97 protein-coding genes, 2 tRNA genes and 1 pseudogene (1 of these 100 running past the window's edge) are annotated in these 115343 nt (G+C 38.1%); 42 read left to right on the top strand and 58 right to left on the bottom strand.

Annotation, left to right across the window (positions count from 1 at the left end):
* Nucleotides 1-800 precede the first annotated feature (800 nt).
* The 9 genes from J2746_RS06955 to larC all read left to right on the top strand — a co-directional run bounded on the left by J2746_RS06955 (nucleotide 801) and on the right by larC (nucleotide 8871).
* Nucleotides 801-1376, top strand: a complete 576-nt coding sequence (locus J2746_RS06955; RefSeq protein WP_209618241.1) for a TetR/AcrR family transcriptional regulator — start codon at nucleotides 801-803, stop codon at nucleotides 1374-1376.
* A gap of 367 nt (nucleotides 1377-1743) precedes the next feature.
* Nucleotides 1744-2727: an aldo/keto reductase gene (locus J2746_RS06950; protein ID WP_209618238.1), complete on the top strand. Its 984-nt coding sequence runs from the start codon at nucleotides 1744-1746 to the stop codon at nucleotides 2725-2727.
* Between the two features lie 21 nt (nucleotides 2728-2748).
* Complete coding sequence (locus tag J2746_RS06945; RefSeq protein WP_245250027.1) at nucleotides 2749-3384, top strand: flavodoxin family protein; 636 nt, start codon at nucleotides 2749-2751, stop codon at nucleotides 3382-3384.
* Between the two features lie 54 nt (nucleotides 3385-3438).
* Nucleotides 3439-3978: a flavodoxin gene (locus tag J2746_RS06940; RefSeq protein WP_209618235.1), complete on the top strand. Its 540-nt coding sequence runs from the start codon at nucleotides 3439-3441 to the stop codon at nucleotides 3976-3978.
* Between the two features lie 44 nt (nucleotides 3979-4022).
* Nucleotides 4023-4559: a flavodoxin family protein gene (locus J2746_RS06935; RefSeq protein WP_209618230.1), complete on the top strand. Its 537-nt coding sequence runs from the start codon at nucleotides 4023-4025 to the stop codon at nucleotides 4557-4559.
* A gap of 33 nt (nucleotides 4560-4592) precedes the next feature.
* Nucleotides 4593-5420, top strand: a complete 828-nt coding sequence (locus J2746_RS06930; protein ID WP_209618227.1) for an SDR family oxidoreductase — start codon at nucleotides 4593-4595, stop codon at nucleotides 5418-5420.
* 99 nt (nucleotides 5421-5519) lie between these two features.
* Nucleotides 5520-6722, top strand: a complete 1203-nt coding sequence (locus J2746_RS06925; protein WP_209618224.1) for an aldo/keto reductase — start codon at nucleotides 5520-5522, stop codon at nucleotides 6720-6722.
* A 140-nt stretch (nucleotides 6723-6862) separates the two neighbouring features.
* Nucleotides 6863-7660 (top strand): nickel pincer cofactor biosynthesis protein LarB, encoded by a 798-nt coding sequence (gene larB, locus J2746_RS06920; RefSeq protein ID WP_209618221.1) that lies wholly within the window; start codon nucleotides 6863-6865, stop codon nucleotides 7658-7660.
* Nucleotides 7657-8871 (top strand): nickel pincer cofactor biosynthesis protein LarC, encoded by a 1215-nt coding sequence (larC, locus tag J2746_RS06915; protein WP_209618216.1) that lies wholly within the window; start codon nucleotides 7657-7659, stop codon nucleotides 8869-8871. Before larB ends, larC begins: the two co-directional genes overlap by 4 nt.
* 466 nt (nucleotides 8872-9337) lie before the next feature.
* Here the strand turns inward: larC and J2746_RS06910 are convergent.
* The 5 genes and pseudogenes from J2746_RS06910 to J2746_RS06890 all read right to left on the bottom strand — a co-directional run.
* Nucleotides 9338-9952, bottom strand: a pseudogene (locus tag J2746_RS06910) (recombinase family protein); the annotation flags it as partial.
* Between the two features lie 444 nt (nucleotides 9953-10396).
* Entirely contained in the window at nucleotides 10397-10801 is a 405-nt protein-coding gene (locus tag J2746_RS06905) for a hypothetical protein (RefSeq protein WP_209618213.1), read from the bottom strand.
* A gap of 684 nt (nucleotides 10802-11485) precedes the next feature.
* A complete protein-coding gene (locus J2746_RS06900; protein WP_209618210.1) occupies nucleotides 11486-12043 on the bottom strand; it encodes a MarR family transcriptional regulator in 558 nt (185 codons plus the stop codon).
* A 75-nt stretch (nucleotides 12044-12118) separates the two neighbouring features.
* Nucleotides 12119-13915, bottom strand: coding sequence for a 3'-5' exonuclease (locus J2746_RS06895; protein ID WP_209618207.1), 1797 nt, complete (start codon nucleotides 13913-13915; stop codon nucleotides 12119-12121).
* 43 nt (nucleotides 13916-13958) lie between these two features.
* Entirely contained in the window at nucleotides 13959-14921 is a 963-nt protein-coding gene (locus tag J2746_RS06890; RefSeq protein WP_209618204.1) for a UvrD-helicase domain-containing protein, read from the bottom strand.
* Nucleotides 14922-15402: 481 nt separating this feature from the next.
* Here J2746_RS06890 and J2746_RS06885 point away from each other — a divergent pair, with 481 nt between their 5' ends.
* A complete protein-coding gene (locus tag J2746_RS06885; protein ID WP_209618201.1) occupies nucleotides 15403-15969 on the top strand; it encodes a hypothetical protein in 567 nt (188 codons plus the stop codon).
* Nucleotides 15970-16037: 68 nt separating this feature from the next.
* Nucleotides 16038-16580 carry a hypothetical protein gene (locus J2746_RS06880; protein WP_209618198.1) on the top strand — a complete coding sequence of 181 codons (543 nt, stop codon included), beginning with the start codon at nucleotides 16038-16040 and terminating at the stop codon, nucleotides 16578-16580.
* Nucleotides 16581-18605: 2025 nt separating this feature from the next.
* On the opposite strand, the gene J2746_RS06875 is transcribed toward J2746_RS06880, so the two are convergent.
* Nucleotides 18606-19220: a Mov34/MPN/PAD-1 family protein gene (locus tag J2746_RS06875; RefSeq protein WP_209618196.1), complete on the bottom strand. Its 615-nt coding sequence runs from the start codon at nucleotides 19218-19220 to the stop codon at nucleotides 18606-18608.
* A 50-nt stretch (nucleotides 19221-19270) separates the two neighbouring features.
* A complete protein-coding gene (locus J2746_RS06870; RefSeq protein WP_209618193.1) occupies nucleotides 19271-19795 on the bottom strand; it encodes a hypothetical protein in 525 nt (174 codons plus the stop codon).
* 642 nt (nucleotides 19796-20437) lie between these two features.
* Between J2746_RS06870 and J2746_RS14685 the strand changes: the two genes are divergently transcribed.
* Together J2746_RS14685 and J2746_RS06860 are read left to right on the top strand one after the other, a co-directional pair.
* Nucleotides 20438-22108 (top strand): McrB family protein, encoded by a 1671-nt coding sequence (locus J2746_RS14685; protein WP_245250026.1) that lies wholly within the window; start codon nucleotides 20438-20440, stop codon nucleotides 22106-22108.
* 4 nt (nucleotides 22109-22112) lie between these two features.
* Entirely contained in the window at nucleotides 22113-23432 is a 1320-nt protein-coding gene (locus J2746_RS06860; protein WP_209618190.1) for an McrC family protein, read from the top strand.
* A gap of 30 nt (nucleotides 23433-23462) precedes the next feature.
* Here the strand turns inward: J2746_RS06860 and J2746_RS06855 are convergent, their stop codons facing one another.
* From J2746_RS06855 to J2746_RS06800, 12 genes are all read right to left on the bottom strand, one after another.
* The gene (locus tag J2746_RS06855) at nucleotides 23463-24563 is read right to left on the bottom strand and encodes a tetratricopeptide repeat protein (protein WP_209618188.1); all 1101 of its coding nucleotides are present in this window, start codon (nucleotides 24561-24563) and stop codon (nucleotides 23463-23465) included.
* Between the two features lie 42 nt (nucleotides 24564-24605).
* A complete protein-coding gene (locus tag J2746_RS06850) occupies nucleotides 24606-26540 on the bottom strand; it encodes an AAA domain-containing protein (protein ID WP_209618186.1) in 1935 nt (644 codons plus the stop codon).
* A 173-nt stretch (nucleotides 26541-26713) separates the two neighbouring features.
* On the bottom strand, nucleotides 26714-27010 hold the full coding sequence (locus J2746_RS14680; protein ID WP_245250025.1) for a hypothetical protein: 297 nt from the start codon (nucleotides 27008-27010) through the stop codon (nucleotides 26714-26716).
* Nucleotides 27011-27806: 796 nt separating this feature from the next.
* The gene (locus J2746_RS06840; RefSeq protein WP_209618180.1) at nucleotides 27807-28082 is read right to left on the bottom strand and encodes a hypothetical protein; all 276 of its coding nucleotides are present in this window, start codon (nucleotides 28080-28082) and stop codon (nucleotides 27807-27809) included.
* Between the two features lie 53 nt (nucleotides 28083-28135).
* Nucleotides 28136-29089, bottom strand: coding sequence for a C2H2-type zinc finger protein (locus J2746_RS06835; protein ID WP_209618177.1), 954 nt, complete (start codon nucleotides 29087-29089; stop codon nucleotides 28136-28138).
* A 42-nt stretch (nucleotides 29090-29131) separates the two neighbouring features.
* Nucleotides 29132-31837, bottom strand: coding sequence for a phospholipase D-like domain-containing anti-phage protein (locus tag J2746_RS06830; protein WP_209618175.1), 2706 nt, complete (start codon nucleotides 31835-31837; stop codon nucleotides 29132-29134).
* Between the two features lie 31 nt (nucleotides 31838-31868).
* On the bottom strand, nucleotides 31869-34781 hold the full coding sequence (locus J2746_RS06825; RefSeq protein ID WP_209618171.1) for an anti-phage-associated DUF1156 domain-containing protein: 2913 nt from the start codon (nucleotides 34779-34781) through the stop codon (nucleotides 31869-31871).
* 27 nt (nucleotides 34782-34808) lie between these two features.
* The gene (locus J2746_RS06820; RefSeq protein ID WP_209618170.1) at nucleotides 34809-35444 is read right to left on the bottom strand and encodes a DUF3780 domain-containing protein; all 636 of its coding nucleotides are present in this window, start codon (nucleotides 35442-35444) and stop codon (nucleotides 34809-34811) included.
* Nucleotides 35441-38503 carry a DUF499 domain-containing protein gene (locus J2746_RS06815; protein ID WP_209618167.1) on the bottom strand — a complete coding sequence of 1021 codons (3063 nt, stop codon included), beginning with the start codon at nucleotides 38501-38503 and terminating at the stop codon, nucleotides 35441-35443. The genes J2746_RS06820 and J2746_RS06815 overlap by 4 nt, the downstream gene beginning before the upstream one ends.
* Nucleotides 38504-38646: 143 nt before the next feature.
* Nucleotides 38647-40746 carry a hypothetical protein gene (locus J2746_RS06810; protein ID WP_209618164.1) on the bottom strand — a complete coding sequence of 700 codons (2100 nt, stop codon included), beginning with the start codon at nucleotides 40744-40746 and terminating at the stop codon, nucleotides 38647-38649.
* Entirely contained in the window at nucleotides 40743-43934 is a 3192-nt protein-coding gene (locus tag J2746_RS06805) for a hypothetical protein (RefSeq protein WP_209618161.1), read from the bottom strand. The genes J2746_RS06810 and J2746_RS06805 overlap by 4 nt, the downstream gene beginning before the upstream one ends.
* 275 nt (nucleotides 43935-44209) lie before the next feature.
* Entirely contained in the window at nucleotides 44210-47269 is a 3060-nt protein-coding gene (locus tag J2746_RS06800; RefSeq protein WP_209618158.1) for an ATP-dependent helicase, read from the bottom strand.
* A gap of 426 nt (nucleotides 47270-47695) precedes the next feature.
* Between J2746_RS06800 and csa3 the strand changes: the two genes are divergently transcribed.
* The 3 genes from csa3 (at nucleotide 47696) to J2746_RS06785 (ending at nucleotide 51257) form a co-directional block, all read left to right on the top strand.
* Nucleotides 47696-48295 carry a CRISPR-associated CARF protein Csa3 gene (csa3, locus tag J2746_RS06795; protein ID WP_209618156.1) on the top strand — a complete coding sequence of 200 codons (600 nt, stop codon included), beginning with the start codon at nucleotides 47696-47698 and terminating at the stop codon, nucleotides 48293-48295.
* Nucleotides 48296-50473: 2178 nt separating this feature from the next.
* Nucleotides 50474-50650, top strand: coding sequence for a hypothetical protein (locus J2746_RS06790; protein ID WP_245250024.1), 177 nt, complete (start codon nucleotides 50474-50476; stop codon nucleotides 50648-50650).
* Nucleotides 50651-50927: 277 nt separating this feature from the next.
* Nucleotides 50928-51257: a hypothetical protein gene (locus tag J2746_RS06785; RefSeq protein ID WP_209618153.1), complete on the top strand. Its 330-nt coding sequence runs from the start codon at nucleotides 50928-50930 to the stop codon at nucleotides 51255-51257.
* A 69-nt stretch (nucleotides 51258-51326) separates the two neighbouring features.
* Here the strand turns inward: J2746_RS06785 and J2746_RS14880 are convergent, their stop codons facing one another.
* Both J2746_RS14880 and J2746_RS06780 read right to left on the bottom strand, forming a co-directional pair.
* The gene (locus J2746_RS14880) at nucleotides 51327-51458 is read right to left on the bottom strand and encodes a hypothetical protein (RefSeq protein WP_280921223.1); all 132 of its coding nucleotides are present in this window, start codon (nucleotides 51456-51458) and stop codon (nucleotides 51327-51329) included.
* Between the two features lie 1135 nt (nucleotides 51459-52593).
* Nucleotides 52594-52670, bottom strand: a tRNA-Val gene (locus J2746_RS06780).
* A gap of 192 nt (nucleotides 52671-52862) precedes the next feature.
* Here J2746_RS06780 and J2746_RS06775 point away from each other — a divergent pair.
* Nucleotides 52863-53630: a nuclear transport factor 2 family protein gene (locus J2746_RS06775; protein WP_209618150.1), complete on the top strand. Its 768-nt coding sequence runs from the start codon at nucleotides 52863-52865 to the stop codon at nucleotides 53628-53630.
* A 106-nt stretch (nucleotides 53631-53736) separates the two neighbouring features.
* On the opposite strand, the gene J2746_RS06770 is transcribed toward J2746_RS06775, so the two are convergent.
* On the bottom strand, nucleotides 53737-54039 hold the full coding sequence (locus tag J2746_RS06770) for a Dabb family protein (RefSeq protein ID WP_209618147.1): 303 nt from the start codon (nucleotides 54037-54039) through the stop codon (nucleotides 53737-53739).
* 123 nt (nucleotides 54040-54162) lie between these two features.
* Here J2746_RS06770 and J2746_RS06765 point away from each other — a divergent pair, with 123 nt between their 5' ends.
* Genes J2746_RS06765 through J2746_RS06755 form a run of 3 tightly spaced genes read left to right on the top strand, consistent with a single transcriptional unit; the run spans nucleotide 54163 to nucleotide 56612 of the window.
* Nucleotides 54163-54786: a magnesium transporter gene (locus J2746_RS06765; RefSeq protein WP_209618144.1), complete on the top strand. Its 624-nt coding sequence runs from the start codon at nucleotides 54163-54165 to the stop codon at nucleotides 54784-54786.
* On the top strand, nucleotides 54783-55340 hold the full coding sequence (locus J2746_RS06760) for a magnesium transporter (RefSeq protein WP_209618142.1): 558 nt from the start codon (nucleotides 54783-54785) through the stop codon (nucleotides 55338-55340). The genes J2746_RS06765 and J2746_RS06760 overlap by 4 nt, the downstream gene beginning before the upstream one ends.
* Nucleotides 55341-55400: 60 nt before the next feature.
* Nucleotides 55401-56612, top strand: a complete 1212-nt coding sequence (locus J2746_RS06755) for a potassium channel family protein (protein WP_209618139.1) — start codon at nucleotides 55401-55403, stop codon at nucleotides 56610-56612.
* Between the two features lie 10 nt (nucleotides 56613-56622).
* Here J2746_RS06755 and rpiA read toward each other — a convergent pair whose 3' ends face one another.
* Both rpiA and aspS read right to left on the bottom strand, forming a co-directional pair.
* A complete protein-coding gene (rpiA, locus tag J2746_RS06750; protein WP_209618136.1) occupies nucleotides 56623-57315 on the bottom strand; it encodes a ribose-5-phosphate isomerase RpiA in 693 nt (230 codons plus the stop codon).
* Nucleotides 57316-57338: 23 nt separating this feature from the next.
* Entirely contained in the window at nucleotides 57339-58670 is a 1332-nt protein-coding gene (gene aspS / locus J2746_RS06745; protein ID WP_209618133.1) for an aspartate--tRNA(Asn) ligase, read from the bottom strand.
* A 257-nt stretch (nucleotides 58671-58927) separates the two neighbouring features.
* Here aspS and J2746_RS06740 point away from each other — a divergent pair, with 257 nt between their 5' ends.
* Together J2746_RS06740 and J2746_RS06735 are read left to right on the top strand one after the other, a co-directional pair.
* A complete protein-coding gene (locus tag J2746_RS06740; RefSeq protein ID WP_209618130.1) occupies nucleotides 58928-59293 on the top strand; it encodes a hypothetical protein in 366 nt (121 codons plus the stop codon).
* Complete coding sequence (locus J2746_RS06735; protein ID WP_209618127.1) at nucleotides 59274-59534, top strand: hypothetical protein; 261 nt, start codon at nucleotides 59274-59276, stop codon at nucleotides 59532-59534. The genes J2746_RS06740 and J2746_RS06735 overlap by 20 nt, the downstream gene beginning before the upstream one ends.
* Nucleotides 59535-59852: 318 nt before the next feature.
* Here J2746_RS06735 and gatD read toward each other — a convergent pair whose 3' ends face one another.
* The gene (gene gatD, locus J2746_RS06730) at nucleotides 59853-61106 is read right to left on the bottom strand and encodes a Glu-tRNA(Gln) amidotransferase subunit GatD (protein WP_209618126.1); all 1254 of its coding nucleotides are present in this window, start codon (nucleotides 61104-61106) and stop codon (nucleotides 59853-59855) included.
* Nucleotides 61107-61197: 91 nt separating this feature from the next.
* Nucleotides 61198-62679: an argininosuccinate lyase gene (argH, locus tag J2746_RS06725; RefSeq protein WP_209618123.1), complete on the bottom strand. Its 1482-nt coding sequence runs from the start codon at nucleotides 62677-62679 to the stop codon at nucleotides 61198-61200.
* 258 nt (nucleotides 62680-62937) lie between these two features.
* Between argH and J2746_RS06720 the strand changes: the two genes are divergently transcribed.
* Nucleotides 62938-63414 carry a chemotaxis protein CheW gene (locus J2746_RS06720; protein ID WP_209618120.1) on the top strand — a complete coding sequence of 159 codons (477 nt, stop codon included), beginning with the start codon at nucleotides 62938-62940 and terminating at the stop codon, nucleotides 63412-63414.
* Nucleotides 63415-63528: 114 nt separating this feature from the next.
* Complete coding sequence (gene budA / locus J2746_RS06715) at nucleotides 63529-64368, top strand: acetolactate decarboxylase (protein ID WP_209618116.1); 840 nt, start codon at nucleotides 63529-63531, stop codon at nucleotides 64366-64368.
* Here budA and J2746_RS06710 read toward each other — a convergent pair.
* Nucleotides 64308-66281, bottom strand: a complete 1974-nt coding sequence (locus J2746_RS06710; protein WP_209618113.1) for a sensor histidine kinase — start codon at nucleotides 66279-66281, stop codon at nucleotides 64308-64310. The two genes, budA and J2746_RS06710, sit on opposite strands and share 61 nt — an antisense overlap.
* A 172-nt stretch (nucleotides 66282-66453) precedes the next feature.
* Between J2746_RS06710 and J2746_RS06705 the strand changes: the two genes are divergently transcribed.
* Both J2746_RS06705 and J2746_RS06700 read left to right on the top strand, forming a co-directional pair.
* Nucleotides 66454-67611, top strand: a complete 1158-nt coding sequence (locus J2746_RS06705) for an LL-diaminopimelate aminotransferase (protein ID WP_209618383.1) — start codon at nucleotides 66454-66456, stop codon at nucleotides 67609-67611.
* A 228-nt stretch (nucleotides 67612-67839) separates the two neighbouring features.
* Nucleotides 67840-68235 (top strand): DUF5658 family protein, encoded by a 396-nt coding sequence (locus J2746_RS06700; RefSeq protein ID WP_209618110.1) that lies wholly within the window; start codon nucleotides 67840-67842, stop codon nucleotides 68233-68235.
* Here J2746_RS06700 and J2746_RS14960 read toward each other — a convergent pair.
* Together J2746_RS14960 and J2746_RS06690 are read right to left on the bottom strand one after the other, a co-directional pair.
* On the bottom strand, nucleotides 68203-69240 hold the full coding sequence (locus J2746_RS14960; protein WP_342451812.1) for a PhoU domain-containing protein: 1038 nt from the start codon (nucleotides 69238-69240) through the stop codon (nucleotides 68203-68205). The two genes, J2746_RS06700 and J2746_RS14960, sit on opposite strands and share 33 nt — an antisense overlap.
* A 42-nt stretch (nucleotides 69241-69282) precedes the next feature.
* Nucleotides 69283-70389, bottom strand: a complete 1107-nt coding sequence (locus tag J2746_RS06690) for a hypothetical protein (protein ID WP_209618107.1) — start codon at nucleotides 70387-70389, stop codon at nucleotides 69283-69285.
* Nucleotides 70390-70514: 125 nt separating this feature from the next.
* On the opposite strand from J2746_RS06690, the gene J2746_RS06685 reads away from it, so the two are divergent.
* Complete coding sequence (locus J2746_RS06685) at nucleotides 70515-71189, top strand: RAD55 family ATPase (RefSeq protein ID WP_209618104.1); 675 nt, start codon at nucleotides 70515-70517, stop codon at nucleotides 71187-71189.
* Between the two features lie 63 nt (nucleotides 71190-71252).
* Here J2746_RS06685 and J2746_RS06680 read toward each other — a convergent pair whose 3' ends face one another.
* From J2746_RS06680 to J2746_RS06630, 11 genes are all read right to left on the bottom strand, one after another.
* Nucleotides 71253-72611 (bottom strand): type II secretion system F family protein, encoded by a 1359-nt coding sequence (locus J2746_RS06680; RefSeq protein WP_209618102.1) that lies wholly within the window; start codon nucleotides 72609-72611, stop codon nucleotides 71253-71255.
* Nucleotides 72608-73525, bottom strand: a complete 918-nt coding sequence (locus J2746_RS06675; protein WP_209618098.1) for a type II secretion system F family protein — start codon at nucleotides 73523-73525, stop codon at nucleotides 72608-72610. The genes J2746_RS06680 and J2746_RS06675 overlap by 4 nt, the downstream gene beginning before the upstream one ends.
* Nucleotides 73525-75810, bottom strand: a complete 2286-nt coding sequence (locus tag J2746_RS06670; protein WP_245250023.1) for a type II/IV secretion system ATPase subunit — start codon at nucleotides 75808-75810, stop codon at nucleotides 73525-73527. Before J2746_RS06670 ends, J2746_RS06675 begins: the two co-directional genes overlap by 1 nt.
* Nucleotides 75811-75956: 146 nt before the next feature.
* Nucleotides 75957-76892: a phosphate ABC transporter permease PstA gene (gene pstA / locus J2746_RS06665; RefSeq protein ID WP_245250022.1), complete on the bottom strand. Its 936-nt coding sequence runs from the start codon at nucleotides 76890-76892 to the stop codon at nucleotides 75957-75959.
* Nucleotides 76889-77803: a phosphate ABC transporter permease subunit PstC gene (gene pstC, locus J2746_RS06660; RefSeq protein ID WP_209618095.1), complete on the bottom strand. Its 915-nt coding sequence runs from the start codon at nucleotides 77801-77803 to the stop codon at nucleotides 76889-76891. Before pstC ends, pstA begins: the two co-directional genes overlap by 4 nt.
* A gap of 80 nt (nucleotides 77804-77883) precedes the next feature.
* Nucleotides 77884-78885, bottom strand: a complete 1002-nt coding sequence (locus tag J2746_RS06655) for a PstS family phosphate ABC transporter substrate-binding protein (RefSeq protein WP_209618093.1) — start codon at nucleotides 78883-78885, stop codon at nucleotides 77884-77886.
* A 356-nt stretch (nucleotides 78886-79241) separates the two neighbouring features.
* Nucleotides 79242-81287 (bottom strand): hypothetical protein, encoded by a 2046-nt coding sequence (locus tag J2746_RS06650; protein WP_209618090.1) that lies wholly within the window; start codon nucleotides 81285-81287, stop codon nucleotides 79242-79244.
* Between the two features lie 359 nt (nucleotides 81288-81646).
* Nucleotides 81647-82012 (bottom strand): hypothetical protein, encoded by a 366-nt coding sequence (locus tag J2746_RS06645; RefSeq protein WP_342451810.1) that lies wholly within the window; start codon nucleotides 82010-82012, stop codon nucleotides 81647-81649.
* Nucleotides 82013-82034: 22 nt separating this feature from the next.
* Nucleotides 82035-82997 (bottom strand): phosphate uptake regulator PhoU, encoded by a 963-nt coding sequence (locus tag J2746_RS06640; protein ID WP_209618084.1) that lies wholly within the window; start codon nucleotides 82995-82997, stop codon nucleotides 82035-82037.
* 89 nt (nucleotides 82998-83086) lie between these two features.
* Entirely contained in the window at nucleotides 83087-84901 is a 1815-nt protein-coding gene (locus tag J2746_RS06635; protein WP_209618081.1) for a HAMP domain-containing sensor histidine kinase, read from the bottom strand.
* Nucleotides 84902-84934: 33 nt separating this feature from the next.
* A complete protein-coding gene (locus J2746_RS06630) occupies nucleotides 84935-85861 on the bottom strand; it encodes a PhnD/SsuA/transferrin family substrate-binding protein (RefSeq protein WP_209618078.1) in 927 nt (308 codons plus the stop codon).
* 166 nt (nucleotides 85862-86027) lie between these two features.
* On the opposite strand from J2746_RS06630, the gene J2746_RS06625 reads away from it, so the two are divergent.
* Entirely contained in the window at nucleotides 86028-86948 is a 921-nt protein-coding gene (locus tag J2746_RS06625; RefSeq protein WP_209618076.1) for a PstS family phosphate ABC transporter substrate-binding protein, read from the top strand.
* Nucleotides 86949-86952: 4 nt separating this feature from the next.
* On the opposite strand, the gene aroC is transcribed toward J2746_RS06625, so the two are convergent.
* Together aroC and J2746_RS06615 are read right to left on the bottom strand one after the other, a co-directional pair.
* Nucleotides 86953-88047 (bottom strand): chorismate synthase, encoded by a 1095-nt coding sequence (aroC, locus tag J2746_RS06620; protein WP_209618074.1) that lies wholly within the window; start codon nucleotides 88045-88047, stop codon nucleotides 86953-86955.
* A gap of 26 nt (nucleotides 88048-88073) precedes the next feature.
* Nucleotides 88074-88955 carry a cation diffusion facilitator family transporter gene (locus tag J2746_RS06615; RefSeq protein WP_209618071.1) on the bottom strand — a complete coding sequence of 294 codons (882 nt, stop codon included), beginning with the start codon at nucleotides 88953-88955 and terminating at the stop codon, nucleotides 88074-88076.
* A 140-nt stretch (nucleotides 88956-89095) separates the two neighbouring features.
* Here J2746_RS06615 and J2746_RS06610 point away from each other — a divergent pair, with 140 nt between their 5' ends.
* The 4 genes from J2746_RS06610 (at nucleotide 89096) to J2746_RS06595 (ending at nucleotide 91989) form a co-directional block, all read left to right on the top strand.
* Nucleotides 89096-89812, top strand: coding sequence for a DUF6517 family protein (locus tag J2746_RS06610; RefSeq protein ID WP_209618068.1), 717 nt, complete (start codon nucleotides 89096-89098; stop codon nucleotides 89810-89812).
* 152 nt (nucleotides 89813-89964) lie between these two features.
* The gene (locus J2746_RS06605) at nucleotides 89965-90792 is read left to right on the top strand and encodes a formylglycine-generating enzyme family protein (RefSeq protein WP_209618063.1); all 828 of its coding nucleotides are present in this window, start codon (nucleotides 89965-89967) and stop codon (nucleotides 90790-90792) included.
* A 52-nt stretch (nucleotides 90793-90844) separates the two neighbouring features.
* Nucleotides 90845-91612, top strand: a complete 768-nt coding sequence (locus J2746_RS06600; RefSeq protein ID WP_209618057.1) for an ATP-binding protein — start codon at nucleotides 90845-90847, stop codon at nucleotides 91610-91612.
* 11 nt (nucleotides 91613-91623) lie between these two features.
* Nucleotides 91624-91989 carry a cupin domain-containing protein gene (locus J2746_RS06595; RefSeq protein WP_209618054.1) on the top strand — a complete coding sequence of 122 codons (366 nt, stop codon included), beginning with the start codon at nucleotides 91624-91626 and terminating at the stop codon, nucleotides 91987-91989.
* Nucleotides 91990-92026: 37 nt separating this feature from the next.
* Here J2746_RS06595 and J2746_RS06590 read toward each other — a convergent pair whose 3' ends face one another.
* Complete coding sequence (locus tag J2746_RS06590; RefSeq protein ID WP_209618051.1) at nucleotides 92027-93376, bottom strand: tripartite tricarboxylate transporter permease; 1350 nt, start codon at nucleotides 93374-93376, stop codon at nucleotides 92027-92029.
* A 160-nt stretch (nucleotides 93377-93536) separates the two neighbouring features.
* On the opposite strand from J2746_RS06590, the gene J2746_RS06585 reads away from it, so the two are divergent.
* On the top strand, nucleotides 93537-94469 hold the full coding sequence (locus J2746_RS06585) for a TIGR00269 family protein (protein ID WP_209618048.1): 933 nt from the start codon (nucleotides 93537-93539) through the stop codon (nucleotides 94467-94469).
* Here the strand turns inward: J2746_RS06585 and J2746_RS06580 are convergent.
* Complete coding sequence (locus tag J2746_RS06580; RefSeq protein ID WP_209618045.1) at nucleotides 94451-95356, bottom strand: DUF7847 domain-containing protein; 906 nt, start codon at nucleotides 95354-95356, stop codon at nucleotides 94451-94453. The genes J2746_RS06585 and J2746_RS06580 overlap by 19 nt on opposite strands.
* Nucleotides 95357-95768: 412 nt before the next feature.
* On the opposite strand from J2746_RS06580, the gene J2746_RS06575 reads away from it, so the two are divergent.
* Nucleotides 95769-95948 carry a PLD nuclease N-terminal domain-containing protein gene (locus tag J2746_RS06575; RefSeq protein WP_209618042.1) on the top strand — a complete coding sequence of 60 codons (180 nt, stop codon included), beginning with the start codon at nucleotides 95769-95771 and terminating at the stop codon, nucleotides 95946-95948.
* A 174-nt stretch (nucleotides 95949-96122) separates the two neighbouring features.
* On the opposite strand, the gene J2746_RS06570 is transcribed toward J2746_RS06575, so the two are convergent.
* The 3 genes from J2746_RS06570 to J2746_RS06560 form a co-directional block, all read right to left on the bottom strand.
* Nucleotides 96123-98138 carry a sodium-translocating pyrophosphatase gene (locus tag J2746_RS06570; protein ID WP_209618039.1) on the bottom strand — a complete coding sequence of 672 codons (2016 nt, stop codon included), beginning with the start codon at nucleotides 98136-98138 and terminating at the stop codon, nucleotides 96123-96125.
* A 215-nt stretch (nucleotides 98139-98353) separates the two neighbouring features.
* The gene (locus J2746_RS06565) at nucleotides 98354-98809 is read right to left on the bottom strand and encodes a hypothetical protein (RefSeq protein ID WP_209618034.1); all 456 of its coding nucleotides are present in this window, start codon (nucleotides 98807-98809) and stop codon (nucleotides 98354-98356) included.
* A gap of 76 nt (nucleotides 98810-98885) precedes the next feature.
* The gene (locus J2746_RS06560) at nucleotides 98886-99338 is read right to left on the bottom strand and encodes a hypothetical protein (protein ID WP_209618031.1); all 453 of its coding nucleotides are present in this window, start codon (nucleotides 99336-99338) and stop codon (nucleotides 98886-98888) included.
* 366 nt (nucleotides 99339-99704) lie between these two features.
* Between J2746_RS06560 and J2746_RS06555 the strand changes: the two genes are divergently transcribed.
* Complete coding sequence (locus J2746_RS06555; RefSeq protein WP_209618028.1) at nucleotides 99705-99923, top strand: hypothetical protein; 219 nt, start codon at nucleotides 99705-99707, stop codon at nucleotides 99921-99923.
* Between the two features lie 203 nt (nucleotides 99924-100126).
* Nucleotides 100127-101203: an endonuclease/exonuclease/phosphatase family protein gene (locus J2746_RS06550; RefSeq protein ID WP_209618025.1), complete on the top strand. Its 1077-nt coding sequence runs from the start codon at nucleotides 100127-100129 to the stop codon at nucleotides 101201-101203.
* Between the two features lie 82 nt (nucleotides 101204-101285).
* On the opposite strand, the gene J2746_RS06545 is transcribed toward J2746_RS06550, so the two are convergent.
* Entirely contained in the window at nucleotides 101286-101849 is a 564-nt protein-coding gene (locus J2746_RS06545; protein WP_245250021.1) for a flavodoxin family protein, read from the bottom strand.
* Nucleotides 101850-101996: 147 nt separating this feature from the next.
* Between J2746_RS06545 and J2746_RS06540 the strand changes: the two genes are divergently transcribed.
* Nucleotides 101997-102344 carry a winged helix-turn-helix transcriptional regulator gene (locus tag J2746_RS06540; RefSeq protein ID WP_209618022.1) on the top strand — a complete coding sequence of 116 codons (348 nt, stop codon included), beginning with the start codon at nucleotides 101997-101999 and terminating at the stop codon, nucleotides 102342-102344.
* Nucleotides 102345-102688: 344 nt separating this feature from the next.
* Here J2746_RS06540 and J2746_RS06535 read toward each other — a convergent pair whose 3' ends face one another.
* The 3 genes from J2746_RS06535 to J2746_RS06525 all read right to left on the bottom strand — a co-directional run bounded on the left by J2746_RS06535 (nucleotide 102689) and on the right by J2746_RS06525 (nucleotide 104965).
* Nucleotides 102689-102889: a hypothetical protein gene (locus tag J2746_RS06535; RefSeq protein ID WP_209618019.1), complete on the bottom strand. Its 201-nt coding sequence runs from the start codon at nucleotides 102887-102889 to the stop codon at nucleotides 102689-102691.
* Between the two features lie 158 nt (nucleotides 102890-103047).
* A complete protein-coding gene (locus tag J2746_RS06530) occupies nucleotides 103048-104298 on the bottom strand; it encodes a serpin family protein (protein ID WP_209618016.1) in 1251 nt (416 codons plus the stop codon).
* A gap of 64 nt (nucleotides 104299-104362) precedes the next feature.
* Nucleotides 104363-104965: a LysE family translocator gene (locus tag J2746_RS06525; protein ID WP_245250020.1), complete on the bottom strand. Its 603-nt coding sequence runs from the start codon at nucleotides 104963-104965 to the stop codon at nucleotides 104363-104365.
* A gap of 228 nt (nucleotides 104966-105193) precedes the next feature.
* Between J2746_RS06525 and J2746_RS06520 the strand changes: the two genes are divergently transcribed.
* A complete protein-coding gene (locus J2746_RS06520) occupies nucleotides 105194-107446 on the top strand; it encodes a PAS domain S-box protein (RefSeq protein WP_209618011.1) in 2253 nt (750 codons plus the stop codon).
* A 226-nt stretch (nucleotides 107447-107672) separates the two neighbouring features.
* On the opposite strand, the gene J2746_RS06515 is transcribed toward J2746_RS06520, so the two are convergent.
* Nucleotides 107673-108518 carry a coiled-coil domain-containing protein gene (locus J2746_RS06515; protein WP_209618008.1) on the bottom strand — a complete coding sequence of 282 codons (846 nt, stop codon included), beginning with the start codon at nucleotides 108516-108518 and terminating at the stop codon, nucleotides 107673-107675.
* Between the two features lie 485 nt (nucleotides 108519-109003).
* Between J2746_RS06515 and J2746_RS06510 the strand changes: the two genes are divergently transcribed.
* The gene (locus J2746_RS06510; protein WP_209618400.1) at nucleotides 109004-109150 is read left to right on the top strand and encodes a hypothetical protein; all 147 of its coding nucleotides are present in this window, start codon (nucleotides 109004-109006) and stop codon (nucleotides 109148-109150) included.
* 154 nt (nucleotides 109151-109304) lie between these two features.
* On the opposite strand, the gene J2746_RS06505 is transcribed toward J2746_RS06510, so the two are convergent.
* The 6 genes from J2746_RS06505 to J2746_RS06480 all read right to left on the bottom strand — a co-directional run bounded on the left by J2746_RS06505 (nucleotide 109305) and on the right by J2746_RS06480 (nucleotide 113201).
* Nucleotides 109305-109700, bottom strand: a complete 396-nt coding sequence (locus J2746_RS06505) for a P-II family nitrogen regulator (RefSeq protein WP_209618005.1) — start codon at nucleotides 109698-109700, stop codon at nucleotides 109305-109307.
* Nucleotides 109693-110418 (bottom strand): DUF1538 domain-containing protein, encoded by a 726-nt coding sequence (locus J2746_RS06500; protein WP_342451809.1) that lies wholly within the window; start codon nucleotides 110416-110418, stop codon nucleotides 109693-109695. The genes J2746_RS06505 and J2746_RS06500 overlap by 8 nt, the downstream gene beginning before the upstream one ends.
* 5 nt (nucleotides 110419-110423) lie before the next feature.
* On the bottom strand, nucleotides 110424-111113 hold the full coding sequence (locus J2746_RS06495) for a DUF1538 domain-containing protein (RefSeq protein WP_209618002.1): 690 nt from the start codon (nucleotides 111111-111113) through the stop codon (nucleotides 110424-110426).
* Between the two features lie 207 nt (nucleotides 111114-111320).
* Nucleotides 111321-111406, bottom strand: a tRNA-Ser gene (locus tag J2746_RS06490).
* 132 nt (nucleotides 111407-111538) lie between these two features.
* Entirely contained in the window at nucleotides 111539-112291 is a 753-nt protein-coding gene (locus J2746_RS06485; RefSeq protein WP_209618000.1) for an FKBP-type peptidyl-prolyl cis-trans isomerase, read from the bottom strand.
* Between the two features lie 169 nt (nucleotides 112292-112460).
* Nucleotides 112461-113201 (bottom strand): hypothetical protein, encoded by a 741-nt coding sequence (locus J2746_RS06480; RefSeq protein WP_209617998.1) that lies wholly within the window; start codon nucleotides 113199-113201, stop codon nucleotides 112461-112463.
* Between the two features lie 262 nt (nucleotides 113202-113463).
* On the opposite strand from J2746_RS06480, the gene J2746_RS06475 reads away from it, so the two are divergent.
* The 3 genes in view from J2746_RS06475 to J2746_RS06465 are tightly spaced (at most 20 nt apart) and all read left to right on the top strand, a layout consistent with a single transcriptional unit that may run on beyond the window.
* Complete coding sequence (locus J2746_RS06475; protein ID WP_209617995.1) at nucleotides 113464-114654, top strand: geranylgeranyl reductase family protein; 1191 nt, start codon at nucleotides 113464-113466, stop codon at nucleotides 114652-114654.
* Nucleotides 114654-115010, top strand: coding sequence for a gamma-glutamylcyclotransferase family protein (locus tag J2746_RS06470; protein WP_209617991.1), 357 nt, complete (start codon nucleotides 114654-114656; stop codon nucleotides 115008-115010). The genes J2746_RS06475 and J2746_RS06470 overlap by 1 nt, the downstream gene beginning before the upstream one ends.
* A 20-nt stretch (nucleotides 115011-115030) precedes the next feature.
* Nucleotides 115031-115343, top strand: the 5' portion of a protein-coding gene (locus tag J2746_RS06465; RefSeq protein WP_342451808.1) for a TatD family nuclease-associated radical SAM protein. The gene runs 305 nt beyond the window's last position; only the first 313 of its 618 coding nucleotides appear in the window; its start codon is at nucleotides 115031-115033; its stop codon lies off the right edge, out of view.

Raw genomic sequence — 115343 nt, 5'->3', positions numbered from 1 at the left:
ACTGGTTCAGGTTATGAGCTTCTATTGATGCCTACTAGTTTTTAACCTCATTGAATTGTTGCATAATATTTTTTGAATAAAATGCAATTTAAGTAGAGATCAAATAGTTTTTCAGAGTTCTGTTTTTACAAGTTAACTGTATCCCCTCATAAAAATGCGAAGCATCTAATATGAATCTCTATAACAACTTCTTCTCTCTTAACTTCTCAATCACATGCTCAGCATTCTCTTCCATCTTAGCGATAAAGTCTATCTAGTTATGCCATATTCCAGAAACAAAAAGAAACATCACGTGTCGCTTTCAGCGATTAGTTCAGAATAATTAGGATCAACCACAAACAAAGCCCCACATTTTGCAATAGTATGATTTTCTCTTATCGGGAAGGCGTATAAGATTGGGATGGTTATATTCACATCTTGCAAAGAGTTTATCATCTTCAATTTCTACGGTTGCTATCCAGGCCAGGTTCTCGCCGTGTAAGGATTCAGTAAAAACAGTACGCTTAGACCTTATATATATTGTGTGATTCGTATTATTCTTATGCCTCTATATAATAAATAACGTGTAAGGGAAGTCGGGGATGTAGGAGAAAGGTTGATAACTTACCTCATACAAAAAAGTGCTTGAACCTAAGGAATCAAATAAAAGAAATCAAATTTAAGTTAAAGTGCATAACTTTGATAGATATGATAAGATTATGTTTGTTGTCAAAACGAAGAGTTCTACAAGTCCATAATGTATTTATACTAAAACCAAGTTCACTAGTATAAATGACTAATCAGTCAATTTAGAGATTATCATGAAAAAACAAGTAACTGATAAAAAAGCAGCCCTTCTTCAAGCGGCTCTGAAGCTCTTTACTGAAAGAGGTTTTCACGGAACAACCTCAGCCCAGATATCAAAAGAAGCAGGTGTGGCCACAGGCACTTTGTACCATTATTTTTCCAGTAAAGAGGATCTTATCAATGAACTGTATTTTAATGCGAAGGGAAAGTTAAGTCGTAGCATGGGAAAAGATCTCCATACGCAAAGTACCTTACATGATAAGTTTAAGAAACTCTGGTGCAATATAATCGAATGGGGACTCGACAATCCGGAAGAGTTTCTTTTTGTAGGGCAATTCTCTTCTTCTCCTTATATTACGAGCTATACACAGGAAGTAGTCATGGATGAGTATCTTTTCTACTCTGATCTTGTAAAAGAAAAAATAACAAATGTTGATATAATGGAGCATTCTGTAAATATGGTCAAGTCAATGTTCTATCAGTCAAGCAGAGTAGTAGTGAACTTAATTCTGAATTCTGAACCACAGGACAGAGATAAGATTATTGAATATGGATTTCAAGTTGTCTGGGCAGGGCTGGACGATTTATAATATTTTATTACATGAGTAAATGCGTAGTCATCATTGTGGTGAAAATAAACAACATCATCAAACAGGGTGAAATTGAAAATAGATAGATCAAACATGATTGAATCCTGATGCAGTTCTACGTGTTTGTCTCGCATCTTTATTTTTGTGTGTGATTGACTATCATTATTCACTAAAGGTTAGTAGCATAGCTCTTTTTTTATTGCAACTGTATTTATGGAAATTTGCGGGCATATTGAATGATTAGTCAATCAAAAAGCATAAATACACAAACCTCCTTACTGAATGACTATTCAGTCAACATGCACGGCGACTCAAATTCACTGATGAAGGACTATTCAGTTGATTTCGATGAAAAGGAGAATCTCAAATGAAATACAGAGAATTAGGTAATTCAGGTCTTAAAGTATCTGCAATTGGTTTAGGATGCATGGGAATGAGTCATGCGTATGGACCGGCAGCAAATAAAGAAGAAATGATAGAATTGATTCGTTCCGCTGTAAAGATGGGTGTTACATTCTTTGATACAGCAGAAGTTTATGGGCCTTATGTAAATGAAGAACTGGTTGGTGAAGCACTTGAACCATATAAGGGAAAAGTTGTGATCGCCTCAAAATTCGGTGTTGCTTTCGAACATGGCCAGAGTGGGAAACTATTGATGGATAGCACCCCGGAAAATATCAGAAGATCAGTTGAAGGTTCTCTGGAGCGGTTAAGGGTTGATTCTATTGATCTGCTTTACCAGCATCGTGTCGATCCTGAAGTACCTATCGAAGATGTTGCCAGGACTGTTAAAGAACTGATGCAGGAAGGAAAGGTCAAACACTGGGGACTTTCAGAAACCACTGCAGATGTGATCAGAAGAGCACATGCAGTTCTGCCACTCACAGCAGTCCAGAGCGAGTATTCTATGATGTGGAGAACACCTGAAGAGGATGTCTTGCCTACACTTGAGGAGTTAGGTATTGGATTTGTTCCATTCAGTCCTTTAGGCAATGGTTTCCTCACAGGTAAGATCAATAAGGACACCACGTTTGGTGAAGGGGACATACGAAGTGTACTTACCCGTTTCCTTTCAGAGAACATTGATGCAAATCAGGTACTGCTTGATCTCATTGGAAAAATAGCTGAAACCAGGAATGCAACTCCTGCTCAAATTGCTCTTGCATGGGTACTCGCACAAAAGCCATGGATCGTACCTATCCCCGGTACTCGCAAACTGCACCGTCTGGAAGAGAACACAGCTGCAGCAGATGTTGAACTAACTGAAGATGAGCTAGCTATGCTAAATGAAACGCTCTCAAAGATAAAGATTGCAGGAAACAGGGTCGACCGGGTTAGAGATGATTATTGAATTCACGATGGAGGTAACGGAATGAAAGTATTATTGGTTAACGGAAGTCCGCATGAGAAAGGTTGCACCTATACTGCTCTTACTGAAGTGGCAGAGACCTTGAAGGAAGAAGGTATTGATTCAGATATCTATTGGATTGGAACAAAACCACTTACAGGGTGCACAGCCTGTAAGAGCTGTGCCAGAACAGGAAAATGTGCATTCAATGAAAAGGTCAACTATTTCCTTGACATTGCAAAAGATGCCGATGGATTTATTTTCGGTTCCCCGGTGCATTATGCATCTGCTACCGGTGCTATCACATCTTTTATGGACTGTGCTTTCTACACAGACCTGCAAGGAGGCAGAAATACTTTTTATCTGAAACCTGCAGCAGCAGTTATCTCGGCGAGAAGAGCGGGAACAACAGCTACATTTGACCAGCTTAATAAGTACTTCACACTTTCGGAGATGCCGGTTATTTCTTCCCGATATTGGAATATGGTTCATGGAGCAAAGCCGGAAGATGTGAAAAAGGATCTGGAAGGATTACAGATCATGCGTGTGCTTGCACGGAATATGGCATGGTTTTTGAAGTGTAAAGAAGCTGGCATTAAAGCTGGCGTACCGCACCCGGTGAAAGAAGAAAGGATGTCTACGAATTTCATTCGGGAATGATTATTATTTGAAATTTTGGATTGAAAATTAACAAACATAAAGCGTGGGATTTAAATGACGAATTTTAATGAAAAGAAATGTCTAATAGCATATTATTCACGTAAAGGAAATAACTATGTCAGTGGAAAGATCGTGAATCTGCCAGTAGGTAACACAAAAGTAGTAGGCGACATGATCCGGGAAATCACAGGAGGCGATGTTTTCCAGATTGATACTGTAAGACCATATCCTAAAGATTATACTGCAACCACCAACGTGGCAAAAAAGGAATTGAATGAAAATGCCAGACCCGAGCTTACCAGCCACGTAGAGAGCATGCAGTCGTATGACGTGATTTTCCTGGGTTACCCTAACTGGTGGGGAACGATGCCAATGGCAGTCTGTACATTCTTGGATGAATATGACCTTTCTGGAAAGACCATTGTTCCATTCTGTACGCATGAAGGAAGCGGAATGGGGCACAGCGAAAATGATATTGCAAAGCTTTGCCCGAAAGTAACACTTTTGAAAGGACTTGATATTCACGGTTCACGTGTGAGTGCGGCAAAAAAGGATATTGAAAGCTGGCTGAACAAACTTAGTATGATTGAATAAAAGTTCCTTGATATTAAAACGAAATCAAATTGAGGATCATAAACATGAGTAAAAATGTATTAATATTGTCCGCCAGTCCCAGAAAAGGCGGAAATTCCGATTTGTTGTGCGACCAGTTCATGCGTGGAGCAGCAGAAGCAGGCAATAAGGCAGAGAAGATCTTTGTGAGAGACAAGAAGATCGCTTACTGTACAGGATGTGGAACCTGTTTTGGCACAAAAAAATGTTCCATAAAGGATGACATGACTAATGTTCTGGACAAAATGGTCGCAGCAGATGTGATCGTAATGGCAATTCCTGTGTATTTCTACACGATGAATGGTCAACTAAAGACCCTTATCGACCGTACCTGTGCCAGATACACAGATATCAGTGACAAGGATTTCTATTTCATTGTAGCTGCTGCAGATCCCGATATACAGGCAATGGAAAGAACACTGGAAGGCTTCAGAGGATTTACTTCATGTCTTGAAGGACCAACTGAAAAAGGTATTATCTATGGAACAGGAGCCTGGAACATAGGAGAAATCAAAGGAAGCAAAGCAATGGAACAGGCTTATGAAATGGGAAAGGCGGTTTGATTTGGAAATAAAGATTATGGAGTTGTTAAGACAATGAAAAATGTAGTTGTAGTCATAGGTGCAGGGTCAATAGGCCAGGCAATAGCACGTCGTGTGAGCATAGGAAAACATGTTTTGTTGGCAGACATAAAGAAGGAGAATGCTGATGCTGCTGCAGAAGTCATGATGGATGCTGGATATAAAGTGAGTACAGCATTAGTAGACATATCATCACGTGATTCGATTCAGGAATTAGTTCAGAAAGCGACTGCTATTGGAAACATTACCGGTGTAGTCCTTGCAGCAGGAGTATCACCATCCCAAGCATCACCAGAAACGATTTTAAAAGTGGACCTGTATGGTTCTGCTGTAGTACTGGAAGAATTTGGAAATATAATTGCACATGGAGGAAGTGGTATTGTTATCTCTTCACAATCTGGACACAGGCTTCCAGCATTATCTGTTGAACAAAATAAGGAACTAGCCACTACGCCAACGGAAGAATTGCTGGATCTTGAACTGTTGCAATTAGATAATATTACTGATTCACTACATGCTTATCAGCTATCCAAACGTGGAAATTCTCTACGGGTAATGGCAGAGGCAGTACGCTGGGGTAAGCGAGGTGCAAGGGTTAACGCCATAAGCCCAGGTATAATCTTCACACCACTTGCCAGAGATGAGCTAAATGGTCCACGTGGAGATGGATACAGACGTATGATAGAAGTATCTGCAGCAGGTCGCGGAGGTACTCCTGATGAAGTTGGAGCCGTTGCTGCTTTATTAATGGGACCTGAAGGTACATTCATTACGGGCAGTGATTTTCTTATAGATGGTGGAGTGACAGCTGCCTATTGGTATGGTGAACTTGCGCAGAAATAAAGTTAATTTTTTTCTAAACAATGAATGATTAGTCAATCAACAAGTATAAATAAATAAAATCTATTAATGAATGACTATTCAGTCAAATGGAGAACTAAAATGTTATACAGAAAAATGCCAAAGAACGGAGACGAGCTTTCAATACTCGGATTCGGATGCATGCGCTTAGCTTCAAAAGAAGACGGCAGTATTGATGAAGAAAGAGCTACTAAACAGATACGTCACGCAATCGATCAGGGAGTGAACTATGTTGATACAGCATGGCCATACCATATGGGAGAGAGCGAACCATTTCTGGGCCGTGCTCTTGCAGATGGGTACCGCGAAAAAGTGAAGATTGCAACAAAGCTCCCCTCATTCCTTATAGAAACAAGGGAGGATATGGACAAGTTCCTCAATGCTCAGCTTGAGAAATTGAATACCGATCATGTTGATTATTATCTTCTCCACTATCTTGTCGGTGACCTGTGGGACGATATTGAAAAGCTTGGTGTAACTGAGTTCCTTGATAAGGCCAAAGCTGATGGTCGCATCATTAATGCAGGTTTCTCTTTCCACGGTGCATCAGAGGATTTCAACCGTATTGTGGATGCTTATGACTGGGACTTCTGCCAGATCCAATACAACTTCCTAGATCAAACGAACCAGGCAGGTACCGCTGGTATGGAATATGCAGCTTCCAAAGGTCTTGGTGTCATTATAATGGAACCTCTTCGTGGAGGAAACCTTGTAAAGAACGTGCCTCAGGCTGTACAGGATATATGGGACGAAGCTCCGACAAAGAGATCCCCTGTAGAATGGGCTCTCCGCTGGATATGGGACCACCCGGAGATTACAGTAGTACTTTCTGGTATGAATGTTGAAGAGCACATTGAAGAAAATCTCAGAATTGCAGGAGAAGCACATCCAAATTCTCTGACAGATGCGGAATTGCAACTGGTAAACAGAGTAGCTGCCAAATATCGTGAAGTGATGAAAGTAGGCTGTACTGCCTGTCAGTACTGCATGCCATGTCCTGCAGGTGTGAATATTCCTCTCTGTTTTGAGGAGTACAACAACGTGTACTTAGTCGATGATCCTGAAGGCGAAAAGTTCCTTTATGCTGCAAGGCTGGGCGGCGTTGTTGACGGTGGAGATCCTGCACTTGCATCCCAATGTGTCCAGTGTGGAAAATGTCTTGAGAAATGTCCCCAGCATATTGATATACCAACTGTTCTTGGTACCATTGTGGAAGAAATTGAAGGACCTAACATAGAGCAGACAATTGCAATGGCAAGGGAAATGTTCAAGCAGGTAAATTGAAGAAGTTATCTGCTGTGCTAAAAGACAAAAAGGAATATTGTATCAGATTTTCATTGAAAAATCAGACAATATTCCATTTTATTTGCTAATCATTTCGTTAATTATTAAATTAGTATCTTTTTTAGGAAAGGGGGTATCACATGGAACTCACTGAGCTTTTCAGAGCCGTAAAAGATGGAAATATAGATATTGAGACTGCGGAACAGCAGGCCCGTAGTCTTGGTTTTGTGTCCCACTCGGATATAGCAAAGCTTGATTCTCACAGAAAATGCAGAACGGGAGTTGTCGAGGCTGTTCTTGCCGACTGCAAAAAACCTGATGATGTTGCTGAAATTGCAAAGGTCATGGTCTCACAGAGCAAAAGGGCCCTGATCACACGTGTATCTGAAAAGCATCTTGAAGCTTTAAGAGCAGCATTTGATGAAGACAAACTTGAGTGGAACAGCCGGGCTCGTACAGTTGTGGCTCACGATGGCACTTCTGCTCCAAAAACCGGCGGAGTTGTAGGTATCATTTCGGCAGGTACTGCAGATATTCCAGTCGCAGAAGAAGCCAGAGTTGTAGCTTCTGAGATGGGGTGTGAGACTGTTGCGGTGTACGATGTAGGAGTTGCAGGAATTCACAGACTCGTTCCCGAAATTCAGAAATTAAGATCGAAGAATCCTGGGGCTATCGTAGTTGCAGCCGGAAGGGAGGGAACTCTTCCCACAATAGTTTCGGGACTTGTAGATGTACCTGTGATCGGTCTTCCTGTATCCACTGGTTATGGGGCAGGCGGTAAAGGAGAAGCTGCTCTGATGTCAATGCTCCAGTCCTGTTCCACACTTGCAGTTGTGAATATTGATGCAGGTTTTGTTGCAGGGGCGTATGCAGCAAGGATAGCAAACATGATTGCGTCCGCGGGTGCAGGATGTAAGAAAGAACAGGAAGAATTATGAGATCACTTATATTCAACCCATTTTCCGGGGCAGCCGGAGATATGATCCTTGGATGTACTTTGAACCTCGGAGCTGACAGAGATAACGTAAAAGAACTTATAGAAGCCTCTGCTCCCGTATCTGTGGATATAAAGGAAGTCGTGAAAAAAGGAATAAAAGCTACTGACGTCAAGATTAATGTACCTGAAAGAGAACATTCACGCACATATCCAGAACTTGTGGATTCTATAAAGGAAGCAAAACTACCATCCAGAGTAGAAACAAGTGCTCTTGATATCTTTTTAAAGATGGCAAAAGCTGAAGCTTCGGTTCATGGAGTGGATGATCTTGAGAAACTTCATTTCCATGAGGTTGGACAAAGTGATGCCCTTGCCGATGTCATTGGCTCTTCGGCAGCTATCCATTCCCTTGGATGTGATTCTGTTTACTGTACTCCAATCAATGTGGGAAGCGGAATAATAGAATGTGCACATGGGACTCTGCCTGTGCCAGCTCCTGCTACACTTGAAGTGCTAAGTAAAGGGAAACTCTATTTTAGAGGAGGGAATGAGCAAAAAGAGCTTCTGACTCCCACCGGGGCTGCCATTCTATCCCATTTTGCGAGACCTGTAGAGACTTTTCCTCAAGGCAGGGTAATTTCAATAGGTTATGGAGCTGGAGATGCTGAGCTTAGTGGTCCAAACGTATTTCAAGGAGTAATTTCTGAGCTTGATTCCTGCCTGATTCCGGATATGATAGAAGTGCTTGAGACAAATGCTGACGATGTAAGCGGAGAAGTACTGGGCAATTTGTTCGAGGAATTACTTGCCATGGGAGCAAGGGATGTCGCAATTATTCCGGCAACAATGAAAAAAGGCCGTCCAGCTCATATTATTAAGGTCATTGCAAAACCTGAGGATAGTGTAAAGCTCGCACGGAAGATCATTATCGAGACAGGTTCCCTGGGAGTAAGAGTTATGCCTGCACGTCACAGGTTAATGGCTGCAAGAAACATAGAGATGCTTAAATTTGAACTTGAAGGGCAAATGTATGAATCTGCAGTGAAGATTGCCAGAGACTCTGAAGGTATTTTACTCAATATCTCTGCTGAATTCGAGGATTGTAAGAAAATTGCCAAGACAAGTGGCATTCCAGTAAAAGAAGTCATGAGAAAAGCAGAAGAAGTTGCAAGAAAGGAATTCCAACATTCTCAAGGACAACATAAAACTTGATGATTTTCATGATTCAGTCACGATAGATTTTGGAGGAACTAAATGAAAAAAGTATCGTTAAAAATGACGATATTTAATTTTAACGATAAAATAAGTAGTTAAAATAAACGAATCATTGATTTCATATGTATTTGTAAATCTTTCAGAATGGGTAGGATAATAATATTAATGTGAGGTAAAGTAAACTTTATTTACCCAATTTAAAGATGCGATGTACAAGTGGACTAGATGTTGAATTACAAATATCATTTGTTTATTAATATACATGAAAAAAGATTGTCTTGTTCTAAATGATGTAGCTCACCTGATAATTATAATAATTAACGCATAATTATAACCGAAGAGCTTCATCTACTTTCGGATGTACTGATATTACATAGTAGAGTCATATATTGTCTGCAATATCTAGCATAGATATTGAGTATTAATCTTCTGAATGCATTTGAAAAGAATAAATAAAAGCAACTTACACTGCAGCTATGCGTTCCTGTTCATCCTGGCGTTTCCATTCCCTGACATACTTACTCAAGGTACTGTCTGGAATATCCATCAGGCGTGATATCTCTGCTATATTATGCCCCTTGTTCTTGTACCGTGTGAACAGTGATCTGTTAGGTTCTTTTGTAGGTCTTCCCCAGGTCTTACCCTCTGCTCTCACACGCCTTATTCCACTCTTGACCCTTTCCTGTACTGAACGTTTCTCGTTCTCTGCAGCCCATGCATAGAATGAAATGAATACTCCCCTCATGACTGGGTCTTCTATTTTTGTCCAGCTCTCGTTTGGAGATAAAGAAACTATGCGTATTCCACTTTTTTCGAGTTCTATCAACGTTTCCAGAGTATCATAGTACGTTCTACCTATCCATGATATTTCAAAGGTATATACCCATGTAATATCATTTTTTCGAAGATGTTTCAACATGTCCTGGAATCCCTGGCGATCATCTGCAGGTACATCTCCACTGATACCTTCATCGAAGAATATATGTGAAGTGTCGATGCCCATGTCCTTGAGTTCCTTTATTTGTGTCTCAATATTCTGTTCTCTGTGATTATGAACTCCCGATGTTGAAGTTCTTGCATATCCTACTACATTTTCATGTTAGTCATAGTGAAACCCCTGTCATCCATCTATATATTCCCATAGCGGCCCCATTCACACAGTTGATTATGATTACCACATTTATCGCGACCATATTTCCTATGAGGTTGGTTGTTGTTGTGAGTATTATAGAGATATAATTCTGAGTACATCATGATATCACCCCTCTTTTGGATATGATGAATACTCGACAAGTACATCGATTAGTCTACCGTGTCAGACAATCCATAACTGTTAATCTTGACATATGGGTGCTTATTAAAGTACGATGTTACTAGGTCAATCTGTACTTTCAGATCAGCTAGATTTTCATAGTACCTCAGTGCACACCATTCCGTATATAAAATGCGTTGATTCAGTTTTGGAGATAGGTTCTAAAAACTGTTAAAAAATGTCATGTTGATCCCAATATATTGGGATCGATCATGCTGCCATCTCACCTTTGAATTCAGAATATTGATCCAGCATTTTGCCCAGATGCCATGCTTGGAACTCGTTCAGATTATAGATCGTAGCAGGGAGATTTGCTACATCGCTCAGGTCTATATCCTCCAATTCAGACAGATACTCGTCCCTGAGTCTTTTGAGTGTGCCTTTGAATAGTTTGTCGACGTAGAACATCCTGCCCTTTCTATCATCGAATCCCTCGCACATCTTGAATAATCGTTGTGTTACATATGCAACAACTGGGACTTCATCGGATGGTGTCGATGAGGATTCAAATACACTTTTTAAGTATGCCTCATCGTTCAATACGAGTTCACAAAGACATCCCATTGTGTGTTCGAGTGTTTTGTGATCGATTGTAAAATCTTTTTCGTTTTTCATGGTATCAACTTATTCGGTTTTACGTATAGTAATTATTTCTTATGTAATATTTAATTTAAGACATAATATATAAGGTGATTATTGTATATAAATATACCTACATATTATGCGATTAGATCCCAAAATGAAGTTTTCCCATTATTCATGTTCAAATTTCAGGAGAGTTTTGAAAAAGTGGGTGAAAACGTACAAATCACAGAAAACATCTTTTATACCACATAAAGTCCCATAATTTAGGGGTATGTTTTATATCGACATTAAACACCTGTTTTATGCGACGATATTTTACAATCCATAAATGTAGAATATAGCAGTTTTTACCATTGTAGTAACAATAGTCTACACTATGCTTGATCATGACTATGCAAAGTAGTTTACTGGAAACTCCAGATTTCGATACGTGGTTTTTAATCTGATTATATGATTCAAAATAATCGACATGTCCGAAAGAGACTCCATTTATTATTGCGTCTTTCCCTTCCGTTGTGAATCCAAGTTTTCAAGAAAAAGGAAATGATGCGCGAAATGGACAAACACAACACTCTATAGGGATTTTGTTATCCAGACCTACAAGAATTTATTGGCCATATAACACACGGATAACTTGAAAAATTGGAGTATAATCACCATAATAAGATCTATCAGGAATGCACATTTAAATTACATTGTATTTTTGGCTATTTCTTAACTTATATCCTTATATTTCATATGTAGTTCATCGAATGAAATAATACTTTTACAGAATACAGTTTTGGAAGAGAGTTGTATCGATACTTCTATCCATCCCAGTTTTTTTAGTTCGTCCAATACTATATCAAGACGAGGTTCTCTGATTGGTATCTCTTTTATTATGGATTCTTTTGTGACTTTTTTATGATTATTAATATAAATGAAAATAGCAAAGCTTTCTCTTGGTTTATTAGGAAATAACATTGAAAAAGGCAGCTTTTGAGCATCTATTATCAGTTCTTCTTTTCCCATTATAGGATAATATGCATTTTCAAGGTGTCCTCTTTTGCCTGAGGAAGCTTTATAAGATTTAATCCATTTCCTTTTCACCAAATGTTGTATAACCTTATTGCATTGATATTTTTTAATGCCTAGCATCTGTTGGATTTTTGCTAAGGTCATTACTCTTCCATGATAAAGAACTGCTAATACCTCTGCATTGTCTCTTGAAATTCCAGCTTCAATAAATACCTCCATAGTTTGTTTACATTCATCACTTAGTTCTTGCGTCATAATAATACTCATCTGATTTTAATTATAATAATGTATAGATTTTTTTCAAAAAAAATGTCTGGGAATAATGAGGAATTACTTCGCAAATTTACAGATATTTTTCATATCACATTTTTCACAAAATGTGGAGGGTTTTGGAGGATAATAACCTCTCTCCATCCCACTGACACAATCATCAATTATCTGCTGTGCGGCCTTAAGGCTTTCCTTGCCAACATCTACTGTATGCACAGTCCCATCATCCAGAAAAGCTACACTACCTCTTTTGAAACTGTTGTTCCCCGTGAGCCCAACAGCATAAATCTGGACCTGTAGAGACATATCTTCCTTGCTCATTACTTCCTCAGAAGTCTTGTTTTCACGGATATCCTTGCCATCATTATCAACAATTATTGCGTCTATCTTGCCTTCAACGAGATAGTCATGAAACTTGATCGTTATCGGGATTTCCGTATCAGACATGTTGGCCATATCATCTGGATTCCTGTCTATGTAATCATGAAGCATTTTCTTGGCTTTTTGCTTCGCAATTACATTATCAGTATTAGGTGCAAATGGAAGATGCAGATGCTTTTCAACGATATCATCAACTATTGTGTGTGGATCAATACCCATGGTGGTTTTTTCCGCGATCTGTTGTACACAGAAATGAAGGCACTTCCCATATCCAAGCATCTGATTAAATTTAGATGAATAACCGCATATTTCACGTAGAAAGTAAAGACGTGGACATTTATGATTTAGCATAATCTCAGACACACCATATGACTTCAATTCATCTACAGAATGTGTGGTCGGATCTATTTGAAAATCGGGAAAAGAATACTTATCGTTTAATTTTATAACAAAGTTGGACTGTAGACTATCCTTTAAGAATGGACTGATCTCAGTCCCCTTCCCGTAATTAGATGTCATAACAAGTGAGTGCTTTGGCCTGCTGATACCCTCATAAAATATATTAGCTTCATCTTCCCTTGTTCCTGCATATCTGCCAATAACAAAAGAAGATACATCTACCATATAGCTTTTGGACTTACCCATTTGGCTTGAAGGATAGTGACCATCGATGAGATATGGCATAAAGACACAATCCCTATCAAGTCCTTTGAATTGATGTATAGTTGAAATAGCAACACCTTCTGAATTTGAAACTTCTTCAGAAACCGTGCCATAGCTTTTTTTTGCTTCATGCAAATAGAAGCAAAGTGTGTTGAAATCTTCTTCCCAATTCCTTTTTGAACCCCCTAGTCTGAGAGAATGTTCAAAATTATTCAGCATTGTTGAAAATTGTCCAAAATGAAGTATCACTTGCATCTGTTTCTTATCAGCTTCATCGAGTTGTTTAAAATTCAGTATATTGAGCATTGCCTCATATACTGATTTGATGTCATCATACCCTCCTGAAAGGGATTTTGCTTTCCAGTTTTCAAGTTGGCGTCTGACATTCGAATTCAAACTAGAATTTGGGAAATGTGTTTGCCAATCAGTAAGAGCCGATTCGAGTAGCTTATCCCCTGTTATACTATTCTTTAAGCCTTTTTCATTGTAGAAACCTTTAAATGACAACCACGCCATAAGTTTTGTAACAACTATTACCTCAGCATAACCAAACAATCTCCTTTTTCCTGTAATGGAATATGGAATGTTTCGTTTCCTGAGTTCCGATATCAATGATTCAGCAAATTTAAAGATTCGAACCAAGACACATATTTCGTTGTATGAACCACCATCTGACACATATTTTTCAATTGCATCAGCAACCCATGAAGTTTCTTCATTTTCTGATTTGAACCCATTATAATAGATATTATTCATACCTACCCTAGTAGCTTTGAGACACAAATCAATTGATTTGTTGTTTCTTGTTGTCATTTTATACCTCTCCTTTGCTTGTATGTTTGAGACACAAATCGGTTTATTTGTCAGGTGAAAATATGATCGTACTTTTGACATCATTGATGAATCCGACAATATCCCCCCTCGACCTATAGTTATTTTCCAATTTGAGGGTTATAGAAGAAGGATAAGTCTCAGAAAAATTCTCAAAAAAGGATCTATCTGAACCTCTCCACTGATAAATTGTCTGGAATGGATCGCCTACAACGGTTAAATCTGCATCTTTTGAAAGTAGACGAATCAATTTATCCTGGGCAGGGTTAATATCCTGGTATTCATCAACCATCAGGTACTTGATATCTGGTTTAATGGAATCTTCCCGTTCAAGATATTCAATTGCCTTTCTTGTCATCATTGAGTGGGTCATAAATCGATGCTTCTCAAGGAAACGATAGTAATTTTCCATTTTATCCATGAATAATGGATTAGCTATTTTTAGCTCCTTAAAATCCATCATTTCATTTTCAATCAATGAAACAGTATCCAAGAAGAGAATCCACTTCCATGGTTTAGGTTTAGATGGTAATGGTGGAAGATACTGGATTCCAAAATCAATTCCTTTTCGCATTAACAATGGAAGCTCTCTTTCAGGAGGGAACACATCAAAATCCCCATAACCAGCAAATTCTTGAACTATTTTTTTACATAAAGAATGAATTGTGTGGATGTTAAGACGATTTACTTTCTCCATGAGAGTGCTGTCACCATAAGATTCTGCGCGCTTATATATAGTAGATTTTATAGATTCAACATTTTTATTTGTAAATGCAATAATCGTAATTAATTCAGCTGGTACTTGTAGGCATAGGATTAAGTAAAGTACCCTTCGTACCATAACTTCAGTTTTTCCTGCACCAGGTCCTGCTATGAGTTGGAGATATTTTACACATAGGATAACGGCATTTGCTTGTTCAGCCGAGAAAGGATAAGGTATTTTAAGCAGAACATCCAATTCCTCTTTAGTATCATTAGGCTTCTTCATATTGATACTATATAATAAGTACACATTAATAAACAGGGATTTTTTACGAAAAATGGTATTTTAAATAAATAAATAATAACTAAAATAATCCCTACTGATAATGGTTCAACTTCTAAAAAAATTCATATAATCGCAAAATTATAAAACTATCTGAATGCTAGAGTGGTCACTCTTGTAGTTGAAAATAAATCAATGAGTGGATTTGGCTATTGCAGGATATATTCGGGGATTTTCCTGATAGGCATGACTTTAGTATATGCTTTTACAGAATTATTTTATATAAGCCATCATCGTATGAATCTGTAGGATCAAATTCATGTTGCGTCATGAATTCTATCGATTATCCCTGAGACTGGTTTTTCTATGGGTCTTAAGAGGATTTCTACAGAACCGAAATTAGAGATGAATGAATTAATCTCAGTTAACACAATTTGTGGATTATAGTCAAATAAATTCATATACTTGTAACTTCTAGTTTTATATGGGAAGGAGCATGGGAGAGCATTTTGAAGAAGTTGAAATGTATTCCAATTCAGAAAATAGAAAGATAGAAGCATTGCACAGTAAAAATCGTTTTATCTATCAAGTATTTTCTGACCGTTTTAATGTCGAATTGGAAAGAACAAAAATACTTGATGGAAAAGCATTAAACATAATTAGCTTTGCAGGAATAATACTTACTTTGCAGGCTGGATTTGGTGCCTTACTTCTTGAAAAAACACAAGGACCTAATCTTTTGTGCTATCTGTTTTTCTTAGGTGTTGTATTTATATTTTTATCAATAATTGTTGCTCTAAAAGGATATTACTTTAAATCGTGGAATATTGTTCCTAACTCTGATCAATTCATGGAAGAGTACGTTAAAAAGGACTTATGTGAACTTGCGCTCATCATTTCATTATATAGGCTAATTGTTGAAAAGACAAAAATAAATATGGATAATAATGATGATAAAGTGAAATGGATTAAACTAAGTTTCTTGTTTTTAGTGGTTGGACTCTCCACAAATATCATTTTTATTTATTGCTTTTTTTTCTGCAATTTATAGGAGGAATTAGAATTACCGACGAAGAGATCTTAAGATCATGTAGTGTCAAAATACGCAATAGTGTAAGTTTGGATGATTGGGATTTATATAATGATATATATGTTTCGCCTGCAAGCAAGTCAATTATAACTGCAAAAATTAATGAAAAATATGGAATAGAGAACATCGAAATCACTAACCTAGCAAACGTTTTTGATGGTGAATTCTTAAAAAACGAGTATACTAAAGTAAATACAGTCGACAGTTGTTTAGTCAATAATATAATATCCGTGGTGAGAGAAGAAAATTTCGACTCTTTAATTCGAACATTGAAGTATATTTATCCAAAAGAGTTGTTAAAATTAGTTGACTATGTATGTTCAAAAAATCCATCTGGTGAAAAAATTATGATGTTAATGTTTCTTGAAATTGTTATTTGGTTGAAACAGGAACATATTATTTATTTAAAAAGAAAAAAACTGGAAAAAAAGAGTAATTCGCATGCCAAAGAGCCTTATGATCCATCAACATTTAGTGATTTTAAATCGATTGAACAGAAATATTTGAATGGATGTGACTCGAATGATTTTTCAGATACAAGTGATTTTGTAACATTTTATTTTGGGAAGTAATAATACTTTACTGAAATTTAAATCCTTTTTATCGATTCAAATTATTGAACAGCAATAGCACTGAAATAACATCCATAAATGTCAAAGAAGTGAATTCAAATGCAATGTTAGATGTCTATTATGTGGTTTCATTTTCAAGAGTAGATTTCTCATCAATTATTCCTTCTTCAATTAGTCATGCTTATAGTAAAGTAGGAAGCATCTATAGGAAATTATTATCCTATGTATCCATGGACATATGGATTATATAGGAATTGAGATGGGTTGAATCCTGTAGCGCATGTATTGTATTGTAATTGTTCCATGTGGTCTATCGATATTTAACCTGTATGAACAGGATCTGAAACACCTATAGAGGTCTCGTTACATTATGCGGGTTCAATTACATCCTGAAAAACAAGCATTACCTTGAAATATAAACCATAGGCGATGTTAGCCACAAACACCATTACAGAGTGATGATGCTGAGTTAATACAATTCAATGTTCAGCTGAACTACATCAGATGTATTTTTCATCTTATGTAAATAGGATGAACTTTTCATTTCGTTTATATCAAATGAAACTTTCCTAAAGAGACTATATTTGATGTAACCCTCTAATTGAGATCTTATCCATTTTTTCAAAATAAATCTATAGATTGTACATTCCCTATGCGGATTTAAATTTAATTTCTTATTTTGCCCATGTCTACAAACTTGTCTACAGAAAGTGTCTACAAAGTGTCTACAAAGTGTCTACAACAATATCTAATATATGGTGACATATTGAAGCCATCATCCAAGTTACATTGGCAATTTACCTCTCAAACTATTTCAATGTAAAATCACACTCAATAATGGTTGATACTTCTCCTGCAGGCAGGTCACTGAATAGTTATCGATGTGTCTGACTACTATGATTTTCCTGTAGTTTGATGTCAAGCATCTGATCATTTGTGTTCATGAAGGACAACATCCAAGGGATTTTGGATTGACTGAATTATAATTGTTGAGTAATGGCTTAGATGGAGCTAAAAAGCCATTACTCATTCCCACTTGTATCTACCCCTTTTTGTTTATACACATGTCATTATTTATGACAATAATAAGTATGGAATTTAAATTTCTATTTTTACTTAGTTCCCATGTAAAATGAATATCGTCCGCACATATGTGAGCAACAGCATCTATAGATTTTCCACTATCCTGTGAAGCATTTTCATTTTTCATCTTTCCTATGTGGGTGATGATGTAAAATTAGCTGAACTGGTGGTGGCTTATTGCTAATAAGCAAGGGCGATTTCGTCTTCCAATTTCCAACTGCAAATCACCCTTGCAGAAATTGTGGCTGCTTTAATAGCATCCCTGTTAGTGGTATGGGCTTGGATATTAAAATACTTTGCATGGAGTTGTCAGAATATTGAACATGTTAAAGGTTCTGCAGTTGAACATCTGAAATATGAAAAATTACACTGGATGACTGTACATAGATTTAAACAAATTGGAGAGGCGTTGGCGATGTTGGCTGCAGACTCTATTACAGAATGGCATCTGCTGAGTTGATACTGTTCAATGTTCAGCTGAACTGTATCATATGTATTTTTCATCATGTAATAGAACGAACTTTTCTTTTCACTTTCACCCCACTTGGTACATCAGCATATATACTGAAAACATACCATTTTGCATGAATGAAATACCAATTACAACTGAAAAAGAGCTATACGATAGAATTAACGAATATCGAAAATTACAAAGAACCTCTGCATTAACATCTTACGGCGTACAAGACTTTATTGAAACACAATCAAGTAATCTGCATGCTGACATTGTACTGAAAATCATCATTCTAGGAAATGCATGTGCTTGGGGGAACATATGATACAGCATGTCAACATTTTGAGAATCATATACAAGCATTCAGGCATCACCAAGTATTCAATATCTAGCTGTAAATAGGATTTGTATTAAAACGCTTTTCAAATCATTTGACATGAACTAGAAATATCTATACTGTATCGCTCACTCATTTATTGTAGATATTTTTAGAACTCCCAACTACTAGGATATGTTTTTTTATTTAAACTAAGTTTTGCATCTTTTCTTTGACACCAATCCCCTTCTTTCAGTTCTTCTAATCTGCACCAATGTCCCATAATATGTATTTTCCAACCAACCTTGCCACGCTTCACAGTTACTTGGATTTCATCATCATCGTCATCAAAAATAAAAACTGGTTTGAAATTTCTTTTATAATCTTTTCTTTCAATAGATATTATCAACTGAAGCCACCAGTCAAATGTAGAAATATTCTGTTCCCTTACTGTTTTTATATCATTCAAACAAGTAATTAAATCATCTTCAGAAGGATGGGCAATTGCATTTGGATGACTATGGTAATCCCCTACTAACCATAGTCCTAAATCATCTATCAGTGCTTTTGCAAGTTCGTATTTCTCAGGACAGGCCAAATAGTCCACGAAATCTTCACCTTGTTCTGCAGATAACAACGGAGGTGCAGTCATCAATCTTAAACCATTTTTCTTATTTTCGCCACCTATTAATCCGAATGTTTCTGTATCATAAGATTCAATAGAAGCACATATCATATTAGCAAAACATCCGAAGTCAATTAAGACCTTTTTTTCCCATATATCCATAAAATAACCTCCTCACAAAATATCAAAACAATATTTTCATAAAATCTCTTTTATTGCTCATTCACAATTGCATACTGAATTGGTGGCCTTTTAAGATTCTTATTGGTATAATATTTAGAAAAAGTAGTAGGGCTAATCGGATTTATTTCATTTATTTCAGTCACTTTCATCCAAAAGACCTTTGCTGTAAAATATTCACTAAATTCTTTATTTTCATAATCATAAAGTGGAAGAGGTTTATCTCCACGTTTCATTATAAGCTCTCGGTCATCAGGAGTCAGTTCACTCCCATCTTTTATCCATTCGATATTTATTTTGTGTCCAACTTTACCCATATAAGGTTCTTCAATTCCATCCACTCTTCTATGGAATTTTGAAGAATGGACATATCCTACTTTGATATCCTTGTGCTGAAAAGGTACATCTTCAGATGCTCTTTCTTTGCCAATTTTCCATTGTGGCCACACAACTGACCCTTGTTCTTCCAAGAGAATCTTGTATTCTTCAATTGTATCTTTTGCAGGCTCAAAATTATTGTTCCATCTTCTCTGCGAAAATAAAATTGCTTTGCTCATTGTTTACCCCCACCACAATATAGATTTACCAAGTATTATTAAGAAATATGGTATGACAGGCTGATTGGTCAAAGGGTTAGTGACTTTTTTGACCATCATAAGAAATGCCACATCTTAAGAAAAGTCGGCATTGTTTATAACATCTTTGAAATCATCAAGTTATCGAACATCTTAAAATACCCATCTTCTGTTAAATATGAGCCATCGGCGACGTTAGCCGCAGACATTATTACGGAGTAATGATGCTGTGCTAATACAATTCAATGTTCAACTGAACTGTATCAGATGTATTTTTCATCTTATGTAAATAGGCTGAACATCTCTTTTCAGTTCAGCCAGTTTATATAGATGAGCATTACGAAAGAGATTCTATTTGATGTAGCCTTCTAATTGAATCTAATCCTCTTTCAGAAATAATGATATTATGCCATACTGTGCAATGTACAATCTATAGATTATCCATTCCTGTGCAGGTTGGTGGATTTCTCTTTACCCAAGTGTCTACAATTTTTGTATATCTACATTGTCTACAATTTTGACCACACATAATTTGAAAATTTTAAATAATTTAAATGTGTTTATCAATTACATTACAGAAAATATTAGAATTGCAGTTTCACAGGTTAAAAGGAATGTATACATATGGAAACTGAACTACAAGACACATTATTACAGATTCCTCTTGAGGAACAAAGACTCTACAAAATGTCACATGGTGCTTTTAAGCTCAAAAAATATGCTGACATACTAGAGACATTAAAACAAAATAAGTGGATAGTACTTCATGAAAGTACCAAAAAAGGACAGGCTGAGAGATTTAAAAATACACTCAAAGATGGCGATTATGTATACATCACTGTTGGTGGGGATGAAGTTTACACAATTGCTAAGGTCAAGCCTGGTTCGTGGGAATATGTTTCAGAAGATATTACTGGTGAACCTGGATGGATATATAGGGAAGTAGAATACATTAAACCTGCTATCAAAAATTATCCAGATTCTTTGAAGAAACACAAAAAAGATATTTATCCAAGTGGAAACAGCACACTGACAGAAATCACTCCAAGAGACCTGAATGAAGCTAATGAGATATTATTCAAACCTTATTTTGGAGTGAAATTCATGTCCGATAAAGTGCCACTTGTAAAAAAAGAAACAGAACTACCAAAGCATCCATGCAACATTATTCTTTATGGTCCTCCTGGTACTGGGAAAACATTCAAGACCATTGATAAAGCAGTCAAGATTATCACTGGCAATAATGCAAGCCACGATGAAAATAAAGACGTTTTTGATTTTTTACGAGAAGAAGGACAAATAGAATTTGTTACCTTCCACCAGAATTACGGTTATGAAGATTTCATGATAGGTATCCGACCAGACCTAGATGGCTCAGATCTCAAATTTAAAAGAACAGAAGGAGTGTTCTACAAGTTATGTAAAAGAGCAGAGCAGAACTATTTACAATCTCAGAATATCGTAGATGCTCTTAGACCTTTTGAGGAGGTGTTTTCCGAGTTTATGGAACCACTTGAGAATGGTGATGAAATTGAACTCAAAACATTAGGTGGCAAATCATCATTTTGGATTACGGAAGTAAATCCTGATGATAGCTATATTGTTTATAGAAACCGCGTTGATAACACTTATAAATTGAGTATCAATACGCTCCAAGGTCTTTACGAAGGAATAAGAGAACTTAATAGTGGTCGAAGGGCTTATTTTGATCCATTGGTTAATGAATTATGGGAATTGGGAAAAGAAGCTGCGACGGAGGTTTCATTAAAAAGATATGTTCTTATAATAGACGAAATTAATCGAGCTAATATATCAAAGGTCTTTGGTGAATTGATTACACTTTTAGAAGAGGATAAGCGCATTGGAGCTAAGAATGAGCTTATGGTTAACATTCCAAATGAAGACAAGGTATTTGGAGTGCCTCCGAATCTTTATCTTATAGGAACCATGAACACTGCTGACAAATCAATTGCACTAATTGACATTGCACTAAGAAGACGATTCGAGTTCATTGGATATTTCCCTGATTATGGTTTACTGATGGATGAGGAACGCAGTATTCTCAGACACATAAATAAAGAAATATATGATCGTAAGAAGTCGACTAATTACCTTATAGGCCATGGATATTTCATGAACAATATAGGTATAACTGATGTACTGCACAATAAAGTGATACCACTTCTGATGGAATACTTCTCAGGCAAAACCGATATTGTAGAGGATATCTTCAAAGGAAGTAGCTGGTCAGTGAAATATGATATAGAGAAATACGACTGGCAAATACAGCACTAGACTCATGAAAGAGATATTTGAATACGGTGAGCAGGTCAAGGTTCCTGACCGAGTTTCTCTTGAATCTTACTTGTATTCCCTATGGAGAGAATACAAAGAGGTCTGGCCACCTAAGAAGGAAGATGATTCTCTCAAAAAGAGAAATAAGTATCAGCCATTTTTGATATTTGATGGAGAACTGGCCAGAGCAAGAAACTACATCGGCTTCATTCATTTTGAGGACTTCAAGGTCGAGATATTCCCTAAGATCTTCAAAAATAATGGCGATATCAGCAGAGAGCTCATGCATCGTCATTTGTTCTACTGGTTCAGCTACTGCAATAGAGTAAAATTCCCATTCAATCAGGCTTTCCTTGATCAATGTGATATATACGAATTACCAGAACTTATCATATACCTATTTGCAAATCAAATACATGAGGTTATAAGCAATCAGCCTTACTCTGCTTATGAAGAAGTATCTGAAGCTTTACAGACTCCACGCGGAAGGATAAATTTCACTCGTTATGTGAATCGAATTTCATATTGCAACTACCATCAGATAGATTGTGATTATGAACCGTTTCTGTTTGATAACTCACTTAATCGTACAATTAAATACTGTACCAGATTATTGCTTTCAAAAGCCAGAATCCCTGAAACCCAGAGATTGCTGAATGATATCATTTTTGTGCTGGATGATGTTGATGATCAGGTATGTTCATCCCAACAGCTCTCGAGTCTCCAAATATCTCCCATATATGGCGATTATGAAGAGATAGTCCATATCTGTAGTATGATATTGGAAAATCAGGTTTATTCTCATGAGAACTATGATATGAGGAATTGGAGTCTGTTGTTTCCTATGGAACTCATCTTTGAAGAGTTCATAGCAGGTTTTATTCGAAAACATTTCAGTGGCAAGTTCAAAGTGGAAGCTCAAAAGTCAAATCTTTACCTGCATGATGATCCAAAAACTTTCAATCTCCAGCACGATATTCTGCTAACTGATAAGGAAACTGGCGAGCAAATAATTATTGATACTAAATATAAACCTCGCTGGGATCTGGAGAATAGTGATTCAAAGAAAGGCATTTCTCAAGCTGACATGTATCAGATGGTAAGCTATGCTTACAGAAGAGGTACTGAGAAGGTTTTACTGATATATCCGAATACTTCAGAAGAACTGGCAGAGGATTGTACTTTTGTTGTTAAACAAGGTGGTACGGATGAATGTATCAGAATTACTGCTGTTGATGTACCATTCTGGTCAGCGAATTGTTATCAGTGTGTTGAGGAGAGGCTTAAAGTGAAACTGGAACATGTGTTCAGCGACCAGTTCTGAACAAGATACTAAAAAGACAGAGATGTTATTTCAGTTTGTTTTTCTTTCAGATATAAATTGATAGTCTTTTTCAACAGCTTTCTTTTCGTGTTTCTTTGGTTCGTTTGATGGTTTCACAAAATCTGCATTTTTCTTAGGTTCAAAATGTTTACAGATTGCCTTAGGATTTACTTTTGTCTGTTTATAATCACATGCAACTGAAGCAACAAAATATTTGCACGTTTCGCAACAGTATGTCTTATTAGTAAGTCTCATCTGAATTTGTTTTAATCTAATATCATCAAGGCTTGCATCGGCTCCTTTATTGTATTTATACATCCCCCAAGGGAGATTAAAGACTTTACACATTATTGTTACGGGGGCAGGTGGAATAAACTCAGTATAATATCCTGAATATAAGTCAGGGTTTGTATAATTGTTAAATAATCTGGTAGAACAATATGGACAGTTAGAAGAGTTACTTAAAAGTCTTTTATGGCAATTTGGACATAATATTGAATAGAAATCACGTAACTCAAAATACTTTGTAGCGTAATTATTTTTACCTTCTAGTTTAAATATTTTTCCTTTTAAATGATAAGCAAGTGCATTGGAAGAATCTATTTTAATTGCTTTATTTAGACTATCATGAGCTAAACGCATTTCTCCAATATTAGCAAAGCATCTACCTTTGTTTATATGGCACTTTACATCTTTTGTAGTACATTTCAAAACTGTATTGTAACATTTAATTGCTTCTTTATATCTTTTAACTCGAAATAAGACATCAGCCATACAATTCCATGCATCAATATGATCTTTTTCAATCCTGACCGTTTCTTTATAGCATTTAATAGCACTAAAAGGAATATCCATTTTTTCGACAACAAGTCCTTTTAAATACCAAGCTTCTGCATGATTCCTGTCATTACCTGTAGTATAATTGAGATACTTCAATGCATCCTGATATTTTCCCAGCTTGTATAAGGCAGATCCTTTAGCAAAAAGAGCATCTGGATTTCGATAATCCAGTTCTAAAGCTTTATCATAAAATGAAATCGCTTCATCTCCATTTTTTGCTTTATTTCCCTTATTAATCCAATGTGCTAAGAGACTTACATCATTTTCACGATGTTCCCTTGACCTATCCATTATTAAATCCCCACATGAATAAATTAAAAATAACCGCGTAGTCTAACGCTTATAATATTGTTTTTTAGGAGGCAACTTTAAACGCTTCCGCTCGCTTTCAATTTCACTAACAGTATCTATCATTAGATCTTGCTTTTTGCTTTCTTCAACAAGTTCTTCTATTTTAGCAGGTTTGAGTGTGTTACCTGATATAAAGCCAGTATTGCCATTTGATTTAGAAATAGTCGTGGAGAAGTGAATTATTTTTGCAAAGCCTTTTGAAGTGCTTTTTGATCCTGCTAGTTGCTTAGAGCCAATCAATATAAGTTTATATTTTGCTCTGGTGATTGCGACATTTAGAAGTCGGATATCTGAAAATATCTTTTTGTTACAATCCTTTTCGACCAAAGAAATTATGATGATACCTTTTTCGTTTCCCTGGAAAGAATGAATAGTATCTACCACTAATCCATGATCAATTTCTTTTTCAAAGTTGATCATTATGTTCGATAATTGTAATCTATATGTACTAAGAACTCCAATCTCATCGAGACCGACCCCAGAATCGACTAAAAGTTCAACAACTTTCTTCACATAACCTATTTCAAGCAGATTCTTTGCAGAAGCCTGGCCCATATGCTTCCATTCTACCTGACCATCCACATCAATCCAGCAAACTGGTAGATTTTTGTCGACAATTTGTTGTTCATATCGTTGAAACCTTCCAAGGTCTACCTGATCCAATGGAGTTTTTCTAGAGTCCATGAAATCAGGTGTGATAATGCCACCTAAATCATCATAAACAAGCTCTGATGCAATGTTTGCTATTGATCTATGCATACGATATTGAACATTCATCATTGTATGTTTGTCAGGATACATTTTCCATAAATTTTCAAACAGACTGCTACACATCCATTCTTCATCAGCCTCATTTACGATTGGCGGTAACTGAAGGTGATCACCTACAAGTATAAATTTGTCAGCTATGTCCAGTGCTAAAAGTGTTTGTGGAACTGTAGCAGCTCCAGCTTCATCTATTATTGCAACATCAAATTTTTTCTTGTTTATGTCCTTTGCTCGATATGCACTTGCAAGAGTAACACCTACTATTTTTTTATTAGCTAGCTCTGAAAGGTCATCTGATAAACTGTATGGCTGAACTAATTCAGAGATCTTATAATCTCCTGATCCTATCCGACAAATATCTCTTTGTCCAAACTTCTTATTTCTGATAATAGATTCAAGTGCATTGTCAACTGCAACATTCATCCAGGATGTGAGAAGAACCCTTTTATCCTGCTGAATGAGATGTTCACATAATTCTCTTATCATTGTTGTTTTACCACTGCCAGGAGGACCCAATATTAAATGAAAATCATTCGTATTCAGGGCTTTAAAAATAGCTTCCTGCTGAACATTATTTAATTTGTCATTGGCAAAACTGATTGGCTTTTCAGAATAAGGTAAAGGTTCATAGGTACCAAATAAGATTGATTTCAATACTGAATCATTGTTTTTTAATTCTTCCAAAAGAGCAATCTGTCTTTCTATGTTCTTTATTGGAGGAACGTCGTATACAGTAGCAATTTCTCCTATTTTTAGATGAGGGTCATTCTCAAAAACAAGCCTGAAATCTATTAAAGATGCTTTAAATATGCAAGAACCAAGTTCACCTAAAGGGTGAGAGGGTGAATTTGCAGTTCTCAGGTTAATTTTTAGTGCATCGGAAGCATGTTTATTTTGAACCTTGAATGTCTTGTTTTCTCTGATTACAAATGGATTATAGTATCTTTCAATAATATCTCTGTCTTTTTCAGACACTTGAAAATCAACATAATAAAAAATGCGGTTCTTTGCCATTTTGAAGCGAGTACTTGTCACATTTGCATCGATATGCTTTGACCTATCTCTCTCCATTTTTAGTTTTTGTTCCCTTAACCATTTGATAAAAATATCTATTTTTTTATTGGTTAAGTTGGGAATTGTTTTTAACATATTAAACTATCAAACAAGTATAACTTAATAAAAGTTACTATATTGTTTGTTCATAATTATTTTACCTATATAGAGGGGAAGAAAATACGAATATATTTTATTTTTATGAATAACATAAAAATAGTTTTGAAAAACAGTTGTTTATTAATTAGGACTATTTGATTTATTTCTAATTACAATTTATTTGGATGAACTGCTGTTATATGTTGACTTTTTCCCTCCTCTGTTTTAAATTTTCTTTCACAAAAAGGACATTTATATTTATTAGATTTCTTTACAGTTTTTGACGATTTTGTTTTTTCATGAGAATGCATTTCTTTTATGTGCCTATCTCTTGCTTCTTCGTATAGAAACGTTTTAGAGCAGAAAGGACATTCTATTTTTTTTGTGTTTTTCTTTTTTTTATTGGGAAAACCATCTGGAAATGCTCTTGCAAGCATTTCTTTATTCTCTTTTTCAATTTGTTGCATAATTTTTCCCACATGTTCATGCATTTTTTTATCAAAATTGTAATCTTGAATTGTAAAAAAAGGCTTTCTGCAGATTTCACAGTAAAAATGATTATCTATAAAGTGTTGTCGAAGATCAGTATAATAATCTTTGCAAGCTTTGCATTTGTGAGTATTTTTTAAATGTGTATCCAATTCCTCTTTGAAATTGAAAAACGTATTACAGTACATACATTTATGAGTATGTTCCAGCTCAATGTGTTGCGTATATCGTTTCTCGTCAATAAAATAACGATTACACAATCTACAAAAGGAATGGTTTGAATTCAAGTGATCACTAACATCAGTGAAATATTTCAAACAGACATGACATTTATGAGTTTCTTGAACGTGGATATAAAGAGCAGAATCATCCTTGAATTTTTTGTCACAGTAAGTACATTGAGGATGTTTCTTCATATGCTCTTCATAAATATCATTATTTAAAAAATTCTTATTGCAAACATCACAATAAGGATGAGTATAGTAAATGTGTTCTGAAAGGTACCGATAATATTCATTGCATAAGGGACATTTATGGTCTGAATCATAATGATCATTCAATTTTTCTTTTGATATGAAACGTTCCTTACAAAAGTCACATTGTGGATGAGTTTCAAGATGATCCATATAGAAAGATAAATCAGTAAACAGCTTGTTGCAAATGACACATCTTTTCTCAAAAAAGTCTTTTTTTTCGTGAGATGTGTCATATTGCTGACACTCATGGCAGTATCCTTTTGAATCTAATTTGTTTCCACATCTGCAATTAGACATTTTAAAAATCCTGAGATGCTTTTAGATATTTATTCTCATTTGTTCTTACCCTGTGCACAATTTCATCAATATCAAAACCACCCGTGTACATATCAAGCACTTTTTCTGCAACAGTATCCCAGTCAATTTCAATGTTTATGTCAATATTATATACTGTTTCAGAAATAATGTCACCGTCGTCAATAAAGTCACTTATATCTACATCTACCGATTCAATCATATTGCTACCTCTTTTTTGTATGATTTTTAGGCATGCTCTTTTGTTTTCTGCATCCATATGCTGACTCATTAACACTTCTGTTTTAAATTATTATTACAGGAAAATATTTACTACCTTTTTTTTCGTTTTGAATGAAATGCTTTGATATGTTCATCTTTCTCGTTCTCACTTGCAAAAGTTTTGAGACAAAACTGGCATTCGATTTTTCCACCAAATATTTTTCGAGAAGTGTTCTTTGATTGTTTACGTCCTTTCGAAGGAGCTACAAATTTGTATGTAACCATATTATGAAAGCTCTGGTCTTTTTTATAATCATTAGCATTGAAAAATGGCTTCTTGCAGCGTTCACAATAAAAGTGTTCATCAATAAAGTGCTGTTTAAGTTCACTAAAATATTTGTTACAATAACTACACTTATGACTATTTGATATATGATTTTCTAAGCTTGCCTTGAGCTTGAAAATTTTGTCACAATAGGTACATTGATGTGTATGTTTCTGCTGATTGTGTTGCTCATAAGATTTTGCATCAAAAAAATACTGATCGCATAAGTTACAGAATGGATGTTGCTCACGGATGTGCTCTTCAACATTACAAATATATTGGTTACACACGTGACAATGATGTTTTTCCAGTATATGAGAATCAAGATGTATCTTGTCCTGGAAATTATTTCCACAATACTCACATTTTGGATGATCCTTCATATGTTCTTTAAAAATATCCCGATTTAAAAATCTCTTATCACAAAACTCACAATAAGGATGCGCCATGACAAGGTGTTTTGAAACAGAGCAATAGTATTCATTACATATAGGACATGTATGATTAGATTCAAGATGTTTTTTTAGTGCATCTTCTGAGAAGAATCTTTCCTGACAATAATCACATTGGGGATGATTTTTGAGATGATCCATATAGTTAGACAAATCTCTAAAAAGCTTATTGCAAATACTACATCTTTTTTTAAAATCAGTCTTATTCTTATAGGAGACCATATACTGCTGACAGTGATGACAGTATTCTCTAGAATCTAACTGCGTTCCACACTTACATTTTCTCATGGTAAAACTCACTTCAATATAAATTGATTCAGAAAGAATTCGTCACCATCCCTTCAAGAGATGCTGTTTCTTCTCATGATTATCAAGCACTTGTGCACATGATTCCCAATCTACAGGCTGAATAACATCATATCTCATTTCAAAAGGATGCCGTGGTGGAATAGCATCAATGGTTTTCATTGCATCATCGATCATGTTCAATGCAACATCTACCCAGACATCTTCTAATACATCAGGTATCTGGCCAAAGAGTGAGTTTATCTTTTCAAGTCTGTCTGAAAGGAGTTCATGCACTCTGTCCTCTACTGAACCTTTATAACGCATATTGTAAATCCATACATCATCATACACTTGGCCAATACGTTGTATCCTTCCTTTTCTTTGTTCGAGTCTTGTAGGGTTCCATGGCAAGTCAAGGTTGATGAGAGTACCTAGTGTCTGAAGGTTCAGACCTTCACTGGCTGCATCTGTTCCCAATAAAAGTTTGATAGAACCTTTACGTACAAGTGATTTTATCTCTTCACGGGAAGCACGCCTGAAAATTCCATCTTCTACAATACCAGAACGGTTGCTGCCTGCATATATTCCTATTTTCTCGTCAACCAACTCTTCTTTTAATTTGTCAGCAAGCCACTGTATTGAATCATAATACTGGGAAAAGATTATGCAACCACGATCAATCCATCTATCGCTTTTTAAGATTTCCACAACCTTTTCATATTTAGGATCATTATCCATGTGCTCATCAATTATTCGAACAAAACTCAGCAATAGGCTTCTTTCTGCTTCAGACATATTCTCAAAAAGCTCACTTCTCTGAACATCTTCTTCCTCTTCAGAATCTAAATCTGAATCCTCACGGATACCCAACATTTTGCTTGCAGTAATTTTTCCAGCATACAGTGTACTACCTACACGCCTGAGAAGAAGGGTTTTCAGAAAACCTGTACCTTTTGCTCTTTCACCTAGTAATTGACAGAATTCTTCTGCAGCCTTGTAAGCATCTTGGAGATATATTGGGAGAGGTATTGCATCTTTGTCATCCTCTCCGAAAAGTTTGACCTCTATCTTCTGCAGGTAAGGCTCCCCAGTTTCAGGGTTCTTCTCATTTTCAAGGAAATCTCTTGTTCTTCTTACAATGTGCCTGATGTAAGGATTATGCTTCTGGAAAAAGTCATTTTTCATCCTTTCAAGTCTGGATCTATCAGATGGACTCAAATCCAGCCATCTTGATGGTGGAACTACTGCCACTGAATCCTCAACCGAAAGAGAACGCCTTAGGATTGAATAATCTATTCCTTCTGATGCGGGAGGGAATGGGTTTGCTATCCATTTGAATAGATCATTTTCCGCATCATTATTTGTTATATTTCCCTGGATGATGTTCAGTGATTCAAATGACTCTGTTCTCCATTTGCTGAACTTATTGCCAAGTACAGATTCATTTTTTCCACCGCCAAGTATTGATAATAGATCGTATGCTTCGATAGGATAGAGCTGAACAGGGGTTGCTGTTGCAAGAAGCATACTTTTGGTGTTACCAGCTATATCCTGAAGGAAAGCAAGAAGATTATTCGGTTCTGCTTTTTCATTTTCGTGTGTTGGACCTAGATTCTTTCTTCTGGCTCTGTGGGATTCATCAACTATGATGCAATCATATTTTTTTGAACACAGGAGGTCAGGTATAGTTGACCTTTCGTTCCCATAGGAATGAGTTATCAGACCATAAGAGAGCACGCCTATTCTTCGTGGGCACTTAAGTATGCCTTCATCACCATATTTCGGATATTCGATGCCTTCTTCATCTACCCATCTACCATTGTCCCAGACAGCAGATGGAAGATCCAGGTGTTCTTTCATTTCATCCTGCCACTGCCATCTCAGAGTTGCAGGTGTTAGGATCAATATAGGTTTGTCTCCTGTAAGAGCAATCAACTGTGCGGTCATTGCCAATTGCAGGGTCTTACCAAGTCCTACCATGTCTGCAAGGACAAAGCGAGCTCCATGCTCAGTCTGATGTGCCTTGAAGGCAAGGTCAATGAAGTACTTCTGATGTTCCCAAAGTCCGAATTCTTTCCTGTATACAGGACTTTCCACAATAGCTGAAGCGGGTTCTGGTTGTTTCTGCCATTCCACAATGGATGGAATAACCTCACGCTTTGCTATCCTTCCAATGTCTTCTATGATAAATTCTGCAAGAACCTTATAGTCTGGATGATTCCAGAGCGCATCAAACTCTTCCTGCACCCAGTTAATAGCATCATCAGAATCATCTTCCCATACAAGCTCATAGTTACGCTTCCATGCGGACAATGTTTCGTTGGTACTTCCCATGAATGCGGTCTTTGTTCCATCAGCTTTTGTTATGACCCCAGCTTTCCCATGGATGAGACCGAATGCCTTGTCAGGAAGCACCCTTACCTGTAGCTTCCCTGATTTGAGATACTGATACAACTTCAAGAATCTGCCACGTGCCTCGTCACCTATTTTTTCAGGTTCCTCTGCACACCACTCTTTCCTTATGGCTGCAAGAGCCGCACGTGCAGTTTTAACATCCTCTGGTTCAAGCTGTGAGTTACATACAACACGTACAGTTCCTTCAACAGAATCCAGTGCTTCTCCAGCAACCTCAAGAATGGATGAACTGAAATAGCCTGCTATTCTGTCATACTTCCTGGCACCTTCAAGGCGTTTGTTGAGAAATGTTGCATCCATAGGTTCACGGCGAGATGAGAAGCGGTTGATCATTTTATTAGTCCTTGAAATTATTTTGTTTCACTCATATGTGGTCCTGCTCCACAACAACCGACAACATCTTTGCAGCCTTAGAGTCTTCCTCCCATTGTTCCATGGAATCGTTCATTCCAAGCGCGGCGAAATACCTGAGAAGTTCAATAATTTCTTTCCTCTTTTCCCAATACCCTGGATATTCTCGCAACCATACTTTACCTGCTGCCGTATCATCTTCCTGTCTTGTCTGCCTAATAGCAAACAGTATGTTCCTTACAAGTGAAGACGAGAAACCTTCCCCTCCAACATCACGGTCTTTGAATTCAGAAGCTGTCTTGAGTCTTGTATCGTTAGCTTTTTTGCTTTGTTGGAGATTCTTATATTCCCTTATACCAAAACCACGTGCAAGTTCCTGATAAGCTCCAGTTCTGTATTCTCCATGGCTTTCCAGCTCAAGTCCTTTAAGATAGAACCTCTCCTCAGGCATGAGCTGTTTCCATACCCATGAATCAATACCTGCAGGTACAAGATAATCGCAGGCTATCTTTACCGCATTTTCAATGACTCCTTCAAGAGGATTTCCCTCTCCCTTTCCTCTTACACGGCAAAGTTCACGTTCAATGTCAATATCTTCTATCTGCTTATAACGTGTAAGCACACGTAAAGCTGCTGCGTAGGCTGCAAGCTGGTAGTCTGTATCTGCAAAGTTTGGATCTTCCTTGTCATCAATATCCAACATTGAAGAAAGCTGTTTTTTGACTTCTTCTTCCACTTCAGGATATATCTCATCAAGGAATGCAATATCATCTGAAGTTTGTTTTCGGAGGACGAGGAGAACAGTCCCTTGTACATAGTTTCCTTTACCTTTTTTAATCCCTCCTGACTCGGTTTCTGTTGCTATGCACCAAGCTGCTGTCACCTGTAGTCCAGCTGCCCAAACAATCATCGCAAGGTCTGCCCAGACTTTAGCATCTTGATGGGTAAACATAACTATCTGTGCACCGTTTTTAGGCATGTGCTCAGCGAGGTTCTTGTAAACTTCAACCATACTCTTTCTGAATTCTTCATCAGATCCTTTTATAGCCAGTGCTCTTTTAGAGTCAGTATACCATTCAGGAAATATTTCGTTTAAGGGTTTTTGATACCATGCAAGGAAAAACTCGGTTAATTCATGATAGTTGATAGCATCTGCATACGGAGGATCAGTTACCCAAAAACTATTGTCATTTAGAATTGAACGTGCATCAATCGTCTTTATTTGAATATTTAATTGATTTATTATTTTTTCATTCTTAATCTTGCTAAACCAAGATGATTGTAGAGGGATAAGTGGTCTGCAACCAAAATTGTTAATGGTATTTAGAGCCTGATTCAAAAACGTATTTGCCACCTTTTCATTTGCTTTGCTTGAATCCCAGACGCATAGTTTACTATTGCGATCCAATACTCTTCCAAGTCCCAATAAGCATGAAACAAATGATGATTTTGATTTGCATTTATGTTCAGTTTCTTTAAGGAACAAAGCATTAGTTAACAATTGTCTAGGAGTAAACAGATGATGCCAGTGTGTCCATCCTCTTTCTCTCTTAGGTTGATCGGTATTGTACCCTGCTTCAATTTTCATACTTGGAAGATATCCTTTCTCTTGCCATTCGGAAAATCTGTCGTTAAGAAGAACAAACACTTTTTGTTCCATTTGTAAATCGTAATTATCCGCTCCAAGATACGTTTTCTTAGATTGAAGCTGACCATTTTCATCTGTAAAAGTTTCTAACCATCTGATAGCATACAAACGTTCTTGGAAAACGTCTTCAATAGCAGGTAAAACATCTTCTTTGTTCCATAATCTAAGTCCACCAGTGTTTTCTTGTCTAATGACTTCTATGGGCGTAGGTGAGAAATGGGCAGGACAGTTGAGATTAGGACAGATAACTCCGCTATCATCAATAGTTTTTGCAGATTTTGCAGATTCTAATTCTCCTGTGGAAACATTCTGATGAATAAGAATATTGTAACATTTGTTAGCTTCATTTGCCTCCAATTTTGCAATTGTTTTTGATCCTTCACCTATCACCATCTTAGTGAGAAGAGGTATTTTCCATCCACACTCTGGACAAATCACTTCTGAACAATACAAATAGGCATCTGCACGCCAACCTTTTTCATTTTGTTCAATACCCCACTCAATGATTTGTTTGTCAACAGCATCATAGACTTCCTGCAGAACATTGTTGACTTCTACAATAAGTTCGCCTTCCCCTCCAACAATATTCATTGAAGCCCATGTAAGAAGTGCAGCAACAGGGTTTAAGTCAGATCCAAAAACATCACAACCAATGCGAGCTGCTTCGAAAGGAACACTACCTCCTCCACAGAAGCAGTCCCCCACTGATGGTCTTTTTCCAAATTGTCGTTTGCCAAGCTCTTCTACAAGTTCAGGAATTGATGATGCATTGGTTCCAAGATAATCATTAATTTCATTCCATGTTTCCATTGATGGACCATCAATTTCCTCAGGCCGATAAGAATACGTGAGGCGTTCATCATAACCCATTCGCAAAAAAACCATCTTTTGAAGCTCTTCCTTTTCTTCAGATGAAAGGCCACGGCAAAGTCGATCACCATCAAAATAAGTGTTTTTTTCTCTAGGACTAAGGTAGCCTTTCAACACCTTACCTGTAATATTTGTTTTCTTCCTTTGCCACATTCCTTCGTCATCCATTGTTAGGATTTTAAGGAATATTTCACGGTCTTTAGTAGGATTATCAGTTGCTGGGAGGAGTAAACCAAGAATCGCTGCCCTTACAAGAATCAATGGTTTTCTTCCCCACCACTTTCCAAGTCCTGTAAGTGTTTGACTATAGTTAGCTTTCCGCTCCTTATAACTCTCCTTTGAAACTTTTGACACAGGAAATTGCGATTCTATGAATGACTTGTTAAAAGGAATATTGTTAGATGACATGTTATCTCCAAAACTTAAAATGTTAGATTAAAAATCAAGTAAACTACCCTGTTTTTTCTTTTCCAGATCCGCGTTTTTTCCTTCGTCATCCAGACTTGCAATAAGACCAACACGCTGTTCAGCTTTAGATGAATTGATGGGATTATCGCACAATGCAAACCTGACAGCTGCCCTCCAGCCTGTGTTTCTTCCTCGCAGTGCCTGGCCTGTAGCTGCATTGGTCATAGTATAGAGCCACCAGCGTTCTTCTGGTAAAAGACCAAGCCAGTTGGCAACAGCTGCATGAATACGTCCAGGATCAGCATCTTCTATTGCCCAGCCAAGGAGAACAAGCTCTTTTCCGAACAGACGAGAAACGGGTGTTAATCCTCTTTTCTTCCAGCTTCCTTTCTTGTAACCCATTTCCTTCAGGCGGCTGTTGAACTCAGAGGATACTGCATCTGCAATTCCATCCCATTTGACCCTTGGGAGGAAAACACGTAGGCGTTCATCACTTTCATCTTTTACTGCACGTATCTTGCCCTTCCACATCTCATTATCCCAGGACATATGCTCAGATATTTGAACATCTCCAGTGGGAGAGGAAATGGACACAAGGAAATAATGCTCTGACTCTGCAGGTTTGAATCCAAAACCCTCTACAACAGAACTTTCACGACTCACTGACTAACCTCATCCATATTGATATCAACTTTCTCCGCATCTGCAAAGTCCTTCATGTCCTGACCTTTTGTAAATTTAATGCTTCGGGCATTGACACTAACCTGGCCGTCTGAATACACTTCTCTAAGAGATTCAATGAGCTTTTCAATTTGCTCACCAGAAAGCTCAATTCCTGAATCCACATTGAGTTCTATCCAGCTCTTACCTACAACAGATATCCTTGCTTCGGGAACAAGTCCCCTGTATTTTTTCAGGCGATCGGTGAAATCAAAGGTATCCTTCGTAGATTTTATACTGTGATCGTGTTTCCATGTAGTAGGCTTGTTAAGATCCAGGCCCTGTTTTTCCGCCTTCCAGTCGATGTCTATCTGGAGTGGTTCAGAGTTTATACCCTCTTTTTCTGCAATGGCAAGCACAACTCTTACAGATCTGTCTATCTCAAAAGGACTCGAGTATAATCCACCAGCATTTTTAGGATTTGAACCATCTGTTGTATACTTAATAGTAGCCCCATCTGGAGCTGCTTTCAGTTCAACAGTCTTTTTATCCCCATCACCAAATACTCTTTTCTTCATGGTGACTGAATTACTCCATTTAATGGTTGGCCCTGATTCATGCACACCCTTCGAATCAACACAAAGGAAAGAGACCTGCATATCTTTTGTCACAAAATTCTGGAAATCGTCAACCTTGGCTGAAGCTGTAGTTGCTTCTGCTCCAACATCATAATAGACAGTATCTCCATTAACAGGTACCACCTTTAATGTGGCTTCGCCTGTATCTTCATCCCTGTTCCATTCCATTAATTGAACTGTTGTGGAAGGTGCAGGGAAAGGACCTTTATCGACATATCCACCATCCATTCTCCACTGTTCTTTTCTCAGCATCTCTTCTTTAAGGTTGTCAAGAGCACTAGGATGATGCCATTGCCATTTAGTAAGTATAGCAGCACGTTTCTTTATCTCTGACCACTGCATGGTCTGCTGGGTAAAAAGACGCTGCTCGCATTTCTTTCTGAAGGTATCCCCGTCCACTTCCAGTGTAAATTTTTGTTTGTCGGTCAGTGTAGTTCGTATAAGTTCTTCACCACGACATTTATTTCCTTCAAAGTTCATGGTGAGATCAGTGACACGGAGGTCATCGCTGTGTGGATAATGCAAACGAGTAAATGTCTCCCTGGCAGAACTTAATAGACGATGAATAATGTTGTCTTTTAGGTCCTGGGCAACAATCCTTTGTGTATCATCAGACCTTACACCATTGCTATCCATTTCTGCAAGAATGAATTTGATAGCCTTAAATTCCTTACCAATGGATATCAGATTATTCATTGTATCCCTTTGACCAGAAAGGAAACATATTCTATTCTTATAATCAAGTGAGTCATAGAATCCTATAAGGTCAGGATGTAATGAACCACCATGTGGTTCGTATAGAATTAATTTTACTTTATCCTGGCTTACACTAATATCATCCACCGCAGGCAGGATCTGAAGTTCCTGATAACAATCCTTCCTTTCAGGAGCAAATATTGTTTGAAGGAATTCTTTGACATCCTTTAAAGCTGCTTCTTTTGCATAAGAATCTGCAAGTGATCTTAGACGAGCTACAAGATTCTCTGTGTTCTTGAAATACACTTTACCATTATTTGCCCGATGCAGATACCAGCAAAGTTGGCTTTCAAGAGTATTTATTGTGTCTGGAAGTATAGTAATATCCTTGCCAGGTGCTGCAATATCTGTTATAATCTCAGCTGTTGTAAGTCCAAGTACTGAATTCTCAACATTTGCAAGAGATGCCATAAGGATTAATTTACAAACATCCTGGGCATCAGAACCTCCACGTTTGGAATCCTCCATCTCTGCAACTGAGTCACCATCTGATGCTATATCGTGACTTATAGCGTTTCCAAGGGTTGAATTGATAAGATTAATCTCAGCACTCATCTCTGGATTGTTTAAATCAATCATATGAGGATGAATTAACATAGCATTCTTTGCACCATCTGTTTCATAAAGATGAGATACAAGAACACGCATGAATCGAATCAATCCACGTGTCTGCTGGAATCCTGGGTTCTCTCTGAAACGTGCATACAGATCTTTGATAGCAGGATGGAATGGGTATGAATCCCTCACCTGTTGTACCATCTTTTCTGGAGATACATGGATTAAGTCCATTTGTCCAGCTTCTTTGATGGATTCTCCGTAAGCCTGTGCAATCGAAAGGATGGTTTCATCATCAGGAAGCTCTGAAAAAATGCGCTTCTTAAGAATCTGGTATACTTCATCAGTATTAAGTCCTACAGGTTCAATATTCACAGAACTTCTTCCGACCTCATTTTCAAAATCATGAAGTGCCTGATTTACTTGCTCACTTCCACCTTCATAGGTAGCTTTCAGATCAGAAAGAACAACAGAAACCTGTGACAATTCATCTGTTCCAATTGCGACCATCAAATTAGAAAGAGCGGTTTTTGTTACTATAGAAAGGTCACCATTTCCCACTGTAATGGATTTAGCATTTTCAAAGTATGGAGGCAGTTCATCAAAGAGAATCAATAGTTTCTGCCCTTTCAGTAGGTTAACCCATGCACTTTTACCAGGTGCTTTCAATGGAGAATAATAGTCTTTGAAAAAATCACTCTTACCTATTTGCTCGGCAATTGATCCCCATATACCATATGGTGCATCACTTTCACGTCCATTGAAAACAACGACTTTTACCTCACCAAGGACATTCTTCCCAAACTCTTCACCCATAACGTGTTTTCTGATCTCAGGATACTTTGCAAGAAGAGCAAGACCGATCATACAGTGTGTCTTACCTCCACCCATTGCCTGAGTCAATTTGAAAACAGAAGAATCGGATTCGTTTGCAAATCTTCTGAAAACCTGTTTAAAAAGTGATTTCATTCCTTCTGTGAGATAGTTCTCTTCAAAGAACTCATAAGGATCAATCTTACCCTCAACTACATCTGAAATATCAAGGACAATATCCCTGCGATTCCTGTCAAAAATCGAATCACGCGCTTTACATAAGTTTTCAATAGATTGCACTTATACCCTCCATTATGGCTAAAATCATCAAATCTTAAAATATTTTTATAAACTTAATGTTGTTGAATTTATATTAGGATTTCGATATTCTCTCATCTCTGATGAATTGTAACATGTAACTGAGTATTGAATAGTATTCTTGCTCACTGAGCTTTCCCCATTTCCATGTATTCACGTATGTATTTGAACGGGAATGGCAAAACAGTACTTTGCCCCGTTCTTACAAAATCTACATCCATGGTCTTCAAAATATCTTTAAATACGAGGTTAGATCCTTTTTCAGCAATTATTTTTCTGAGATGAGATGAATCCTTCAGTGAAGATTGGATGCTTTCACGGCGTTGTCCCACAAAGTACTGAGCTTCAGAATCATTATCCATAAAGTAATTGATATTAATGGAAGCAGCAAATAAATTATCTATAACCTCTTTTGATTTTGAAAAATGCAACCTTACTCCATGTTCACTAAGTAAATAATCTCTGAGATTACGTCCCAATTTTGATGTAGGAGAAAGAGATTCATTGGAAAGCTTTCTGAAATCTGTTTTTGATATCTCTTGATTATTTATTTTTTCGAGCTCATTTACTAATGCATTGACATTGTCTTTTTCAGATTCATTCGTTTCTGAAAAGCATTGTTCTACAATTTGTGCCAGCTCTTTTCCTGTTCGCATCCCATTTGGAAGTTGTGTATCTACATCTTCAATAATTTGTTGTATACTATCCAAATCAGGGATTGTAATTTCATCGGTCCTAAAAATAAGATTCTTATCACCATTTTCTGAAATCACAAGACCTTCCAGCACCTTGTCTTTTCTCCATTCATCTCTTTTGTGCTGGTCTATTAACTCTATATACTCCTGATATTCTGTAAATTCCAAAATATTATTCCCATCTAATTTTTTGAATTCAAAAGTACCATCGGGAGAAATAATCATGAAGAAGACATTTTTAGTATTATCATCATACATCGCAAATGTCCAGCTGTGTTTAGCATTTAACTTACTCCACTCAAAAAGAGAAATTATTCTTTCATTAATATCATTTTTAATAAGTATTTCCTTAATAGTTGTCTTAACAATTGCATCTGATATTTCTTTTACACCTTCAACAGTTATATGTTGTCTTTGATATTCACTGGTTGAAGGTAGATGTTCATCATCTTCCCCGCTTTTATCATAATAGTTTTTATCGTGAATTATTCTGATGTTGAGTGCATCTTTTTTATCTTTCTTGCCAAATGACAATTGCTTTTCATCTGTAACATAGTTTAAAAGTGCATCTTTGAGCGATTGAGCTAGCTCACGGGATTCATCTGAATCTACTCTATCCACAATTCGGATAGACTTTCCTTCTAATTTCGAATGAAGTTGTTTTGGAGCCTTAAGAATGGTTTCTTTCAGTTCAATTGTATGTGGTGTTTCCAACTGTGATAATTCAACGTGCATATAACTTGAAAGATTCTCATTGATACTCTCAAGCACATTATGAAAGATACCTGCTCTGCTTTTATTGTAATCTGCAGTTGAACCAAAATGTAAAAATTCAGTGTTGGCTCTTTTTCCATCTATACTTAAAGGAACATATGTCTTTTTAACATCGGGATCACTGTCATCTAACCATCTACGTAAGGTTTTAGTTCCATCATTAATAACATATCGCGGTTTATTTTTTATAGCTTCAGCCTTGATCTTTTTGTTATTAATGTCAGCAAGAACAGAAATTAACTTTCTATGGCGCACGAGTTCTACCTTCATTAGGTAGTTTTTATCTATAGTTATTTTTGCTGCATCAATATAATCAGCATTTTTACCACTGAACTCGGGGATTATAAGTAATGCACCAGTAAGATTACAGAAATGTAATTGTTTAAAACGCGATTTTGATGCAGATAAGGAATTCAACAATATCTGAGCAAGCCATGCTTCACAGATACATTCAGCACCTTCAACAAAGTTTTCAAGGGGTTCAACTTCCACAACCTCATCATCATCGAAGCTGTTATCTGACCGTATTAAAGAAAGTAGTTTATATGAATCGATAGGTTTTTTAAACATTGCATATGCAAATGGTCCATGTATAAACAATACAGCAGAAGCCTGGTATTCTTTCCCGAATAGTTGATCTAATTCCCTTGCACCCTTCCACTTATTTGAATCCCTTTTGAATCGGAGGAAGACAAAATCGTTTTTTATAGCATCAATATGAAACTTTACTTTTAGGCGATTTGTTTGAATATTCATTTGTAGTACTCCTCTCCGATGAATTTTAACGCTTCACTGCTGATGGATTTATCTTTGCAAATAAATGGAATTTCTATAATTTTACCATCTGTAGAAATTATTGGCTTGAAAGGTGCTTCTGAATTTCCAAAAATATTAACAATAAACACTTTTTCAGCATTGCATTCATCCATTTTAGTGCGGATTTTCGCAATGATATCATCTGCATGAACAGCAAATGTATCATCCCAGAACTTAAAATCAAAATAGATGTTATTGGATGTCTTGAAATCAAATAGTTCAAACTCCGAATCATCAAGCTCCTGGAGCTCAATTCCTATGAACTCCTTCAAAATGAATTTGCCACATACTTCTCCCAATGCCCCTTTATAGATATTGTTGAAAATTGGTGGTGTAATTATAAGTTCACCCATTTCAAAACATGTAGCCCATCCATTATCAGAAAATAGCTGGAACAAGGGTTTTATAGACATCAGTTCAGCAATTTTTGCAGCCCTTTCACTTACTTCCTGAATACCTCTGTCCTCTGAGAAAAAGACATCTATTTCTCCATAATCTCTTTCCTGGGAATATCTATAGTGGTTTCCTGTAACTGGAAGATCAATGTAGATAAGACTCCACCTTGGATCGCAATTGTTCTTGTCAATGATTGTTGGATGTTTAAGTACCTGTTCTCTAAGATCTTGCCAGATCTTTATGCTATTCTCATCCCAAGGAGTTCTCAATTGCTGATGAATAAACGATGAAGTTCTACCACTTCGACTCGAAGCTCTGTTCTCAAAGTAAATTATTTCTTCTGGAACTATGATTTCTTGAGCTGCCGATTGTTTTAAAGCAGTATATTCACGGACAGGTATCACATCTTCGGGCAAATGGAAGTTCGCCAGATTTTTTCTTATCGATGAGTCTGCAAGGATATGTATAACAGATGACTTCATGTTAGTCCTGCATATTCGTCCAACTGCCTGAATTATCACCTTATTAAGGAAACGTGTGTATGCATTGGTTTGATAAAGGTCAGTAAAGTCTTCAGCATTTCTTTTTAATTTGTATTTACCCACATGTCTATGAAAAGCTTCATCGAGCTTGCTCTTAAATGCTCTTGGAGAGATTGAACCATTTTCAACAAGAAATTCTAATTGGAATATGTATTTGATGAAATCTTCATCTTCAATGTCATTCCCATAAATATTTACGAGAATATTTGTAGGCTTATCCAGATAGATAGCACCGATATCCATTTCTTTTCTTTCAATGAAATCATTGATCTGTACTGGTTGAAATGATTCTGGAATTGGATGCTGCATATTTTGTCCAGCACCTAATGTTTGGTAGGACGATATGATCAGACGCTTTTTCCCTTCTCCAATAGCAGATAACAGTTTATGTTTATTTATTTCAAAGTCGTCACCTTTTAGAACTTGAATTATTTCACATACAGGTTCTTTGATATCGATATCTGATGACTCTGCAATCATTTGTGCATAATTATGAATTATCTTTAAATCGAATTTGGGATCTTCAAATTCTGGAAATTTATTGAAAAAACACAAAAAAGAATTGATATCAGGATTATCCAATAAGTATTTCCAAACCGTGAGGATTCGAGTATAGCGAGATAAGATGTATTCTATGCTCTTATCATCATCCTCTGAGTTATGAACTTGGATCCTGGTTTTAAGTGCTAAAGCAGCTTCTTTATCCTTTAATAATTCTTCAAGCTTGATCAGTGGATCTTCTGCTTCAACAAAACTCGTTTTGATTGAAACGTTATCATACCCTTGAGTCCTCTCAAAAAATTGTTCTTTCAATCTATCCAATTGCTCTCCTGAAAGTCGGACAAATCTATTACCAAGACAGGAACGTAAATAATCGAGATCATAATTGCCTATATTTGTATGAAGTCCTGCAGTGGCAGATATTCCAACTACCATTGCCTGCGAACAAATATTTGCAAGGAAGGATTCAGGCGTCCTGGAAAAATTGTACATGTAAATATTAGATTGAGTGTCATGCTCGTCGCTGTCCACAATATCATAATATCTAAAACCAGAATCATAGAATCCATGGTTCTTTAGAGATGGAGTACCTGATCTCCGTCCATAAGGAATTTCTCCTTCCATAATGGTCTTTGTGAGAAATTCCACATCATCTCTATCCAACCTGAAATGATTAAGAACTGTACGCACAGACGATTCAAGTGGAAACTCCTCTTTACATGAATCTTCTTCCTGCTTAAGATGCTTATAGTTCTCGGCTAGGTTGCTAACTCTTTTTTGAAAGTAAGTCAGGAATCCAGCGATATCTGTCAACAAACTGTGAACATTGATACCATCTGTTTTATCTCCATATGCCACAGTCTTAATCCAATTTATACGGTTAGTTGAATCAGACTCAATTTCTATCCTTTTATTCTTAGTATCAAGGACATGATGGAACTGATAGTCATAAAACAGAAAGTTCCTTTTGGTAGTTGAAATAACATCATGAGACTTGCATGTGTGATGTAAATGGTATTTATAGAATATTTTTTCAGCTTTTTGCTTGAAAATGTCCGCCATCATATCAAATGAAAGCCAGTTATTCTGTTCTTTCTGTGATTTTCTGTGGTTCGATTCTTTGAGAAGATTTTCTGGAAACTCACTTTGCACAAGACGATCATGTATGTTTAAAAACAGATCAAGCATGTTGACATGATGCTTAATACCCGATTCTATTATGCGATTTAATACGGTTTCTTTAGTTGCATCAAATTCATCAATAAAGACTAAAGAGTTATCACTATATTTGTTATAGAAATAATATGACTTTTCTACAAGAGGCGAATTCTTCAGAATAAATTTATCCATGCTCATGAAGAGGATTGTTTTCTCTTCAACAAAAACAGCAGGGTATAGTTTGCCAATCCATTGATAATTGGGATTGTCTCCAATAGCATCCAGACGTTTTTTCTTAGAATCAAAATTAAGATAAAGGTCATCAACAATTGATTTTCTAAAAACAGGCTCCAGATTTGTCTCAATATCTTTTCTAAAAGTACTTGAAATCGTTTTATCTAAATCTTTATTCAAAATTTCAATATACTTAATTAACCGTGAATAAATATCTGTTTTGAACTTGTCAGGAATAAATGAATCTAAGTGTGGAAGATTTTTTATTACAGTCTTCGAGTTTGAATCAATGAACAAAACATGTTTATCATAGGCATCTTCCTTCCCGTCGGCTATGAAGCGTTCCCTCAGCTCATCATAAGGAAGGTTTTTCTTGAGATTTGTTACAAATATAATCTTTCGGTTTTGATCAGCAAATCTCTGGTAATTTTCGTAGATGAAACTCAATACATCATATGTTTTACCAAATCCTGTGGGCATGCTCAATAGGAGCAAGCCATTTGCAGTATCATCCAGACAGTATTGTTCAAGAATTTGTTTCATTATTTCGACCCTATTTTGTTGAAAATGTATTAGTCTCGGTTCAAATCACATATTCCCTTATAGTCACAGAACCGACAATTTGGATCTTCCTTCACTTCAAAATCTTCCCCTAGTATGCGAATTACATTTTCCTTAATCCTATCAACAACAGCCTCAACACCTTTCTCACTCACATCAATCAATCTCATCTCAGCAACGCCAGGATTCACATACATATGACCTGCCTGCACTGGCAACTTACCATACATTTCCCTCACAGCAGTGCAGTAAAGAGCTATCTGAACATCATCAAGCAACTTATTCCTGGAATAAGGAGTCTTATTTGTCTTGTAATCGATAACAATATAATCTCCATCAGGTGTCTTATCCAGACGGTCAATGGAACCACCGAACTTAGCACCATCAAGACTTAGGTCGAACCATTTTTCAACTTCAATTGTCTCATTGGGATTAGTACTTTCAAAATCCATCCAGAAATCAAGCATCTTTTGCATCTTGTCGTGTTCCTGATGTTCCTGTGTTTCAGAATCAAAACCAGAAGGATCCCATATAGACTCAAGTAGTTCTCTAGCTACAGAAATATCAGGGCTTTCTCCCTGCATCATCAACCTGGACATTTGCTCATAAACTGCATGAACATCCGTACCTACCTGGAAGAATGTCTTTTGAGGTGTTGGTATTTTGAGCACATAACTGTACTTGAACTTAAGTGGACAGTCTTCATACATCCTGATAGCTGATGCAGAAAAACGCATATCATCTTTAACCAGCGGTGGTAGCTTCCCATCTACCATTAATTCCAATTCGCCTGAAGGAACTGGATTTACCCGCAGCAGTTCTGAAGCATCAAAAGCCTGAAGGTTACCATTTGATTCAAGTTCCCTTATCTGAGCAAGAACAATCAAAGACTCAATAGCCTGTTTTATCTGCCCCTGACCAGTATATGTTCTTACAAGACGTTCAAGCTCGTCCTTTTTTCTTTTCAGTGTAGAATCTTCAACAACATCGCGGTTTTCCTCATAGTATGGAGCTTCAATGAAGTCTACAAGTGGATTATCCATATATCCAATATCCTCAAGGAACACACTGGGTTTTACACCGCGTTTATTGCCTGTATACCTCTCTGGAAATACAAGATAAAGTTGTTCTTTTGCCCTTGTCATTGCCACATATGCAAGCCTTCGTTCCTCTTCAAGGTGCAAGGTCTTATCATCAGCATCCCTCTGCACACCCTTTGCCAGCTCGATAGGAACAGTAAACTTCTTACGTGTGAGCTGAAGTGGAAGATGCCTTGCTGCCATATCACATACAAAAACAACCTTTGCTTCCTTACCTTTTGACTGGTGTATCGTCATAATCTTGACAGAATTGTCATCACTGGACTCTCCATCTTCAATTTCAAGATTAAAAACGAGGTCCAAATGCTCAATGACAATCTCAAACTCAGAACCACCATTGATAAGTTCAAGATCTTCGACCATGGACACTAGAGAATTAAGAATTTTGATGTTCTTTCTGGATTGAACAGTGTCCTCTTTTAGTTGTGAACGATAGATATCTGTCATATCTGTAAGCAGGTATTTTACAGTGTCAGAAGGTAGATGATTTTTCTTAAATTTAGTAAGGTCATCAAGCCTTGCAACAATAGACCTTACAAGAGGCTCCTGGGTAATACCAGCTTCTTCGAGATGATGTAACAGAACAGAATAGATACCATCACCCTGATTATCCTCTTCTTTAGTTAACTTGCGTGCAAGCGTGTTGATTTTCTGAAGATTATGCTCACTTAAGCCTTCTCTGCCAAATATCTTTGCAAAAGCAACACCATTATTAAATGGGTCTGCCACCACTCGCATATAGGCAATTGCTTCCTGAACTATAGGGAATTGATTCAACTGCAATGAGCCAACATATTCTGAAGGTATGAGATACTTATGGAATGCATCACTGAATTTTTTACCGTCAGCACGTTTCCTTGTTAATATGTAGATATCTTTAGGTTCCAATCCCTGTTCATTAACTAATTGATTGATCTCAGATGCTACCCACTCGGCTTCACTTATATCATCTGGTGCCTTTACAACCTTGACATTTAAACCATCACCATTATGTGAAACAATTTCCTTTGCTTCCCTTTCTGGATTAAAACCAATTAGTTCTCTTGAAAGATCAACTATCTGAGAACTGGAGCGATAATTAATTTCAAGAGCTATCTTATTAAGCTCAGGATAATACTCATGAAGCTGCATGATATTGGAAACATAAGCTCCACGAAATTTGTAGATTGACTGATCATCGTCGGCCACGCACGTCAAGCTGTTTCCATCTGCCAGCAAACTGACCAGGTATAGTTGAGAATAGTTTGTATCCTGGAATTCATCTACAAGAATGTAATCATAATTGCTTTTTACCTTGATTCTGACAACATTATTAGACTCTAGTAGTAGACATGTCTTTGAGATCATGTCACCATAGTCAAGGAAGCCATTGTTATGCTTATATTGCTGGTATTGCTCATAGAATCTGGCAAAATCCCTTAATTTCAGAAGAGTATCGACTTTCTCTTCATCTAGTTCAGTACCTGAAGCTAAATAAGTATCAATATAATCATGAACAGTCGAAGGCAGAATGAGATGATCCTGGAATTGAGAAACACCTTCTAGCAGGCTGTCTATAAGGTCATAAGGAGTAGGAGGAATAATTATCGTTTCAAATCCAAAGGAATCTACATGTTCTATTCCCCATACATTTGCATGTTCCTTAGAGATGATCTTTGCATTAGAGTTTGTACCTAAATCAAAAGAGAATTCTTTGATAAGATTGTTACAAAATGAGTGAAATGTGGATACATTGATGCCGCTTCCAGTACCAATTATGTTCTCAATTCTTTCCTCCATTTCTCCAGCAGCTTTTTCAGAGAATGTCAATGCAAGTATCCTTTCAGGATTCAGACCATTTTCTATTAATTGTACCACCTTTTCGGTGATTGTGAACGTCTTGCCCGAACCAGGTCCTGCCAAAATAAGTAATGGTCCTGTTGTATAGGAAACTGCATCTAATTGCTTGGAATTTAATTTTGCGTCACCCAATCTCATCTCTCCTTTTTTTAAAGTCGAATCTTCAATTTCACTTTCATCGCATCTACGAGTGTATCTAGAAAAATATCAGATTTTAATTATTAATATAGTTGCTACAATTAAGTTCTTTTGATTTTGTCATATGATTTTTGTGATCTGGTAATAAACATCGTCTTTGTTTCGTTTTTAGTAGGCAGCATTGTCCTATCGACATATGCTGCCTTTTTCCTACCTTTTTGTACCACCTGTTCTCTTACCCGACACGTCCCATTCACCAAACAATACACATGCATTGTTTATTAGTGAATGTTTACTATGTACTAACCATATTAAATATAAACTTTGTGAGGGTGATTATATATATACCTATATAGAACATCATAACTGTATAGTTACGATGAAAAACAAATATATACTATTCATTTTAATACAGCAGTAATGAACAATTCAACTTTAATAACTACACTTTACAATCTTGAACCTGTACTGGTATGTGTAACTCGCCTCTCTCCATCAAAAATTATCATTTTGACAGAAGAGGGTGCAGTTGAAAGGAAAGTTCAGGCTGAAAACACTTTAGAAGCTACTTTTGGGAAAGTAATTGAAATTAAAAAAGCAATAACATCTCTCTATGACCCTGTAATAGTTGCAAAAGATGTTGTAAATATAATAGAAAAAGAACATGCATTGGGTAGGAGTGTTCTGATAAATGTAACAGGTGGAAGAAAAACACAAGCCTTTGGTGCATTATATGGTGCCTTTGCAAGAAGTGACATGGTCAAAAAAGTAGTTTATGTTACAGAAGAAGATAATTTCATGATCGAATTCCCTATTTTGAGCTTTAATTTATCACCTACAAAGAAGATGATCCTTGAAATAATTCAAGATGGTAATGTTGCCGTAGAGAATATTGCCGTTACTGTAGGCATCTCCAAAGGAATGACATATAACCACCTGAGAGAACTTAAAACAATGGGATATGTTTCGGATGAAGGTGGATATTCACTTACAGATTCAGGAAGACTTGCTGTGATATGAACATTACATACAACATCAACAATGTACTTCTACACTGATTTATGATTTACAGAAAAAGATGTAAAGAAAATTTAGATTTAAAGTCAATGTGTTCTAAAGTCCATTTCACCCAGTAATCAAAAACGTTCCATCAGATTCCGAAAAACCAACAGTATGGTCGATTAAAATGTGATTTTTAACTATACGTAAAAACAAAAACATCTATAGAATTATATCATCTCTATCCATCAATTGAATAATATTTAATTGAACTATAGCAGGTGTATTTTTCATCTCATGTAAATAGGCTGAACTTTTTTTCACTTTCACTCCACTTAGTATACCAGCATATATGGTGAAAACATACCATGTTATATGAATGAAAAACCAATTACAACTGAAAAAGAGCTATACGATAGAATCAACAAATATCGAAAACTGCACAGAACTTCTGCATTAACATCATATGAAGTGCAACCATTCATTGAAACACAATCAAGTGATCTGCACCCTGATATTGTACTGAGGATCATCATTTTGGGTAATGCATGGGCCTGGGGAACATATGATACAGCATGTCTACATTTTGAGAATCATATGCAAGCATTCAGGCACCAGGTATACAATATCTAATGCGGATCAAAATTTAATTTCTCATTTTCCTATGTCTACATTTTTGTCTACATACATGTTTATAGACATGTATATCTACTACATATCTGAAAGAGTCTCTTTTATGTTATCAATAAAAATTAAAAATACTATACATGTATATGCGTAATATGTATCATACTTCCATGTGATAGATGTCTACAAAATTGTCTACAAAATTGTCTACAAAGTTGTCTACAAAGTTGTCTACAAAAATATCTACAAATTATCTACAAATAGTCCTTGATTGGTAATTTACACTTTAGTGAAGGGGTATATAAACTAACAACTCAGTCAATATTTTGATATTTGCACTTTAATTAAGGGGTTTATATACCCCATCTGTTTAAATCTACATTAAAAATTGGGAATGTTAACTTACAATTTCTTATATATGATGATATATTGAAGTCATCATCCAAGTTACATTGGCAATTTGCCCCTTAAAATATTTCAATGTAAAATCACACACTCAATATGATGGTTGATACTTCTCCTGCAGGCAGGTCACTGAATAGTTATGGATGTGTCAGACTGCCTATGATTCCTTTAGTTTGATGTCAAGCATCTGATCAGTTGTGTTCATGAAGGACGACACATACAATGGATTTGAAATGAGTATACTCATGTATGGTGGAGTGTTATATTGTGGTGGATTGTCTGCCCAATCTATGCCATATATTATGTTATTCCTCAAATAGTTCACAATAAATACTGTGTCTGGAACCATTGTTACGATAATTCTTATGGGAATTTTCAGGCGTAGAATTCGACGTATGTTGGTTGGCAAGTGATGTAAACATCCTCTATAGAATCCATCAAAAATTCAATCTTCTATGTAGTAGGGTTTATTCTCAATTGATGAGTATTTGTGCTGTTATTTTGGTAATTGTTGTTGCAGTTAAGATTATGTGAGGAATGGGCAATGGCTCGAATGGAGCTAAACTAACCACTGCCCATTTTGTTTTCTAACCCCTTTTATTTTCCCACATGTCATATTTCAATTTATGACAATAATAAGTATGGAATTATTATTTCTATTTTTATTAGTTCCCGTGAAAAAGAACATCATCCGCTCACATGTGAGCAATAACATCTATAGATTATTTCTACTCTCATGTGGGCGTTTTTAGTTTTCTTTTTGTCTGTAGAGCCTAGGAATTACTAAGCTGTGGAATTACTAAGCATTATTTACATTGGAAAAACTAAGCATTTGAAAAACTATGTGTTATTCAAATTGGGAATACTCACATGGACACCCTGATTCACATAGAACACATAGGAAACATGGACCCCCATTCATTTTGATGTCTGATTTAAATGAACATAAATCGACAAACTATCGTAATATGACGTCTACATGGATGTCTACATGGATGTTTTTGATAGTTGATTTAAAGAGTTGCAGTTAAACGGTTACATTTACTGTTCTAATATCAAAAAGCAAGATTGATCACATCAGAAGATTGAGTGCACTATTAGTCTATCTAATCCTACAATTATCGGCGATTTGATTCAATTTTGATGCTTTTTTGGTACATCCCAACTATGTTATTCAAAACCTTTCATCAGAATGGCACTATTGTAGTTGAAAACATTGCTGCCAATATGGAGATCTCCAAAGGGATGACATATAACCATTTGAGAGAGCTTAAGACCATGGGATATATTTCAGATGATGGTGGCTATTCACTGACAGATTCAGGAAGATTGGCTGTGATATGAACATTACATGCAACATCAACTCTATACTCCATACTGATTTACAATTAACAGAATCGACTTAAATGCAATTTATTGACTATCCGTAAAAACAAAAACATCTATAGAGTTATACTCACCCCTATCCATTAATTTAGACAAAATTACATGAATCATGGGAGACGTTGGCCTCAGACACTATTATTGAATGAGATATACTGAGATTATATAGTGATAACTTACCGTAGCGGTATACCTTTATCCTACTACATCTTTTTAGAAATGAAATTGAGGACTGATTATGGGCATTGCACCTTTTATAGACCGTTCACAAGTGATACATCTTCATCCAAGACATACTATAGAGGAATTACTGGATGCAGTTTCTGTGTTAAAGCTGAACTATGTTGTAATTGATATCATGGATTTAAATGAGGAGATCATTATGAATCATGGTTGTATTATCATAACTAATTCACAGAAGAAATCTGATAAAGATGATGCTCGATTTTTCAAACAATGTGAATTATTGAGGAAAAATCTGAAATATGCCAGGTATGGTAAAAAGAAATATATTATGCTAGATAATTTTGGATACCATGTTATGATCTTCGTAGATTTGTGTATGTAATATCCCATAGAAGATAGATTCATATACCTCTGCCTTGACACATTTGTCGATGAAAATTTTCTGCAGTACTTAAAGGGAATCCTTGTCCCTGGAAATACTTTTGGATTGCAGGCATGAAAGCTTTGTTTGCATTCTTGCACCCCCGACTCCATTCAATATCGTAATAGCCAACATCTCCGTTGATATATAGCTATCTTTCATCGAAATTTTCCATTATTCTCTGGACTTCTGAATGCCTTTGCATACCAGTTACACCCACTGGTGATTGTCATAGATAATTCAGCTATATCAAAACAGTCTGATATGGTTACATCTGAGAGGTATTTGTCATATATCTCAGATAATTCTGTGTGATTTTCTTGGCCATGCGTGCGAATAGCCAAGATTCTAAATCTTTTCTTATATATTGAAATTCATGAGTACGAAATTTTGCCTCTATTTGATAGTGGCAGGATTATATTCGAACCTAGTGCTCTGATAATAAACAATGATTCAATCTGCCAATGTTTCTGGAAGTGGGGAGCATCTATAGGAAAAAATTCGCCTCGTGTCGCATGCTTGATACATAATTCCTCAGGCATGTGGATTTTATCTTAATTTTTAATTCAAATGAGAAGACAATTTCACCATATGATAATCTCCTATGTATCATAACCCTTCAGACGCAAGGATTGTCTCTACTTTGCGTCTGGAATTTTTGCTAATCTGCCCTATCCTTGAGGGACAGATGATTCTACATAATCAGAATACTTAGAAATATAATGTCCATTTAAAAATTGCTCTGGAGATATAACATAATCAGACTTGGAATTCTCTGAACCTCGTGTCGCAATATAAACAACATAACTGCAGGCATATGAAGTGTGTTTTAATACCTTCAAAGATAGCGACAAAAAAGTTATATAAAATTGTATAACTTAATTTACTATAAAGAGCTGGTTACTATGAAATACATAGGAAAATCAAAAATCACAAGGCTTCGACCAAAGAAAAATATCGAATACCCTTTACTCCGACTGCCGCAGTCACATGCAGACCTTGTGGGTGAAACTGCACATATTTTCAAAATCGAGAACAATGGCAAGCCTTTATTTGTAATCTCCCTGGATGAAGATATTACCCCCGCCCTAGAAGTTATACAACCCAAATCAGACATTGAATCAAGACTGAAATCTGTGGAAAAACAGTTGTCCCTCTTACAAAAACCGACATCAACCGAACCCGAAATTCCAACTACACAAGGTGATGTTAGCCATTCCTCAAACAACATGGATGACACTAAAAAACAGCAAAAATCAGAAGAAAAATCGCTACCTGCAGAAGCAGAAGATGTATTTGGTGGGCCCGATGAGATTCGAACTCATGACCCCCGCCGTGTAAAGGCGATGTCATAACCGGCTAGACCACGGGCCCATTGTTTGCGAATAAGTTATTCGTTGGCGCTTTCGCCTTCGAGCAACCCATAAATGTAACTAGTTGTATATAACCTTTTTTGATGGATGAGGTTTTTGAAGTAATGAGGAGTAACATGACCAATTACTCTGATTCATTTACAGTAAATTGTTTATATACTTGCCACGACAAAATAGTTAATGGAGTGGAATAATGAACATAATTGAAACATTATCAGATTTTTATGATCTGGTCATGGCTGGTAACACCGGGCAACTTACATCACTATATTCAGGGGAACCTTTAATTGATACTCCACTTGACGGCAGGATCAATAGCCATGATGCTTTCATAAGATTTGTACAGAAAAGAGGACCCTGGCTAAGGGAACATAAAGCAACAACAGAAACTCTGGATATTACAGAAGACTCCAAACGCATATGTGTGGAGATCATATTGTACTTTGAACACGATAAAGATATGATCGACATACCTGTTGCAATAGTAGCAGATCTGGAAAACGATAAAGTATCAGATATAAGAATTTATCATAGTACCTGGCCACTTACCGGAACACACAGAATAAGATCACCAATTCTTAAACCGTCATCTAACCTTGAAGAGCCACAATTCATCAAGAAGTATATGAAATCCCTCAAAGAAGGTGATGCAGACAAGATCGTGAAACTCTTTGACAAACAGGGTTATGTCCGTGAGCCCAGCGGTTCAGATTATATGCATGCAGGAGAGAAAGGTATCCGGGAATTCTATGATTCGATACTTCACAATGGTGGAATCTCACTTAGACACTGCACATCAACCTTCAATGGAAAACAAATAGTAATCGAATACATCGCAGAATCCTGGGGCAGATCTGACCTGATACCTCAGGCAGGCGTGGCAGTCTATGAAGTATCAGACAACGGTAAAATAATAGCTGCCCGGATATATGATGATGTTAACCCGCCGGAAGAACTTTGAAATACGTTTATACAAGATACGGATACCCGTATCTTTTGCCACTGATTTCTATGTATTCATAGCTGCACATCCACCTCAATAATAAAAAATAAAAAAATTTTAGTTATCAGACGAAATAATCCACAACTACCCTGTTATCATTGATCTTTCCTACAAATTCAGCAACCTTCAGGTGTTCAGGATGTATCTGGTACGTTTTGAAAGCTGCTTCAGTACTGAACTCCGAATAAAGCGTAACATCGTAGGCAGCATCTGAAGGAATAGCATTAATTCCTACTTCGATCATACCTATTTCAGGTATCTTAGCTTTTAGAGCCTCAAGTTTCTCTTTCATGAGTTTTGCATTCTCTTCCCTGGAGTTGCCTTCAGCACTTTCTTTCAATTTCCACATCACGATATGTTTTAACATGTTATTTCCTCGTTTCAGGAAATGCAAACATCAGTATTATGCTTAACTATGGGAAGCTAACTAATTCAAACTGATGAAAACTGCCTGATATATATAAATAATAACAAAGTAAAATAGGGCTTAATGCCTCATGATTCAAGTGACGAGGACGAAGACTATGAGATAGAAGTCGTCGAGGAATATATGGGAGATTACGGAAGTATCCGCTCCATAGTACGTGAAGCGTTGCCATTTGAACTCATGGCCACAATAGGAGGAGTTATATCCGGATTGATCCTTTCAGGCATGAGTGATGAACTCGCACTTATCCCCGGACTCATCGTCATAACTCCGGCCGTACTGGGCATGAGGGGGAATATCTCATGTACTCTGGGTTCACGCCTTGGAAGTGCCATACACATGGGCCTTATCACAAAAATCGACCGGAATCCGGAGTTGATAAATAATGTATCAGGCTCATTACTTTTAGGTATAATAATGTCTGTAATACTTGGCATGGCCGGGCATCTGATAACTATTGCACTTGGACTTGAAAGTGCAGGCATGTTGCGCCTTACTGCAATAGCAGTTCTTGCCGGTTTTTCATCCGGACTAATACTTTCAATAGTAGCTGTCTTACTGGCGCTTGGTATGTTCCGCTTCGGTTTTGATCCTGACAACGTGGTAACCCCTTCCATTGCCACCATAGGTGACATAGTATCAATGACAATGATCTTTCTGGCTGCAAAGGTGGTGCTCCTGATATGAGTTACTACACAGTGAACGGAATTTTAAAAAGAGGATTTCCAATACTCCTTGTCACTTCGATAATCGGTATATTTTCAGGCCAGATACTCAATATAGAGATTGAGAAACTGGTATCAATGCCTATCATACTTGTACTCATACCCGCACTTATCAAGATTGGCGGAGATACAGGAAGTATGCTTGGAGCCAGGCTTTCCTCATCATTCCATATGGGTCTTGGAAGTCATATTCACAGAAACCCTGTTGTCAGAAATAGTGTGATAGCTGCACTAATCGTAGGATTAAGTGCATGTGTATTTGTTGCCATAACAGTCTGGTTAGTTGGATTATTATTTAATATGGCAATAGCATTCCCGAAAATTCTGGCACTTTGCATGATAGCAGGCACTTTCGAACTCCTTGTCGTATTTTCGGCAACAATCGCCATAGCATTTGCATCACACAAATTCGGAGTAGATCCGGATGACACCGTGATTCCCCTGATAGCGACTTTTGGTGACCTGATAGGAGTTAGCGGAATATTCATCACAATGCAATTACTAAATCTAATGTAAAAAATGTAATAACTTCAAAAATAAAATATAGAATAAGAAGAGAATCAATGGTAGGAATATATGAGTCCCAAGGAAATAAAGTATAGTCCGCGCAATCTCAAAGACCTTTTGACCGAGATGAAGGATACATCTGAACTCATGGTGGACCTGGCTTACTCGTCAATGGTCTATGATGATGAAGATATTGCAGAAGAAGTCATCCGCCTTGAAGAAAGGATGGATACACTTGATTATCATATGAAAATAGCTGCAATGCTTAGCACAAGACGTGTTGAGGAAGCAGAGGAAATGTCAGGCGTACTTCAGGTAGCCCGCGCATCTGAAAATATTGCCAACGCAGCAGGCGACATTGCCCAGATCGTTATCAGGGATGTAGGTATACCCATGGAATTAAAACTGGCAATGAGGGAAGCCGAAGAAACAATTACAAGAGCAACAGTAAGCGAAGATTCTGAAATTGCAGGAAAGAACCTGGAAGATATAGAATTTGATACCGAATCCGGAATGTGGATAATTGCTATACGCCGCAATGATGAATGGATATACGATCCTGACCATTCTACCCGAATAAGACCGGACGATGTACTTTTTTCCAGAGGCCATGACGAAGGAGTACCTCTTTTCATGGAGCTTGTTACAAACAGAAAGTATGTACCAAGAACAGTAGAACATGAAAGGTTCCTAATCGATCTTGAAAGAGCTGTTGATATCATTGTTGAAATGAAGAATATGGGAGAACTTTCAGTAGGACTTGGATATTCAGCCGTGCTATTCAATAATGAGGACATTGCCCATGAAGTGAAAGCACTGGAATCTGAAATGGATGGTATGAAACACGAGCTCCAGCACTGGGTTCTTGAAACAGCAAAACATGTACCGGATGTTAATATTCTCAGAGGGCTGCTTCAGCTTGCTAACTCTGCAGAAGCAATTTCAGATGCAGCATACACTATTGCAGACACAGTTCTCAGAGATATTGATCTGCATCCGATAATTACAATGGCAGTAAGGGAATCAGATGAAGTAATCACCAAACTTGTAGTCCAGGACTGTTCACCTATTGTCGAGAAAACTTTCGGCCAGTTAAAAATGGAAACCGAAACCGGTGTTCATGTAATGGCTATCAAAAGAGAGGATAAATGGGTCTACAGACCGAATAAAAGAACTGTTGTAAAAGCGGGGGACATCCTCATAGCCAGAGGTTCACGCACCGGCGAAGAAGCATTGTTTGAGATGTGTGCCTGCCCGTTTGATGCTGAAAATGAATCCTGATCTTTTCAGATCAGGCCATTATTTCTACGGAACCGTCTTTCTTTCCGATGTAGACCTCATCCACATTGGTAAATATTCCGTGTTCCACAATTCCGGCAATCTGTGAGAGAAGTGCTGATGTTACCACAGGGTTCTCAATTACGCCAAGACTTGCATCAATAACGAAATTACCATTATCTGTTATTACGGGACCGTCCTTTCTTGCTGCAAGACGAAGCTCGGGCTTTCCACCTATCCTGCGTACCTGCTGTGAAACATATTCCTTTGCATACGGAAGTACTTCCAGAGGTACATAATGATTTAGCTGCTCACTATATTTTGATTCATCAGCAACAACAACAAAGCGTTCTGCTGAGCGTGAGACAACCTTCTCACGTGTGTGCGCTGCACCGCCGCCCTTGATAACATTAAGACCTGAGTCTATCTGATCTGCACCGTCAATGGCAATATCAAGATCGGGATGTTCTGCCAGTGATGTAAGCATGATTCCTGCCTGTATTGCAAGCATTTCTGACTGATATGATGTTACAACTGCAATGATGTCAAGACCTTCATCAACACGTCTGCCAAGCTCGGCTATTGTGTAGGCTGTGGTGGAGCCGGTACCAAGACCGACAACCATGCCATCCTGTACAAGGTCTGCTGCTGCGATTCCTGCAGCCTTTTTCTCAGGACTTTCTCCTGTTGGATTTCTTTCTTTCATGAATATCAATCCTGAAAAAAGAATTATGGGGAAAGTCTGCGCCTGTCCCTTGGGAAGAGTACGACATCACGGATGTTCTCAGTACCTAGCATAGTCATGACAAGCCTTTCACAACCTATACCCCATCCTGCATGTGGTGGCATACCGTATTTGAAAGCCTTAAGATAGAACTCGAATCCTTCTGGGTCAAGACCCTGTGATTCGATCCTCTCGATGAGAAGTTCTGGAATGTGGATACGCTGTGCACCGGATGAGAGTTCCATTGTCCTGTGCATCATGTCAAATCCTTTAGACAGGACCGGGTTATCCTCGTATGGCATCGCATAGAATGGCTTGATCTCTGTTGGCCAGTCAATGATAAAGTAATGCGATTCCCCTGTTTCCTTGAATACATATTCGCCAATTGTATGTTCAGCAGAAGTACCAAGGTCATCTCCCCAGTTAAGCATCTCATCTGTGTTTGCATTAACGATCTCGATTGCCTCGTCATAGGTGACTCTCTTGAATGGCACCTGTGGAACCTTAAGTTCAACATCAAGCACCGCAAGTGAATCAGATGCGTTCTCAATGACCTGCTCGTAGATGTAGGCCACCATTTCCTCAAGAACTTCCATTACATCGAAGTGATCACAGAAACTTGCCTCAATGTCAATGGATGTTGCTTCGTTGAGGTGTCTGCGGGTGTCGTGTTCCTCTGCCCTGAAAATAGGACCGATCTCAAATACCCTGTCAAGTCCACCGGCCATGAGTATCTGCTTGAAGAGCTGAGGACTCTGGTTAAGGAATGCTTCCCTGTCAAAGTATGTGATCGGGAAGAGTGATGTTCCACCCTCTGTTGCTGTTGCTACAACTTTTGGACTGGAAGTCTCAATGAAACCGTTGTCTGTAAGATAACTCCTGACTGCTCTTAGGACTTCATGCCTTATTCTGAAGATAGCAGTTGTTCTCTCACGTCTGAGGTCAATGAATCTTGAATCAAGACGTGTATCAAGTTCTGCTTCCACCTTTCCGGTTGTGTCCATTGGAAGTGGTGAGTCTGCTTCGTTTAGAAGTACGATATCATCCGGAATTACTTCAAAACCATTTGGAGCCTTACCTTCCGGTTTTACACTGCCTGTGACGGAAACCACGGATTCTCTGACAAGGGCTCTTGCCTTGTCCATAAGTTCCGGGTCTGTCTTCTTTTTAACAAGTGTGACCTGGGATTTCCCTGTACGATCCCTGACCACAACAAAACATATACCACCAAGGTCACGGACCTCGTGAACCCATCCTGCAACGGTAACTTTCTGGTCACCAAGTTCCTCGGGTTTGATCTGTGACGCATAGTGTGTCCTGAGATTTGCTAATGTCATAATATTCACCTGAGTATTGTATTAATATAATAGACTGATTTGCTTCAATAGCTAATTTATTCGTAATAAAGGTTGCCAAAAAGATGATTCATAAAATGTTTTACTATTAAAAGTGTAAAGACAATTAATTATTAAATATATCTAAGTGTTTGCTTAAATTTTATTGATTTTTTTATCTACGAAGTTATATTATACTTGCATATAAAAATAAGAGTGGAATTTTTTCGTGACTTGATTCACTGAAAGAAAAATCTAATGTGATTGAAACTCTTGGAACAGTCCCTGTGATCACTGATGATAAGGAAAAAGTTGAATGGTTAAATACACTTGTAAAATGCATGAAAGAATCAGAAGATGAACTCCATCTATATATGAAAGAAAAAGGTGGACCTTTGACTGGTTTCGGTATTAATTATGAAGGTTATCTTTTTATAGAGTTTGACGGAGATACGAAAGAATCAATTGATGAAGCTACAATTGAAGATTTATACAATATTATAGATACTGATGCAAAAGATATTGGAATAGATAAGCCCCCAGTTGTATTCAAAAAAGAAATAACTGTCCTCAATGCACGTACTGATGATATTGACCCTCTAATTGGTGGAATCGATCATCGATGAAATCCATGTAATCAATGAACAATGTGAAAAAGAAGGCATTGATGAAGTTCCAGTAGTTTTTGAATGGGAACACATAGTAGTAGATGAAGAACCGATTCCCCTTAATCTTGTTGAAAATACTGAAATGATAGATAATGATACTAAAGAAAATGAAGTAGAATCAAAAAAGGAAACACCTGCATTTACTTCATTAATGGTCTTTGTATGCTTGTTTTTCTTAATTATTATTGAGCGAAAATAATTGTTTCAAAAATAGAACATAACAAGCACAATAAAGTTCAAATGTTGATTACTGTGAATTTAAGCATTGTTTTGGTGAGGAAACTTACTAGGAAGTTAATGATTCAACCTTGAATATAGTAGCAATTCAAAACCGGGAAGAAATCCACGTTGTTTTTCTGTGGGGTTACAATACACTTCATGGGAAAAGTTGAAAATCTTGAGTATTAAGGAAAAACAGATGGGTTTTTCCATATCTTTTTCTTCTATGTCTAATATAGTAAGACGACATCTATAATTCTCTTCTTAACTGATTATACATGAAAAAATACTGGAACCTTTATTCAAGGCTCCTCTCATTGATCTCGCACCTGATATCCTGTTTTAGGATATCAACTGCATCATCATAATCCTGTATCTGACCAAGAGTCCACATCATCTTGACAAGTGCAACCTCAGGAAGCATATCCTCACCTTCAATTGCTCCCGCTTTTAAGATGTCTCTGCCTGTGTCATATACCCTGTCACATATCCTGCCGTTAAGACACTGGGAAGTAACGATGACCGGGATCTTCTGTGATGTTGCTCTCTCTATCTGTGGGACCCAGTCAGTGGATACGTGGCCAAGACCTGTTCCTTCAACAACGATTCCCTTGTAACCGGCATCGATGAAATAACCAAGAATATCAGGACTTGAACCCGGAGTGAATTTCACAAGGGCGCATTTTGGCTCCAGTGAATCCATAAGTGCCAGTTCCTTTTCATTCCTCTTTACGTAGGAAAGGTCAGTTATGATCTTGCCTGTGGAATAATCAACATAACCTATTGGCTCTGAATTAATTGACCTGAAAGCATCTCTTCTGGAAGTGTGCATCTTGCGTACCTTGGTTGCACGATGGATAGAACACTTTTCGTCTGATGTTTCACTGTGCATAACAACAGTCACTTCTGCTATGTCACTTACAGCAACCTTTGCAGCACAGATTGCGTTCACCGCATTGTCACTGCTTGGCCTGTCAGCACTTCTCTGGGAACCTACAAACACGATGGGTACAGGTGTATCTATCATAAATGACAGCGCAGCAGCGGAATACATCATGGTGTCTGTACCATGGGCAACAATAATACCGTCAGCACCGTTCTTTATCTCTTCAACAACAGCCCTTGCAAGCTCCTGCCAGTAGTCTGCCTTCATGTTCTCAGAAAGGATATTGTAGATAGCCTTTCCACTGAAATTTGCAATCTTTGTCAGTTCAGGAATTGCCTGCAGGATATCATCTGCTGAGAACTGGGAAGTTACAGCACCGGTCCTGTAATCTATTTTACTGGCAATTGTTCCTCCGGTTGAGAGGATGGATACCTTTGGAAGACCTTTTCTTGGTTTGAACTCAGCTTTTGACACAACTTTAGCAGAATCTTCCATATCAGCTTTCTTCTGTACTATAGTAACAGTGGCATCATCAGGTTTGATACCTGCGTTATAGCCACTGATCATCTTAACAACAATATGACCGGTTGTACTCGGCATTGCAATGCCTTCATATTCCACACCGGCTTTTTCGACCTTTATTCTGTCGCCCTCTTCATAATCCATGATCATCACTTGATTACCTGTAAGTCTGAGTCTGAATATTCGTTTCTAACTGTATGATAGGAATTGACTGTAATAACTATCCAAGGCTATCTCAGGCCTTTTTTCCTGTATAGTCCTCAACAATACCGTAAAGAATCTTCAATGATTCAACAATTCCACCGTTTAACTCTGAAATTGATGCTTTTGTGTCCTTAAGTTCTTCAAGACGGCTCTTTATTGCTTTTTCCATTTCAGAAGGTGCAGGACCACCTGTAATTGAACGCCTGTTGATATTAAGAACAGGATCAAGGGCTTCCTTTACCATTTCCTCTGTAAGACCTCTGGAACTTAATGTTTCCCCGATAACATCCCTTGCAACTGCATCAACATCAGTAAGTGTTGGGTTTCCATCGCCTCTTGCCAGCACACCAACTATCTGATGAGCTGTCCTGAATGGAATTCCACCGGCTCTAACCATTGTGTCTGCAAGTTCTGTTGCTGTTGTGAATCCAATAACTGACTTTTCAGCCATGCTTTCAGTATTCACTTTCATGGTAGCTACCATACCTTTTGTGATACGGACAGCACTTCTTGTGGTTTCAACTGCACGCCACATATTAGGTGTTGCTTCCTGAAGGTCACGGTTGTAGCTCAATGGAAGTGCCTTGCAAAGAGAAAGAAGAGCCATGAGTGAACCTATAACAGTACCAGCCTTTCCCCTGACAAGTTCAGCAGAATCAGGGTTCTTCTTCTGTGGCATTATTGATGATGTGGATGCATACATGTCATCAAGTTCGACAAAAGAGAATTCGGAACTTGACCAGATGATAATTTCCTCTGCCATCTTACTGAGGTTAACCATTATATTTGACATTGCAGAAACAGATTCAATCAAAAAGTCGCGGGTGCTTACAGCATCCATTGAGTTTCCAAGCAGTTCATCAAATCCCAGCAGGGAGCAGGTTCTTTCACGATTCAGATCAAAACCGGTTGATGCAAAAGCTGCTGAGCCCAGCGGGCATTTGTTAACTCTTGAGAATGTGCTGATTATACGTTCAATGTCCCTGCCAATAGCATCTGAATGTGCAACAAGGTGATGTGCAAATGTGGTTGGCTGCGCATGCTGGAGATGTGTAAAACCCGGCATGAGAGTTTCTGTGTTCTCTGAAGCGCGCTCAAGAAGAGCATATCTGAGACCTGAAAGCTCCTCCATTAAAGAGAGAAGTTCATCTCTGAGCCTTATACGAATACAGGTTGCAACCTCATCATTACGGGAGCGTCCGGAGTGCATTCTTCCTCCGGTATCCTCACCGACCATGTCTATAAGTCTTGACTCCAGTGAGATATGAATATCCTCATAACTGTGGTCCAGCTTTTCAATGCCTTCTTCCCTAATCTTCAGCAAGCCTGCCAGAATGCTGCTGCACTCGTTCTTTTTAATGATTCTCTGTTCATGCAGCATAACCGTGTGGGCCATGTCCACAAGGATATCAGCTTCAAATATCCATTTGTCAGCAGACATTGATGATGTAAAATTGATCATATCTTCATCAGGTGTTGAAGATAAGCGTCCTCTCCGTAAAATATCGCTCATGTGAACCTCTTTTGTAAAATACTAAAAACTAAAACTAATCCTGATTTTTAGCGTGGTATTGGTCTAAATACTTAAATAAGAATCGGTTTTTGGAAATCATTGGTGTGGATATTTCTAATGGAAATAGATGACACTTTAGATAATATTAAGAGAACACAAGAGAAGGTATTTATACTAACTGCAATATAATATTAATTGGAATAATTATGAATGGAATTTTTGTGCTAATAAAATTCCATTTTCACTGAGGTGAGACTTATGACCGATGCGAGTGAAAGTTACGCTGATAATATTGACGATGACCTTCATCAACTTGTTATTTTCAATCTGGGTGTGGAAGAGTTTGGTGTCAACATAATGCAGGTACAGGAAATTATCCGATTGCCTGATGTTACAAGAATACCAAGGTCTCCTGAATACGTAAAAGGTGTTATTAACCTGAGAGGGAAGATCATAGTTGTTATGGACCTCGACAAGCGTTTTGGAATGAACGAAACTGAGATGACAGATGAATCCAGAATTGTTGTTGTTGACATCAATGGAACAATAATAGGACTTGTTGTGGATTCTGTAAGTGAGGTTATTCGTCTGAAGGATTCTAACATAGAACAGACACCAGAGATAATCACACAAAAGATCAATGCCGAATACCTGAAGGGTGTCGGTAAGATGGATGAAAGGTTACTTATTCTTCTTAACCTTGAAAACATTATAACTGAAACGGCAGCATCATAAGAATGCATACCGTTCATCTTTTTTAATTGTGAACATTTTTTCAGGCTAGCAGTATCGGCGCCTGAGATCATTAACATTCAACTCAAGAGACATGGCCATGTAAGAGGGAAGCAAATGAAAAAAATTAGTATTTATTTTTTAGTTTTGGTTACCATAATATCATTTCTGACAGCAGGATGTATCAGTGAGCAAACAGAAAATATGAATTCCGCCGGAGATAATGTGAATGAAGTATCAACTTCAGAAACACAAATTGATACTATCTACCAGTTCTCAGTCATTGATGCACTTCTGGAAGGAGTATACGACGGAGAGATTAGTTGTGAAGAGCTGAAAGTGAAAGGGGATTTTGGCCTGGGTACATTTGACGACCTTGACGGAGAAATGCTGGAACTTGACGGAGTCATATACCAGGTAAAAGCTGACGGCAACGTTTACAAAGTTGATGACACAGAAACATCACCATTTGCAGCTGTTACATTCTTTGAAACAGATATCAAAGACAGCATAAACACAGAAATGAGCAATCAGGAATTAGCACCATATATTGAGGAACTTCTTCCAAGTAAGAACCTGATGTATGCTGTAAAGGTCACCGGGAATTTCACATACATGAAAACACGCAGTGTTGCTGCCCAGGAAGAGCCATATCCAAGGCTTGTTAATGTAACCAAAGATCAGTCTGTATTTGAGTTCAATGATACGGAAGGTACAATAGTAGGATACTGGATGCCTGAATACGTTGATGGTATAAATGTTCCCGGATATCACCTGCACTTTATAACAGCAGACAGGACAGCAGGAGGACACATACTTGACTACAGCATCAGTTCAGGAGTGATTGAAATTGACAGTTGTGATGGTTTCTACCTTGAACTGCCGGAAAATGAGAATTATCTGAGCACAGGTCTTTCAGTGGATACAGAAGGAGAACTTGAGGAAGCAGAGAATTGATTTTCCTGTTTCAATGGAAGGGATACGTGAACATCTGTTCCGGTCCCATTTTCACTTTCTATCCATATTTTGCCATTGTGGCTCTCTACTATTACTTTGCTGATGTAAAGACCAAGTCCGTTGCCGCCATAATTGCGTGTTGAGGAACTGTCAATCTGATGGAATTTTGTGAAAAGAGACGACATATCGTTTTCCGCAATACCAATACCAGTATCACCTATAACTACATGCACATCATTTTCCTCAGCAGTTACATAGATAGTAATACTGCCACCCTGTTTGGTGAACTTTATGGCGTTATCCAGTAAATTATGGAAAACCTGTGGCAGATATGTTCTGTCAGCCTTTACCAAACAGGAATTGCATGCTATTTCAGTCATTATTGACAGATCTTTCTCTTTAACGGAATCAGCAGAAATTTTTACTATTGTATTTAACATTGAAACAAGATCGATCTCTTCAAAATTGTACTTTACATTACCATTCTGATTGGTACTGACAAAAAGAAGAGAGTTGATCAGATTCTGTAATTTACGTGTTTTTACCACCACACGTTCGATAGCATTCATCTGTTCATCATTTAATTCACCAAGAGTACCATCATAAAGAAGCTCACTGAATCCTTTTATGGATGTTAGCGGAGTGTTAAGTTCATGTCGCAGATTGGAAAGGAATTCATCTTTGAGCTTATCAAGCGATTTTAGTTCCTCATAAGCCTTTTCAAGCTCCGATGTAGATCGTTTCAATGCTTCTTCTGTTTCTTTACGTTCGGTGATATCGCGTATATGACTTACAGCCATCATTACATCACCTTTGGTGTCATAGACCGGAAATATCCTGAAATCCCTTACTCTCTGATCAGCAGGATCCGTATGCTCAAATTCTTTCATGCTGCCGGTTGAGAATACTTCCTTTATCGGACAGGGTTCACACGGCATCAAAGTAGAACCCAGTGACTCACAAACCTCAGGGTGGGGGTTTTCAGGGTCATGAGGTGTAATACTGTCGCCTTTCCAGTTACTGGTAACTATCCTCATATCACGGTTTACAACAACAATAAGGTCCTGAAGTGCATTGAAAGTGCTAGTCAGAAGCTCTTTCTGGTTTTCCAGTTCTTCTTCAAAATTCTTGTTGGCAGTAATATCAGCTATAAGACCGATCCCACCTTCAATTTTGTTTCCTCTCCCACGCAAGGGAACATAATAGGACTTAAGATACTTTTCTTTGCCTGATATCCTGGCAGAATATTCATTCTCATAGAATGGACGCAAATCAGACGAAACACCTGCAAGTAATTTTACGAGTACATCATCGTTTACAAAATCAAATACTTCTGAACCCAGAACGTCATCTTTTTTTATCTGGAAAATGTTCATAAAACTTCTGTTGCAATGTGTAATGGTTCCTTTGCGATCAACAAAAATACCCAGAGGTGAAGCATCGAATATTAGCCTGTACCTTTTCTCGGAATCGAGCAGGGCCTCTTCCACTTTTTTTCTTTCGATTACCTTGCAGAGTCTGGAGCTCACCATATCAAGCAATCTTTGTTCACTGTTCAAAAAAGGGCCAATTTCATGAAGAGGTGGTTCTCCCCTATAAGAGATACGTAATGAGCCTCTTTTTGCACCATGTACATAGATGTCACTGGACAGGGTATCTCTATTCTTTTCATAACCTTTGGTATGGTATTCTTTCCCATCCATAGCTATACAAGCCTCCGCTAGCTCAGGATGCAGGAAAGCTACAGGTAACCTTTGGATGATACCTTTTAAAAGAGATTCAAGAGGTACATGCAGATCGAAAAGATCCGAGATACTATAAATCGCTTCAAGCTCTTGTTCTCTTTTTTTCAATATGTCCAGTTTTTCATCAGGGATAATAGTCCGCACCACATGAAGATTATTAATATACATTTGTATTATATATTTTTGGTATTAATAGATTTTGTTAAGATTGACCAGTCTCACAAAAAAGGAAGGGATTTTCCCAATACCATCATATTAAATAGATGGGGCACAATAGATGGAGTGCCAAAGCATAATAAATGCTATCTGGCAAAACACGCTTGAACTTACAGGTGAACAAATGTATTCTGACAGGATAAACTCATTGCCCCCATACTTATTTGCAACAATAGACGAATCAAAAGCAGCGATTAAGGCTAAGGGAGTAGACGTAATTGATCTTGGAGTTGGTGACCCTGACCAGCCAACACCTTCACATATCGTTGACTCCATGTGCGAAGCCGTAAAAAAACCGGAAACACACACATATCCATCATATACTGGAATGATGAGCTTCAGGGAGGCTGCTGCAGATTGGTGCAAAGAGAGTAGAGGACTTGAACTTGACCCTGCCTCTGAAGTACTCACAATGATCGGCTCAAAAGAAGGAGTTGCACACATACCTCTGGCATTTATCAATCCAGGAGATGTGGCACTCTGTCCAGACCCCGCATACCCGGTATACAAGATAGGAACCCAGTTTGCCGGCGGAGAGCCTCATATTATGCCTTTACTGGAAGAGAACAACTTCCTTCCGGACTTTGATGCAATACCAAAGGACAAACTTGAAAAAGCAAAGTTAATGTTCCTGAACTACCCGAACAACCCGACCTCAGCAATCGCTGATGAAAAGTTCTTCGAAGAGGTTGTACAGTTTGCAAAGGATAACGACATTGTAGTTGTTCATGATAATGCATATTCTGAAATGACCTACGATGGATACAAAGCACCAAGCTTCCTCAGCGTTGACGGCGCTATGGATATAGGAATTGAACTTTACTCACTCTCAAAGACCTACAACATGACAGGCTGGAGACTTGCATTTGCCGTTGGTAACAAGGATATAATCGCAGGAATAGGCAAGGTCAAATCCAATGTGGATTCAGGAGCTTTCGATGCAATCCAGATGGCAGGTATAACCGCACTTTCCAGTTCACAACAATGTGTCGCTGACATGAACACAATGTATGAGGAAAGAAGGGATGCACTCCTTAAAGGATTAAATGAGATAGGTCTTGATGTCAAGGCACCTAAAGCAACATTCTACGTATGGGCACCGGTTCCTGAAGGCTATGACTCCATGGGATTTGCAAAACTGCTTCTTGAGGAAGCAGGTATTGTAGCAACCCCTGGTGTAGGCTTTGGAACTTATGGTGAAGGTTATATCAGATTTGCACTGACCCGCTCCGTTGACAGGATAAACGAAGCTGTGGAAAGAATGAGCAAGTTGAATATCTGATATTCAACCTCTTTATTTTCTTTTTTGTTCTTTTGTTATTACTGCTTTTAAATTATCTATTGTTACATTGCTTTTTATTACTACAATTTATATAGTATATAGAAACATATAATTTTAATCTGCAATATATATTTTAGTTTTATTTATTACATTTTAAGAAAAATATGAACACAGCTGGCAGAATTATCTACATTCCACCAATATATATGAGCAAGCTTCTACGGAACTATGCTCTCAAAAAATGTTAAGAAAGGGTTGTTCAACACAGAAGCGATTTACGAATTCCTTTACGAGGCCAGATTTATCATATTACTTTATATAGTCGGAGATTTCCTTACAACATTCCATGCACTGAGCAACGGATACGGATTTGAGGAAAATGGATTTCTTTCAAGTATAATGGCAACTTATGGACTATGGTCCCTGCTGGTTGTCAAAATGCTGATATTACTGATAGTCTACTGGAACTACTGTTCCATCAAAGCATCAGTTCACTCATATGCCAGGAAACTCTGGAATATTTCAAAGACAGGAGTCAGCATTTTCGGACTTGTGCTTGTGATCAACAATCTGATGGTTATCACCTTCAGATCAAGCCTGTTCGAGAGCCTGGGCTTCCTCTGAAAATGATTGTTTGATATGAGTTGCCTTCATATTGATGACCATTTCAGCTATATCCGCACTGTATTCGGATATACGCTGGAAACTCTCTATTATTTTTCTCTGTCGTTCTCTTGGAAGACAATATGCATTATCACTATGCTCCGACTGCTGGATTATCTTGTTTCCAAGTGAAATTGCAAGTTTAGAGGTTCTCATCACATGATTGGCAAGATCGGTATCTATGTCAACTACTGATCTGAATGATTCCTGGAACAGTTTCTGGGAAAGCAGGCCCATTTCAATAATATCATCATTGTTCCCTTTTTCACCATCCATCTGGATCACACTGTGAGAGATTCCCTGCACATGATCACCAATACGTTCCATGAGTTTAATGATAAGACGATAACCGAGGCAATCCTTGGAATCCTTTATACCGATCTTACCCGCAAGTGTGGAATCATCCAGTGCGGCCTTTATCTGCCTGACACTTAAAAGATAGAACTTATCAACATCATTGTCCCTCTGGATAATATCCTTTGCAAGTTCAACATCAGACTCCCTTAATGCCACAACGGAATCCTCCATCATGGAGAAAATGATACGGAACATACTCTGAAGCGACTTCTCAAGAGAAATGTCCTGAAAGTTCAACAGATTCTGAAGTGTGATCTCTGTCCTGGTCTCTTCTACAATTTCAATACCAATAAGACGTCTTCGGGCAGATTCCTTCAGATATTTGCGTTCTGCGGCAGAAAATCCTCCCGGAGAAATAATCCTAATGATATCATAACCAACAAGATAATTAGCAACAAGTAACCTGAAATTCTCTTCCTGGTCCTCAGATGCTATCATATCGATCTTTGAACGAACATTCTTTTTCAGTTTGCTCTGATCAGAAGTTATAAGCAGCGACCTGTCAGGTCTTACTGTGAGAAGTACTGTGTCACCTGCAGTAAGTCCGCCTTCCCTTACCCATCCAATGGGAAGGGAAACAATATAGGTAGAACCACCTGTTAGCTGGATCTTTCTTTTATCTGATATGTGAATCCTTCCTTTAAATTATTCTTACAGAATTGTTATGTTACCTGAAACCTCACTTAGTCTGGAGGTCATACCATCATCGTCTGTGAGCTTAAGGTCAATAGTCAGGTTAGAAAGTGATGTTTCATCGTACCTTACAACCATTCCTGAAAGATTATACTGGTCAGAACCTTGCCATACAGTCCATTTGTAACCTGTAATGAAACCATCTGAGTCTATGGAATCCGAAGCATCAAGTATAAGGTACTCATCGGTGATACTTCCATTTCCACTGGGTAGATACTCCACCCTGAACTGAACATCTGCCAATGGCATTGGAGGAGTGAAAACTTCTCTGAAAACGTTAATGTATGAAGTAATAAGTTCAACCCTGACAGGGTCATTTTCAAAAGGCTTATTGACGGGATATGGTGGGAAATTCAGTGAATAAGTAATATTGTACTTTGTAGTATTAATGAGATGTCCACCTGAATCCGTGCCGATAAAAGTGATCTGACGGTTTTCGTCATCAATTGTTACGTTACCGCTTTTTATACAATTTGTTCCGTTTATATAGGTAAGATTAAAATTATACGGATAATCACCATAAGCATCCTGGGGATGTTTTTCAAGAGAATATGCAAAATCCTGACTGTTGTTTGTCCATGCAGAAGTGTCAATAGTTTCAGTTCCCTGAATATCTATATCAGAAAAATTCAAATGGACGTTTTTGCTTTTAGTGGCAGGAATCTTTAACTTGTGATTTGCATTATAAACTGCAGGGTAGTCATTATAAGTGTCAAAATCACCTGAAATATCAGCTTCATAGGCGCGGTAATAACGGAAATAACCGTCATTGATCCTTATTGCTGAAATGTATGAATCCTGTGTGTTTAAATTAAGAATTTTCAGGTCAATGGATTCCCAGTTTGAACCATCCCCAACTGGATCAATGGAAACTATTTTGAGTTTCTCGTTCTCAACAGCTGCCTTATGACTTTCAAGATCCATAGCCTGTTTCTCCGTAGTGGATATGATAAAAGCAACACTTGTGGCAGCGATTATCGTAATAAGTATCAGTAACAGGGTTCCAAACACAACAGTGACCCCACGTTCATTTCGTATGAATGATATTGTATCGTTGCCAGCCATCCCTGTTGAGAAGTGCATTAGCGATTATATACTTTATTTCTATAATATATATAGCCCTCAATATTCTATAGATTGAGCGATTTTATTCCAAAATGATTTAAACAATGATTCCTTTTAGTGATTTGATGGTGCTGACTAGCTTCGGTTTAAAAAACGTACCTTCCAATGTGGTACTATTGATTGAAGAAGACATTGGAGATGTGAAAAGCGTCTTCTTCCGCAAGATCAGTTCCGATGCACTGAAACTCGGAAAGAAGGTTCACTATATTTCCACAAGGAATTCCGAAAAGGACATAATAGAAGAACTAAACAAATTCGGTATAAAGGACCATCCTAAAGAACTGAACATCATCGGTAATTTTTCAAATCCTGTATCCTTACTTGACATGTGTTACAGAAGACATAAGCTGACCAGTCGCCTCTATGGAAAGGATGCTGGTCCTTTGCACAACATAACAGATGCTGATGTCTGTATAATAGACATGTTCTCCTCACTTTTCATCCATGAGGAGATAGAGGTCATCTCTGAGACTATCGAAGCTCTGGCAAATATCAGCAGAGAAGAAAATATAACATTTCTGCTCTCGGCAGATATCGGCATTCTTCCGGATAGAGCGGAGAAAATAATAAGATCCATGGTTGATGGTGTCATCCAGTTCAAGACCGAGTATGCCGGTGGCAAAATCAATCGTTTTATCAATATCCCGAAGATGAAAGGAAGTATCCCTCTGAACAAGATGATAGCATATAACGTCACAAGTCAGGGAATTACAATGGATACAAGAGAAAGGGTTGGCTAATCTTTTACATTTATTTGTACTTAAAATCCTTTTAGGATGGACAAGCACTTCCAAAGAAAGTGCTTAATCATCAAATCCTTTAACTATTATTGTAGCTGTTCCTTTTGATTCACCTGCAGTTGCAGTGACAATATATGTACCATCTTCTGAACCAGGGATTGGCGTCACTGCCATGGTGCCATCATCTTCCGTCATGGAACTTGTTATTGTTCCAGAAGGATTTATTGATAATTTCACGAATGTATTTGCAGCAGGATTACCATCCATATCAGTAACATTGAATACAATTGGATCCTGTAATGGAATACCACCCATTACTTCCTGACCATCACCTGAAATTACATTTATCATGTAAGAACCGCCTGCACCTGCCGGTAACAGAAGTGTAACACATGCAACATAGCTCAAGGCTATCAATATTGCAGAATGTTTGAAGCCATGTTTCATCTCACCTTCTGTGATCAATCCCACAATAAGACCACCAAACAGGGCATTCAGTATTATCATATGGAAAAAGCCACGCTCGAAATCTATATCAGAAAGACCTGCACCGCCAAGCATTTCCATACCAACACCTTGAATAAGAGGCAATAGAGAGGTTGAAAGGATATATGTAAGCATTATAATGATACCCTGTGCAAGGTAAAATATAACAATGTACTGTTTCAGATTTGCTTCCTTTTCTCTCTGAATTGCTATAACAGACCTCATGTCCTCAGAGGTTCGAAAGAGAAGGTCTGCAACATTTCCACCCGTATAAGCAGCCTGAACAACTACATCAATATATCTTGCCACAAGACGACTTTTCATGGATTCTGACATTTTATGCATGGATTCATCGAATGATCTACCCAGCACCATTGAAGAAGCTGCATCCTGTGCATGACTGCTGATAGCACCAAGATTGGTCTTTGAAAGGTTGATGAATCCCTTTACCGGGTCAATACCTCCCCTCATCAGTTCTGATAGCTTGTAAAGGAACTCACTGAAGGCTACCTCTCTTTTTTGCAATTTTTTCTTTTCAAGGAAAGAATCTAGAGAATAAGGGATTATAGCTACCAGTATAGCAAAGACCATTATGTGATCCAGATCATCTTTTGGTTGTTCTTCATCAGGTTCCGGTTCAACCTCCTCTTTTTCTGCAGGAATCACCTCACCCCTTTCTGCTGCTTCTGCAGCTTCCATCTCGGCCACCAGGGCCTCATATGCAGCTTTTCTTGCAGCATCTTCATCACTTACAGCCACACCTGCCGCTGCTTCATCAGTGACAAATGAATGGCCTGTGAGAACCGCTGTAAGCAGTATCATGAATGCAATAAATACAGGTATACCCAACGTCAGATACTCACGTTTTACATCATAACGTAACGTTAGTATCTGAATATAGCGTTCTATCTGCAAACGATATTTTTCAATATTCATAGAGTGCTCCTTGAATATTTCATCCAGAGTAAAAGCAGAAAAATAATGTTAATAAAAGGTAACATGAAGTAAACAAAGAACTGGAACATCTGTTTGGCTGTAAAAGGACCAAGATCAATTCCAAGAGCACTTGTGACTACAATCATCAGGACAACAAGTACAACACTCATCACTACACCACTTAGATAACCTTCACCGTACACTCCAAGAGAATCCACGAACTCCTGTTGCATCTTTCGCCTCATGTCCATAAGTTCATGTGATTTCATTTCAAGATAGGTACGTAAGCCCCCACCGGACTGCATTGCATTGGCCAGATCAATGCATATAGCTCTTAGCGATTCTGAGGACGTGTTCCGTATAAGATGATTCATGGCACTTACACCGTCCTCACCCAGTACATCCACGCGGTACATTACCTTACCAAATTCAACTGAAACGTCACCATAATCCTCAATTGCAACTTTCCTGATAACATCCATAGGTGAAGAACCTGAGCTTGCAAGTATGGTCATGTATCCTAATGTGAATGGGAGTTCCTGTTCTATGTTCATGTTCTTGTTTGAGACCTTATTGTAAAGCATGAAAGGAAAACCACTTACTGTCAGGCCGAATGTGAGAAATGTCAGCACGGATATGTAGACAAGTGGGGATGATGAGTTTTGGAAAAGCAATACCGACAATACAAATATAATTCCAGAAGCAATAGCTGCAGTAACAAGAGCCAGCGACATGAACATTCCTGGAGTTAATACCATGTCGGCCTGGTAAAGGGATTTAGCAATATCATCCTGGGGTTTTTTATCTATGTGTTTACCAAATACATAGCAGAACATTTTATACTTCTCAACATACTTGTTGGTCGTACCATCATTGAAAGCCTGATGGACATCAACATCCTGGTTTTTGACCATTAATGATCCATCTCCGCCATTTCATCTTTTTCTCTTGAATACCTCCTGATAGCTCTGGCAACTTCCTCATATTCAGTTATACCGCCATTAGCAAGGGATTCAAGATACTTTGCCCTCATACCCATTTCCTTGACAAGTTCCATCTGATCTATACCAAATTCATCATTGATGGCATCAAACATGGCACTGCTACCACTGTATTCGTATTCATCAGTAACAGGGTTCCATTTGAACACAGGATTGGTGATCAAGTCTCCACGTTCGGAATCCAGCTCCACAATCTCCACAATCCTGAGTGCGCGTCTGAGGAAATGTTCTCCAACTTTGATCATGGAATTGAAGATGACCATATCCACACTGGCAAAAAGATTCCTTGGCACGTTCATTGGCTCAGACTCGACCCTCGAGAGAAGTTCATGAATTGAACCTGCATGGATAGTTCCCATACAAGGGTGACCTACAGAAATAGCCTGGAAAAGCGTACCTGCTTCAGCACCACGAACCTCACCAACTACTATATATTCGGGTCTTTGTCTCAAAGCAGCTTTCAGCAGGTCGAAAAGTTCGATGTCACCTGCAGATTTTCCACTTTCGCCGCCACCAAAACCAGCTCTTGTGATGGATTGAGTCCAGTTCGGATGCATGAGGTTCATTTCAGCAGTATCTTCAATGGATACAATTTTGTATTCCGGTGGGATGAAAGCACCAAGAGCGTTTAAGGTTGTAGTTTTTCCTGATGCTGTTCCTCCGGCTGCAAGAACTGATCTTTTATACTCTATCATAAGCCAGAAGTATGCAAGAACCATAGAATCATAGGTCTTGTAGTTCATAAGGTCTATACATGAGACCGGATTGGATCTGAAACGCCTTATGGTGAATGTGGAACCTCTTTTAGTGACCTCTTTTCCAAGTGTAAGGTTTGCACGGCTACCATCAACCAGAGTTGCATCCCTGATAGGCTCAAGTACGGAAATATGTCTGCCTGCTGCCTGTGCCATCCTCATGACAAAATTGTTGAGTTCGATCTCTTCATAGATAACATCCGTTGCAACTGAACCGTAAACCCTGTGGTTTACATAAAGTGGAGTATAAGGACCGTTACAGGTAATATCCTCTATATATGGGTCTTTCATCAGGAGATCCATCCTGTCAAAACCCATGTACTTTTTATGAAGATAATAGAAGAATTTGTCTTTCTGGGTTTCACTGAGTTTCAGACGATAAATGTCCACGATAAGGTCAAACCTATCTCTCAAAGCCTCAACACGATCTTCCTCTTCTACCAGAAGGATCTCAGAGTGGGCCATTTTGTCAAAAGCGTTCTTGATGATAAAAAGTGCTTCCTCTTCGGATTCACTTAGAGGAGGTTCAAGGCATGTGTATTGAAGAGACTCTCCGTCAAACTCGATATGAACATACTGAGTTCCGGGAGTTACTTCATAGGTTATGTTAACTTCCTTTTGAGGAACTCCGGGAGCAGGAACTGAGAGTTCGCCAACAGTGAAATCTGCCTCTTCGATAGTTTCGGGAGCAGGGGTTATTATTTTTTCAATCTTTTTAAGAATCAAAGAAATAGATGAATCATTCACAACCTCCTCTTCCTGCCCATTTATAGAAACAGCCTCATTAAGGTCTGTTTCCTCTAAGAGGTCGTTCTTTTTCTTTCTAAAACTGAATCTTTTTGTTTTTTTGTTGTGGTTATGTTCCTGCTCAGAAATGCCATTATCAGGTTTTTTCTTTTTTCTTATACCAGAAAGTATTCCCTTCTTCTTTTTCTTATCCCCATCGGAAATCACCGTAGCAGGCATTTCCTGCATGTCAATGTTTTCATCCGGCAAGTTTTCAGCAGGTTTTGGAACAATTCCTTCCTGAGGGGAAACATCCTCATTAAAATCTGTTTCCTCTGAGAAGTTGTTCATTTTCTTTCTTAAACTGAATCTTTTTGTTTTTGCTTTTTTGTTATGGTCATGTTCCTGTTCAGAAATGCCATTATCAGGTTTTTTCTTTTTTCTTATACCAGAAAGTATTCCCTTCTTCTTTTTCTTATCCCCATCGGAAATCACCGTAGCAGGCATTTCCTGAATTCCAATCCGTTCATCCAGTAAGTTTTCAGCAGATTCCGGAACATTTCCTTCCTGAGGGGGAACATTATACTCAAAATCAGCTTCAGTGTTCGTACCAACCATTTGACTGTAGCTAGCAGAATACACAGACATATACTTATTCTCAAGGAAATATATAGATGGACGTGAAGTATAGAGCAAGGTTCTTGCAGATATGTTCATTTATGTGCACACCGGCTATGTGAGTAAGGTTTTTGGTTTTTATTTGTGGAAGTACAATAAAAAAATGGAGTTCACTAACAGCGAACTCCCTCCTTATGTAGTTTCAGATTTATGTTAATTATCGGTTCAGACTACAACCTGGAAGTTTAACCAATTCTGTGCCTCCAAACAATCAGTCTTGTAACAACATTTATTACCATGACAATTACAATAAGCACAAAAGCTGCAGCAAAACCTTCGGATGGAGAAACCAGATTAGGGAATTGATAAGCATGGTATATGTTTATAGGCAATGTCCCTACTAAATCCTGGAAAGGATAGACTTTTATGCCAAATACTAATTTTTCACTTGAAGCAACTTTAAACTCTGGTAAGAACTGACTATATCCTGCAGTAAGTATAACGACAGCGGATTCACCTGCTGCTCTGCCCGCACTGAGAATAATGCCCGTAATAATACCGGATAGTGCATAAGGTATTGTTACTTTGCTTATTGTTTCCCATTTATTAGCTCCAAGTGCGTAGCTTGCCTCTTCAATATCACTAGGAACTGTATCCAATGCTTCTTCTGCAGCTCGCTCTATAACTGGTAGTATTAAAATAGATAAAGCAATAGAACCAGTCATAAGGGAAAAACCACCTGTAAAAAAACCGGTGTAAAATACGAGGAACATAAGTCCGAAAATACCCAGAACTATCGAAGGAGTGCCTGCCAATACATCTATCATAAAACTGAAAGATCTTACCAAAAACCCATCTTTTGAATATTTTTTCAGGTATATCGCAGTGCCCACAGCAAAAGGTGTAGCAAGCATTGTCGAAATTGTTGCAATTAAAAAAGTTCCCACAACAGCATTTGCGATACCGCCACCAAAACCCTTTGTTTTTGATTCAGGAGTTAGCAGGAAATAAGGCGTCAGGCTTGGAATGGCCTCGATGGCTATTTTGCCAATTATCAAAATCAGAATAAGTACTGTAATTGTTGCTGCAACATAGGATATTCCTTCAAATATCATACATGTCACATTTCTGGAGTTGAATTTTTTTTTCGACATCATGCATTCCGTTAACTTGAAGCTCATTTTCTACCTCCAAGGCTTCTTGCGATACCAACAAATACCATTTCAATTGCAAACAGGACAACCGCTATACCAAAAAGCGCACTTCGGGGCCCTTCATCGGCAACATAGAATCCAATATCAGTCAATATCTTTGAAGTCATTGCATACCCGGTTTCCAGCAAAGAAGAGGGCATTCTCTGACTGGTGCCCAGTAGCATGACAATTGCCATGGTCTCACCCATAGCGCGCATGGTCCCAAGAGTGATGGCTGCCAGTATGCCTTTTGAAGCAACCGGGAGAACTACTCTTCGGATGGTTTCCCAATGTGTTGCACCCATGGCAAAAGATGCTTCTCTATAGTGACGGGAGACAGATCGTAGTGAGTCCTCAGATATTGCGGTAACCGTGGGCAGGATCATTATTGAAAGAACAGTGGAAGCAAGCAGTACACCACTACCAGTATTTGGATTTACATTTTCAAAAAGGGGAAGAAAACCAAGTGTGGAACTGAGAAAATGATTTACATAATCCTGATATATATTTTCAAGTACGTAAAGTCCGAATATACCATATATGACCGATGGGATACCTACAAGTAATTCTATCATCGGTCGAACTTTTCTTGCTACATTTTCCGAAGCATATTCTGCAAGAAAGATCGCTGTGAACAAACTAAGTGGAACTGCAATAAAAAGAGTGACTATCGTTACCAGTGCAGTGCCATAGATAAAAGTACCTATGCCATATACCTCTTTGCTATAATTCCATTCAGTGCCAGTAATGAAATTGATTATTCCCTGACTTTGAAAGACAGGAAGGGCAGTATAGACCAAAAATCCCACAAAGAACAAAGCTATTAACGCTGTTGCACTTGCACAGGTAAAAAAGAACAAATGCGGAAGCTTCAATTGAATTTTACTATAATCCGTCATCTTCTATTCCATCACTTAAACGTTTTAAAAAAAAAAGGTCTGTACCTGTTATTTCAGGTGCAGACCGAGTTGTTTGAAATTTACATGAATTCTACTGCTGCGTAGTATCCAGTTTCGTGGTAGATGTCCTTGGAACCTGGGGACAGTGCGAAGTCAATGAATGATTTCTGCAGTGAACTTGGGTTTCCGTTGGTAAGGTAGTTGAGAGGTCTCTTAAGAGGGTAGTCCTGAGTGCCCTGGAGAGTCTCGAGGATGATTGTGTCACCGTCACCGTTGACATCATATGATGTTCCATCATGTTCAAGGTTGAGGATTGTTACACCGGAAGCACCGTCTGCAAATCCATAGTCTACAAATCCGAGTGAGTCAGGAGTGTCCTGTACCTTTTCAAGTACACCCTGGTTACCTTCTCCACCATCTACACCGGAAGCGATTGCGTCAATGGACTTTTCGGCACCACCTGTGATGAATTTTGCGAAGGTTTCTTCGGTACCGCTCTTGTCAGCTCTGTCGAAGATTGTGTAGTTTGTTGCTGCTGCACTTTCTGTCAAGTATCCGCCTGTAACAGTAAGACCTGCTGTACCGTCCCCGTTAGCAGCTGTGTATATGTCTGAAAGGTTTGCAGCTGTGACTACTGCACCAGTAAGACCACCAGAGTTGTCGTTGACAATGACTACTACACCACTGCCACCGATTGTGAATTTCTGGAGTTCAGGGTAGTCGTTTACTGTGTCTACATCCTTGGATGCTGCACCGATGTCAACGTATCCCATCTTTGCGCCTGTGATACCTGCACCTGAGCCACCGCCCTGTACTGTTACCTTGACACCTGGGTTTTTGTCCATGTATGCTTCTGCGAGAAGTTCAGATACTGGCTGTACTGTTGAGCTACCTGCAATTACAAGTTCCATTGAAGCGGAACCTGCTGCGTCGCCTGCACTTGCCTGTTCGGAAACGTCACCTGAGAATGATCCTAAAATTGTACCTACAGCTGCTGCGCCTGCGATTGCGACCACTACTAAAACGAGGGTTGCAACGATAGGTGAAACACCAGCTTCGTCGTTGAAAATTTTCTTAAACATATTTATCGTACACCAATTTATTTTATGTTCCTATTTGTGAGCGGGTTTTAATCGCTCTGGCACCTAATTGGCATGTGGATATATAATACTTATACAAATCATGTATATAGACCAATAAACCATATAGAATTACAATATCTCTATATACTAGTGCATATACAACAATGAATTTTTGCTTAAATAAAACATGCGAACTTATACATATTTTAGTATAAGAAAGAATAAATAAACAATGTCTAATTATGAAATGAACATATCATCTGCATATCATGTACACATTATGGTAATAAATACACAATAATAGTATTGTACATATAACTCAAATGATATTTACAGAGAAAAAGATTCAAAATCAATTATTTGGAGATCAAAGTCGAGACTACAAGGAAAACAACAATTGCGATTCCTATTACAACTGCATAAAGATAGTTCTCTACGGCATCTACAGCAGCATTTTCGGCCATGCCAAAAGCAGAAGAGATACCATCAAGAGTGCTTCCGAATGTATCACCTACAAATTGCTGAATTTTCTCAAAAATACTGCTGACAGGAGAAAGTATCTTAGATAAAAACGAAGTTGAAGGTTCTTGCTCTAGTGCCAGAGCAACATCAGAAGTATCCCCTTCATCATCAATAGAATTAAGATCTTCTTCACTACCTTCTTCAGAAAGGTCCACAACTTCAGATCCTTCCTCAACATTAACAGGTATTGCAGGAACAGTATTAACTGTTACATCAGATTCAGCAACCCAATCATCATCAATAGGACTCCAGTACTGTTTCACCTCAGCACCATCAACATAATAGGACGATTGAGCTTCACCTTCGTACTTCCATATAGACTTAAACTCACAAACTGCAGCCGGCAGATCAGGTAATTCATCTGAAGAGAACTCATAGGCCATGGAAAGTGATGAGCCCGGAGGAAGCAGTACCCCTTCAACAGAGACAATTTGCGTACCACCAACCACCGTCGTACTAAGATCCCACTCGCTTAGAGGCAGATCGCTTCCTTCCAGGCTCTTTTCCAAACTACCCTCCACATAGTTCAGTTCATCAGGAATAGTGTCAGTCAGGTTTATCCAGGCTGCGCGGTCACCATCATTGGAAATATCAAGTGAAACCATGTAATCTGAATCAGATCTTGTCAGTTTTTTGTCAAGAACAATATCAGGACCATGAACTTTCAGACGTTCTGTTTCTGATTTCCATGACAGATTCTCACCAAAGAAATTAGTTTTCACAATTACTGTATCAAATGAATAGTCACCGGGTTTAATAGCTACAAGTTTTTGACCCAGGTAATATTGACCATTATCTTCCATTGTAGAATAATCACCTGATTCATAGCTTTCAGCTATAAACAGATCTTCAGATATTTCAGGAAACTCGACATCAATGTTACTCAGGGTATAAAGACCGGTATTGAAAATACGAGTCCTTAAGAATGTGAATTCTTCCGCATCTCTTATCTCATAATCGATTGAACTATGAGTGGAAGTGTTTACCTCAAGGGTTTTCACATACCACGAAGTCATATTGAACTCATCTGTAGTTAATTCCATAACAACTTCAATGTCAGGTTCAGTACAACCAAGTTCCAGAGAGCCATTGAACCCATAGCTATTTTCTTTTATATCATAACCTTCGGCAGTAGCATTAATGTAATAATCCAGATCATAAGGTGAAGTCACACCATCCCACTCAGGCGCCACAACTGTAAAATTCATCTTAATGTTGTCATCTACTGCAAGACAACCCAGATTTTCCTTTAAGATACCATCCCTGTATTCGAAATCACCCCTTGAACGTACTCGCATTTCACCAGTATCTATCTTAAGGATAACATTCTCGATCCAGGCATCGCCGGTATTTTCAATTGTTACATCAATCTGTTTCTCTTCCCCGGGAGCGTATTGCTCAGATGAAACTTCCACATCCTGAATAGTCTCTTCACTTGCCTCGAATTCAATTTCAATTTCAGGACGTCCACGATGATAAAGATCAAGTTTTGCTGAAGGGGTTTTATAGCTATCAAGTATAATATCAGCGATTTCTACTTTGACCTCATTGTCCCATTCAAGCCATCTTCGATCATACGAACCTGTTAGGAAAAGAAACTCCTTTCTAACTACTCCATCCCGTTCGACAGAAATAACAGCACCATCTAGACCTTCATCAAAGTCATCAGCCCGAAATGTGTAATACTCACCATTTATCTCAACAGTCTCGATCTGACCCCACTTGACACTAACGCTGCCATCATCCACCCACTCAATACATGTATCAAGGTCATTACACTGGCATAACATACCTGCAGAAGCCAGAGGTAGTTGTGAAGAGAACAGCAGTAATGCCGTTAGACACAACAGACAGAGTATGTTTATTTCCGTTTTTCTCACAAACTCCACTCCGCTATCATGATTTTTTGGATACTTTTCCGGACAGAACGTAGATCAGCAGGGCATATCCCGACAAAGTCACGAAAACAAAGGGTACAGCCATATTAAAAAAAGAGGAGGCTGTGTACCAGCATGTTGAATAGAAGGTATATAGGGAAAGTACCACCGCTGCCAGCAAACTGACTATTCTCTTCATGAGTTGCAGGATACTCATGTAATCATATATCCCTTGCACAAAGGAAATACATACAACCCTTTATGCTATTGGGTGCTAAATAAACTATATAATTCCAGCAGAAGGTTCCACCTAAAAGTGATTTTTTAAATTAAGGATTAACAAAAATGAAATAATCACCTGGTTATTCTCTTTTGAAGATTTCATATCCGAATACCGATATGGCAATAATTATAGAGGTCATGGAAAGCATGAAGATCATATTTGAATATGCCTCATTAAGCACATACCATGACAGGCCACCAAGAACATGCGTGAGACTCATAAGAAGGATTATAAAAACACCTATAGGGTAGATCTCCTCATCTTCAAGGAATTTCAATATGGTATATCCCATGAAATAATAGAAAATAACAGTCAAACCAAGATAAGGCAGAACTATATTATGCTCTACTGCAAAGACCAGTGTCGGGCTGAACTCATAATCCAGTATCCTTTCAATGCTGCCGGCAAAATAGAATGTCAGGGAATAATCAATTATTACTCCCACGCAGAGAAAAAGAGGGATGAGCCTATAATTGTGATAGATCAATCGCAGACTCTGCAATATTTGATGCATAATCCTTTATCCTGCTGAAACTGTCAATTATAAGTTCTATGGATTCATCGGTTGGCAACTGTGCAGCACTGATGAGTTTCTTATTGAACTGATCTTCCCTTCCAAGCACATCATTTGCAAGATCGCTATTTGATTCCCGCAGAGCCTCAGTGCTGTCCATGAAGATAGACTGGCATTCCCTGCACAGATCAACAAGCGATTCAAGAACATCCTGAGGCAGCGAAATATAAGAGAAATGCAATGCTATTTTGGATATGTGGTCGCCAACACGTTCTATTTCATTAGCTGCAAGCCGGTAATAGAAAGACTCCACAAGACTTAGTTTATCATGTTTTGAAGGCTTTTTGAGGTTCAGACGCTCAACATGCTGTTTGGAAACAAGCAGGAACATACGGTCAAGGTCATCATCACGGGTTATCACATGCTTGCATAATTCTTTGTCGTTTTCCTCAAAAGCAGTTGCAAGCTCATCCAGCATCAGGTAGACAAGTGAAGACATGCGTTTAAGCCCTTTACTGATCGTAAAATCCTCAGTATCAAGGAAATTCTTGATAACTATTTTCTTCTCATCGTTTTCCACCATTTCCAGACCCACAAGACGATGACACAGATCCTTTATCTCCCGGGTTGCTTCTGAAGAAATATTCTCCCCGATAATCTCTATTGTCTGATGGTCACCTATTATATACACACCCACTAAGTCCCTTATTAAATGGTCCAGTTCCTTATTGAATTTTATCTTTTTCTTTTTCTTTGAACTTTTAACTCCTGGGGGTTTCAGTAGTAAAGAACCATCTTCCTGATAGAAAATGGAAATATGCGAACCTGCTTCCAGTTTTGAGCTTACCGCCCATTTCTTTGGAAGGGTGACAACATAAGTGGATTTTCCTGTGATCTGTACTTTTCTTGTATCCATCTTTTTCACGACCCGAAAGGAAGATAGCACTATTGAACAGGAATTTGGCTATAAAGTTTATCTCTATAGATGTATAGGATATCTGTAGTCTATATAGGACAAACATGGGTTTCTTTGCTGTTTTCAAATTCAGGAACAGTAATGAAAAATGTACTACCTTCACCAACTGCGGATTCGACCCATATTTTCCCTTCATGTCCGTCAACTATAGTTTTTACAATGTTCAGGCCAAGTCCGTTACCACCATATTTGCGGGTTGAAGAAGAATCAACCTGATAAAACCTGTCAAATATAAGTTCCAGTTTATCGTCTGGAATACCAATGCCTGTATCCTTTACATAAACAATGGCTTTGCCATCATCCTGGAAAGTACCTATTTCAACACTGCCACCTTTTTCAGTGAACTTCAGCGAATTGTCTATGATCTTTGTCAGTGCATATGCCAGTTTTTCAGGATCAGCTCTTACAAATTTATCCTGACCATGTCTTATATTTACATTCAGACCTGAAACATCGACTTTACCATTTAATGCCTTGAACGCCATATCAACAACACAATTGATACTTGTTTTTACCATGTCCATTTTCTCAAGTTCGTCGTCACATCTGGCAACTTCAAGAAGGTCCTGTATCATCCAGTTCTGCCTTTCAAGAGCTTTTAAAGACTTTTCAAGGAATAGATTCCTCTTTTCCAGGTCTGTTTCATCAAGAGCGATTTCCACATAGCCCTTCATTATGTTAAGAGGAGTACGTAATTCATGTGAGATATTAGCGATAATATTGCGTTTCATCTGCTCGAGTTTTTTGATCTCGGTAATATCCTTGGTAACTGCCACATACTTAAGCTCATTACGATATTCAACAACAGCTATACTCATGATGATCGATTTGAGATTGCCGTTGCCAGCCCTGAAATTCATTTCCTTCATAAAAGTCGAGTCTTTGTCCGGTGACTCGAAATATGAAACAATATCCTCATCATCAATAGCAAATGAAAGAGCATCCAGACCAATTATCTCATCCATATCTGCCTCGGCTATATGCATGAAAGATTCATTTGCAAATTCTACTTTGCCCGAAACATCAATAACAACAATACCATCAAGACTACCAGAAACAATCTTAGTAAGATAGTTGCGTGTTTCAAGTACCTCTTTTGCAGCTTTTTCTTTTTCATTGATAAGGTAACCTATATGGTCTGCCATGTCATTGAAAGAATCAGCCAGCTGCCCTATTTCGTTCTGTGAAGTGATCCTGGCCTTATGATCAAGGTCACCTTTTCCGAATATCTCTACAGAGTTCTTCAATTCAAGGATCGGACTTGAAACTACAGATCCTGCCATATATGCCACGTTCGAACCTACAATCAGCAATAAGAGAACAAAAAGGAGAAGAGATTGAGTGAATTTATCCACTGTTGTCCCTATACTTTCCTGGGACATACCCACATGAACCTCTCCTGCACTTCCATCGAGTATTGGGTATGAAATGTCCCTGATGTAACCCTTTTCAGTGTCAAGTAAAAGCTGACCTGTTCCTGAATCTGCAGGATTTATTCCTTTAAGGTCCACAGGAAAGCCTCCGCTGAAAGTATGAACCAGTATTTCACCACGTTCATCAACTATAAAAACATAAACCACCTCTGACTCACTTTCTTTAATGGTTTTAACAAGCCACTGAAGTCTTACCTGATTATCTGTGAGAATCGGATTGACACTGTTTTCTGCAAGATTACGCGTAATTGAAATCCCCTTTTCGTTCAATTCGCTTTTCATCATATTGGTCTGAACAACATTAAGATATGAAGCCATCAGAACACCAAGTACCAGAATTATCCCGACAACCGTAAGTATCAATTTTGTCCTGATACTGAAATTATCAATGCTTTCAATGACCTTTTTCATGATAATGCCACCTTTTTCTGCACTTGTATCTTTTTATTGGCTCCCGGCATATGACGAATAGGTTTCGTGATCCATTTCAACAAACATGTTAAAATGCATATTTTCAAGCACTTCAACTCCTTCCTGAGAATCATGCATATTAAAAAGCAAATCAACCACTTCATTTCTCATATTTGGACTCATCTCAGGGTGAACTGCGATTACCGGGACAAGGTGTCCTGAAGAAGAATATACTATCTTTAAATTCGAGGAGTATTCCGGTGAATTCTGAACAATGTAAGACCACATTGTGCAATCTATTTCAGCACCATCAAGAGTACCCTGATTTACCATATCTATGAAATTATCCTGGCTGTTACTGTAAATATAGCTTGAAAAAAAGAATTCAGGTGATTCGTTTATGAAAGGATGCATATAATCAGGAACAATGTCACCGCGATTGAAGCGATAACTATTGAATGCGAATTTCTTACCTCGAAAATCCTCAATTGAATCAATATCCGAATCTGATCTGGAAATCACATATGATGGAAGGTATAAATCTCCATGGATGACCGGAACAGCGACCATCTCGAGGTCAAAATCATCATGCCCGGACATATAATCCTCCCCTCTCAGAAATACAAAGTCAAGATAGCCAGTTTCAAGTAAATAGTTGATCTCATCAGGATTGTCACGTTGTACCAGTTCAAACTCTAAACCTGTGTGTCTGGAAAGATAGTCCAGAAAATCCTCATAATACACCATTGTTGTTTTTGGAGATGCCATTGCAAAAACACCTATACGAACGGGCTTGTCACTGGTGATGGACTGTTCCAGAACCTCTGTATTTTCAAGGGAGACCTTCACCGCCTCTTCACTTTCAAAACATCCACTGGGAACAGTAATGAAAAGAGAACAGAGTATAAGAGAAATCACAAAAACATACTTTCTATAGCAATGCAGTTTATTGTATTTCATTTCTGTATCACAACAGCCATTTTGTATATAAAAAATACCTACATAATTATATTAGAAGTTCATATTTTATTGAAAACTGGATTTCAAACTATATAAATCCACCTATATAGATACATACGATAGATTTTATATATCTATATTAGCATCTAAATAATCGGTGTGCAAATTGTCGGACAATAAAAATATTATGTTAATTACTGCTGTAGTATTGATATTCGCAATAATATTTGCATTTGCATTATATGGGCAAAACAATGAAGATATTGTTAAAAACAAAATATCAGGAGAAAAAAACAATCCTGTTGATGATAATAGTAATGATGTTACCATCAATGAGATCTTCATTAAAGGCTCTGATACTATTTTACCAGTATCACTTGCTGAATCCGAGGCATTCATGGAGCTGTATCCTCAAAATAAAATAATTGTGATCGGAGGCGGTTCATCCATTGGAATTGCCAGTTTCATTGAAGGCGAAGTCGAGATTGCTATGGCATCAAGAAAAATCAAAGATTCTGAGATTGAAAATGCCATGGAAAAGGGAATACGGCCTGTGGAAACAGTAATTGGATGGGATGGGATTGCAGTAATTGTCAATAAAAATAATCCTCTTGATAGTTTAAACATTGAACAACTCAAGATGATATATACAGGAAAAGTCAGTAACTGGAAAGAACTTGGTGGATCCGATGAAGAAATAGAAGTTCTGGTACGTGATACAAGTTCAGGAACATACGCCTTTTTCAAGGAAAATGTACTGGATGATGAAGAATATATTTCAACCGCAGTTACCGAACCTAATACTGAAGCTGTCGTTGAAGAGGTTGCAACTGATACCGGAGCTATTGGTTATATAGGGCTGGCATATGCCGACAGCAGTGTAAAGATGCTTGGTCTGGAAAGTACAGAAGGTACATTCCACCCGGAACCGGAAGCAATCTTAAAAGGAGAATATCCACTTTCAAGACCTCTTCACTATTACACCAACGGTGAGCCTGAAGGTGATGTCAAAAAGTATATGGACTTCGTACTAAGTGAAAAGGGACAGACCATAATCTCAGACGTAGGATACCTTCCAGTCAGTTAAAAAATCATAGAAGTGAATCCGGACCGATACGCCCACTTCTTACCATATGGTCAGCAAGTACAAGTGCCATCATTGACTCGGCAACAGGAACCATTCTCGGTGGAATTGTCGGATCATGGCGGCCATGAATCTCCACATCTATCTCTTTCATTTCACCCATATCAACACTTTTCTGGGACTTTGATATTGATGGTGTGGGTTTTACTGCGATCCTGCACACTACAGGCATTCCGGTTGATATACCACCAGTGATCCCTCCTGCTTGATTGCTTTCAGGAGTGACCTTCCCGTTGCTCAGTATGAGTGCATCATTCATCTGACTACCTTTCATGCCAGCACACTCAAAGCCTGCACCGAACTCAACACCTTTTACGGCACCAATCCCCATCATCGCACAGGCAATATCTGCATCAAGCTTACCAAATACAGGTTCCCCAAGTCCTGCCGGAACTCCGGTGGCAATTATCTCTACAATACCACCTATACTGTCTCCTTCAGTACGTGCAGTATTTATCTTTGCCAGCATCTTTTCAGCTGCTTCCGTATCTGCACAACGTACAACATTGCTGTCAACATTTCGGCGTATTTCATCAAAAGAAAGCGGCTTTGCTTTAATCCCACCAAGCTCTGCCACATGGGCAAAAACATCAATGCCTTTTTGTGAGAGAAGTTTTCTGGCTACTGCACCTCCGGCAACCCTGCCAATGGTCTCTCTTCCTGATGACCTGCCACCACCACGGTGGTCACGGATACCGTACTTTTCAGTATAAGCAAGATCAGCATGTCCTGGTCTGGGGATATTCTTTATGTAGTCATATGCACTGGATTTTGCATTCTTGTTCCATACCATCATGGAAACAGGCATTCCGGTGGTTATGCCATCAATAACACCGGATAATATCTCAACAGAATCTGATTCTGAACGAGGAGTTGACACTTCACTCTGTCCAGGCCTTCGTCTGTTAAGGTCTTTCTGAACATCGTACTCTGAAAGCTCAAGCCCTGCAGGTACGCCGTCAATAACGACTCCAAGAGCTTTTCCGTGGGATTCACCCCATGTTGTGATCCTGAAAGAATGTCCGAATGAATTTCCTGGCATAATCGTATAGAGCTCCTTGATACTATTTATATGGACCGTGTATGAGCTGGCTCTATGTGAACAAGCACATCCTCGATCCCCTCAAAGTTTTCCCTAATTCGATACTGCACAATGTGGGATATGGTATGAGACTTGTAGGTGGTCATCTCAGGATCAACTTCAACATGAAGGTCAACAAAAACATTTCCCGGTGGACCACGTGTTCGTATCTTATGACAATCAATAACACCTTCTATATTACATACTACTTCTGCTATTTTTTCAGTATCAATTCTTGACTCATCTGCCAAGATCGATACACTATTGTAAATTATCTCTGCTCCTGCATGAAGAATTACCAGCGCAATGAGCACCGAGACAACCGGATCGATCACAGGATAACCCAGATGTATGGCAACTAAACCCATAATAACTGAAAGAGAAACGTATATGTCGCTTCTGGTATGAGCTGAATCCGCAATCAAGACTTCACTGTTCAGCTCAGTGCCTTTCTTATGTTCATATGTTGTCACTGCATAATTGACACACATGGTCCCGATCATTATTGCAAAACTAATTGCAGTTACTTCCGGTACATTCCCATTTCCAAAACGATTAAAAGCAGAGTGTACGATCTCAAAAGCAACAACCGCCAGAATAACTGCTATCAGAATTGATGCCAGTGTCTCAAACTTGCGATGTCCGTATGGATGTTCCTTATCAGGTGGTTTGGCTGCTATATGGATTCCGATAAGACCTACAATATTTGAAACACCGTCAAAAAGAGAATGATATCCGTCTGATTGCATGCTCAGGACATCGGTGTACATTCCGTATGCAATTTTAGCGAATGATACAGCAAGGTTCAGGAACAGAACATAGATCATTACATTCCTTATTTGCCTGAAACGTGATTCAATATCATACATATCTTATCTACAAAGTTATTAACTATCATCAATATAAACTATATGATATTTGTATCTAAAAAAAGAAGGAGCACCAACATTATTTAACAGTAAGTGGTTTAATATATAAATAAATCCATATTGTATGAACGGTGATAGTTTTGCTTCTGCGTACAAATAAACTTGTGATATTGATCACGACTATATTCTTAATTTCACTTATATCCGGATGCCTTGAAACTGCAAATACACAGCCTGCAACCATTGAGGAAGCTGCCCTTGAGGCATATGGATGGTCACAGACATCCCTTGAAGAAAAATCAATGGAACAAAATATAACAGATACAACATCAATAGTTTTTAACTCTGCAACTGTCAAGTATCGCAACGAAAGGCTCATATCAGATATAAATGAGCAGATTCTTGAGTTCAAAGAGGAGAACAATCTCCCTGTATCCATAGATGTGCCTGAAAGTTTCAGTGCACAAATAATCACATATCGTCTTTCATTACCATCGGGAGCAAAGCTGCCGACGGAACTCGTATCAAAAATAATGGACAGCAGAATGAATGAAATTCAAGAGAACAATGATATCGAGAATACGCAGCAAGCATCCACACGTACAATAACACTTGATGACGGAACAGAAACTGTTGTAAAGATATTCACTGCTTCTGGCAACTCTACTGAATCAGGAATGAAGATGATGGGCTTTTTTACGACTTTTTCAAATGATGATTCAAGCACCATTGTTATGGGATTTGTTCCTGAAGGTGAATACAATATGAATGCAGGAATCGTAAACGGAACTGTATTTTCAATCGATGTTGATAATGAGATCGATGAAATGCTCGAACTTGTCAGCACCATAGAGTGAACATAGAATAAAGACAGAATTTGTATATGGGTATGCTCAAATGAACACAGCCTATATTCTAAATAGAATAACAATAGAGAATTGGGAAGAATGCAAATTCAATAGAATACCTATATATACGATTTTTCAGATTCGTGGAATAGGTGTTCTGTTTGCAATCTCCTGGAAGAAAAAATCTTATAAAACGTATAACCGTTTTTCTGATATTAATTTCACTTATTCTTTTTACTGGTTGTGTTGATGATGACAACACAGATGATATAATGGAGCAGGAGTTAACCAACTCTATAGGAATGGACTTTGTCCTTATCCCATCAGGGCAGTTCTCCATGGGAAGCGACTCAACACCTGTGGTCGCTTTTGATGATCCGGCACATGAAGTGACAATAGAGAATTCTTTTTACATGGGCAAATATGAAGTTACTCAGGCCCAATGGAAAAAGTTAATGGGAGACAATCCATCATATTTTGAAGGAGATGATCATCCCGTTGAGCAGGTTTCATGGATCGATGCACAGGAATTTATCACAAAACTGAACGAAATGGAAAACACAGACAAATATCGCCTTCCTGCTGAAGCTGAATGGGAATACGCATGTAAATCAGGAAATGACACTGATTTCTCTTTTACAAACGAAGCTACAGATCTTGATGAATACGGATGGTCTGATTCCTATGGCTGGTGTGCTATAAACTCTAATAAAACAACAAATCCGGTGGGAGAGAAAAAAGCTAATTCATGGGGCCTTTATGACATGCATGGAAATGTATGGGAATGGGTTCAGGATAGCTGGCATGAAAATTATGAAGATGCTCCTGCTGACGGAAGTGTCTGGGAAGAAGAGAACAGCTATAACCGTGTTGGAAAAGGTGGAAGCTGGATGGACGGACCCAACATCTGTAAAAGTTCTTTCCGTGGTAGTCTGGATGCTGACAGCACATCAAATGTTCTTGGTTTCAGAGTTGTGATGGATATATAAGAACAACTTTGTAACCGGAAAATATAATTCATATAAATTCTCAGTTCAGAGCATGGTAAAAATTGCAGTCACAGGAAAAGGCGGAGTTGGCAAGACAACACTATCCGGTACTCTGGCAAGAATGCTGGCAAGGGAAGGATACGATGTGCTTGCCATTGATGCTGATGCTGATATGAATCTTGCATCTTCACTTGGAATTGAGAACGCCCCTAAACCACTTACCGATTACAAAGACCTCATCGAAGAGAGAGCCGGCGAAAAAGGGGGAATGTTCAAGTTCAACCCTAAAGTCGATGATGTTGTTGATAAGTTCGGTGTTGTAGGACCAGATAATGTAAAAATGCTGGTAATGGGTACAGTGGAAAGAGGTGGAAGCGGTTGTATGTGCCCTGCTTCAGCTTTCCTGAAAGCTTTCCTTAGGCATGTGGTTCTCAAGGATAGCAGCGCTGTAATCCTTGATATGGAAGCTGGCATCGAGCATCTTGGAAGAGGAACTACACGTGGAATTGACCTCATGATCGTTGTTGTGGAACCTGGTATGCGCTCAATTGAGACTGCCCAGAGAATAAAGGAACTTTCCGAGGGAATAGAGATCAAACATCTGGCAGCGATAATTAACAAAGGAACTTCTGCAAATATCAAACCAAAACTGGAAGAACTTGGAATTCCGGTGCTTGGTCAGGTGCCATACGATCCTGATCTTGTAGAAGCTGATTTCAACGGTCTTTCACCCATCGATGTAGGTGGAAAGTGGGTGGATTCCATAAAAGAAATCAAAGATCACATGCTTGAGATGATATCCGGTTTTGAAAAAGAGTAATAGGCGATAATATGCCGATAATGAGTTCCTGTGATGATGTGAAAGCTTATGTTACAAAAGATGGTTCAGAGATCAGAGAGCTAATGCATCCACAGGTTCATGGAAATTCTACCCAGAGCCTTGCAGAAGCCAGAGTTTCATCTGGTAATTACACATTTTTACACCGCCACAATGTAACGGAAGAGATCTACCACATTCTCGAAGGCATTGGACAGCTTACACTCGGAGATGAAATAATCGAAGTAAAAGCTGGAGATTCAGTTTGTATATCTCCCGGAACACCGCATAATATTATAAACACAGGAGAAAACAAACTCAGAATTCTCTGTTGCTGTTCTCCTGCTTATTCTCATGAGGATACTGAATTGTTAGAATAAAATCAATTTTCTCTTTTACTTCGTTTCGACATTCGTGTCAGATGAAATAAAGTATCACAGGTAATATGATTACTCCCATGGCATGGGATTTTCTTATCCCCATAAACGAGGGCAACATTCCTATTGGTGTTGCTATCAGGAATATCATCAATCCAAAAGTGCCTGTGAATACAAAACACATTAAAAATAACAGCGCAAGTACAGCATAGCAAAGTACGGAATAATCAAAACCATAAAGCAGTCGATGTATATTATCTCCCAAAAAAACGGTTGAATAATATGAAAGAATAGCAGTTAGTGAAATAGCAAAAAGAAATAGGATAACAAAAGATGCGTTTAACTCGATCGAACCGAGAAGTTCATTGATAGCTACCATTGCACCACTACGCGATTTACCTATAACAGCAAGCGCCAGTAATCCAAAAATGGCATTACATGTATTGACACCAGATATTGAAACGATGAATTCTTTTGCTGATTCTGTGACACTTTCATTGTTGACTGAATTGTCCAGGTCTTTGTAAGCTTCAGTTTCAAAATCCTCTTTTACAAAAAGACGGGCGAACACTGTTGCAATTGATGAAGATATTCCCGGAAGCCAGGCCACCAGTGAACCTGAAGTACCACCTACAACAATTCCTCTGGCAATTCGTTTTCTGTCCAGTTCCATACGTGAATCAAACTGAAAAGGAATGACAGGATTCGACATCAGACTTATGATAAGCTGAGATGAACCGAAAAGTCCGCTTAAAAGAGGAAGAAGAATAGATGGTTCGCCCAGGGATAGAAACGGATTCATCAGGTCTTCCTTATTAAATGCAAAAACACCAAGTAATCCACATACCATGAATACAAGAAATGCATTAAAAGGATATTTTAGTCTTTGTAGCAAACCAGGGACACCATATTCTCCTTTTTCAGTAAAGACCATAACCAAAACCACAATGATCAGAATCCATGCAATATATTCCTGAATATAGGGATACATTGTACTGAATATTATCGAAAGAGGGTAAGCTGTGATAAGGGCCAGGGCCACCGAACCTGCACTACCCAACGCTGAGAGACGGATAGCTTCGGCTCCCTTGCCTTCAAGTAGTAAATTATGTCCCGGTAGTACTGCCAGGGCCATATCAGCACCTGGTGCTCCAAGGAATATGGAAGGAATTATATCGTGAAAAGTGTGGGACAGGGAATTCGCAAGGATAATTGCAGCTATGCATATTAGAGGAAGCCCTTGTTCTGACAGGAAAGAAGAAAAGGCCAGTAATACCAGTGCAAAATTGTTGGTATGGATTCCCGGGATAAGTCCTGATATCACACCAAGAAGATAACCTGCAAATACAGATAGTAAAAAAATCCATATCGAAAATTCTGCTGCATCCATCAATATTTTCCTGAACGTTTTGCTCACAAATATTAGATAAGTACTTAATTTTTGCTTTTTTAATCTAAAATATATTTGAAGATATAAGACTAAAACAATAATTAAACTGACACAAATTGCCAGGACAATTTTATATAATAAGATTCCATGTCCATAAATAATGGAAACAAAAACGACAAAATGTAACAAATGCAAAAATGATGCTATCATTTTCCAGAAATATTCGGGAATGCACCTTTGCCGGAAACATTTCATTGAGGATGTTGAACGTAAGATCAAGCTGACGATCAGAAAACATTACAGCGTTAAAAGAAACGAAGTGATAGCTGTTGGTCTGAGTGGTGGCAAAGACAGCAGTACAACCCTTCACATACTTCACAAAATATTCGGCAAAAGGCCGGACATTGAACTTGTGGGAATCTCTATTGATGAAGGGATTGAAGGTTATAGACCTGATACTATTGAATCTGCACGTGAGCTAACCTCAAAACTTGGCGTAAGACACATTGTCCGAACATTTAAAGATGAATATGATACCACTATGGATAAAATTGCACCTCAACAGAGAGAAAAGGGTGCATGCAGCTATTGTGGTGTTCTCAGAAAATCACTTATCAATAAGATTGCTCTGGAAGTTGGTGCTACAAAACTCGCCATAGGTCATAATCTTGACGATGAAGCACAGACGATTATGCTCAATCACCTGAAAGGCGATGTTTCCCGCATGGTAAGGCTGGCTCCACCCAAAGAGCTTGAAGGACTTGTGCTCAGAATGAAACCTCTTAGGCATATTCCTGAAAAAGAGGTCGCACTCTATGCATATCTGCATGACCTGCCCCTTGGTTTTGGTGGATGCCCTTATGCGCATGAAGCAATGAGAAGAGAAATAAGGGTTATGCTGAATGAGTTCGAAGTGAAGCATCCCGGCACAAAATATGCACTCCTGAGCGGGTTTGATAAGGTTTCAGGAATACTTGGAAGAGAATTCCCTCAGGAAGGACTTCAAAAATGCAGTATATGTGGACAGGCTTGTACTGAAAAAATATGTCAGGCCTGTAAGCTGCTTAAACGTGATCAATCTGCCAGCCTGTAATCATCAAATGAATATAGTTTTCTGTTAGTCCTGTCAAGATAGAAACGTGTGAGCCATACAGTGACCAGTGGTTGTATCACAATTGTGCTCAAAAGAAAATCTGCAAGAGACCACAGCTGTGCCACTATATCAATGTAAGAAGTGATCTCACCTATTAATGCAAGTATAAGTGATATACCAATGATGATCAGCCACATACCAATTGATGCTATTTTATTGGACAGTACAAAAGATACTCCTGTCTCAATTGCACTGATCGGATCCAGTTCATCCGTGACAAGCACATAGTTAACAAGAAAGAAAAGTACACTGATGAAAAGTATGTAAAATACCCATAATATTATACCCAGTAACAGCAGTGACGCACTGGCAGTAGCCATATCCGGATTCGACAGAAGAATGCTGAAATCATCTATTGAAAGAATACCGGGGACAAGGAATATCACACCTGCCAGTATCAGCAGAATTATCAACAGATTAGCGAAAAAGAGATTGATGTAATTCCTTTTTCCAGTAGTGAGCATTGTGCTGACATGCGTATGGCCGTTTTCAAGTGCCTCTTTTGCCATACCTATGGCACCGGCTGTAATGAACGAATCTACAAGCATGTAGACCAGAAACATTAGAATACTGAAAATTGTCACCAGGAAAATATTCTCATAAAAAACAGAATACATTAGACCAAGCATTTGATCCTGAGTAATAGCTGCAGGGTCAATGGTATCAGACATAGCCGGAACAAGGAATATCAGAGCAAACAGTACCATAGAAAAAAACAAAAATATGATCGATAAAACCATTTTCAGTATAAATGGCACACACAGATTGAGATTACCTGTCCAGGTTCCAAATCCTTTACGAACAACTGAGCTAATGTCCTCTACCATATCAATATAACTCCGAATGATACTGACTTTACGTCTCCTTAATATTTATTTGCATCCCATATTCATTACGAAAATCCAATCGTGTTTCAAATAACAGAAACAAAGAAAATTATATATATGTAAAAGTGTGAATATAAAACAAAAGATTTAAATAAAATAATGACTTCTCTAGCATGTCCTTGCGCGGGTGGCTCTTTTCATACACTAAACCCACTCCCACACTTAAACCCCACTCCCCAAATACATTAAACCCAACCACCCGTGCAGACAAGTTTTTTCTCGAATTTTTTATGCGGATTTTATTTTATTAAAAATACAAGATATTATTTTGGAGATGCTGATCTTTGCTAACACCGAGAACTTTCCAGTAAATAATATAAAGCTACAAATCAATTACAAGTGAGGTTTGAAAATGTCACTAACAGGAAACATCTGGGGCCTGATCACTTTACTTTCTGTCATATGGGTGGTATATGACGTAATAACCCAGAACAGACGTCTTGACCCAATGAAAAAAATATTATGGATAGTTGTTGCTATGCTTTTTAATATACTGGGAGCTATAGCTTACTATTTCCTTGGTAAGAAATAATACCAAAAAATTTTTTCTTTTTTTAGTAATTACATTTTATTTTTTGTATTGATAGTTAAAAACATAGATGAGAGCATCATCAATTTAGCATATATAAGAAAAGCAAATGTGCATCAGTAAAAAAGAGAAAGATTTCCGGCTTTTGCCGGAAATTAATTTATGTTGATTTCAGATTCAGAAGATACCTGCGCCCATGAACAGTGCTGAGAACAGGATTGCTACCATGTTCACTACCTTGATCAGAGCGTTAAGAGCAGGTCCGGATGTGTCCTTGAATGGATCACCAACAGTGTCACCGACTACAGCTGCCTTGTGAGCTTCTGAGCCCTTTCCACCGTGTTCTCCGTCTTCGATGAGCTTCTTGGCATTGTCCCATGCTCCACCACCGTTGTCCATTGTGAGTGCAAGCAAAAGACCACAGACAATGATACCGATGAGGAGACCACCAAGAGCTGCCGGACCAAGTACAAGTCCTACAATAAGTGGTACGAAGATTGCAAGAGCACCAGGAATTGCCATTTCACGAATAGCTGCTGCTGTTACGATGTCGACACACTTACCATATTCCGGCTTTGCAGTACCCTCCATTATTCCAGGAATCTCACGGAACTGGCGGCGAACCTCGTTTACAATCTTGAATGCTGCCTTTCCTACAGCCTGCATTGTTACAGCACTGAAGACGAATGGAAGCAGTCCACCGATAAAAAGACCTACAAGAACTACTGGCTTACTAAGACTAAGATCTGCACCTGTAAGACCGACCTTACCTGTGTAGTCTGCGAAAAGTGCCAGTGCACCAAGTGCTGCTGAACCAATTGCATATCCCTTTGTGACTGCCTTTGTAGTGTTACCGACTGCATCTAGTGCGTCGGTGATCTTACGTACGTCAGATGGCATACCTGCCATTTCTGCGATACCACCGGCGTTGTCAGTGATAGGACCATATGAGTCAAGTGCTACGATCATGCCGGTTGTTGAGAGCATTGCTGCTGCTGCAATTGCGATTCCATAAAGACCTATTGCAGGACTTGCTGCTCCACCTACAATGAAGAAGGAGGACAGAATACCTGCAATGATAATGATAACAGGAAGTGCTGTACTCTCAAAACCAATTGCAAGACCTGAAATTACGTTCGTACCTGCACCTGTTTCAGATGCTGCTGCAATTGTCTTTACAGGACGGAATGAAGTTGAAGTATAATATTCTGTGAAAACCACCATGAGAACCATGATAATTACACCCACGACGGCTGCATAATAGAAGCTCAAGTCTCCCATGAGGGAAGTTGTAACGAAATAGAAAGCTACAAGACAGAGAATCGCAGAAGCTGCTACTCCTTTATAAAGAGCTTTCATGATCTTTCCATCGCTGCCGACTTTCACGAAGAAAACGGAAATGATAGAAGCAAAGATTGCCACTGCACCAAGAATAAGTGGGTAAAGAATTGCGTTTGCGTATGAATCAAGGATAAGTGATCCAAGAAGCATTGATGCAAGAACTGTTACTACGTATGTTTCGAAAAGGTCAGCACCCATACCGGCACAGTCACCTACGTTGTCACCTACGTTGTCAGCGATCACACCAGCGTTACGTGGGTCATCTTCAGGAATTCCTGCTTCGACCTTACCTACAAGGTCTGCTCCCACATCGGCTGCCTTGGTGAATATTCCACCGCCAACCCTTGCGAAGAGACTGATAAGACTTGCACCGAAACCGAATCCGACTACAAGGTCCACATCACCATAAAGGATGTAGAAACCACTTGTACCAAGAAGTGCAAGACCTACTACTGCAAGACCTGTGACAGCTCCTCCGCGGAATGCAACGGACATTGCTTTCTGCAATCCTTTTGCTGCTGCACTTGCGGTTCTGACGTTAGCCCTTACGGACACGTTCATACCAACGTAACCTGCTGCTGCAGAGCTTAATGCACCAACAAGGAAACCAATGGCTATTTTGTCTCCATGTTCTAGGAGAGCAAAAATAAGAATTGCAAGAATGATAGCAACAACTGCTATTGTTTTATATTGACGATTCAAATATGCCATCGCACCCTCCTGGACGGCACCTGCTATTTCCTGCATTTTCTCAGAACCAGCGTCCTCTTTGAGGATACTGCTTGCAAAAAAACCAGCAAATAACAAACTAATGAGACCAGCAAGAGGGGCAAGATAAATTAATGCTTCCATATATTGAAACTCCTCTCAAAGTTTATTCTGATTTTATTTTGAATATTAAATTTTATTAACGATACTTTTATAATTATTATAACGCAGCAGGTCACTTACAATATGACTTGCTACATAAATGTAACCACGACGGGTATAATACAGATATATACTATATAAAAGTAGGCTGCAATTGAGCACAAATAATATGAATATGTCGATAGGAAATGTAATTATTACATTCCCCCTCCTATTTGCATCAGTTCAAAGTCGATGTCATCAGGTACATCCACTCTGAAAACAAAAACATTGTATCGGGATCTTCTGGCAGAAGATATAGCTGTTTTCTGCTCAGCCGACAATTGTCCGTCTGTACTTGCAATACAAAGTGATTTTTTTGTATCACTTACAAGAAAATCAAAATACTGACCATATGCATTCAGAAATTCCACAAGTTCACTGAGTTCTTCCCAGTTCTCACACATGTGTATGCTCTTTGTGGCAGAATTACTAACATACCAGTCCCTGCTCATGTAAGGATAAGCAGCATACTGATCCCTGAGATCATCATACGCTTTATGTATCTTTGAAAAATCACTTTTCAGGTCTATCCACTTCCATCCCTGTTCGGAAAAATAACGTGAAGCTACAATTGCTACTACCTTTTCCTTGTCTTTTAGATCAAGCTTCATTTTAACACCTGCTGCCTATAATGAGGCTTATGGCATTTAATCTTATATCACTATCTGTATGTTAGTATAATAGAAATCATTCAGAGGGATAATTGAAACAATGAATCATCTCTGTGGATGTCACATTTATGCATTGTATCGGTTCAATATCGATGAGTTCTTCTTTTGTTGCATTCTGCGAGTCTATCTCAATACTACCTTCAATCGAAATAGAAGACCCTGAAAGAACATACCTATTTACCACACTGACCAGTGACTCATGAGATGAGATGATTCTCGGGTCTGAGGAAAGCACAGGTTCAATTGTATTAACATAGATATCCTTGTCTCCACTGTTATAAAATGTCAGGTTGTAATTGTAAACATAAATTGAAGTATTGTTTTCAGAATGACCTGAATACATGGAACCATCTACAAAAATCAGACCTTCCACAGGAACAGGGCCACATGAAAGGTTACTTACACTTAGCCCAATAATGACACCCACAAAAAGAATCAATGTACCGTGCAGAAATCCTTTATCTATCATATTATCCTCTTCACTTATGCTTTTAAGGGTATATTATTCTTTAACAATATCAATTTTTCAATTCAAGATAAACTGAATAACTTACAACAATAATAAATATAGCAATGGGAGCGTGTGTTCTCAAATATGAAAACTGGTTGGTATGGTACAAATTATGAGACGATGGTGGTAATTCTTGCTCCCTTTGCTATAGAATAGTTGGAACCCATACTATATAAAATATAAAGGGTCAGATATAAAAAATATAAAATTGATAATAATAGTGAATATGATAACGCAAGGAATATCTAGCATGAAATAAATATAAAATACTAACATATAATAATTCAATCCATCATTTAATAAACACAAAATAAGGAAATCAAAATGAACTGTAATTCATGCAATTACAAAAAAAACATACCTTTATTTTCGAAATGTGCAGGTATTCCGGGAAGAAACAGAGTTGGGACCGCATATTACTGCAGCCACCCTGAAATGAAGAACCCGGTTCCGGTTATTATGTCCACTGGAAACATTTTAGAAGACTGTCCAATAAACAACAAACATCCGGATATAAAAGATTCAGAAATTACAGACTCCTGAACATCCATTTTCACTTTTAAACTTATTTTACCACAAAAATTGTTCTCTGAATCAGACAAGCCCTTAATTTCAGATAATTGTTTTGAAGTCCATAAATTAATATTCATGGTACATTAAAAAATATACAGAAGAACTCTTCGTAACTACTATAAGTATAAATCAATAGCAACTAATCGTATGGTATTCAAAAGGAGTAGCATACGATGCATAGAACAAATATTATATTTATAATTACTCTTACCGCGTTCATTCTGATAATCTGTGGAAGCTCCGGATGCATCTCTGACAAAAAGATTATGCCATCAGAAAGCACTGAAACAGATAACATTACCCACAATAGTCACATCATAGATGAAACTATAAATGAGACAGAAAGTAATTCAGGTGCTGAAGAGTACACCAATATTAGTGAAGACAAACGGTTTACTGCAGTTACAGACAACAATGGAAGTAATGAAAGTACATACATTGACCATGCCCCAGAACCTGATCCAGTAATCAATCCTATTGATAACTTGAAGATAGCTGCATTCAACATACAGGTATTCGGGGTTACTAAATCCGGAAAAGAGGATGTTATGGACACAATTGTTAAAATAGTCCGCAATTATGATATCATTGCAATACAGGAAATAAGAGACGCATCGCAGACAACTATTCCAATTCTTATGGATAAGATCAATGTTGATGATTTCAATTATGACTATGTGATAAGCGAAAGACTTGGAAGAACATCCTCCAAAGAACAGTACGCATACATATTCAATACTGAAACTGTGAAAATAATCGGAGACCCACAAATATATCCCGAGGTAAATGATACTGACTATTTTCACAGGGAACCCTTTATTGCAGCTTTCAGTTCCACTGAAGGAAATTTTGATGCAGTCCTTATGGTAATCCATACTGATCCCGATGAAGCTACAGAAGAGATAAACGCTCTTGAAGATGTTCTTGAATACTCCAGATACATTTATCCTGAAGAAGAGGATTTTATTATTCTGGGAGACCTAAATGCAGATGGTTACTACTTTGACGAAGATGAAACAAATAATCTGGAAGAGTATGAATGGATAATAAACAATAGTGCGGATACAACAACAAAGTCCACAGATTACAGCTATGATCGTATAATACTGACTGATACTTCAGATTTTACAGGAAACAGCGGTGTATTCAGGTTTGACCTTGAATATGGACTCGATTACAATGAAACGGTTGCAATATCGGACCACTATCCCGTTTATGCAGAATTCATTGCAGTAAATGACATGGATTAAAGATCTGATAAATATAATATCAGCAGAAAGTCTCAGAAAAAAGATGGGACATGCAGAATGCATGTCTCATGATTTAACAAATTTAATTAAATAGCTTGTTTCCAGCTTCTTTAGCTTCTTCCATAAGCTTTGAGTTCTCTTTTGCCTCACCGGGTGCATGGTGCCCCACATCTACAAAAATTCCTTTGACTTCCATTCCAAACATCTGAAGTATCTGTCCGAATTCTTCGAAGACTCCTTTAAAAGCATCCGGCTCGGGATTTCCCTGTGCACTAACAATAATAGCTTTCTTTCCACCCTCGATACGTGGAGTGAAATCAGGATTTACAAGTGCCCAGCAGCGGTCGATTACCTGACGCATCTGACCTGTAAACTGGAAGAAATAGATAGGAGAACCGAAGACAAAACCATCTGCGTTTTTAAGAGCATCATAAACTTCAGTCATATCATCTTTTAATTTGCACCCATCTACTTCCCTGCAGTATGTGCAGCCCTGACAACCTTTTATGTCCATTTCATTTATGTAGAATTTCTCCACATCTGCACCTGCTTCTGAAGCTCCGTCAAGGACCTGCTGGACGAGTACATCTGTGTTACCGTTCTTTCTTGGACTTCCTACAAAACCTACTACTTTCATTTTGATCATTTCCTTTAAGCTATGAATGTTACAGCAGTTAAAATATTCAAAAGGTAAATGTTAAGCACTATATTTATACAAAGTACACTCTTTTTTGGTAGCAACTTACAAAAAGTATAGTTAGAATAAAACTAAGAAATTGAAGGATTAAACTACATGGAAAATACAGCAAATTCCGAATATGGCTGTCCGGTTGAAGCAACTCTTGGAGTTATCGGGGGAAAATGGAAACCACTGATACTATGGCAACTAAAAGAAGAAATACTCCGCTACAACAAACTACAACAGGCATTACCAGGCATATCTCCCAGAATGCTGACAAAACAACTCAAAGAGCTGGAGGAGGACGGACTTGTAAACCGCAAAATGTATCCCGAAATTCCTCCAAGAGTGGAGTACTCTCTTACTGATTTTGGAAAAACTGTCATTCCGGTACTTGAAGCACTGGCACAATGGGGACTCACATATATGGATATTAGACAAAGTGAAAAGTGCCATAAGTAGTATGCATTAAATATAAACCACAAATTATTAAAAGTAGTAGATATAATATGTAATTGGTATAGTGAACATTTGTTCTGAGGTGTGACTTCTTTCTCTGAATCCTCCTGAATGTCTCACCCGTCTTTTCATACGCACCTCAGGACAATTCTTTGATTTTTTTATGGATGATTCCTCATTCTTTCTAAAAAAAGTTGAATTTTATAAACAAGAAACGGATATCGTTTAACTCACTGTAAGTGATTAATACCGAAAAAAAGCTGACAACAATTTAGTTAAAATAAAAAAAGATTCATAAATTAATATCTGATTACCAGGTAAATATTCATAAATAAATAATAACTTTATCAGCTACTGATCATTGAACCAGTTGGCATCATATCATCAGATGGTGCAACACCATGCTCTTTCCTATAAGCTTTTCTTTTGCATTCATCCATTTTTGCCCCTTTACAATACATAGCAATAAAACCACTACATGCTGCCTGTTTGCTGTCCTGGTGCTTGTTGAAGAAACCACATTTTGAAAGTAATTCACACTCTACCATATAAACTCCTCAAATATTATATAAGTATATTTATATATAGTAGTATAAATATCTTTTGTGTAACAGTGCAAACTTATACACAAATCTTAGATATTATCAATCTAAATAAATAAAATAGTAATTGGAGGGATTTACCTCCGTGTTTTCTTTTTATTTTATTAGGAAACTGAAGGATCCTCAACCTTGCCCATGAAAAGAATGCAACCGGTTCTTTTGTCTTCAATGAAGAAAAGGAATGGATGATCAATGAGAAGCTGAACATCATAGAGTATTTCTTCTTCTTCCATCACAACATTAGTTGCTGCAGCTGCTTCTGTTCCTTTCTCATTTACACCGATGTATGCCTGATGTATAACATCCGATATTGACAAACTCATGTCGGATATTCCGGAAAAGTCTGCTACTCCTGAATTGAAAGCATCAACAATACCCATGCTCTGAAGAGGGTCATTCAACTGGGTCTTAGTCTCAAATGTATATTTAGGCATCCATATTTCCAGAATATTATCCTCACTCATACTATTTTTCAACTCATTGTAATCATCAAAAGTGAAACTACTTTCAAAATCCCCAATATTATTTGAAGCCGGCAGGATCACATACATGCTAATGTCACCACCTTTGTATGGTAACTCCAGTATGCTGGCATATTCACCCTTACCATAGTTGAACCGGTCAGCTACAAACATGGTATCAACATCTATTACTGGTCCACTTGAAAGAGTGAATGATCTTTTTCTGGTACCTGCCTCCTCGAATTTATTCAGCCATGTACCATTGAAATACACAGCATTAGTAATTACCAGCCTTGTATCCGGGCTCAAGCTTCTTTCAGAGAGAATGTCAACGATCTTATTGCTGGTCTTATTCTCTACCCAGTCATTGATAATTATCCTTGACTCATCAGTTTCCCCAATAAAATCCAGAGATTCCACTTTTCCATCATAGTAAGTTTCAGCATTGTAAACATACTGACTTTCTAAAGTAAAATCCTCCTGAACCCAGAGTGCATTGGCAGTGTTGAGGACATACTGATCATTGCCTGAGTTAATTGTTGATATCATGGCCTGTGAGCTTTGTTCAAGAATCTGTTTATCAAGCGGATAGTAGAATACATCGGACAGTTGTTCCTGCGTGGAACCTGCTGATCCATCGTAGCAGATAGCCATGGCAGTAAAGATACTGTAAGGAGAGAATATGGTATTATCATTGCTTTTGATCATATTGTACATATCAAATGCAAAAACATTGTTTGCAGTTGCAATGTCATATTCGTTTACAGAATCTGCATTAATTCCTGAGATTACTACAGCTTCCGTACTAGAATCAGAATTTGTACCATCTATACAACCAAAGCCTGAAAGAATCAGGCACATTAATAAGACAATTGTTAATTTCTGAGAACTCATAATAGAGACTTTATCATGTGACTATTTTAAATTATTTAATGCATATTGTATTTATTAAAAAACATTAATACAAATTCAATAATTCCAGACCCTGTTTCAGGAAATAAAATGCAAAGACCATATAGACAAGTCCAAGCAAGCGAATTGTGTAGAGATAGTAATTGCTTTTCAAAAATGATCTTGATCTTCCTACCATCATAGCAATAATGATCTTTGAACCTACCAGCAGAGCATAGAAACCTGCAACAAACAATATAGTTGAAAAGATGCTGGTTTCCTGTGCGTTGAAAAGTATTGGCCCTCCTATTGCAATCCAGAAAAGATAAGGGTGTGGACTGAAAAAATTTACAACAATCCCTTTTTTAAGAGAATTCTCCCTAATGGTTCCAATATCAATATCAATGCTTTCTGTTCGGAAAGATGAAATCCCAAGATAAATAAGATATAGAGAACCTGCCAGACTGATCGTAGCAATAAATGGATCATAATTATCGAATTCCAACAGGAACAGCAGAATAATTGAAACAATAAGTATGTCCGTTACAAAAGGAGATACTGCAACCTTAATTCCAGCTCGTGAACCATGCTGAAGCGATTCTGAGATAGTCATTGCCATTAGTGGTCCCGGAGAAATTCCTGAAGCAAATCCCAGAAATATTCCAGACATTAGAAATTCATTTATCAGAACCATATATTAAATGCGTACTGAGTTTAAACGCTTAAAGTTGTTGATTCAAAGTATCTGAGATATGTCAGACTTTTATAAAACACATATAATGTCAACAGTGGATAATATATATTTATATATATTAAATATACATATGTAATTTCTGAGAGTACGACTAGAAAATTACTCAGGATTATTGATGAAAGCATGAACAGGAACAATGAGTAAATGAAATCAATATCCAATATCAAAGCAAACAAATATCTGGCACTTAAAGTGGCGCTTTTGTATATATTTTTAGCCAGCTTATGGATATTAGCTTCAGATACTGTGCTTGGCTGGATCATAACAAACCCGGAAATGTACATTCTATTTCAGACATATAAAGGAATGTTCTTTGTAATTGCAACCGGATCCCTGCTTTTTCTCTATCTTAGCCCAAAAATAGGTGAACTTAGTAAATCAAGAAAAGATTTGCTTGAGACAGATTCATTACTTAAAAAACGACTTGATTACGAACTGACGACCATTGAATGTATGCGCTTATTGCAGCAACCTGACGACATAGATAAAATAATTCCTGGGATACTGGAAAAAGTCCATCAAACTGTAAGCAACAGCAGGACCTATGTCTTCAGGAACGAGAATGATCCTGAAATTGGACTGTGCATGTCCCAGATCTATGAAGAAGTTTCTGAAGGTATAGAAGCTCAGATAGATAATCCCGAACTACAACATCTTCCATATTCAGAAGGAGCTCCTACGCTTTTATCTGTCCTGCTTTCAGGAGATAATTTTCCACATATAGTTGAAGAACTTGAAGAACCTGAAAGGTCAATCCTCAAAGAACAGGGTATTTTTTCTGTATTGATAATACCTATTTTTACCGGGGAGAAACTATGGGGATTCATCGGTTTTGATGACTGTGATAAAGAACGCAGATGGCATGAAGATGATGTAAATCTTCTGAGAGTTGTTGCAGATGGTATTGGTGAAGCTATTTTGCGTGAAGAATCCGAAAATAAGCTGATAGAAAGTGAAGAAAAACAGGCTGCAATGATAGCAAACATTTCTGATGTTATTGCAATTGCAGACAGGAATGCAGTTATAAGATACAAGAGTGCAAACGTTGAAAAATGGTTTGGCTGGAAGCCGGATGAACTAATTAACAGGGATATGTTTGACAATATCCATCCTGATGACAGGGGAATCGCAAAGGACCTTTTCATGAGTGTTTTAGAGAAAAGCGGAGAAACTGTTTTCTCAAATATCAGATATCGCTGTAAGAATAGCACTTATAAATGGATAGAAGTCATCGGAATAAATCTGTTTGATGATCCGGTGATTAATGGTATACTATTCAATTACCATGATATCACTGAGAAAAAAAAAGCTGAAGATGCACTTCTGGAAAGTGAAAAGAAATTCCGTACGTACATAGAGAACGCACCTTATGGAATATTTATAGTTGATGAAAATGAAACATTCCTGGAAGTAAATGAAACTGCTTGTATTCTAACAGGTTACTCTGCAGAGGAATTAATTGGAATGAATATGTTTTCCAGAGTAGCTCCTGAGTCCAGAGATGAAGCTATTCAAGGTTATCATGAATTAATGAAAAAAGGTTTCGCCAATGTAGAGTTAAGAATTACAAGAAGAGATGAAACTGAATTCTGGATGAGAGTTGATGCAGCAAAGCTTTCTGATACACGATTTATTATGTTCGCAAGTGATATTACAGAAAGGAAAAACGCTGAATATTCACTTATAGAAGCAAAAATGCTTGCTGAAGAGAACAGCAGGATAAAATCTGAATTCCTTGCCAACATGAGCCATGAACTCCGAACACCACTTACAGCAATTATTGGTTTTTCAGATGTCCTTAATGATGAACTGTTCGGAGAATTGAATGACAAACAAAAAAGACATGTGCAGCATATTAATAACGGTGGCAGGCATCTCCTTGAGCTGATAAATGATATTCTTGACCTGTCAAAGATAGAAGCAGGAAAGATGGAGCTGAACCGTGAACTGTTTAACGTGAATGAAATCCTGGAAGATATCAAATCTTCTGTACAGCCACTAGCAGCTAAGAAGAAGATAGACTTTGAAATAAATAATAATATTAAAGTTCAGGAGATATCGGCTGATAAGTTGAAGTTCAAGCAGATAATGTTAAACCTGCTTAGTAACGCTATCAAATTCACACCGAATTATGGTAAAGTTTTGGTCAATGCTACAAAAAAAGATAATGACATAACGGTTTATGTTTCCGATACTGGAATAGGAATAACGAAGAAGATGCAGGAAAATATTTTCAGTCCATTTACACAGGTTGATTCATCAAACAAAAGAAAATACGGTGGAACCGGACTTGGCCTTGCTCTTGTTAAGCAGTTTGTAGAGATGCATGAGGGGAAGATATGGGTTGAGAGTGAAGAAGGAAAAGGCAGTACTTTTACATTTACGATAAAGACCTGAATTAAAAAATGAAATCAGCGATTAAAACTACAAAAAGGCACGTGCACCCCTCAGTAAATCTTGGTTGGTATGCGAGTTCCCGCCAAAGACATGAAATGAACATGTCACCGTGCCTATTTGTGAGATTAGTGAAATGATATTTAAGTTTTTATAAATCATCCTGATTTGTTGAAAATGATGTACAAATATACATTTTATGAAAAGTGATTTTTCCTAAAAATAAGATTTAACTTACAAGAAGATCCATATTTTGCTCAAATATCTTTGAATAGACCTTCATATTCGCCAGTTTATCATTGGCTTTCTCAAGTTTATCCTGCAAATCAAAAATATCATCTTCAAGAACTTTGATGTATGCCATTTGTTGCTCGATCCTGGCATCTTTTTTTATTATATTCAGCTGCTGTTTATGAATTGTAACTTGCTTGCTGATCTCGTCCTCGGTCTTTTGCTTAAGCTCAATGAGTTTCTTTTCACGGGATGAAAAATCTTCTTCCTGTGAAGATAAAGTCTGCTGGAGATGCTTGACATATTCACGTCTGCGTTCTATTTTCTCGGTTTCCACTTCAATATCCAGCTCACCGGAAGAAATCTCCTTTTTTTGTGCAGCTATCCTCTCTGCTTTCAGATCAAGTCGTGTCCTGGTCCTTTCAAGCCTTTTTCGCCTTTGATTGAGAGACATTTCTTCTTCATACAAAGCACGCATAACTCTGTATTGTTCACAGTTCCTTTTTTGCAGGGACTCTTTATCTATATCATATTTGTCCATGCGAGTTGCAAGTTCAGCTTCAAGCCTTAAGAACTCAACACGTTTTTTTTCGTATTCCTGTTTGGCCTGTTTAAGTGAATCGTTTTTAGTAGCAAGTTTTTCATATTCCTTAGCTATCAGTTTTTTGGCTTCGCGGATCCTGTGATATTCATCAATAATATGAGCTTCATCAGTTTTTATTTGCTCCTTCTTCAAAGCAATTTCTGAACGCTTTTTCTCTACTTCATCAAGCTGACTGAAGTATTTAGCTTTGATGTCTTCAAGATTCTGGAGTTGGTTCTGGTAGAAAAGTTCCTCGCTCATGTTCCAACCATTTTGATTACCTAATATAATTCAGAAATACTATTGTCGCACTAATAAAGAGATATTATGTCGATATATAAAAAAAATATGTCCATAATATAGGAATATGACTACGAATATGAACAACATGAAAAATTAATGGCAAAAAATGAATTATTTAAATTAAAATATCAACTATTATTCCAATCAAGAACTCTAAATCCTCCATCATTAAGAATCAATATTATTGTATATTTATCCTTATAAGTAAATTTAAAAAACTGGATGCACATCATTACTATCCAGAATAGGATAAAAAGAAGTTTATTCATTACTTTTTTCTGTGCAGCATTGAGATTTACTTGTTCATCAGTATTTAAAAGACGAGCATGGAATCTATATAGTTATTATAATCCAATAGAATAATAAATAATACCTAATATACTACTTTTAAGTAGTATGAAAACTAATCAAGTTTAATCGTCAAAGAGAACGGGGACTAAAAAATGATGGGAAAAATGAACAAATTAGAACTCTGTCCGGAATGTAATTCCAGACTTAACGAAAACGAAAACATACAGTATTGTGAAAACTGCGGTTACTGGACACAGAAAGGAACTGCAAGGTTTGATTCTATCGCTATTTTCGCCTGATCACAAAAACAGAATTATTTCTAGATCAGAAATCTCAATTAAGTAAAAACGAAGGACTTGTTCCTTCTTTTGTTTTTGTAATTTCTAATATCATAATAGAAAAAATCTATTGTATACACCCAGCCAACAAATCTGAGGTTTTATACAAAGTCTATTATTTAAGCTCTTCTTCAATCTCCTCCGGCTCTTCTTCCATTATATTGAGTTTGCATTGATTATCCACATCACATACAATATTTGCGGTGCCAAATACCTCTTTTACAGGGATAACAAAACCCAATCCAATTCCCGATTTGTTCAGACCTACGTCTTCATTGATAATATCTATAATCCCTCTGGCGTTTTTAGATTCTGCAAGTGTCAGAACTATTTCTTTTTCCGGCTCAATCAGCATTCCAAGCAGTTTCTTATTCTCATGAACGCCTGTACCACGCCCAAAAACGATGGTCCCACCTTTTGCGCCTGCTTTGCGGGATGCTTTTACTACCTCGTCACCCCAGCCTTTCTTTACTATGCTTACTATCAAAACCGGATCATATTCATCATTCATTATCTTTCCTTCCTATATGTCTTATATATACACCTAAAAATATTACAAAAATGATTGGGGCCAAGGCTATCAATGCTATCATGCCGAAACCATCAATAACAGGGTCCCTGTTCCCAAGCGAAGAAGCAACGCCTACTGCCATGGACATCAAAAAAGTAACTGCCATTGGTCCGGTAGCCACACCTCCCGAATCAAAGGCTATGGCTATATAATCTTCATCACTAAACCACATAAGCAGCAATGATAAAAGATAGGCCGGTATTACTATGTATATAAAAGGAATATCGTAGACCAGTTTTGCCATTGCTATGCCAACAAATACGGCAACGGCTATGGATAAAGTATAAAGCATGAGATTTGCTCTAATATATCCACTGGATGATTTTTCTATTTGATAGCACAATACTCTTACAGCAGGTTCTGCAAAGGTAGCAAGGAAACCAAGTAGAATACCAACAGGAATAAGTACCCATTTTTGCTCAAAGCTACCGAAAAAATAACCCATCTCTATGCCTACTGCAAAAAAACCATTGTAAACTCCATAGAGGAACAGTATCATTCCTGCAGCTGTCATGATTATTCCCATTGACAACTTTATAAGTTTTGAAGATGGGAATTTAAGGTATAATAACTGAAAAATTATGAAGAAAATTATGAGAGGGACCAAAGCCTCAAAAACCTCTAGAACGATGGCGATCAGAGTCTGCCCATGCTCCACACTGCTCAGGTAAATACCCCCATGAGCATTACACTGATTATCGGTCCAATTGAAGCCAGGCCGATGAGCCCGAAACCATCAGAAAGCTCTGATCTTTCACCCAATACAGACACAGTACCTATGCCTAATGCAAGTATAATCGGAACTGTCATGGGCCCTGTTGTCACTCCTCCTGCATCATAGGCGATGGCAATGTACTCAGGTTTTGTCAAAAAGGATAGCATTATAACAATCAGGTACCCAGCGGTCAGGAGATATTTTATTTGCACACTATATATTATCCTTAGCATTGAGACTGATACAAAGAAACCCACGCCGCAAGCAATGGAAAGTATCAATACATTACGAGAAATACCATCATCTGACACAGAATTGATCATGGTGCTCAGTACCCTTACATCAGGCTCTGCAATTGTTGCCATGAAAGAGAGAACAAATGCAACGACTACTATAAATATCAGCGAATTATGCTTTGGCAGTTCGGCGCCAATAGATTCACCTATTGGAAGCATTCCCATCTTTACACCCATAAGGAAAAGCACCATTCCTGCAATTACCAGAAATGCTCCTGTAATGAACGAAAGGAGTATATCTGAACTCATATCTATTACAAGGATTAAAATAAGAACTGCCACGCTAAGAGGCAACACAGCCATGAAGACCTCCTTGAATGTCTCTTTAAAATCATCTATCATGATATTATCCTCTTCTATCCCTTTTAACGTTCACAGACATGATAATCCTAATTCTAAAGTTTACCTTGTTTACAATAAACTGGACAATATCCAATATATTATATCTCATACTGTCCATAAAAATATATGCATACAGGTGTTATAATCCACTTTTCAACTTATATAAGGAAAAATGTAGATAAGTAAAGTATTCATACTGAAAAAAGACGCTGAGGGAGAGATTCGAACTCTCGTAGCGCGTTAGCACTACCGGTTTTCAAGACCGGCGCCGTAGTCCACTTGGCTACCTCAGCATGTCGGATGGTATCTTAATAGCGACCAGACATATAAGCGTTTTGATACAAAAACGATATTGACAGTAATTGTCAATTATTGCTGTAAGATAAATTTTAGATGTTATATAAAGTAAAAAGTCAAGAGGAAAATTATTCCTCTGTAGCTTCAGCTTCTTCGTCCTCTGCAGGAGCTTCAGTTGCCTCAGGGGTTTCCTCGGCTGTTTCAGGGACATACGGATGCTTCTCGACAAATTCCAGATTTGGAATATCGAGTTTGTCGATAAGCTCATTTGCAATGGTCATCTTGGAGACAAGCCATCTCTGGTTAAAGCCAAGCTCGATTGGAGTGTAGATCCTGATAAGGTCATCTGTAACCTCAACCTCGATCTCTGGCATTCCGGTGTAGAGTGAAAGCAGACCCTGTGCCTTGGCAACCTTATCCTCGATCTTCTCTTCGATGGTGTACTCGTACTCAACTTCCTTACCTGCAAGAGCATGGTTAAGGTCAATACGTACTCTGCGACCAATGACCTGTGCAATTACGCCACGCTTTCCATTGAGCTCAATAGGCATTCCAGGGTATGGTCTCTGGTCACCGAGCTGGTCCTTGATCTTTGTAACTGAAACTGTCTCAACAAGAGAAGGATTGTGCGGACCGAATGCCATCTCAGGTGCAATTGTGATCTTACCGGAGTATCCTACATCCTTACCAATAAAATCCTCATCCAGACCCTTGATTGTGTGGCCTGAGCCAACGATCACAACATCTCCGCCGTAAACACCACGTGGATTGTAGATGCCGTTGTCTTTTGCAAGCTGTTCGTCTGTGGTGTCAAAGATCTGTCCTTCATTGAACCTGCCAGTATAGTTTATTTTTATGAAATCGCCTTTCTCAATTGCCAAATCGATCAACTCAATATAAATTATTTGATTAATAGTCTGATTTACTGATTAAATCCATGAATTGAATTACCTGCACGCTATACTCATAGGTCTTTAAGAATCTTTTGCCAGCAAAAAAAACGAGGAAAAGAAAAAACACAATCACAAAATAAAAATGGTCAAAGGATGATCAGAAAGTATCATCCACCACTATACCAAGAACAAACTCCCTGTCTGACCCATGAAGGAGTGTAATTGAAGACGGAAGCTCCAGGATATCTTCAAAACCATAGAACATGTTATCAAAAGGAACCCTGGTATCGTGCCAGTCAACCTTTCTGCTGTGGCTCAGAACACCCTTACCCTCACGATACTTGTAATTGTCCCGCACCCTGCCAATTGCTACTTCTTTCTCACACATCAGAGGAATAACGATTAGATCAAATATCCTGATATCATTAACAAAATGCAGCACATCCTTTGCCCATACTTCAAGCAAATCTACCGATGGAGTGCTCAGCCTTGCAAGCAAAGCTTTTTTCATCTGCTCCACACGCTCAAACTCATCAAACTCGTGCATAGTTGCATCGAATTGTTTGACCTCATCATCAAACTTCTGGAGTTTTGTGTTAAGGCGCTTCATCTTTTTCACAACTTCAGGACGCTCTTTGGAATAATCAACATTCTTGATGGCATCCTCAAACTCCTGTCTGAACTTCTGATCAAAATCTCTATACTTATCCCCAAAATGCATATATTTCTTATAATTAGGTGAACGGTGTTTGATATCCATCAATTCACTGCCGAACAAGTCCATAATATGCAGGTTCAGGTCAAATGAAATGAAATCCCTTTCTATGCAGGACTTTTCCTGCATACCGCAATAACCCGTACGTACTACCCATACATTGTTCCTGTGCTCGCGTACCATATCGTTCACCATTCAAACGCAATAAACATTGATTGAAACATTGACCGGACACTAATAAAGCAATCGTATGATTAACTGCCAGTTATTGTCAGTAGTCGATCAAAATTATCAGTTTACCAGTAATAGTTAGATATATTTAATAGAATGTGGTTTGTGATAAGCATATTGAGCCAAAGCTAAAAGAAATTACGGACAGGATCACTTTTTAATCTGTTGATCTGGCAAAAATCCAAAAAATAATCAACAAATCCTTAAAACAATCATGACACCTGAAGATTCATATGATATCATTGTAGTCGGAGCTGGTCCCGCCGGTTCCACCGCAGCAATGTACGCTGCTGGAAATGACATGTCTGTACTCCTTATTGAAAAGAAAAAGGATATAGGAGTACCTCTCCAGTGCGGAGGATTCCTTCCACACTACCCCGTATTGCAGGAACTTGTACCAAATGCAGAACTACCAGTGACCCTTGAGGAAATACCTTCATCTTGCATACATGCCACAGCCTCATACCAGCGTTTTATAGCTCCAAACGGTCTGTCAAAAGGTTTCGATGTTGATGCAGATGCGATTGACAGAAGACGCTTTGACAAACACCTGGCAAAACATGCAGCAAAAGCAGGTGCTGAATTATTAGTGGGAACAAACGTCACCGAAGTGAACGAAACAAAACTCTTCATGGATGGCGCCTTCGGTGAATTCGAAGTTGAAGGCAAGGTCATAATCGGTGCAGATGGACCTAATTCCATAGTAGCAAAGGCTTCAAACATGATCCGCGACCCTGACCCCATGGGAACCGGAACTGCTTTTGAATATGAACTCAGCGGTGTTGACATAGACAGGGAAGCAGTTGAAATGTATTTCGGAAAGGACTATGTTCCCGGTGGATACGCATGGATCATCTCACAGGGTGATGACACCGCAAACATTGGTGTTGGCATCCGTGAAGCTCTTTTTGAAGAGCACCTATGCGCCAGAGACTATCTTGAGCGTTTTATGTACAAGCATCCGATAGCCAGCAAAAAACTGGAAGGCGCATCCATAACCTCTGTTGTCGCAGGACTTGTTCCGGTAGGAGGAGCACCTAAAGTAACCGCTTCAAACAATACACTGATAGCAGGTGATGCGGCAGGTCATATCATAGCAACCAACGGTGGAGGAATATCCACTGCAATGGTCGGAGGAAAACTTGCAGGAGAAACTGCAGCAGAATTCCTCAAAGGCAAATGCAGACTTCAGGAATATGAAACTAGATGGAGACAACAGATGGGACTTGAAATCAAGACCGCAGTCTATGTGCGTAAACTCATGGACAGGCTCATGCTCTCCGACAGGCTTATGAGCACAGCAATTAAAATGATAACACCAGATCAAATGAAAGCCATACAGTGCGGTCAGCTACCTGATCCGGTCAAAAAGACATTAATGAAACTGAATGTGGGACTCAGTTAATGTATATTTTCGTCTATGGAACCCTCAAAAAAGGTGACCCTAACCATAAACTTCTGAAAGGTTCAAGTTTTGTGTGCTCGACACAAACCGCAGGGAATTATGTGATGATAGACCTTGGAGCATTCCCGGGAGTTCTCAAACCCGAAGATATATCTCAAATGCCAGTGTCTGCTATTATGGGGGAAGTGTATGATATCAGTGAGCAGACCCTTAAAGAACTGGATTATTATGAAGGCGACTGGTATTACAGGGAAAAGATCCGACTTAAGAACGGACTTTCAGCATTGATGTATTTCCTCAAGAAAATTCCACCCCTAAATTATCAAATAATCACAGAAGGACACTGGGCTAAATAACAAGAGGCTGAGGGAAGATATTGAAAGAAAATAGCAATGATATCCCCATGTTCGGAGGAACTATCAGTTACGAAGCTTTTGGAAACCTCTATCTGAATATAACCAATCAATGTAGCGCAAGCTGTACATTCTGCATCCGTGAAGGATGTGACGGGGTTTACGGTTACAACCTTCGTCTGTCCAGAGAACCTACTGAGGAAGAAATAATCTCTGATCTCGAAAAATATGAGCTCAGCAAGTTCAAAGAAATTGTTTTCACAGGTTTTGGAGAACCAACATGCCGTTTTGATATTGTACTCCATATAACCGAATGGCTCCACAAAAAAGGGGTCC

It is taken from the genome of Methanolobus bombayensis (genome assembly GCF_017873415.1).
Lineage (GTDB): Archaea > Halobacteriota > Methanosarcinia > Methanosarcinales > Methanosarcinaceae > Methanolobus > Methanolobus bombayensis.
Note: the sequence above shows the minus strand (reverse complement) of the source record. Positions and strands in the feature narration are given on the sequence as shown.

Bases quoted from the DNA above. Each gene is read 5' to 3' on its own strand.
- J2746_RS06955 (WP_209618241.1), top strand. From the start codon at position 801: ATGAAAAAACAAGTAACTGATAAAAAAGCAGCCCTTCTTCAAGCGGCT.
- J2746_RS06950 (WP_209618238.1), top strand. From the start codon at position 1,744: ATGAAATACAGAGAATTAGGTAATTCAGGTCTTAAAGTATCTGCAATT.
- J2746_RS06945 (WP_245250027.1), top strand. From the start codon at position 2,749: ATGAAAGTATTATTGGTTAACGGAAGTCCGCATGAGAAAGGTTGCACC.
- J2746_RS06940 (WP_209618235.1), top strand. From the start codon at position 3,439: ATGACGAATTTTAATGAAAAGAAATGTCTAATAGCATATTATTCACGT.
- J2746_RS06935 (WP_209618230.1), top strand. From the start codon at position 4,023: ATGAGTAAAAATGTATTAATATTGTCCGCCAGTCCCAGAAAAGGCGGA.
- J2746_RS06930 (WP_209618227.1), top strand. From the start codon at position 4,593: ATGAAAAATGTAGTTGTAGTCATAGGTGCAGGGTCAATAGGCCAGGCA.
- J2746_RS06925 (WP_209618224.1), top strand. From the start codon at position 5,520: ATGTTATACAGAAAAATGCCAAAGAACGGAGACGAGCTTTCAATACTC.
- larB (WP_209618221.1), top strand. From the start codon at position 6,863: ATGGAACTCACTGAGCTTTTCAGAGCCGTAAAAGATGGAAATATAGAT.
- larC (WP_209618216.1), top strand. From the start codon at position 7,657: ATGAGATCACTTATATTCAACCCATTTTCCGGGGCAGCCGGAGATATG.
- J2746_RS06905 (WP_209618213.1), bottom strand. From the start codon at position 10,801: ATGAAAAACGAAAAAGATTTTACAATCGATCACAAAACACTCGAACAC.
- J2746_RS06900 (WP_209618210.1), bottom strand. From the start codon at position 12,043: ATGACGCAAGAACTAAGTGATGAATGTAAACAAACTATGGAGGTATTT.
- J2746_RS06895 (WP_209618207.1), bottom strand. From the start codon at position 13,915: ATGACAACAAGAAACAACAAATCAATTGATTTGTGTCTCAAAGCTACT.
- J2746_RS06890 (WP_209618204.1), bottom strand. From the start codon at position 14,921: ATGAAGAAGCCTAATGATACTAAAGAGGAATTGGATGTTCTGCTTAAA.
- J2746_RS06885 (WP_209618201.1), top strand. From the start codon at position 15,403: ATGGGAAGGAGCATGGGAGAGCATTTTGAAGAAGTTGAAATGTATTCC.
- J2746_RS06875 (WP_209618196.1), bottom strand. From the start codon at position 19,220: ATGGATATATGGGAAAAAAAGGTCTTAATTGACTTCGGATGTTTTGCT.
- J2746_RS06870 (WP_209618193.1), bottom strand. From the start codon at position 19,795: ATGAGCAAAGCAATTTTATTTTCGCAGAGAAGATGGAACAATAATTTT.
- J2746_RS14685 (WP_245250026.1), top strand. From the start codon at position 20,438: ATGGAAACTGAACTACAAGACACATTATTACAGATTCCTCTTGAGGAA.
- J2746_RS06860 (WP_209618190.1), top strand. From the start codon at position 22,113: ATGAAAGAGATATTTGAATACGGTGAGCAGGTCAAGGTTCCTGACCGA.
- J2746_RS06855 (WP_209618188.1), bottom strand. From the start codon at position 24,563: ATGGATAGGTCAAGGGAACATCGTGAAAATGATGTAAGTCTCTTAGCA.
- J2746_RS06850 (WP_209618186.1), bottom strand. From the start codon at position 26,540: ATGTTAAAAACAATTCCCAACTTAACCAATAAAAAAATAGATATTTTT.
- J2746_RS14680 (WP_245250025.1), bottom strand. From the start codon at position 27,010: ATGCAACAAATTGAAAAAGAGAATAAAGAAATGCTTGCAAGAGCATTT.
- J2746_RS06840 (WP_209618180.1), bottom strand. From the start codon at position 28,082: ATGGATGCAGAAAACAAAAGAGCATGCCTAAAAATCATACAAAAAAGA.
- J2746_RS06835 (WP_209618177.1), bottom strand. From the start codon at position 29,089: ATGAGAAAATGTAAGTGTGGAACGCAGTTAGATTCTAGAGAATACTGT.
- J2746_RS06830 (WP_209618175.1), bottom strand. From the start codon at position 31,837: ATGATCAACCGCTTCTCATCTCGCCGTGAACCTATGGATGCAACATTT.
- J2746_RS06825 (WP_209618171.1), bottom strand. From the start codon at position 34,781: ATGTCATCTAACAATATTCCTTTTAACAAGTCATTCATAGAATCGCAA.
- J2746_RS06810 (WP_209618164.1), bottom strand. From the start codon at position 40,746: ATGAATATTCAAACAAATCGCCTAAAAGTAAAGTTTCATATTGATGCT.
- csa3 (WP_209618156.1), top strand. From the start codon at position 47,696: ATGAACAATTCAACTTTAATAACTACACTTTACAATCTTGAACCTGTA.
- J2746_RS06790 (WP_245250024.1), top strand. From the start codon at position 50,474: ATGTTATTCAAAACCTTTCATCAGAATGGCACTATTGTAGTTGAAAAC.
- J2746_RS06785 (WP_209618153.1), top strand. From the start codon at position 50,928: ATGGGCATTGCACCTTTTATAGACCGTTCACAAGTGATACATCTTCAT.
- J2746_RS14880 (WP_280921223.1), bottom strand. From the start codon at position 51,458: ATGAAAGATAGCTATATATCAACGGAGATGTTGGCTATTACGATATTG.
- J2746_RS06775 (WP_209618150.1), top strand. From the start codon at position 52,863: ATGAACATAATTGAAACATTATCAGATTTTTATGATCTGGTCATGGCT.
- J2746_RS06770 (WP_209618147.1), bottom strand. From the start codon at position 54,039: ATGTTAAAACATATCGTGATGTGGAAATTGAAAGAAAGTGCTGAAGGC.
- J2746_RS06765 (WP_209618144.1), top strand. From the start codon at position 54,163: ATGCCTCATGATTCAAGTGACGAGGACGAAGACTATGAGATAGAAGTC.
- J2746_RS06760 (WP_209618142.1), top strand. From the start codon at position 54,783: ATGAGTTACTACACAGTGAACGGAATTTTAAAAAGAGGATTTCCAATA.
- J2746_RS06755 (WP_209618139.1), top strand. From the start codon at position 55,401: ATGAGTCCCAAGGAAATAAAGTATAGTCCGCGCAATCTCAAAGACCTT.
- rpiA (WP_209618136.1), bottom strand. From the start codon at position 57,315: ATGAAAGAAAGAAATCCAACAGGAGAAAGTCCTGAGAAAAAGGCTGCA.
- aspS (WP_209618133.1), bottom strand. From the start codon at position 58,670: ATGACATTAGCAAATCTCAGGACACACTATGCGTCACAGATCAAACCC.
- gatD (WP_209618126.1), bottom strand. From the start codon at position 61,106: ATGGATTATGAAGAGGGCGACAGAATAAAGGTCGAAAAAGCCGGTGTG.
- argH (WP_209618123.1), bottom strand. From the start codon at position 62,679: ATGAGCGATATTTTACGGAGAGGACGCTTATCTTCAACACCTGATGAA.
- J2746_RS06720 (WP_209618120.1), top strand. From the start codon at position 62,938: ATGACCGATGCGAGTGAAAGTTACGCTGATAATATTGACGATGACCTT.
- budA (WP_209618116.1), top strand. From the start codon at position 63,529: ATGAAAAAAATTAGTATTTATTTTTTAGTTTTGGTTACCATAATATCA.
- J2746_RS06710 (WP_209618113.1), bottom strand. From the start codon at position 66,281: ATGTATATTAATAATCTTCATGTGGTGCGGACTATTATCCCTGATGAA.
- J2746_RS06705 (WP_209618383.1), top strand. From the start codon at position 66,454: ATGTATTCTGACAGGATAAACTCATTGCCCCCATACTTATTTGCAACA.
- J2746_RS06700 (WP_209618110.1), top strand. From the start codon at position 67,840: ATGCTCTCAAAAAATGTTAAGAAAGGGTTGTTCAACACAGAAGCGATT.
- J2746_RS06690 (WP_209618107.1), bottom strand. From the start codon at position 70,389: ATGGCTGGCAACGATACAATATCATTCATACGAAATGAACGTGGGGTC.
- J2746_RS06685 (WP_209618104.1), top strand. From the start codon at position 70,515: ATGGTGCTGACTAGCTTCGGTTTAAAAAACGTACCTTCCAATGTGGTA.
- J2746_RS06680 (WP_209618102.1), bottom strand. From the start codon at position 72,611: ATGAATATTGAAAAATATCGTTTGCAGATAGAACGCTATATTCAGATA.
- J2746_RS06675 (WP_209618098.1), bottom strand. From the start codon at position 73,525: ATGGTCAAAAACCAGGATGTTGATGTCCATCAGGCTTTCAATGATGGT.
- J2746_RS06670 (WP_245250023.1), bottom strand. From the start codon at position 75,810: ATGAACATATCTGCAAGAACCTTGCTCTATACTTCACGTCCATCTATA.
- pstA (WP_245250022.1), bottom strand. From the start codon at position 76,892: ATGAGCTTCAAGTTAACGGAATGCATGATGTCGAAAAAAAAATTCAAC.
- pstC (WP_209618095.1), bottom strand. From the start codon at position 77,803: ATGACGGATTATAGTAAAATTCAATTGAAGCTTCCGCATTTGTTCTTT.
- J2746_RS06655 (WP_209618093.1), bottom strand. From the start codon at position 78,885: ATGTTTAAGAAAATTTTCAACGACGAAGCTGGTGTTTCACCTATCGTT.
- J2746_RS06640 (WP_209618084.1), bottom strand. From the start codon at position 82,997: ATGGATACAAGAAAAGTACAGATCACAGGAAAATCCACTTATGTTGTC.
- J2746_RS06635 (WP_209618081.1), bottom strand. From the start codon at position 84,901: ATGAAAAAGGTCATTGAAAGCATTGATAATTTCAGTATCAGGACAAAA.
- J2746_RS06630 (WP_209618078.1), bottom strand. From the start codon at position 85,861: ATGAAATACAATAAACTGCATTGCTATAGAAAGTATGTTTTTGTGATT.
- aroC (WP_209618074.1), bottom strand. From the start codon at position 88,047: ATGCCAGGAAATTCATTCGGACATTCTTTCAGGATCACAACATGGGGT.
- J2746_RS06615 (WP_209618071.1), bottom strand. From the start codon at position 88,955: ATGTATGATATTGAATCACGTTTCAGGCAAATAAGGAATGTAATGATC.
- J2746_RS06600 (WP_209618057.1), top strand. From the start codon at position 90,845: ATGGTAAAAATTGCAGTCACAGGAAAAGGCGGAGTTGGCAAGACAACA.
- J2746_RS06595 (WP_209618054.1), top strand. From the start codon at position 91,624: ATGCCGATAATGAGTTCCTGTGATGATGTGAAAGCTTATGTTACAAAA.
- J2746_RS06590 (WP_209618051.1), bottom strand. From the start codon at position 93,376: ATGGATGCAGCAGAATTTTCGATATGGATTTTTTTACTATCTGTATTT.
- J2746_RS06585 (WP_209618048.1), top strand. From the start codon at position 93,537: ATGGAAACAAAAACGACAAAATGTAACAAATGCAAAAATGATGCTATC.
- J2746_RS06580 (WP_209618045.1), bottom strand. From the start codon at position 95,356: ATGGTAGAGGACATTAGCTCAGTTGTTCGTAAAGGATTTGGAACCTGG.
- J2746_RS06575 (WP_209618042.1), top strand. From the start codon at position 95,769: ATGTCACTAACAGGAAACATCTGGGGCCTGATCACTTTACTTTCTGTC.
- J2746_RS06570 (WP_209618039.1), bottom strand. From the start codon at position 98,138: ATGGAAGCATTAATTTATCTTGCCCCTCTTGCTGGTCTCATTAGTTTG.
- J2746_RS06565 (WP_209618034.1), bottom strand. From the start codon at position 98,809: ATGAAGCTTGATCTAAAAGACAAGGAAAAGGTAGTAGCAATTGTAGCT.
- J2746_RS06560 (WP_209618031.1), bottom strand. From the start codon at position 99,338: ATGATAGATAAAGGATTTCTGCACGGTACATTGATTCTTTTTGTGGGT.
- J2746_RS06555 (WP_209618028.1), top strand. From the start codon at position 99,705: ATGAACTGTAATTCATGCAATTACAAAAAAAACATACCTTTATTTTCG.
- J2746_RS06550 (WP_209618025.1), top strand. From the start codon at position 100,127: ATGCATAGAACAAATATTATATTTATAATTACTCTTACCGCGTTCATT.
- J2746_RS06545 (WP_245250021.1), bottom strand. From the start codon at position 101,849: ATGATCAAAATGAAAGTAGTAGGTTTTGTAGGAAGTCCAAGAAAGAAC.
- J2746_RS06540 (WP_209618022.1), top strand. From the start codon at position 101,997: ATGGAAAATACAGCAAATTCCGAATATGGCTGTCCGGTTGAAGCAACT.
- J2746_RS06535 (WP_209618019.1), bottom strand. From the start codon at position 102,889: ATGGTAGAGTGTGAATTACTTTCAAAATGTGGTTTCTTCAACAAGCAC.
- J2746_RS06530 (WP_209618016.1), bottom strand. From the start codon at position 104,298: ATGAGTTCTCAGAAATTAACAATTGTCTTATTAATGTGCCTGATTCTT.
- J2746_RS06525 (WP_245250020.1), bottom strand. From the start codon at position 104,965: ATGTCTGGAATATTTCTGGGATTTGCTTCAGGAATTTCTCCGGGACCA.
- J2746_RS06520 (WP_209618011.1), top strand. From the start codon at position 105,194: ATGAAATCAATATCCAATATCAAAGCAAACAAATATCTGGCACTTAAA.
- J2746_RS06515 (WP_209618008.1), bottom strand. From the start codon at position 108,518: ATGAGCGAGGAACTTTTCTACCAGAACCAACTCCAGAATCTTGAAGAC.
- J2746_RS06510 (WP_209618400.1), top strand. From the start codon at position 109,004: ATGATGGGAAAAATGAACAAATTAGAACTCTGTCCGGAATGTAATTCC.
- J2746_RS06505 (WP_209618005.1), bottom strand. From the start codon at position 109,700: ATGAATGATGAATATGATCCGGTTTTGATAGTAAGCATAGTAAAGAAA.
- J2746_RS06495 (WP_209618002.1), bottom strand. From the start codon at position 111,113: ATGATAGATGATTTTAAAGAGACATTCAAGGAGGTCTTCATGGCTGTG.
- J2746_RS06480 (WP_209617998.1), bottom strand. From the start codon at position 113,201: ATGGTACGCGAGCACAGGAACAATGTATGGGTAGTACGTACGGGTTAT.
- J2746_RS06475 (WP_209617995.1), top strand. From the start codon at position 113,464: ATGACACCTGAAGATTCATATGATATCATTGTAGTCGGAGCTGGTCCC.
- J2746_RS06470 (WP_209617991.1), top strand. From the start codon at position 114,654: ATGTATATTTTCGTCTATGGAACCCTCAAAAAAGGTGACCCTAACCAT.